Annotated in this window: 95 protein-coding genes; 42 read left to right on the top strand and 53 right to left on the bottom strand. The window is 56.6% G+C overall.

The features are described 5' to 3' along the window. From N6L24_RS15160 to N6L24_RS15115, 9 genes are all read right to left on the bottom strand, one after another. Positions 1-673: thiamine pyrophosphate-binding protein (locus tag N6L24_RS15160; RefSeq protein ID WP_271845550.1), on the bottom strand; the 673-nt coding region annotated here is incomplete at its 3' end. 21 nt (positions 674-694) lie between these two features. After that, positions 695-2,110, bottom strand: a complete 1,416-nt coding sequence (locus tag N6L24_RS15155) for an aldehyde dehydrogenase family protein (protein WP_271845549.1) — start codon at positions 2,108-2,110, stop codon at positions 695-697. 86 nt (positions 2,111-2,196) lie between these two features. Beyond that, entirely contained in the window at positions 2,197-3,261 is a 1,065-nt protein-coding gene (locus tag N6L24_RS15145) for an aldolase/citrate lyase family protein (RefSeq protein ID WP_334312328.1), read from the bottom strand. Between the two features lie 9 nt (positions 3,262-3,270). Next, complete coding sequence (gene hpaH / locus N6L24_RS15140; RefSeq protein WP_271845548.1) at positions 3,271-4,071, bottom strand: 2-oxo-hept-4-ene-1,7-dioate hydratase; 801 nt, start codon at positions 4,069-4,071, stop codon at positions 3,271-3,273. After that, entirely contained in the window at positions 4,068-4,922 is an 855-nt protein-coding gene (locus tag N6L24_RS15135; protein WP_271845547.1) for a fumarylacetoacetate hydrolase family protein, read from the bottom strand. The genes hpaH and N6L24_RS15135 overlap by 4 nt, the downstream gene beginning before the upstream one ends. A 4-nt stretch (positions 4,923-4,926) precedes the next feature. Then, the gene (locus N6L24_RS15130) at positions 4,927-6,396 is read right to left on the bottom strand and encodes an NAD-dependent succinate-semialdehyde dehydrogenase (protein WP_271845546.1); all 1,470 of its coding nucleotides are present in this window, start codon (positions 6,394-6,396) and stop codon (positions 4,927-4,929) included. Positions 6,397-6,501: 105 nt separating this feature from the next. Then, positions 6,502-7,356 carry a 3,4-dihydroxyphenylacetate 2,3-dioxygenase gene (gene hpaD / locus N6L24_RS15125; RefSeq protein WP_271845545.1) on the bottom strand — a complete coding sequence of 285 codons (855 nt, stop codon included), beginning with the start codon at positions 7,354-7,356 and terminating at the stop codon, positions 6,502-6,504. A 48-nt stretch (positions 7,357-7,404) separates the two neighbouring features. Further along, on the bottom strand, positions 7,405-8,916 hold the full coding sequence (gene hpaE / locus N6L24_RS15120) for a 5-carboxymethyl-2-hydroxymuconate semialdehyde dehydrogenase (protein ID WP_271845544.1): 1,512 nt from the start codon (positions 8,914-8,916) through the stop codon (positions 7,405-7,407). Continuing rightward, complete coding sequence (locus N6L24_RS15115) at positions 8,913-9,317, bottom strand: 5-carboxymethyl-2-hydroxymuconate isomerase (RefSeq protein WP_271845543.1); 405 nt, start codon at positions 9,315-9,317, stop codon at positions 8,913-8,915. Before N6L24_RS15115 ends, hpaE begins: the two co-directional genes overlap by 4 nt. A 204-nt stretch (positions 9,318-9,521) precedes the next feature. Here N6L24_RS15115 and N6L24_RS15110 point away from each other — a divergent pair, with 204 nt between their 5' ends. Then, positions 9,522-9,890, top strand: a complete 369-nt coding sequence (locus tag N6L24_RS15110) for a MarR family winged helix-turn-helix transcriptional regulator (protein ID WP_334312327.1) — start codon at positions 9,522-9,524, stop codon at positions 9,888-9,890. Positions 9,891-9,924: 34 nt separating this feature from the next. Here the strand turns inward: N6L24_RS15110 and N6L24_RS15105 are convergent, their stop codons facing one another. Genes N6L24_RS15105 through N6L24_RS15095 form a run of 3 tightly spaced genes read right to left on the bottom strand, consistent with a single transcriptional unit; the run spans position 9,925 to position 13,440 of the window. Further along, positions 9,925-10,791 (bottom strand): SMP-30/gluconolactonase/LRE family protein, encoded by an 867-nt coding sequence (locus N6L24_RS15105; RefSeq protein ID WP_271845541.1) that lies wholly within the window; start codon positions 10,789-10,791, stop codon positions 9,925-9,927. Between the two features lie 12 nt (positions 10,792-10,803). Then, positions 10,804-11,973, bottom strand: a complete 1,170-nt coding sequence (locus N6L24_RS15100) for a mandelate racemase/muconate lactonizing enzyme family protein (protein ID WP_271845540.1) — start codon at positions 11,971-11,973, stop codon at positions 10,804-10,806. A gap of 9 nt (positions 11,974-11,982) precedes the next feature. Then, positions 11,983-13,440, bottom strand: a complete 1,458-nt coding sequence (locus N6L24_RS15095; protein ID WP_271845539.1) for an aldehyde dehydrogenase family protein — start codon at positions 13,438-13,440, stop codon at positions 11,983-11,985. Between the two features lie 316 nt (positions 13,441-13,756). Between N6L24_RS15095 and N6L24_RS15090 the strand changes: the two genes are divergently transcribed. The 5 genes from N6L24_RS15090 to N6L24_RS15070 all read left to right on the top strand — a co-directional run bounded on the left by N6L24_RS15090 (position 13,757) and on the right by N6L24_RS15070 (position 19,169). After that, positions 13,757-14,965, top strand: coding sequence for a multidrug effflux MFS transporter (locus tag N6L24_RS15090; protein ID WP_271845538.1), 1,209 nt, complete (start codon positions 13,757-13,759; stop codon positions 14,963-14,965). Next, the gene (locus N6L24_RS15085; protein ID WP_271845537.1) at positions 14,965-15,528 is read left to right on the top strand and encodes a nucleotidyltransferase family protein; all 564 of its coding nucleotides are present in this window, start codon (positions 14,965-14,967) and stop codon (positions 15,526-15,528) included. The genes N6L24_RS15090 and N6L24_RS15085 overlap by 1 nt, the downstream gene beginning before the upstream one ends. A gap of 193 nt (positions 15,529-15,721) precedes the next feature. Beyond that, positions 15,722-16,906: a plasmid partitioning protein RepA gene (gene repA / locus N6L24_RS15080; protein ID WP_271845536.1), complete on the top strand. Its 1,185-nt coding sequence runs from the start codon at positions 15,722-15,724 to the stop codon at positions 16,904-16,906. Further along, positions 16,906-17,868, top strand: coding sequence for a plasmid partitioning protein RepB (repB, locus tag N6L24_RS15075; protein ID WP_271845535.1), 963 nt, complete (start codon positions 16,906-16,908; stop codon positions 17,866-17,868). Before repA ends, repB begins: the two co-directional genes overlap by 1 nt. Before the next feature lie 212 nt (positions 17,869-18,080). Further along, positions 18,081-19,169: a helix-turn-helix domain-containing protein gene (locus N6L24_RS15070; RefSeq protein WP_271845534.1), complete on the top strand. Its 1,089-nt coding sequence runs from the start codon at positions 18,081-18,083 to the stop codon at positions 19,167-19,169. A gap of 84 nt (positions 19,170-19,253) precedes the next feature. Here the strand turns inward: N6L24_RS15070 and N6L24_RS15065 are convergent, their stop codons facing one another. The 5 genes from N6L24_RS15065 to N6L24_RS15045 form a co-directional block, all read right to left on the bottom strand. After that, on the bottom strand, positions 19,254-19,964 hold the full coding sequence (locus N6L24_RS15065) for a GntR family transcriptional regulator (RefSeq protein WP_271845533.1): 711 nt from the start codon (positions 19,962-19,964) through the stop codon (positions 19,254-19,256). A 177-nt stretch (positions 19,965-20,141) separates the two neighbouring features. Beyond that, positions 20,142-20,909 carry an SDR family NAD(P)-dependent oxidoreductase gene (locus N6L24_RS15060; RefSeq protein ID WP_271845532.1) on the bottom strand — a complete coding sequence of 256 codons (768 nt, stop codon included), beginning with the start codon at positions 20,907-20,909 and terminating at the stop codon, positions 20,142-20,144. Then, positions 20,909-21,793 carry a carbohydrate ABC transporter permease gene (locus N6L24_RS15055; protein ID WP_271845531.1) on the bottom strand — a complete coding sequence of 295 codons (885 nt, stop codon included), beginning with the start codon at positions 21,791-21,793 and terminating at the stop codon, positions 20,909-20,911. Before N6L24_RS15055 ends, N6L24_RS15060 begins: the two co-directional genes overlap by 1 nt. After that, positions 21,790-22,659: a carbohydrate ABC transporter permease gene (locus N6L24_RS15050; protein WP_271845530.1), complete on the bottom strand. Its 870-nt coding sequence runs from the start codon at positions 22,657-22,659 to the stop codon at positions 21,790-21,792. The genes N6L24_RS15055 and N6L24_RS15050 overlap by 4 nt, the downstream gene beginning before the upstream one ends. A gap of 84 nt (positions 22,660-22,743) precedes the next feature. Then, positions 22,744-23,982: an ABC transporter substrate-binding protein gene (locus N6L24_RS15045; RefSeq protein WP_271845529.1), complete on the bottom strand. Its 1,239-nt coding sequence runs from the start codon at positions 23,980-23,982 to the stop codon at positions 22,744-22,746. Positions 23,983-24,253: 271 nt separating this feature from the next. Here N6L24_RS15045 and N6L24_RS15040 point away from each other — a divergent pair, with 271 nt between their 5' ends. From N6L24_RS15040 to N6L24_RS15025, 4 genes are all read left to right on the top strand, one after another. Next, entirely contained in the window at positions 24,254-25,780 is a 1,527-nt protein-coding gene (locus N6L24_RS15040) for a sulfatase family protein (RefSeq protein WP_271845528.1), read from the top strand. 206 nt (positions 25,781-25,986) lie between these two features. Beyond that, on the top strand, positions 25,987-26,769 hold the full coding sequence (locus N6L24_RS15035; protein WP_271845527.1) for a 2-oxo-hepta-3-ene-1,7-dioic acid hydratase: 783 nt from the start codon (positions 25,987-25,989) through the stop codon (positions 26,767-26,769). Beyond that, positions 26,766-27,539, top strand: coding sequence for an HpcH/HpaI aldolase family protein (locus tag N6L24_RS15030; RefSeq protein ID WP_271845526.1), 774 nt, complete (start codon positions 26,766-26,768; stop codon positions 27,537-27,539). The genes N6L24_RS15035 and N6L24_RS15030 overlap by 4 nt, the downstream gene beginning before the upstream one ends. Positions 27,540-27,573: 34 nt before the next feature. Further along, positions 27,574-28,182 carry a DJ-1/PfpI family protein gene (locus N6L24_RS15025; RefSeq protein ID WP_271845525.1) on the top strand — a complete coding sequence of 203 codons (609 nt, stop codon included), beginning with the start codon at positions 27,574-27,576 and terminating at the stop codon, positions 28,180-28,182. A 60-nt stretch (positions 28,183-28,242) separates the two neighbouring features. Here N6L24_RS15025 and N6L24_RS15020 read toward each other — a convergent pair whose 3' ends face one another. Beyond that, positions 28,243-30,186 carry a glycoside hydrolase family 127 protein gene (locus N6L24_RS15020; RefSeq protein ID WP_271845552.1) on the bottom strand — a complete coding sequence of 648 codons (1,944 nt, stop codon included), beginning with the start codon at positions 30,184-30,186 and terminating at the stop codon, positions 28,243-28,245. A 214-nt stretch (positions 30,187-30,400) separates the two neighbouring features. On the opposite strand from N6L24_RS15020, the gene N6L24_RS15015 reads away from it, so the two are divergent. The 6 genes from N6L24_RS15015 (at position 30,401) to N6L24_RS14990 (ending at position 37,040) form a co-directional block, all read left to right on the top strand. Continuing rightward, on the top strand, positions 30,401-31,663 hold the full coding sequence (locus N6L24_RS15015) for an ABC transporter substrate-binding protein (protein ID WP_271845524.1): 1,263 nt from the start codon (positions 30,401-30,403) through the stop codon (positions 31,661-31,663). Positions 31,664-31,779: 116 nt separating this feature from the next. Continuing rightward, on the top strand, positions 31,780-32,655 hold the full coding sequence (locus N6L24_RS15010; RefSeq protein WP_271845523.1) for a carbohydrate ABC transporter permease: 876 nt from the start codon (positions 31,780-31,782) through the stop codon (positions 32,653-32,655). A 6-nt stretch (positions 32,656-32,661) separates the two neighbouring features. Continuing rightward, positions 32,662-33,555: a carbohydrate ABC transporter permease gene (locus tag N6L24_RS15005; protein ID WP_271845522.1), complete on the top strand. Its 894-nt coding sequence runs from the start codon at positions 32,662-32,664 to the stop codon at positions 33,553-33,555. Positions 33,556-33,583: 28 nt separating this feature from the next. Further along, positions 33,584-34,660 (top strand): ABC transporter ATP-binding protein, encoded by a 1,077-nt coding sequence (locus tag N6L24_RS15000; RefSeq protein WP_271845521.1) that lies wholly within the window; start codon positions 33,584-33,586, stop codon positions 34,658-34,660. A 75-nt stretch (positions 34,661-34,735) separates the two neighbouring features. Next, positions 34,736-35,566 (top strand): DMT family transporter, encoded by an 831-nt coding sequence (locus N6L24_RS14995; RefSeq protein ID WP_271845520.1) that lies wholly within the window; start codon positions 34,736-34,738, stop codon positions 35,564-35,566. 58 nt (positions 35,567-35,624) lie between these two features. Then, positions 35,625-37,040, top strand: coding sequence for a sulfatase-like hydrolase/transferase (locus N6L24_RS14990; RefSeq protein WP_271845519.1), 1,416 nt, complete (start codon positions 35,625-35,627; stop codon positions 37,038-37,040). Between the two features lie 59 nt (positions 37,041-37,099). Here N6L24_RS14990 and N6L24_RS14985 read toward each other — a convergent pair whose 3' ends face one another. From N6L24_RS14985 to N6L24_RS14955, 7 genes are all read right to left on the bottom strand, one after another. Next, complete coding sequence (locus tag N6L24_RS14985; protein ID WP_271845518.1) at positions 37,100-37,777, bottom strand: GntR family transcriptional regulator; 678 nt, start codon at positions 37,775-37,777, stop codon at positions 37,100-37,102. Between the two features lie 171 nt (positions 37,778-37,948). Further along, positions 37,949-38,686: a FadR/GntR family transcriptional regulator gene (locus N6L24_RS14980; protein WP_271845517.1), complete on the bottom strand. Its 738-nt coding sequence runs from the start codon at positions 38,684-38,686 to the stop codon at positions 37,949-37,951. A gap of 131 nt (positions 38,687-38,817) precedes the next feature. Then, positions 38,818-40,635 carry an ABC transporter ATP-binding protein gene (locus N6L24_RS14975; protein WP_271845516.1) on the bottom strand — a complete coding sequence of 606 codons (1,818 nt, stop codon included), beginning with the start codon at positions 40,633-40,635 and terminating at the stop codon, positions 38,818-38,820. Then, positions 40,610-41,749 (bottom strand): ABC transporter permease, encoded by a 1,140-nt coding sequence (locus N6L24_RS14970; protein WP_271845515.1) that lies wholly within the window; start codon positions 41,747-41,749, stop codon positions 40,610-40,612. The genes N6L24_RS14975 and N6L24_RS14970 overlap by 26 nt, the downstream gene beginning before the upstream one ends. After that, a complete protein-coding gene (locus N6L24_RS14965; RefSeq protein WP_271845514.1) occupies positions 41,746-42,729 on the bottom strand; it encodes an ABC transporter permease in 984 nt (327 codons plus the stop codon). The genes N6L24_RS14970 and N6L24_RS14965 overlap by 4 nt, the downstream gene beginning before the upstream one ends. 80 nt (positions 42,730-42,809) lie before the next feature. Beyond that, positions 42,810-44,729: an ABC transporter substrate-binding protein gene (locus tag N6L24_RS14960; RefSeq protein WP_271845513.1), complete on the bottom strand. Its 1,920-nt coding sequence runs from the start codon at positions 44,727-44,729 to the stop codon at positions 42,810-42,812. Between the two features lie 24 nt (positions 44,730-44,753). Beyond that, positions 44,754-45,911 carry a mandelate racemase/muconate lactonizing enzyme family protein gene (locus N6L24_RS14955; protein WP_271845512.1) on the bottom strand — a complete coding sequence of 386 codons (1,158 nt, stop codon included), beginning with the start codon at positions 45,909-45,911 and terminating at the stop codon, positions 44,754-44,756. 362 nt (positions 45,912-46,273) lie between these two features. On the opposite strand from N6L24_RS14955, the gene N6L24_RS14950 reads away from it, so the two are divergent. Together N6L24_RS14950 and N6L24_RS14945 are read left to right on the top strand one after the other, a co-directional pair. After that, positions 46,274-47,509: a mandelate racemase/muconate lactonizing enzyme family protein gene (locus tag N6L24_RS14950; protein WP_271845511.1), complete on the top strand. Its 1,236-nt coding sequence runs from the start codon at positions 46,274-46,276 to the stop codon at positions 47,507-47,509. Between the two features lie 54 nt (positions 47,510-47,563). Continuing rightward, a complete protein-coding gene (locus N6L24_RS14945) occupies positions 47,564-48,997 on the top strand; it encodes an NAD-dependent succinate-semialdehyde dehydrogenase (RefSeq protein ID WP_271845510.1) in 1,434 nt (477 codons plus the stop codon). 63 nt (positions 48,998-49,060) lie between these two features. Here N6L24_RS14945 and N6L24_RS14940 read toward each other — a convergent pair whose 3' ends face one another. After that, positions 49,061-49,762 carry a GntR family transcriptional regulator gene (locus tag N6L24_RS14940; protein ID WP_271845509.1) on the bottom strand — a complete coding sequence of 234 codons (702 nt, stop codon included), beginning with the start codon at positions 49,760-49,762 and terminating at the stop codon, positions 49,061-49,063. Between the two features lie 320 nt (positions 49,763-50,082). Here N6L24_RS14940 and N6L24_RS14935 point away from each other — a divergent pair, with 320 nt between their 5' ends. From N6L24_RS14935 to N6L24_RS14915, 5 genes are read left to right on the top strand one after another with little or no spacing between them, the layout of a single operon-like run. After that, positions 50,083-50,946 (top strand): FAD binding domain-containing protein, encoded by an 864-nt coding sequence (locus N6L24_RS14935; protein WP_271845508.1) that lies wholly within the window; start codon positions 50,083-50,085, stop codon positions 50,944-50,946. Continuing rightward, positions 50,943-51,422 (top strand): (2Fe-2S)-binding protein, encoded by a 480-nt coding sequence (locus N6L24_RS14930; protein ID WP_271845507.1) that lies wholly within the window; start codon positions 50,943-50,945, stop codon positions 51,420-51,422. Before N6L24_RS14935 ends, N6L24_RS14930 begins: the two co-directional genes overlap by 4 nt. Further along, positions 51,422-53,677 carry a xanthine dehydrogenase family protein molybdopterin-binding subunit gene (locus N6L24_RS14925; RefSeq protein WP_271845506.1) on the top strand — a complete coding sequence of 752 codons (2,256 nt, stop codon included), beginning with the start codon at positions 51,422-51,424 and terminating at the stop codon, positions 53,675-53,677. The genes N6L24_RS14930 and N6L24_RS14925 overlap by 1 nt, the downstream gene beginning before the upstream one ends. Next, positions 53,670-53,915, top strand: coding sequence for a MoaD/ThiS family protein (locus tag N6L24_RS14920; RefSeq protein ID WP_271845505.1), 246 nt, complete (start codon positions 53,670-53,672; stop codon positions 53,913-53,915). Before N6L24_RS14925 ends, N6L24_RS14920 begins: the two co-directional genes overlap by 8 nt. A gap of 59 nt (positions 53,916-53,974) precedes the next feature. Next, a complete protein-coding gene (locus tag N6L24_RS14915; protein WP_271845504.1) occupies positions 53,975-54,505 on the top strand; it encodes a peroxiredoxin-like family protein in 531 nt (176 codons plus the stop codon). Positions 54,506-54,512: 7 nt separating this feature from the next. Here the strand turns inward: N6L24_RS14915 and N6L24_RS14910 are convergent, their stop codons facing one another. The 6 genes from N6L24_RS14910 to N6L24_RS14885 form a co-directional block, all read right to left on the bottom strand. Continuing rightward, a complete protein-coding gene (locus tag N6L24_RS14910) occupies positions 54,513-55,424 on the bottom strand; it encodes an XdhC family protein (protein WP_271845503.1) in 912 nt (303 codons plus the stop codon). Positions 55,425-55,529: 105 nt separating this feature from the next. Beyond that, the gene (locus N6L24_RS14905) at positions 55,530-56,534 is read right to left on the bottom strand and encodes an aldo/keto reductase (protein WP_271845502.1); all 1,005 of its coding nucleotides are present in this window, start codon (positions 56,532-56,534) and stop codon (positions 55,530-55,532) included. Between the two features lie 17 nt (positions 56,535-56,551). Beyond that, positions 56,552-57,487, bottom strand: coding sequence for an amidohydrolase family protein (locus tag N6L24_RS14900; RefSeq protein ID WP_271845501.1), 936 nt, complete (start codon positions 57,485-57,487; stop codon positions 56,552-56,554). After that, a complete protein-coding gene (locus N6L24_RS14895; protein ID WP_271845500.1) occupies positions 57,484-58,914 on the bottom strand; it encodes a sulfatase-like hydrolase/transferase in 1,431 nt (476 codons plus the stop codon). The genes N6L24_RS14900 and N6L24_RS14895 overlap by 4 nt, the downstream gene beginning before the upstream one ends. 176 nt (positions 58,915-59,090) lie before the next feature. Continuing rightward, on the bottom strand, positions 59,091-60,212 hold the full coding sequence (locus N6L24_RS14890; RefSeq protein WP_271845499.1) for a M14 family metallopeptidase: 1,122 nt from the start codon (positions 60,210-60,212) through the stop codon (positions 59,091-59,093). Between the two features lie 112 nt (positions 60,213-60,324). Beyond that, the gene (locus N6L24_RS14885) at positions 60,325-61,245 is read right to left on the bottom strand and encodes a LysR family transcriptional regulator (protein ID WP_271845498.1); all 921 of its coding nucleotides are present in this window, start codon (positions 61,243-61,245) and stop codon (positions 60,325-60,327) included. Between the two features lie 186 nt (positions 61,246-61,431). On the opposite strand from N6L24_RS14885, the gene N6L24_RS14880 reads away from it, so the two are divergent. The 5 genes from N6L24_RS14880 (at position 61,432) to N6L24_RS14860 (ending at position 66,379) form a co-directional block, all read left to right on the top strand. Beyond that, on the top strand, positions 61,432-62,481 hold the full coding sequence (locus N6L24_RS14880; protein WP_271845497.1) for an ABC transporter substrate-binding protein: 1,050 nt from the start codon (positions 61,432-61,434) through the stop codon (positions 62,479-62,481). An 83-nt stretch (positions 62,482-62,564) separates the two neighbouring features. Further along, the gene (locus N6L24_RS14875; protein WP_271845496.1) at positions 62,565-63,614 is read left to right on the top strand and encodes an ABC transporter ATP-binding protein; all 1,050 of its coding nucleotides are present in this window, start codon (positions 62,565-62,567) and stop codon (positions 63,612-63,614) included. After that, positions 63,596-64,462, top strand: a complete 867-nt coding sequence (locus N6L24_RS14870; protein WP_271845495.1) for an ABC transporter permease — start codon at positions 63,596-63,598, stop codon at positions 64,460-64,462. Before N6L24_RS14875 ends, N6L24_RS14870 begins: the two co-directional genes overlap by 19 nt. Then, positions 64,459-65,250, top strand: coding sequence for an ABC transporter permease (locus N6L24_RS14865; protein ID WP_271845494.1), 792 nt, complete (start codon positions 64,459-64,461; stop codon positions 65,248-65,250). The genes N6L24_RS14870 and N6L24_RS14865 overlap by 4 nt, the downstream gene beginning before the upstream one ends. 28 nt (positions 65,251-65,278) lie before the next feature. After that, positions 65,279-66,379 (top strand): DUF917 domain-containing protein, encoded by a 1,101-nt coding sequence (locus N6L24_RS14860; RefSeq protein ID WP_271845493.1) that lies wholly within the window; start codon positions 65,279-65,281, stop codon positions 66,377-66,379. An 87-nt stretch (positions 66,380-66,466) separates the two neighbouring features. Here N6L24_RS14860 and N6L24_RS14855 read toward each other — a convergent pair whose 3' ends face one another. The 3 genes from N6L24_RS14855 to N6L24_RS14845 are packed head-to-tail and all read right to left on the bottom strand — an operon-like array spanning position 66,467 to position 69,259. Further along, positions 66,467-66,664 (bottom strand): DUF2783 domain-containing protein, encoded by a 198-nt coding sequence (locus tag N6L24_RS14855; protein WP_271845492.1) that lies wholly within the window; start codon positions 66,662-66,664, stop codon positions 66,467-66,469. After that, entirely contained in the window at positions 66,652-68,286 is a 1,635-nt protein-coding gene (locus tag N6L24_RS14850; protein WP_271845491.1) for an FAD-dependent oxidoreductase, read from the bottom strand. The genes N6L24_RS14855 and N6L24_RS14850 overlap by 13 nt, the downstream gene beginning before the upstream one ends. 22 nt (positions 68,287-68,308) lie before the next feature. Then, positions 68,309-69,259 (bottom strand): MBL fold metallo-hydrolase, encoded by a 951-nt coding sequence (locus N6L24_RS14845; RefSeq protein WP_271845490.1) that lies wholly within the window; start codon positions 69,257-69,259, stop codon positions 68,309-68,311. 220 nt (positions 69,260-69,479) lie between these two features. Between N6L24_RS14845 and N6L24_RS14840 the strand changes: the two genes are divergently transcribed. Further along, the gene (locus N6L24_RS14840) at positions 69,480-69,923 is read left to right on the top strand and encodes a MarR family winged helix-turn-helix transcriptional regulator (protein ID WP_271845489.1); all 444 of its coding nucleotides are present in this window, start codon (positions 69,480-69,482) and stop codon (positions 69,921-69,923) included. On the opposite strand, the gene N6L24_RS14835 is transcribed toward N6L24_RS14840, so the two are convergent. The 7 genes from N6L24_RS14835 to N6L24_RS14805 all read right to left on the bottom strand — a co-directional run bounded on the left by N6L24_RS14835 (position 69,911) and on the right by N6L24_RS14805 (position 76,327). Then, positions 69,911-70,609, bottom strand: coding sequence for an ABC transporter ATP-binding protein (locus N6L24_RS14835; protein WP_271845488.1), 699 nt, complete (start codon positions 70,607-70,609; stop codon positions 69,911-69,913). The genes N6L24_RS14840 and N6L24_RS14835 overlap by 13 nt on opposite strands. Before the next feature lie 9 nt (positions 70,610-70,618). Continuing rightward, positions 70,619-71,323: an ABC transporter ATP-binding protein gene (locus tag N6L24_RS14830; RefSeq protein ID WP_271845487.1), complete on the bottom strand. Its 705-nt coding sequence runs from the start codon at positions 71,321-71,323 to the stop codon at positions 70,619-70,621. Then, entirely contained in the window at positions 71,316-72,287 is a 972-nt protein-coding gene (locus N6L24_RS14825; protein ID WP_271845486.1) for a branched-chain amino acid ABC transporter permease, read from the bottom strand. Before N6L24_RS14825 ends, N6L24_RS14830 begins: the two co-directional genes overlap by 8 nt. 4 nt (positions 72,288-72,291) lie before the next feature. Continuing rightward, positions 72,292-73,167, bottom strand: a complete 876-nt coding sequence (locus tag N6L24_RS14820; RefSeq protein ID WP_271845485.1) for a branched-chain amino acid ABC transporter permease — start codon at positions 73,165-73,167, stop codon at positions 72,292-72,294. A gap of 57 nt (positions 73,168-73,224) precedes the next feature. Next, complete coding sequence (locus N6L24_RS14815) at positions 73,225-74,487, bottom strand: ABC transporter substrate-binding protein (protein ID WP_271845484.1); 1,263 nt, start codon at positions 74,485-74,487, stop codon at positions 73,225-73,227. Between the two features lie 82 nt (positions 74,488-74,569). Continuing rightward, complete coding sequence (locus N6L24_RS14810; RefSeq protein WP_271845483.1) at positions 74,570-75,235, bottom strand: pyridoxamine 5'-phosphate oxidase family protein; 666 nt, start codon at positions 75,233-75,235, stop codon at positions 74,570-74,572. A gap of 69 nt (positions 75,236-75,304) precedes the next feature. Then, positions 75,305-76,327, bottom strand: a complete 1,023-nt coding sequence (locus N6L24_RS14805) for a carbon-nitrogen hydrolase family protein (RefSeq protein ID WP_271845482.1) — start codon at positions 76,325-76,327, stop codon at positions 75,305-75,307. Positions 76,328-76,453: 126 nt separating this feature from the next. Here N6L24_RS14805 and N6L24_RS14800 point away from each other — a divergent pair, with 126 nt between their 5' ends. Beyond that, positions 76,454-77,416 (top strand): helix-turn-helix domain-containing protein, encoded by a 963-nt coding sequence (locus N6L24_RS14800; protein WP_271845481.1) that lies wholly within the window; start codon positions 76,454-76,456, stop codon positions 77,414-77,416. Here the strand turns inward: N6L24_RS14800 and N6L24_RS14795 are convergent. Then, positions 77,413-78,642, bottom strand: a complete 1,230-nt coding sequence (locus N6L24_RS14795) for an aryl-sulfate sulfotransferase (protein ID WP_271845480.1) — start codon at positions 78,640-78,642, stop codon at positions 77,413-77,415. The two genes, N6L24_RS14800 and N6L24_RS14795, sit on opposite strands and share 4 nt — an antisense overlap. 128 nt (positions 78,643-78,770) lie before the next feature. Between N6L24_RS14795 and N6L24_RS14790 the strand changes: the two genes are divergently transcribed. Then, the gene (locus N6L24_RS14790; RefSeq protein ID WP_271845479.1) at positions 78,771-79,622 is read left to right on the top strand and encodes an MBL fold metallo-hydrolase; all 852 of its coding nucleotides are present in this window, start codon (positions 78,771-78,773) and stop codon (positions 79,620-79,622) included. A 71-nt stretch (positions 79,623-79,693) separates the two neighbouring features. On the opposite strand, the gene N6L24_RS14785 is transcribed toward N6L24_RS14790, so the two are convergent. The 3 genes from N6L24_RS14785 to N6L24_RS14775 all read right to left on the bottom strand — a co-directional run bounded on the left by N6L24_RS14785 (position 79,694) and on the right by N6L24_RS14775 (position 82,571). After that, positions 79,694-80,995, bottom strand: a complete 1,302-nt coding sequence (locus N6L24_RS14785; RefSeq protein WP_271845478.1) for a TRAP transporter large permease — start codon at positions 80,993-80,995, stop codon at positions 79,694-79,696. Continuing rightward, the gene (locus N6L24_RS14780; RefSeq protein ID WP_271845551.1) at positions 80,985-81,419 is read right to left on the bottom strand and encodes a TRAP transporter small permease; all 435 of its coding nucleotides are present in this window, start codon (positions 81,417-81,419) and stop codon (positions 80,985-80,987) included. Before N6L24_RS14780 ends, N6L24_RS14785 begins: the two co-directional genes overlap by 11 nt. 132 nt (positions 81,420-81,551) lie before the next feature. Beyond that, a complete protein-coding gene (locus N6L24_RS14775) occupies positions 81,552-82,571 on the bottom strand; it encodes a TRAP transporter substrate-binding protein (RefSeq protein ID WP_271845477.1) in 1,020 nt (339 codons plus the stop codon). A gap of 142 nt (positions 82,572-82,713) precedes the next feature. On the opposite strand from N6L24_RS14775, the gene N6L24_RS14770 reads away from it, so the two are divergent. The 3 genes from N6L24_RS14770 to N6L24_RS14760 are packed head-to-tail and all read left to right on the top strand — an operon-like array spanning position 82,714 to position 85,900. After that, entirely contained in the window at positions 82,714-83,181 is a 468-nt protein-coding gene (locus N6L24_RS14770; RefSeq protein ID WP_271845476.1) for a MarR family winged helix-turn-helix transcriptional regulator, read from the top strand. Positions 83,182-83,210: 29 nt separating this feature from the next. Then, entirely contained in the window at positions 83,211-84,467 is a 1,257-nt protein-coding gene (locus tag N6L24_RS14765) for an aryl-sulfate sulfotransferase (protein ID WP_271845475.1), read from the top strand. A gap of 23 nt (positions 84,468-84,490) precedes the next feature. Then, positions 84,491-85,900, top strand: coding sequence for an aldehyde dehydrogenase family protein (locus N6L24_RS14760; RefSeq protein ID WP_271845474.1), 1,410 nt, complete (start codon positions 84,491-84,493; stop codon positions 85,898-85,900). Between the two features lie 33 nt (positions 85,901-85,933). On the opposite strand, the gene hpaR is transcribed toward N6L24_RS14760, so the two are convergent. Then, positions 85,934-86,371 (bottom strand): homoprotocatechuate degradation operon regulator HpaR, encoded by a 438-nt coding sequence (gene hpaR, locus N6L24_RS14755; protein ID WP_271845473.1) that lies wholly within the window; start codon positions 86,369-86,371, stop codon positions 85,934-85,936. 126 nt (positions 86,372-86,497) lie between these two features. Continuing rightward, complete coding sequence (locus N6L24_RS14750) at positions 86,498-86,965, bottom strand: MarR family winged helix-turn-helix transcriptional regulator (RefSeq protein WP_271845472.1); 468 nt, start codon at positions 86,963-86,965, stop codon at positions 86,498-86,500. Between the two features lie 234 nt (positions 86,966-87,199). On the opposite strand from N6L24_RS14750, the gene N6L24_RS14745 reads away from it, so the two are divergent. The 7 genes from N6L24_RS14745 to N6L24_RS14715 all read left to right on the top strand — a co-directional run bounded on the left by N6L24_RS14745 (position 87,200) and on the right by N6L24_RS14715 (position 95,540). After that, on the top strand, positions 87,200-88,153 hold the full coding sequence (locus tag N6L24_RS14745; RefSeq protein ID WP_271845471.1) for a tripartite tricarboxylate transporter substrate-binding protein: 954 nt from the start codon (positions 87,200-87,202) through the stop codon (positions 88,151-88,153). Between the two features lie 63 nt (positions 88,154-88,216). Then, positions 88,217-88,798 carry a hypothetical protein gene (locus tag N6L24_RS14740; protein ID WP_271845470.1) on the top strand — a complete coding sequence of 194 codons (582 nt, stop codon included), beginning with the start codon at positions 88,217-88,219 and terminating at the stop codon, positions 88,796-88,798. Beyond that, positions 88,798-90,393 (top strand): tripartite tricarboxylate transporter permease, encoded by a 1,596-nt coding sequence (locus N6L24_RS14735; protein WP_271845469.1) that lies wholly within the window; start codon positions 88,798-88,800, stop codon positions 90,391-90,393. The genes N6L24_RS14740 and N6L24_RS14735 overlap by 1 nt, the downstream gene beginning before the upstream one ends. A gap of 13 nt (positions 90,394-90,406) precedes the next feature. After that, positions 90,407-91,237: a universal stress protein gene (locus N6L24_RS14730; protein WP_271845468.1), complete on the top strand. Its 831-nt coding sequence runs from the start codon at positions 90,407-90,409 to the stop codon at positions 91,235-91,237. A gap of 14 nt (positions 91,238-91,251) precedes the next feature. Beyond that, positions 91,252-92,781 carry a sulfatase-like hydrolase/transferase gene (locus N6L24_RS14725; protein ID WP_271845467.1) on the top strand — a complete coding sequence of 510 codons (1,530 nt, stop codon included), beginning with the start codon at positions 91,252-91,254 and terminating at the stop codon, positions 92,779-92,781. A gap of 3 nt (positions 92,782-92,784) precedes the next feature. Continuing rightward, complete coding sequence (locus N6L24_RS14720; RefSeq protein ID WP_271845466.1) at positions 92,785-93,921, top strand: alpha-hydroxy acid oxidase; 1,137 nt, start codon at positions 92,785-92,787, stop codon at positions 93,919-93,921. A 23-nt stretch (positions 93,922-93,944) separates the two neighbouring features. After that, positions 93,945-95,540 carry a sulfatase-like hydrolase/transferase gene (locus N6L24_RS14715; RefSeq protein WP_271845465.1) on the top strand — a complete coding sequence of 532 codons (1,596 nt, stop codon included), beginning with the start codon at positions 93,945-93,947 and terminating at the stop codon, positions 95,538-95,540. Positions 95,541-95,633: 93 nt separating this feature from the next. On the opposite strand, the gene N6L24_RS14710 is transcribed toward N6L24_RS14715, so the two are convergent. Together N6L24_RS14710 and N6L24_RS14705 are read right to left on the bottom strand one after the other, a co-directional pair. Then, a complete protein-coding gene (locus N6L24_RS14710; protein ID WP_271845464.1) occupies positions 95,634-96,224 on the bottom strand; it encodes a YceI family protein in 591 nt (196 codons plus the stop codon). Between the two features lie 23 nt (positions 96,225-96,247). Then, complete coding sequence (locus tag N6L24_RS14705) at positions 96,248-97,081, bottom strand: hypothetical protein (protein ID WP_271845463.1); 834 nt, start codon at positions 97,079-97,081, stop codon at positions 96,248-96,250. 104 nt (positions 97,082-97,185) lie between these two features. Here N6L24_RS14705 and N6L24_RS14700 point away from each other — a divergent pair, with 104 nt between their 5' ends. Then, positions 97,186-98,115 carry a LysR family transcriptional regulator gene (locus tag N6L24_RS14700; protein ID WP_271845462.1) on the top strand — a complete coding sequence of 310 codons (930 nt, stop codon included), beginning with the start codon at positions 97,186-97,188 and terminating at the stop codon, positions 98,113-98,115. On the opposite strand, the gene N6L24_RS14695 is transcribed toward N6L24_RS14700, so the two are convergent. The 3 genes from N6L24_RS14695 to N6L24_RS14685 form a co-directional block, all read right to left on the bottom strand. Further along, a complete protein-coding gene (locus N6L24_RS14695; RefSeq protein WP_271845461.1) occupies positions 98,085-99,035 on the bottom strand; it encodes a formylglycine-generating enzyme family protein in 951 nt (316 codons plus the stop codon). The two genes, N6L24_RS14700 and N6L24_RS14695, sit on opposite strands and share 31 nt — an antisense overlap. A 17-nt stretch (positions 99,036-99,052) precedes the next feature. Then, positions 99,053-100,126, bottom strand: coding sequence for an AbrB family transcriptional regulator (locus tag N6L24_RS14690; RefSeq protein WP_271845460.1), 1,074 nt, complete (start codon positions 100,124-100,126; stop codon positions 99,053-99,055). Further along, positions 100,126-101,201, bottom strand: a 1,076-nt coding sequence (locus tag N6L24_RS14685; protein ID WP_271845459.1) for a thiamine pyrophosphate-dependent enzyme, incomplete at its 5' end; no start/stop codon positions are given. The genes N6L24_RS14690 and N6L24_RS14685, both read right to left, overlap by 1 nt.

Here is a 101,201-nt window from a genome sequence, read left to right as displayed (position 1 = left end):
GCTCGCGCACCTCTTCGGCCGCATCCCATGTGCCGCCGCCAACCATGATCATCGGATTCTTGGCTGCGGCAATCATCTCTGCTGCGGCGGCAATCGCGTCCGGGTCCGGTGTTGGTGCAGCGCGACGCTCGGTGGCGGTTGGTGCCTCGACCTCGGCGGCCATGCCAAATACGTCCCAAGGCGCTTCGATGCCAACCGGACGCGGGCGACCGGACAGCATTTCTTCAAACGCCTGCGCCATGGTTGCGCCTGCTTCGGTCGGGTGATCAATGCGATCCGCCCATTTGGTCAGACCCTTCAGAGTGCCTAGATGATCTGGCAGTTCGTGCAGCTGACCCCGGCCCTGCCCGATCAGATGCGACATGATATTGCCGGTCACACACATCACCGGCGTGTTTGCCCCATAGGCGGTACACAGCGCAGCGCCCGAGTTCAGCAGGCCGGGGCCCGGTACAACAGTATAAACGCCGGGCTTGCCGGAAGAGCGCGCATAGCCATAGGCCATATAAGCGGCGCCCTGCTCGTGACGTGTGTGGATGAAACGCATGCCTTCTTCGCGCGCGAGCGCATCGTTGAAGTCATACATATGCGCACCGGGGATACCGAATACGGTATCAACACCATTTGCAGTCAATGATTTGGCGATCACTTCGCCAGTGGTCAGCTTGGCCATCTCAGGTCCTCGTGTTCAAGGTTACTTGGCGATCGAAAGCACTTGCACGGTTGTATATTCGCGCAGGCCTTCTTCGGAGAATTCCACACCGATGCCAGATTGTTTGACGCCACCCATGGGCACCATTGGATTCAAAACTGCGTGGCGGTTCACCCAACGGGTCCCCGCGACCACGCGCTTGGCAACTTCGGCTGCTTCTTCTGGGTCATCGCCCCAGACCGAGGCCCCCAACCCAACTTCCAGCCCATTTGCGGCTTCGATCGCTTCATCCAGCGTCTTATAGGCGATGATTGGAACCACATTGCCGAACTGTTCGTCGTAGACAACGCTCATCTCATCGGTGCAGCCACTCAGGATCGTAATTGGGTAGATATAGCCGGGTGCATCAGATGCCTCGCCACCGGCCAGCACGGTTGCGCCTTTGGCTTTGGCCTCTTCAACCATGCCCACAACTTTGTTGTACTGCATTTCATTGGTCATCGGGCCAATCAGCACGCCTTCGTCCATGCCGTTGCCAACAGGGATATTGGCGGCGAATTCTGCAAGCGCTTTGCCAACTGTTTCGACATCGTCTTCGTGTACGTAAAGACGTTTCAGGCAGGAACAGGTTTGCCCCGCATTGATGAAAGTGCCCCAGAACAAGGGTTCCACCAGTTTGGAGATATCAGTGCCCGGAAGGATGATCCCCGCGTCGTTGCCGCCCAGTTCCAGCGTCAGCTTTTTCAGAGAGGCCCCAGCGCGCTCCATAATACGGCGCCCGGTCGGGATGGATCCGGTAAAAGTGATCTTGGCGATATCTGGATGAGTCGAAATCCGGTCGCCCACTTCGCCGTCACCTGTGACTGCATTCAGAACGCCCGCCGGAAGAATACCCGCCTCATTCACCAGTTCAACCAAACGCAGGGTCGACAGCGGTGTGTAGGGCGAAGGTTTGATCACCACAGGGCAGCCGATGCGAATGGCTGGCATGATGTGCCAGATCGCAATCATCAACGGCCAGTTCCATGGCGTGATCGACGCGACAACACCCACAGGCTCGCGGTGAATTTCGACACGCTCTTCGTCATTGTCGATGATCACTTCGGGCGCCAGCGACAGGCCAGCGGTCACGCGCGTCCAGCCAACCGCACCCTGAATCTCAAAGTTCGCGCCTGGGCCCGCTTGGGGTTTGCCCTGCTCTTTTGTGATCAGCGCAGACAGTTCCTCAGCGTTCGCTTCGATCAGATCCGCAATCTTGTTCAGCGCATCTGCGCGCTCTGCGTCCGGTGTGGCCGCCCAGGCAGGAAAGGCCGCTTTGGCCGCCGCCACCGCGGCATCCAGTTCTTTGACGGTGCCAAGAGAAACCTGCGCGGCAACCTCGCCATTGGCTGGGTTTATTACGTCAAAGGTTTCCGAAGTCGTTACCGGCGCGCCGCCGATCGAAAGCGAAAAAGTCATGCGAGTCCTCCTCCTCTGTATCGGGATACTGAGTACATGAATATTCCTGCATTCGCAACATTATTTATGCGAATGCACTTATTGATTTAGCCCTTTGGGGTCCAGTCAAACGACAGCGTTTCACGAAACGCAAACCGTTCAATATGGCGTTGGACAACACCCGCCCAATAGTCGAGATCGCCGCGCGGTCCGGTCTTGGCGGTCAGGGTCAGGGTCTCGGGCGTGGCCTGCATTTCGACAATATTGCCGCTGTCAAATGTGAGGGTCCCGTGGGTGGCATCAAACTCCGCCGCCGCCTTATGGGACCAATGCTTGCACAGCTGCTGCAGATAGCGGCTGCCGCTTTCTGTCTGCACCACTGCCACGGTTTCTTGGTTGGGCAGCAAGGTCAGTGCATTTTTCGCTGCCGCGCGCATCGCCCCGGCAAAGAGCGTCACATCAATCCCGGTCGCCACAAAGGTCGCGCCGATATCCAGGCAGGCTTTTTGCATGGCTGGATTGAGCGTCAGGATGCCCCCTGCTTTCCCGGAGGCCACGATCTTGCGCATCGCTTCCAGCACGGTCTCTTCAACTTCGGGCGCACCCGCGTTGCCGATATGGCCCATGTCTGCGGCCAGATCTGACGGGCCTATGAACACGGCATCCACACCGTCGACTTCCAGAATTTCGTCCAGCGCCTCAATGCCTTTGACATTTTCGACCTGCAAAATCAGGCAAATCTCGTCACGCGCTGTCTTGAGGTAATCCGGAATGCCCGCAAAGCTGGACGCGCGCGCCAAAGCAGAGCCGACACCGCGCACCCCATGCGGCGGGTATGTCACGGCTTTCACAAGCCGGCGCGCCTGTTCCGCGCTTTCCACCATAGGGATCAGCAGCGTTTGCGCGCCGCCATCCAGCAATTGTTTGATGATCCAGTCCTCGCCAACCGGCGGTCGCACAACCGCGTGGCTGTCAAAGCCGGAAATCACCTGAAGTTGGCCGATGATCGACCGCAGATCATTGGGCGCGTGTTCGGCATCGACAACCAGCCAGTCAAACCCTGCGCCAGCGCTGATTTCGGCAATATACGGGTCTGCCAGACCAAGCCAGCACCCCATCTGAGGTTTGCCAGCTTTGATGGCGGCCTTAAACGGATTGTGAGGTGCAGGCATTGGGTTTCCTCAATCGAAGTTGATATCAACGGTGCCAAACGGCCCGAAGTCAGTGTGAATCTTAGTACCGGGCGGGCATTCGACAGGACGGATAAAGCTTCCAGAAAGAATGATCTGCCCCGGTTCAATGCTCTGGCCATACTGCGCCATGCGGCGCGCCAACCAGACCACGCTTTCAACCGGGTCATTCAAGACACCGCCACCGAGGCCGGTTTCTTCGATGTCCCCATTGCAGAAGGCCATGGCCCCTACCCAGCGCAGATCAAAGGCATCCACCGCGTGGCGCTCTTGGCCCAATACGACGCCCGCATTGGCGGCATTGTCGCTGATGGTATCAAACACCGTGCGCGCCTTGCCGGTTTCCGGGTCCACACGCTGAATGCGTGTGTCCAGAATTTCAACCGATGGGCAGACGTAATCGGTGGCCGCCAGCACGTCGTCACGGGTGACATCCGCACCGCCCAAAGCCGACTTCATCACAAAGGCGATCTCGGCTTCGATACGAGGCTGAATAAAGCGACCCGCCGGCACCGTGCCGCCATGGTCAAAGGCCATATCATCAAACAGGATTCCGCTATCGGGAATGTCGATGTTCAGCGCATATTGCATGGCCTTTGAGGTCAGGCCGATCTTCCAACCGATGACCTTGCGGCCTTCGGCGAGCTTGGCGCGGTAAATCGCGTTCTGCACCTCATAGGCGTCATCCATCGCCATCTCAGGATGGCGCAGAGTCAGCAGGCCGATCTGCTCGCGCGTCTTCTCGGCCTCCAGCAGATCCGCGGCAGCTTTGGCGTGATCTTCAGGGGTCATACGACTTCGTCCTCAACGCCGTTGCGCAAAATGCCGATGCCTTCGACTTCGATCTCAACCACATCACCGGGTTTCAGGTACTTGGGCGGATCAAAGCGCGCGCCTGCACCCGTTGGCGTCCCGGTCACAATGATATCGCCGGGCTGCAGCGTCATGAAGGTCGAGATATATTCGATCTCACGGCGGATCGGGAACATCATGCGCGACAGAACATCGTCCTGGCGCACTTCGCCATTCACGCGGGTCACAATGCGGGCGTCATCCAATTGCGCGGCGTCGGTGAAGGGAACAAGCCAAGGCCCGATGGAGCCGGTGCGATCCCAGTTCTTGCCCTGGGTCACGTTGAATTTCGCATGGCGCACCCAGTCGCGGATGGTGCCTTCGTTGCAAAGCGTCAGCGCCGCAATGTGATCATAGGCATCTTCTTGCGAAATGCGGCGGCCTTCTTTGCCGATCACAATGGCGACCTCGCCCTCATAATCCAGCGTGTGGTTTTCTGGCGGACGGATCAGCGGACGGTCATGGCCGGTAAACCCAGTCGCAAAGCGCGGGAACAGCGACATGTATTTTGGCTGCGCGCTGCCATCTTTGTATTCGGCGTTGCGATCCGGGAAGTTCACGCCAACGCAGAGAATGCGGCGGACGTTCGGCATGACCATTTCATAGACGAAATCTGTGTGGGTCACGGCGCGGCCCGAGGCCGCTTCGACCAGCTGATCCAGCGCACCCGCGGCCATCACGTCATAAAGCGTTGGCCACTGCGGGAAAGACGGGGACAGGGCAATCGCGCCCTCATCGGTGATCGCACCGTAGTATGTTTCGTCGTTGGCGGTGAAAGTTGCAAAACGCATATTGTTAGTCTCCTGCCTCATCAATGCCGCCCATGCAGAGGTATTTCAGTTCCATGAAGTCATCCAGACCGTGGCGCGATCCCTCGCGGCCAAGACCGGACATTTTGACCCCGCCAAAGGGCGCTTCGGCGGTTGAGATCAGGCCGGTGTTGATGCCGACCATACCATATTCCAGCCCCTCGCCCACACGCCAGGTGCGTGCCAGGTCGCGGGTGTAAAAGTAAGACGCAAGGCCAAAGTCGGTGTCATTCGCTGCGGCGAGCACTTCGGCTTCGGTCTCAAATTTAAAGAGTGGCGCAACCGGACCAAAGGTTTCTTCGGTGGCCACGGCCATATCCGAGGTCACGCCGGTCAAAACGGTCGGTTGATAGAAGGTGCCGCCCAATTCATGTGCCGCGCCACCCTGGATCACTTTCGCACCTTTGGAGGTCGCGTCGGTGATATGCTCTTCAACCTTGGACACTGCGGCTTTGTCGATCAGCGGGCCAAAGATAATGCCCTCGTCAAAGCCATTGCCGGTCGGCATCGACGCCACTTTGGCGGCCAGCTTTTCGGCAAAGGCATCATAGATGCCCGCTTGCACATAGATACGGTTGGCACAGACGCAGGTCTGGCCGTTGTTGCGGAACTTGGCGATGATAGCGCCTTCCACAGCCGCATCGACATCAGCGTCATCAAAGACGATGAACGGCGCGTTTCCGCCCAGCTCAAGACCCAATTTCTTGATCGTTGGCGCGCATTGTTCATACAGCATCGCGCCAATTTCAGTGGAGCCGGTGAACGTCAGCTTCTGTACAATCTTGCTGGAGGTCATCTCGCCGCCAATCGCGCTGGCAGAGCCGGTCAGAACGGAAAACAGACCCGCAGGCAGCCCGGCGCGTTCACCCAGAACCGCCAATGCAATCGCGGAAAACGGTGTCTGGCTTGCGGGTTTCAAAACCATGGCGCATCCCGCCGCAACGGCAGGGCCTGCCTTGCGGGTGATCATGGCATTGGGGAAGTTCCAAGGCGTGATCGCCGCCACAACGCCGATCGGTTGTTTGATGGTGACAATGCGTTTGTCCGCGGCGTGACCGGGGGTGATGTCGCCATAGGCGCGGCGCGCTTCTTCGGCAAACCATTCAATAAAGGAGGCACCATAGGCGATCTCGCCCTTGGCCTCGGCCAGCGGTTTGCCCTGTTCAGCCGTCAGGATCGCACCAAGATCATCTTGGTTTTCCATCATCAGCTCGTACCAACGGCGCAGGATTTGGCTGCGTTCTTTTGCCGTGCGCTTTGCCCAGGCTTTCTGAGCCGCCGCCGCCGCGTCAATCGCAGCGCGTGTTTCGTCAGCACCCAGCTTTGGAACATAGCCCAGTACATCGCCGGTGGCAGGGTTCGTGACCGCGATTCCGGTCGCTTCGTCAGCTTCGACCCAGTCGGTGCCAACCAGAGCAGCCTGTTTGAGAAGAGAGGGATCTTTCAGGGAGAACATGTTGTGTCCTTGCGGAATTGTCGACCTGTCTCACGCAGACAGAAAACCGACGCGGGTTGTAAGAAAAGTGTCAGTGCCCGGGGATGTTACCCCGGGCATATCCCGTTATTGAACCGGGAAAACGACGTTGGTCTGACCCGTGCCCGAAGATGGGAAGTAGTCGGTGATAATTTCGCATTTCGCGTCGTATTTATCCCAACCCAGCGCGCCATAGAGCATTGCGGTGTCGTGCATGGAGCCTTCGCCACAGCAGAAATCCGCGTATTCTTCCAGCATCTTGAGGAAGGTGGCGTGATCGCCGTTCTTCCACATTTCAAGCACATGCAGGTCCATCTGGCGGTTGAATTCGCTTGAAATGGTGAATGTCCCATTGTTTGGCGCGTATTCTTTGTTCGACCAGATTTTATGGCTCAACGAACCCGATGCCAGCAGCAGCACTTTTTCATCGCTGGCTTCAACCGCTGCGCGGATGGCTTCGCCAATGACGCGGCTTTCGTCGTGGTCATGCACAGTCGCCCATGCCGCCACGGAAACCACTTTCATATCGTGCTCGCGGCTCATGAAGCGCATCGGAACCAACGTGCCATATTCCAGCTCAAGGCTATCCAGATGGTGGCACAGGGTATAAACGCCCTTGTCCGACGCGATTTTGGCAATGGCATCACCCATTTCTGGGTTGCCTTCGTATTCATAAGGCAGATCCGAAATGAATTGCGGGAATTCATTGGATGTGAACATGCCTTCGAACTTGTTGTTGGCGTTGATGTGGAAGCCTGCATTGATCACCCAATGCGTGTCGCAAATAATCACTGTGGTCGCGCCAAGCTCTTTGGCGCGCCGCGCGATTTCACGGTGGCCATCAATGGCCGCCTTGCGCTTGTCTTTGATCGGACCGTCTTGCTCCGACATAATCAACGTTGGGACGTGCGTCACCTTGGCCGCGAGAACAATCTCACCCATCGTGTTTCCTCCTCTGGATATATATGTGCGTTTCCGTATGGTCGTAATTTATTGTGCGCCCAGGCGCATGATTTTATGTTCGCCGGTGGCAAAACCGATGTGCTTTTGTTCCATGTAGAACTCAAACGACCAATCGCCGCCGTCGCGACCGATGCCGCTGGCTTTGACCCCACCAAACGGGGTGGGCAGGTGGCGAACGTTTTCGCTGTTCACCCAGATCATGCCAGCATCAATCTTGTCAGTCACACGCAGCGCACGGGTCAGATCATTGGTCCAGACATAGCCGGTCAAACCGTAGTCTGTGTCGTTTGCGATCTCAATTGCCTCTTCTTCGGTCGAGAAGGGGATCGAGGTCAGCACTGGGCCAAAGATCTCTTCCTGCGCGATGCGCATTTTATTGTTTGCGCCGGTGAACAGGGTTGGGCGCACAAAGTAGCCTTCGTCGCCAATTTTTTCGCCGCCAGCGGCCACTGTCGCGCCATCTTCTTTTGCGATGTCAAAGTAAGAGGTCACTTTATTGTAATGCTCTTCTGTCACCAGCGGGCCGATTTCGGTGGCTGGGTCCAGCGGGTGGCCGACCTTGATGTTGTTCACACGTTCGATCAGCTTGGCTTCGAACTCATCGCGGATGGTGTCCTGTACCAGCAGACGCGAGGACGAGGTGCAGCGTTCGCCGTTGATCGAATAGATCATGAACAGAACCGCATCCAGCGCGCGGTCAAGATCCGCATCTTCGAACACCATGACAGGGTTTTTGCCACCCAGCTCAAGGTGCATACGCTTCAGCGTGTCTGCGCCCTGCTTGGTGATCATCGCCCCTGTGCGGCTTTCGCCCACGAAGGCGATCGCTTTGATGGCAGGGTGCTCGGTCAGGCGTTTGCCTGCATCGTGTCCAAAACCGTTGACGGTGTTCAGAACGCCCGGTGGCAGGCCTGCTTCTTCCGCGATTTCCACCAGCAGACGCGCGCTCAGCGGGCTGTCTTCGGCAGGTTTGTGAACAACGGTACAACCGGCGGCCAGAGCTGGCGCAATCTTCCAAGTCGACAGCATGAAAGGCGTGTTCCATGGTGTGATGACACCCACTGGGCCAATCGGTTTACGTGTGGTGACGTTCATCAAAGTCGGCGACTTCAGGTGTTGACCATCCCGCGCTTCGACCACTTGATCTGCAAAATAACGGAAGTTCTCGGCGCCGCGCAGCGCCGCTTTGGACATAAAGCGCATGGTCTGGCCGGTGTCCCAGCATTCGCACAGCGCAATTTCTTCGGCGCGCGCTTCGATGGCGTTTGCCACGTTGATCAGAATTTTCTTGCGCTCAAGCGCTGGCATGTCGCGCCACGCCGGGAAGGCATCTGCCGCCGCTTTGGCCGCATCGTTCACGTCCTCTTCGGTGCTGCGCGCAACGTCGCAGATCACAGATTTGTCGACCGGCGACGTGGATTGAAACACGCCCCCTGCCCCTGGGCGATCTTCGCCAGCAATGCGGTTGGAGATGCCGCTTTCTTTGAAACGGGCAAGGTAGCCAGCAAGTTTGGCGATGTTCTCGTCAAGAACGCTCATGAGGAAGTCTCCGTCTTGTTGTGGCCCAAATGCTCTCGAATGGTGCCGGTTTTTGGGGAAAGGTCTGGATCGATGTCGCGCATCTCAACAGAGAGCGCGAGAGAATTGGTCTGCATAACAGGTGTCAGGAAGGTCCGGGCTGCTTCAAAAATGCGCTGGGTGGCATCCTTTTTCACATCATCAGGGCGCCCACCGCGCAGGCGGATCGAAATGTCGATGAATGCATGTTTGGCCTGCCCATCTGCAATCGCATAGTGATCGACTTTTACGGCGCGCACGCGAATGCCAGGCATCGGAAACGTGTCAATCTGCGCCGCTGCGGCACGAATGTGCTGGCAGAACGCGCTCATATCCACGCTTTCTTCGAGGTTTCCAGAGTAATCGATCTGAAAATGAGGCAAGGCTTCATTCCTTCACATGTTAAGTAACTACCATCTATGCGCACAAACTGACAGAGTCAATGCAAATATTGCAAACACAATATTAACATGTTATCTAATATGGAATTCGAGAGAGAATATTCCAGAGTGGGCCCCGTGGAAAATCGTTTGCCATCCCCAAACCGATCGCTGCCAATCGCGCTTATGCGCGCGCGCGAATCCGTTATGAGCCCGATCCGCGCCATGCTGCTGGAATCTGGTCTGACCGAACAGCAATGGCGGGTTTTGCGTGTGCTGGCCGAATACGGCCCGCAAGATGCCACCGAAGTGTCCGAACACGCGGGGCTGATGATGCCAAGCCTGACGCGCATTGTGAAACGTATGTGCGAAAACGGGCTGATCACCCGTGTCAAAGACGAAACGGACGGGCGCCGCCAAACCTTGTCGCTGACCGACGCGGGTCACGCCATGATCGAAGCAAACAAGGATGTCGCCCTGGGCATCGTAAATGGCTTCAAAGAGCGGCTTGGCCCTGAGAACTACGAAATACTGCTGGATCTGCTGCAGGCCATTTCACAACGCGGCGAACACTAAGGCGCGCCGCGTTGTCAAAATCTTGGTCACAGGGCTAGCCCTGCGGGATCTCCGGCCATTTGGCCGTGTTCGGCAGTTTCCCTGGCACATCCATCTGCACCGCAAACAAGCCGCCAGAGTAAGGCTGCTCGACCATCTCTTCTGGAGACAGGTCAAATGTGCCGGTTGTGACATAGAGGGTGGAAAGATCAGCCCCGCCAAATGCACAGTTGGTCACGATCCGGCAAGGGATCTCGATCTTGTCGATCACATTGCCATCTTGGTCGAGGCCCAGAACGCAGCCCTTGTTGCAGATGGCAACCCAAAGCGTGCCAGCAGAATCAACGCACATCCCGTCAGGGCGGCCAAAATCCTCATCGCAGGTGCGCAAGATCGACCATTCATCCTGGGTGTAAAGCCAGATCCGCCCCGGAACACTGTCGATAAAATAGAACCGCGATCCATCTGGCGACCAATCCAATCCGTTGGAAATTGTCGTTTCGCTCAGGGCGGTATCTCGCCCCCCTGCCCCATAGCGGTACAGGGCACCAAACGGGCCTTTCGCGCCTTCGGACATCGTGCCGAGCCACAAAGCGCCCTCTTGATCCACAGCCATATCGTTGGGCCGGCTGAAAGGTTTGTCCGGCTCAGGGCAATCGAACACGCTGACCGCGCCACTATCAGGATCGACCCAGCCAAGGCCGGATTTGGTGGCAATCAGCAGACGACCGCTCTCGTGCAGGGCCAGCGCGCTGATCAGCCCGGGCATGGCAATCTTGCGATTGACGCCCGTGCCGGGTGCGTGGCTGCACAAGGTGTGGGCCGCAATATCAACCCACCAGAGCAGGCCGCGCGTTTCATCCCAAAGCAGGCCTTCGCCGCAACGGGATTTCACCGGATCAACACAAATCGCAGTCTTCATGTCACGCGCCCCTTAGAGATCAAGCGCATAGGTCGCGAGGAAATCGCGGTCCGGCTCAACCCCGATGCCGGGCTTGGTCGGAATGTTGATATACCCATCCTGCGAGGCCACCTGCCCCTGAATATCCAGCGGTTCTGCCAAGAGATGGTCGCGGAAACGGTTTTCCGTGGTGTCAAATTCAAGCAGCGGCTCACGTGGGAACAACCCGCCGGGCATGGGCGGCATTGCTGCCAGCAGCTGCAAATTGGTCGCCACAGCCACCGCAGAGCCCCAGACATGGTTTACAACCGGGGTGAAATGCGCGTGGCAAAGCGCCAGAACCCGCAGATATTCGGTAATCCCGCCCAAAGCGCAAACTTCGGGTTGGGCGATGTCCAGACCGCGGGATTCCAAGAGGCTGCGCCAGCCCCAGCGGTTAAATTCAGCTTCGCCGCCGGAAATGTTGACCTTCAGCCGGGCTCGCAGCTCGCGGTAGCCATCCAGATCTTCGGGCGCGATCGGTTCTTCAAACCAATAGGCCCCCAAATCGCCAAGCGCCTCGCCAACGTAAAACGCATCAGAGGTGTTATAGGCATGGTTCGCGTCCGCCATGAAATCGAAATCATCGCCAACGCCCTTGCGCACGGCCTCGGCCAGTTTCACATCGTCTTTCGGACCAAGGCCAAGCTTCATCTTGGTCGCCGCAAAGCCCATGTCGCGGATGGCCGCCGCTTCGTCCACAAATCGCGCCACGTGATCCGCCGCGCTTTCGCGTTTCAGCATCATGCCATAGCCATAGGCCTTGACCTTACTGCGATGCGCGCCGCCGATCAGCTTGTGAATCGGTAGCCCGGCGGCCTTGCCCGCGATGTCCCACAGCGCAATATCCACGCCAGAGAGTGATTGCAGCGGCATGCCTTTCTGCCCGTGATCGCGCAGCAGGTTATAAACCTTGTGCCAAATCACATCGCGATCAAGCGCATCCATGCCCAGAACAAGCGGTTGGATCACTTTTTCAACGATGGTCTTGTTGGCAATGGCAACATTGCCCGGCCCAAAGCATTCGCCCCAGCCGGTGATGCCTTCGTCGGTTTCCACCTCAACAATATGGGCGGTGCGCTTGGCGTAATATTGCTGCGAATAGCCCAGTTCTTCGGGCATATCACATTGCAGAACGTGGCTGGTGATTTTGGTAATCTTCATGCCGTACTCCTACACCAAACCGCGCGAAACACGTTTCACGACCAGATAATCATTGAGCGCGAGGCGCGAGCAGTCATGGCCAATGCCGGATTGCCCAATGCCGCCATGCGGCAGGTAAATGTCGTATTTCACGCCGTTGATCTGCACCTCGCCATAGCGCAGCTGCTTGGCCACACGGTTGGCCAGGTCCAGATCTGCGGTGAAGATATAAGACGACAGACCGCCCTCTTCCCCGTCATTGGCTCGCTCGACAACCTCGTCGCGGTCGCTGAATGGGATCAAGCTGATCACCGGGCCAAAGATCTCGTCCTTGTAGATCTGCATATCCTGCGTCACGCCGTCCAGAACGGTGGGCGCAAGGTAGTGACCTTTCTCCAGCCCTGCCGGACGATCCCCACCTGCAAGCAGGCTGGCACCGTCTGCGACAGCCCCGTCGATCAGCCCCTTCACCCGCGACCAAGCGCGCCCGTCAATCATTGGGCCGGTCAAAATATCCTGGGTCTTGTCAAAGCCAACCTTGGCCGAATGCGCCCGTTCCACCACTTTGGCGCGGAAGGCGTCATAGACCTCTTCTTCCACGAACACGCGGTTCGGGCTGACGCAGATCTGACCGGCATTGTTGAATTTCACGGTCGATACAATGTCAGCCGCAAGATCAAGATCGGCGTCTTTGTAAATCAGCACCGGCGCGTTGCCGCCCAGTTCCATAGAATACGACTTGATCGAGGTCGCGCCGACTTTCATCAGGTGTTTGCCTGTGTTGGTCGAGCCGATCAGCGTGATCAAATTCGGGATCGTCGAGGACGCCAAAGCATCCGACGGCGCATAGCCATCGGTTGTCAGAATATTCACCACCCCGGCAGGCAACCCGATCTTGGCGCATAGTTCGCCAACCGCATAGGCCGAAACCGGCGTGGCCGCAGAGGGGCGAATGATGATCGGGCAACCGGCCGCCATCGCGGGCCCGATCTTATAGGCCAGGTTCAAGAGCGGGAAGTTCCACGCCAGATAGGCAACCGCAACGCCCACAGGTTCATAGACGATCTTGTGTTCATGGGTGCCTTCGCGATCCGCGAGCGTTTCATCGTGCACCCGCTGAATTTCCTCGGCGTAGAATTTCAGCGACCGCTCAAGCAGATCAAAATCCTCTTGCGTGCCGCCCCATGGCTTGCCCATTTCCTGGTGGATGCAGTCGCGCAGCATCTCTTCGTTTTCCAGCACAGCGTCGCGCAGTTTCAGCATCCAGGCCTGGCGTTCGGCAATGGGCGTGTTGCCCCATGAGGGCGCTGCCGCCTGCGCCGCTTCCAGCGCAGATTGCACATCATTCAGCCCTGCCGCCTGCACGGTTGCATAGACTTCCTCGGTCGCAGGGTTGATGACATCTACCTGGCCTTCGCCATCCACCAATTGCCCGCCGATATACATTTTCATGGTTTTCGTCACGAATTTTGCCATCCTTGTTGCCATCAGCATCGCCAATGCTATTCATATTATGTTTAGATAGACATTTGCGGCTCTGAGGTAAAGAGCCTCGCATTAGAAAACTTCGCCCCCGCGTCGGTCCAATGCGGACGCTCTGCCGCCGCAAACACAATATAAGGAACTCCGATCCCTTTTCATTTTGTCGACAATTTATAAATTTGTCGATACAAAAACCCTGCCTCCAACGTCAAATCCGAATCGGGATCGCCGCCATTGCGCGCGCTTGCGCATTCGTTTGGATCAAAAGGCCGATCTTGCCCGGCTGCGCGACCGGCCAATTTTCCTGCGCGCAAAGGTTCTTATGCAACATTCATTTACCCGAATTGCCGTCACGCTTGGACTCATATCTTTGGTCGGCCCGCTGACGATCGACATGTACCTCCCTGCCCTGCCCGCCATTGCAGATGAGCTGGGCGCTTCCATCGGCGAGGTGCACTGGACGATCACAGCGTTTTTGCTCGGTTTCGGACCCGCACAACTTATCTACGGCCCACTGTCAGACCATTTCGGGCGCAAGGCGCCGCTTTACCTTGGTCTGACGCTTTATATCACAGGAACGCTTGCGATATTCTTCGCCCCGAATATCGAACTGCTGACGTTCGCCCGTGTTCTGCAGGGGTTTGGCGGCGCTGTCGCGGTGATCTTGCCGCGAACCGTGGTGCGCGACCTCTATACCGGGGTTGAAGCGACAAGGCTGACCGGCCTTATGATGATGCTGATCAGCGTTTCACCCATGCTCGCGCCCTTGCTGGGTAGTCTCGTTTTGCTGGTCGGAGGCTGGCGTACAATATTCTTTGTCCTCTCTGTGTTCGGTTTTCTTTGCCTTTTCCTGACAGCCTATAAATTGCCCGAGACCCTCCCCAAGCAGAACCGCGTCAGCTTCACGCCGCGTACCTTCTTCGCCGGGACACGCCGGCTGTTCACGGACCCGCTCTTCATGGGGCTGACAGTTTTGGGGGCCTGCAGCATGACCACCTTCTATGTCTTCATTGCCAACGCCTCCTTTGTTTACATCGGTCAATTCGGCCTCACACAGATGCAATTCGGCGTGGCCTTTGCCCTCAACGGGGTCGGGTTTTTCTGCGCGAGCCGAATCGCGGCACCGCTGGCGCAAAGGTTTGGCATCCCGCGGGTGATCAAAGCGACCGCCTTGATCTTTGCAATCTTGCTGCTTGGGCTAACGCTGCTGCTGTCGTTTGGCCTGCAATCCCTTGTCGCGATCATGATCACATTCTTTGTTGCCTATGGGCTGCAGGGTGTGATTGTCCCCACATCAACCGTCCTTGCGCTTGAAAAAAACGGCGACATCGCCGGGCTTGCCTCCTCTTGGATGGGGGTGCTGCGGGTCTTGCTGACGGGCACCACCATCGCCCTGAGCGAACCCTTTGTGGATGGCACCGCCCTGCCCATGGTTGCGATCATCGCGGTTGTCGGGATTTTGGCGCTGGTCACGACGCAGATTGTGCTATCAGAAAGACGGCATCCGTTGCAGCCATGTGAGCGAGAGTGATGAAAACCATTGGGATACTGCTGGCCGCTGGGCGCTCCTCCCGGTTTGGCGGCCAAGACAAGCTGTTGGCCGATCTCAACGGCCGCCCGCTGGTGCAATACGCCGCTGCTGCGCTTTTGGGGGCCGAATGTGACCATGCGGTTGCGGTTGTGCGACCGGGCGGTGTGCCCCCTGCCCTCTTGGGCATGGCGCATCTGACACTCCCCGGCCATGACGCGCCGCAGAGCGCCAGCGTGAAACTGGGGCTGGCCTATGCCCAAGAACATCAATTTGATTGCGCGGTGATCGTTCTGGGCGACATGCCATTTATCACCCCGGAGATCATCCGATCTGTCGCCGATCTCTCAACACTGTCCCGCTGCGCCGCCGCGCAAAACCGCAACCGCACCCTGCCCCCGGTTGCGATCCCTGCCAGTCAATTTGAGGCCGCTCTCAAGATTTCGGGCGACCAGGGCGCGCGCGCCTTAACCCGCGACTTACCGCCAAATGCATTGCTGGAAATATCCGACAAAGAGAGCTGCGATATCGACACCCTCGCTGATTTGCGGGCAGCGACATCTTAAGTGAAACCGCGACTCTACGCTGATCAGAAGAGTTTACAGCTGTAAACTTGGCGTATTTACAAGTGTCTTATGTTGCGGCCCAGCTTACGGTAGACACTAAATAGGCAGAAATTCATTGACTTAGACGCTGAATCATCGCTTTTATCCCCAAGTGGCAGAAAAAAGACCATATAGAGCAGATTGGGGCAACTAAATGATTCCCGTGACACCTATCCAGAGCGACCGACCATCAGAGTTGGCGACGGATATTTCTTCACGTCTGAACGCGGCAATACGTGAACATCTATTGTCTGCATTCGCGCCAGACAACACAAAATCCCTGCGCAGCTTCCCGGCGCCAGAAGCCGCAGAGCTGCTGGGTGTCTCTGGGCAGTTCCTGCGCAAATTGCACAGCGAAGGCACCTTGCCCGAACCGCAGGATATCCGCAGCGGCCGCCGCCACTATTCTGCGCAAGAGATTCGCAATGCACGCGCCGTTCTTGAAAAATCCTCACGGACAAAGGGACGCTATCTCCCTGGCCGCCGCGCCGGTGAAAAACTGCAGATCTGGCAGCTGATGAATTTCAAAGGCGGCAGCAGCAAAAGTACAACCACGATCCACTTGGCGCATTATCTCGCGCTAAAGGGCTATCGGGTACTGGCCATTGATCTTGACCCGCAAGGGTCGCTGACCTCGATGTGCGGCGTCAGCCCTGAGATCGAGTTTGATGGGATGACCATCTATGATGCCATCCGCTATGACGATCCGGTGCCGCTGTCGGAGGTGATCCAGGAAACCTATTTTCCGGGCATCTGGCTTGCCCCCTCGCGGCTGATGCTGTCGGAGTTTGAGACAGAATCCGCCATTCAATCCAATTCGGATCAGCCGTTTTTCACCCGCATTCGCAATGCGCTGAATGATGTTGAGGACCAGTTTGACATCGTCTTGATGGACAGCCCGCCACAGCTGGGGTTTTTGACCATCTCTGGAATGGCGGCGGCGACCTCGCTGCTGGTGCCGTTGTCACCTTCGATGCTGGATGTGTCATCGACCGCGCAGTTCCTGGAACTCGCCGGGGCCTACATGGGCGTGATCGAAGACGCCGGGGCGATGCTGCACTACGATAATTTCAAGTTCCTGATCACCCGCGATGAGCCCACGGATATTCCGTCACAGCAGCTCAGCTCATTCATGCGGGCACTCTTCCTTGATCGGGTCATGGCAGCAACCGCGCTAAAAAGCACGGCTATCAGCGACGCAACCATGCTCAAGCAATCCATCTATGAAGTCGTGCGCTCTGAGATGACGCGCGCCACCTATGATCGCGCGCGCGATTCCATGGATACGGTCGGCAAGGAGGTCGAGACTATGATCCTATCTGCATGGGGGCGTAACTAATGGCACGCAAATCACTGCACGATCTGTCTGGCATCGCCAAAACGATTGCAAAATCTGGTGCACAGGCAACGCCGCGTCCGCAACCCAGCGCGCCAGCGTTGGGCGCGCTGCAAGGGTCGCTGTCAGCCATCCGCGAATTGGACCCGGCTTTGATCGACGACTGGGGGCCCAAGGATCGGCTTGATGGGTTTACAGCTGTAAACTCCGAGGATGAGGGCGACGGGTTTGACGCCTTGAAATCCAGCATAGAGGAGGGCGGCCAACAGGTCCCCATCCTTGTGCGTCGGTCTGATATTCAGGGACGCTTTGAGATCATCTATGGCCGCCGCCGCCTGCGCGCCTGTCAGGATTTAGGCATCAAGGTGCGGGCGAACGTTCAGGATCTGGATGATGCAACCGCATTGCTGGCCAAAGGCCTTGAGAATGCCGCGCGGCGCAACCTTTCGTTTTACGAAAAGGCGCGGTTTGCCGCCGTCATCAAGGTCGCAGGGCACGATAGCAAGACCGCGCGACAGGTTCTGAACTTGACCGCCTCGGGCCTGTCCCACCTTACGAAGGTCACGGACAATATCCCAGATGACGTTGGTGATGCGATTGGAGCGGCCCCCAAGGCTGGCCGCCCAAAGTGGACCGCATTGGCCGAAGCGTTTATCGCCCAAAAGATCACCGCTGTAGCCGCATTGGCGATTTTGAAAGGCGCACTCCAGGGCAGCACATCCGACGAACGTCTGGACATTCTTTTGAAAGAGATCAGCCGCCGCGGGGCCCGGCCAGGCCAAACGCGCGAAAGCACGCCTGTAGAGGGCGTGACCGTCAAATCTGCGCAAAGTTCCCTTGCGATTTCGATCAAACGCAGTGGAGTATCTGCGCCCTTTGCGGACTGGCTGGACGATAATATCGAAACCATAATCAAGAAATCTTACGCCGAGTTCACAAAAGCGAACCGAGCGGAAGACACCTGAGGACCGAGCAACAAAAGGAGAAACGGGCAAAAGAAAACCCCCAAAACAAAGTTTCGAGGGCTGCTGCGCTAAAAGCGCTTCTTAGTTTGACACCTAGACCCTAGCAGCCTCCGATTCGCCAAACAAGACAAAACGCTTCTGAGCGAACGGTTTTTCTTTGCCTCACTGAAAATATGGAACCAATTACAGGACGGGCTCCCGGCGGAGCCAACTTGCCAGCGCATGCGGCAGGGCAGGGGGCGTGTGCGCTTTCAAAATGGCAGCTGCTGAATGTCATCGAAGAGCTGCGCGAACCCCTTGGGCTGAAGGGCACAAGCATCGCTGTTTTGCGGGCGTTGTTGTCGTTTATTCCCAGCGATGAAATTTCAGAGCGGCGGCTTGAAGCGCATCTCTGCTTTGCCTCAAACGCTAGTTTGGCGCGGCGCGCCCATGTCAGCATTCAAACCATCGAGCGTCACATCGCCAAGCTCGTCTCGCTGGACCTGCTGCAACGCCTGCCCAGCGGCAATGGAAAACGCTGGGCGCGACGTGACAACACGGGCAGAATTACCTATGCAACCGGCCTGTCCGCGCTGCCACTGCTGCGGCGCTACGCTGAGCTGTGTGCCCAAGCGGAACAATATGCCGCCGAAAAACAGAAGCTCATCACCCTACGCGATCGCTGCGCAAGCGGTTTGGCTGAATTGGTATCTCTTGCGCGCGACAGCGCAACGGTGGCCGCGCTCACATCTCGGGCACGCAAACTTTTGCGGCGCAAACCACAGGCAGAGGCTTTGCAAGGCTTCCTGTCTGAAATCACAACAGAGTTGGCGGCCTATCAGGACGAAAATCCAACAGATTTGAGGGCCAGCGACACGCAATCTGAGGGGCACAAAGAGACTTCTTTGAATCGATCCGCTTTTAAACACACGAATATGGATGTGCAGGTGACAGACAAAGACATGGAGACGAAATTCCCTAAACTCTGTGCAGAATTGCGATTGGCACGCACGCCGCAAGCCTGTCAGCAGCGGATGGACCAATTGGCGGATCAACTTGGTCTAGGATATCTCTGGACAGAGGCAAAGAAGATGGGCCCAGCCCTCAGCTTTATTATTCTTGGCTATCTCCTGGAACGGTTGGACCAAATTCACGCACCGCGTTCCTACGCTTGGCGATTGATTACCTCTTTGAATCGGGGCGAGATGTCGTGGCAAAACCTGATGAGAGCGCCTGAGAGCGCTCGTAACAGCCATTCGGTCCGCGGGAGAGGGCAGGGGGCCAAAAAGGGCATACCGACGCTGCAGCGGACGCTCAATTGATGGGTGACATCGCCGCATACCTCAATCCGGTGCAATGTGCACCGAATATGGGCTGGGACAATGGGCTTTCGCAGGGGGGGCGCGTTAGTCGCTGGCGTTGCGATTTTCTTCGATCCGTAGCTGATCGACAAGGTGCCGGCTGGCATCCTCGATATGCGCATAAAGCACTTTGGCGGTTTTGCCCGGATCTTGGCTGCGGATCGCTTCGATGATCTGCCGGTGCTCATTCAGAATGGCCTCGCGGCGGCCAATCGCAATCGGAATCCGCGTGGAGATCGACGACAGGATTTCACGATGCTGCTTCCAAAGTTTGTAAGCCACACGATTGTAATGGCTTACATACATACGCTGGTGAAATTCCTCGTTGAGGATGGAATGCTTTTCTTTGTCCGTGAAGTTTAGGGTTTCGATTTCGGTCTGAATTGCTTCGAGCGCATCGATATCGTCTTGGGTGGCGGTTTCAACGAACCAGCGCACAAGATAGGGCTCAAGCTGCAATCCAACCTCGGACACATCACGCACGAAATCCATATCAATGGCGCGCACACGGGCACCTTGATTGGCCACGAACAAAACCAAGCCTTCGCCGCGCAGCTGCTGCAACGCTTCGCGCACCGGGTTTGTTGAACTGCCGTACCGCTTTGCAAGCTCACTGATCTTCAGTCGCTCATTCGCTTTGAGACGCCCGGCCAAAATTTCATGGCGCACTTTCTCGTAAATAGACTTAGACGTGTTCGCGCTATCAGAGCTGTCGCGACCGGCCGAAATATTCAGTGATGTATTAGCTGCATTCATATTCTGATCGTCTATTCAAAGGGCCAAACTGTCAATGATAAGTGCGTTTTTATACACCAAATAAAACACCAAATACACAAAAATATAAAAACTGTGTACCGATTGCGGCCACGATAAAAAGCCCGGCCAACATCTGCCCGGGCTCTAACTTGCCAATTGCTTCAGAAAAAAAGCGACTTATCGGCGAATGCGTGCATCACGCACGCCGAGCAGTGATGACATCCCGCGGTCGGCGATGATTTCAGTGCCAGTAATGGATGCCGACAGGTCAGACAACAGAAAAACAGCAAGATTGCCGACATCTTCGACGGTGTTCACTTGCTTGTCCGCGTGCCAGGAATTGAACATTTCTGCATTGTCCGCGTCCTGCATAGCGTCCAGAACAATTTCGGTCTTTGAAAGGCCCGGGCACAGCGCATTGACGCGAATGCCATGTTTGCCAAGCGACCAACCCATGGCGCGGGTCATGGCGTTAATCGCCCCTTTGGAGCCTGCATAGGCTTCGAACCCCGGGTTTGAGCACCGGCTGTGGTTGGAACTGATCTGTACAATTGCGCCAGCTGTCCCATCGGCCACCATAATTTTTGAGACCATTTGCGACGCGGCCAAAATCGAGCGGTGATTGATGGTCCAGATGGTTTCCATCTGATCGCGTGTCATCTCAAGGAAGGGCACATTGATTGTCACGCCCGCGTTGTTGACCAGACCATCAATGCGGCCGTGGGTTTCGCGGGTGATTTGAATGGCGCGCTCCAGGGCGTCCAGATCCGCGACATCCACCTGCAGAAAGTGGCCGCCTTCGGCTGTCACCTTGGCTTCGGCAGCGGGATTGACATCAAAACCGACACCGGTGGCCCCGGCGGCAATCACCTGGCGAAGAATACCAAGACCAATACCAGCCCCTGCACCTGTGACGATGACAACTTTGTCTTTCAGTTGCGACATTATTTAACAGCTCCTGCGGTCGCGCCGCCCACAATGCGACGCTGGAATACAATGAAGAGTGCCAGCAAGGGCAGGGACCCTAGAACCGCAGCTGGGAACAGCATGGTCGGATCAATCCCTGTCGCACCGACAAAGCGATAGACGGCGATCATCACAGTGAATTTGTCTTTATCCGTCAGCAGCAGCAGCGGATAGGTAAAGTCGTTCCACACCATCAGCATCACGAAGAGCGCCAGCGTGGCTGTGACGGGTGTCAGCAAGGGGCGGATGACATACCAGAAGATCTGCAGGTTTGAGCACCCATCCAGACGCGCCGCCTCTTCCATTTCTCGGGGCAGGGCTGCGATGAACCCGGTGTAAAAGAACACCGCCAAGGGCAACTTCAGCGCGGTAAAGGCCAAGACAATGCCCAGATAGGTGTCCAGCAGGCCCAAATCGCGGAAAATCACATAGATCGGCGTGATCGTCACAAAATTGGGGGTCGCCAGACCCAGTGCCATGATCATGACGATAATCCGGCTTGTGCGACTTTCGATACGTGCGAGCGGGTAAGCGGCCAGGGAGCCAATCAGAACCACAAGCACGATGACCGAAATGGTAATGCCAAGAGAATTGATCACCGAGCGGACATAGCCCATCGAGGACAAGGCCCTGATGTAGTTGTCCAGGTACAAGCTGCCCGGCAGGCCAAGCGGATCTTGTGAGATTTCGGTCGCCGTTTTGAACGACATCATGACCATATAAATCAGTGGCATCACCATGATGAACACCAGCAACAGTACCAATCCGTGGCTGATGATCATCCGGGCGCGTTTGCGCACCAGATTTGGGTCGATTTTCTTACGCGCCGATGGGGCAGTCGTCGTCTGATCTGTCATGCTCATGTTACTTTCTCCGCATCGCGCAGAACTTTGTTTTGGATGAAGGCGACGGTCAGAACCAGCACCAGCATCACGATCGAGAGCGCAGAGGCGAACCCGAATTTGTACTGACCAAAGAGGTTATCAATAATCTCGATCGACAGGACGCGCGTCGCGCCATCCGGCCCACCTCTGGTCAAGATAAACGGCAATTCAAAGGTACGCAGCGTCCCGATGGTGGTCAGCATCACCGCAACCGTAATGCTTGGTCGCAGGAGCGGAATTTCGATGTAGCGGAAGCGCTGCCAGGAACTGGCACCTTCCAGAATCGCGGCTTCTTCAAGCTCAGAGGGCAGGCCAGCAAAGCCCGCGAGATAGATCGCGGCCGTAAAGCCGGTGAACATCCAGATCTGCACAAATGCGACTGCAAACAGGGCCAAATTCGGATCGCCAAGCCAATTCAGCGCAAAGGATTCAAGGCCAAGGTCACGCAGCGCGACGTTGATACCGCCATTGATGGGCGAATAAAGGAACTGCCACACATAGCCAATGACGACAAAAGACATCATGGCAGGCGTATAGAGCGCGGCGCGGCTGAAGTTTCGGATCAAGGGCATCCGGTGTAGGATCGCGGCGAAGAACAGCGCCGAGATATTCTGCAGGACAACAACCAGAACCGTATAAATCAGTGTGATTTTGACGGCGTCGACATAGCGGCTGCGCGTGAAGATTCGTTCATAATTCCGCCAGCCGACGTCTTTTGCTTCGCCGATGCCTTTGAAGTTCGTCAGGCTCATGTCGAAGGTCAGATAGATCGGGTAAACGAAAAAAACGGCCAACACGATGAGGGCTGGAACCGTAAAAAGATAAAGGGAGTTTTTTGCACGCATTGCTATGTCTTCCGCAAATGGGGAATGCGAAGCAGCGCCAGCCGGGGAGGAAGGAGGGGGCCGGCGCTGCTTCTCAGTCTACGATCAAAGGTCGTCTTCGACCGTATCGTCCCAACGCTGCAGGGTTTCAGCGTTGTCTTCGTCGAGGTTCAGCAGGAAGCCTGTCAGGCTTTCTTCCCACTCACGCTGGAGTGTTTTGCTGAATTCGAGCGTAGAGAAAGGCCAGAGGATCAAGCTGTCCTGCTCGCGTGCCGCACCATATGAGGCGGCCAGTTCTGGCATTACGTCAGCTGCGTCAACAAATGGGCTGTAGGCCCCTTCCGCATCCAGGAAGACCGACAGGTTTTCTTCTTTGGTGAAGAATTCGATGAACTTTGCTGCCGCTTCAGGCTGGCTGGAGTCACGTGGGATTGCCCAACCTGGGCCAACAAGATCCAGCGCCATACCAACCTCGGAGTTGACCGAAGGCATCGGTGCGAAAACAAAATCCAGGCCTTCAACGCGGGAGAATTGACCGATATTCCATGCGCCCTGCGGCAGCATCGCCGAGCGGCCGGATTTGAATTCTTCCAGCGCGGTGGACCATGGGTCCAGACCCGCTTGCAGTTTCGGGTCAAAACAACCCTCATCCACCAGCGTACGCACAGAGTTCAGCGAGGCGTTGAACAGCTCATCATCGACAAACTTGCGCTCGCCAGTGCTGTATTCGCCACGGGCAGGGCCATCAACCGCCATGCCGTTTGCGCCAACCCACAGCATTGCTGGGAAGCCACCAGCAAAGATCATCGGGTTGATGTCGGTGCCTTCCAGCGCCTTACATACTGCGACGACTTCGTCGAGTGTCAGCGGCGGGTTTTCGATGCCATGCTCACGCAGGATGCCCATGTTGACAAAGTTGCCCATGCCAATGACTTCCAGCGGCATGATGTTGATTTCGTCACCGCGTGCCAGGATGGATTTTACGGAGTCTTTCAGATTGCCGTACCATTCGGAATCTTGACCAAGATCCTGCAGAAAGCCTGCATCGCCCCAAAGCTTGTTCAGGGATGGGTCAACCATTGTGACATCTGGTGGGGTGCCCGCTTGCAGGCGTGGCGGAATGAGTTTGTCGACATCTTTACGCGCGACATAGGTCAGCTCGACATCGATGTCTGGGTTCTCAGCTTCGAACTTGGCCAGCAACTCGGGGAAACCCGCAGGTTGTGCCTCGTTTCCTTTCCAAGCAACCACGTCCAATACGATGGTTTCAGCGCTTGCAATCGTTGCCGTGGTTAATGCCAGGGCCGCGACTGTCGTCAGTTTTAGTTGTTTCAAAATTTGCATTTTGTCCTCCTCTGTTTCATATTACGTTACATGAAAAATTTATTTCGTACATATAAAAAATAAAATAATGTACGATTTATTGATGTGATGAGTTCCGCAGCCATTTAGAGGTAAGATTTATCTCTTGGATTTTCAGCTACTTGCCTTGCAGTCGCGGCATGTAACGAAAAACGGGGACCGATTCGCATGCGCGATTCTGCGCGCAATAAAGTTCAAGAAACGCTTTCGCGGGATAGCTCCCGTATATGAGCGGGGCACTTCGGAGACAAAAATGAAGAATCAACCTAATGTCATTCTGATCTCAACTGATCAGCAACGCGGGGATTGTATCGGCCCTGAGGGCCGCGGCGTGCGTACGCCGAACATCGACCGAATCGCGCAAAATGGGGTGCGGTTCTCCAAGTGCATCACCCCGCACCCGATGTGTCAGGCCGCGCGGGCATCAATCTTGACGGGCAAGCTGCCGTACTCGCATGGCGTGCGCGACAATGGCCGCGATCTGGACTACAGTTTTGGGGCGCAAGGGCTGGCCGGGCTGTTCGGGGCCGCCGGCTATGACACGCATTTCATTGGCAAGGCGCATCTGTCCAGCCAGCAGACCTTTGAGCCGACAGGCCGCCCCGAATGCTACACAAGCGCCAAAGATTTTTCCCCAAACTGGCGCGGCAGCTATTTTCATTTCAACAATGTGCAGATGATGCTGCGGCCACACCACCACACCAAATGGTACGAGGCACCGGAAACGCTGCACTATGAAAACTGGCTTGATCAGGACGGGCAGGGCAAGGCGCGTTGGGATCTGGCCAAGGAGCCGCTGGCACCAGAGACGTTGAACCATCAGACATGGCGCTCGGCTTTGGATGAAGAATGGCATTCCTCCCCCTGGATCGGCGACCGCGCAGTGGAAATGGTCAACGAACGGCAGGACAAGCCCATTTTCGCCTGGGTCTCTTTCCCTGATCCGCATCCGCCCTTCCTCGCGCCGAAACCATGGTGCGATATGTATGACCCCGAAGAGGTGACGATTGCCAAGCACATTGAGCTTGATCTTGAAAACCGCCCCTGGTGGCACAAGGCATTCATCGACAGCCGCGAAAAAATCAAGCAGGGCGCAGAACATAGCGCAGGCGGCAAAGACTGGGGCATTCGCGGCGACATGAGCGAAGAGGCGCTGCGCGAACTCACCGCCATCTATTTTGGGATGATCACCGCAGTGGACGCGCAGGTGGGCCGCATTCTGGACGCGCTTGAGGCCAAGGGTGAATTGGACAACACCATTATTGTCTTCATCTCCGACCATGGTGAATGGCTGGGTGATCATGGCCTGCTGCTGAAAGGCCCGATGCTCTATGATGGCTTGCTGCGGGTGCCTTGCATTGTCAGCGGCCCCGGCGTCAGCGTCGGCAAGGTTGTTGATGATCCGGTGTGTACAGTTGATATCCGCTCGACACTTGCTGATCTCTGCGGCCTTGAGGCCGAAGACGACAACGGGACATCCTGGAAAGGCCTCTTTGATGGTTCTGAAACGCGCGATTTTGCGCTGTCAGAATATGAGGTGGATGCCAAGCGCAGCGCCGTTGACATGGATCTGATGACCGTGCGCAGCCAGCGCTATCGCATGTCTGTTGATACGCGCACCGACACCGGGGAACTTTATGACATGCAGGAAGATCCGGATGAAATGATCAACCTGTTTGATGATCCCGGCAGCGCAGCGATCCGCAAAGAGCATATGGATATGATCCGTGCGCGGAAACAGGATCAGATCCCCTGCGCGGAGCGGGTTGGCTGGCACTAAAGCTGACCTAACCTGAAAACTGACAAAACCGGCCTGCATCTGCGGGCCGGTTTTTTGATTCGTCGTCGCGGAAACGCGCCGCGGGCTGCCGCTTCAAAACGCGCGTTATTGCCCGCGTTTTCATCAGCCCGTCGGGATTTGTAATATATCGTTGACATCCTATTTTCTCGATTGTTAATAATAATATCGACAAAAAGGATAAATTCATGCTTTCCCAGATGCAGCGCGACGCCGCGGTAGAAACGTTACAAAAAGCTGAACGGACAAAGCAGCAAGCCGTTCAACTATCTCAGCAATTTCCGGACATCTGTATCGAAGATGCCTATTCGATTTCCCAGACAGTGGCGCAGCAGCGCGGCGACTCGGGGGATCGCTTGATTGGGCATAAGGTGGGCCTGACATCCCGTGCGATGCAGCAATCTTCCAAGATTGATGAACCGGACTATGGGCATGTGTTCGAAAGCATGCTGATCAGCAATGGGGCGACGGTGAAACATGCAGATTTCTGTGTGCCGCGCGTCGAGCCAGAGCTGACTTTCGTGCTGAAAAAACCACTGCGCGGCCCTGATCTGGGCTTGCAGGATATTCTGGACGCAACCGAATGTGTGATCCCGTCGATCGAAATCATTGACGCGCGCGTTCTGGAACCGCGGCTGATCTTTGACACCGTCGCCGACAATGGCGCGGCGGCAGGGTTGGTGCTGGGCGACACCCGCTTCAAACCGGAGGAACTGGATCTCAAATGGGTGGGGTCTTTGTTCTTCCGCAACGACGATCTGGAAGAAACGGGCATTGCGGCGGGTGTGATGAAACATCCGGCCAATGCCGTGGCCTGGCTGGCCAACAAACTTGCGACCTTCGGCGTCGGCATGGAGGCGGGGCATATGATCCTCTCTGGGTCATTCACGCGCCCGGTTTGGGCAGATCCGGGGGATCTTTTGCTGGCGGACTTCGGCCCTGCCGGGGTTGTTTCGGTCAACTTCGAATGAGCGCCTCAGTTCCAACGAACCGATTTAAGGCCGCCTTGGCTGCGCAGCAGACCCAGGTTGGCCTTTGGTCGTCGCTCTCCTCGCCGGTGGTGGCCGAGTTGATCGCAGGCGCAGGGTTTGACTGGCTGCTGTTTGACACCGAACATTCACCCATCACGATCCCGGCGGCGGCAGAGCTGTTGCGCAGCGCTGCCCATAGTGACAGTCAGGCGGCCGTGCGCGTTGCGTGGAATGACCCGGTTCTGATCAAGCAGGTGTTGGATATTGGGGCTCAGACCGTGTTTGTGCCCTTTGTACAATCCGCCGAGGAGGCGCGCGCGGCTGTGCGCGCCTGTCGCTATCCGCCGGATGGCATTCGCGGCGTCGCCGGGGCGACGCGCGCGTCTGGCTACGGGCGGCGCACGACGTATTTGCAGGAAGCCAATGATCAGATTGCGGTCGTTTTGCAGGTGGAAACCAAAGAGGCGCTGGATCAATTGGAAGAGATCGCCGGGGTGGAGGGCGTTGACGGGGTGTTCATTGGGCCCTCCGATCTCAGCGCCTCCTTTGGGCACCTGGGCAACCCGGGCGCGACAGAGATGCAAGCTGTTTTGAAAAGCGCCGCCGCACGTCTGAACGCCATTGGCAAGGCGAGCGGTATCCTCGCGGGGACAAGTGTGGATGCCAATCGCTATCTCAGCTGGGGCTATACATTTGTCGCGGCCGGGGTCGATACGGCCTTGCTGACCAAGGCGGTCGATACAGTACGGAGCGAAGTATCGCGCAACTAATTTGGTTCCCATCGTTTTCAGAGGGGCGGATTGTATGCTGAAAATTGGGGCAGTGGTCTTCCCGGGATTTGAATTGCTGGACCTTTTTGGGCCATTGCAGATCTTTGGGATGTTGCCTCAAAATTTTGAGACCCATCTTGTTGCTGAAAGGCACGGCGCGATCCCAAGCAAACAGGCACCATCTGCATTTGTTGATACTTCATTTGAAGATGCGACGGCATTTGACGTTTTGTTGATCCCGGGTGGGATTGGTACGAGGCGAGAGGTTGATAATCCCGTCATGATGGATTGGCTTCAAAGCGTTTCTGCTGACGCCGCATACATCCTGAGTGTTTGTACCGGCAGCGCGCTTCTGGCAAAGGCCGGTATTTTGGATGGTCGCCGGGCAACCACCAACAAAGGCGCATTCCAGTGGGTGGAAGAGCAGGGGCCCAATGTGCGCTGGGTGAGCCGGGCCCGATGGGTGGAAGATGGTCGTTTTTTCACATCGTCGGGTGTATCAGCGGGCATCGATATGGCCCTAGGATTCACAGCTTCCGTATGCGGTCAAGAAGTTGCTGAGAAAGTTGCAAATTGGTGCGAATACAAATGGTGCGATGACAGGGATGACGATCCCTTTGCCGACCTGTACGGCCTTAATTGAACCGCAATTAGACGTTCTTAAATAGAAAGCCCGCGCCAGATAGGCGCGGGCTTTTTTTGTTTAGCCGTATTGCAGCGGCAGCCAGACCGACATGGTGTTGTCCGGCCGGTTGTTCCAGGCAAAGTAGGGGATGAGCGTGGCCTTGACCGTTGCTGCGGGCAGTTTGGCCAGCGGCGCGTATAGCTCGTGGCTGGTCCAGGACGAGCGCAGCTGCAGATCCGTTGAGAGAACCCTCAACCCTTCAAACAGGCCAACGCCCGGCTGTACCTCAAACTGCGTGTCGGACCGCAATACCACATCGTCAATCGAGGTGCCGTCCGGCAGGTCCGCGCCCTCCAGGCAATAGACCAAGGGGCCACAAATGACGGCAGCCTGGCTGCGGGCCTCTTCGACTTCGGGGCGCGCGGTCAGAACCTGCGGAGAGGTGTCAAACGACAGTTCAATCACATCGCCCGCCGACCATGTGCGTGTGACGGCCACATAGTTCGGGCTGCCGACAGGCACGCCGATGGCATCGCCATTCACGGTCAAAGACGCGGTGGGCGTCCAGCCGGGGATGCGCAGGTGAATGGTCAGCTCACCCTCCGGGGCCGCCTCCACCTCAAAACGTATGTCACCACCCCATGGGTAATTGGAACTTTGAGTCATCGACAGCTTTGCGCCGTTGATGTCCGTGTTGATCGTGTTGGCACCATAAAGATGGACCCAGACGGCGTTTTCGCCGGTGGAGTAGGTCCAGCGATGCAGGCCCGCGATGGTGCGTGTGATCTGCGGTGGACAGCAATAGCAGCGCCAGGTTTTCCAGCGCACCGGCGAGTCGTTGGAGATCAGCATATGGTCTTTGCCGTTGAACCGCAGTGGATTGGTATAGGTGAACTGCTCACCATCCAGCGACAGGGCCGACAGCGCAGAGTTAAATAGCACCCGCTCCATCACATCGGCATAACGCGCATCCCCGGTCAGCTGCAGCAACCGCCAGCTCCACATAGCGTTAGAGATATTGGCGCAGGTTTCATTGTAGGCTGAGTCATTGGGCAGCTGAAAAGGGCGGCCATAGGCTTCGCTGATTTCTTCGTAATCGGGGTTGGATCGCTCAGCGATCCCCTTGTGCAATGCGCCAATGCCGCCGGTGATGTACATTTTTCGATAGGTGCTGTCCTCCCAGATGCGGGTGATGGCATCCAGCAGCTCTTGTTCGTTGGTCTCCATCACCAGATCGGCTGCGCCGGCCCAAAGGTAGGGGCCGGTGACGGCGTGGCCCACCGCTTCGGTTTCGGCGCGCACCGGCACGCGGTCTTGCGTCTGGTCCAGATCCGAGCGCGGATTTTTCGGGTTGGAGCCGCGGTTGTCGATGTAAATCTTGGCGAGCTCCAGATACCGCTGTTCTCCGGTTTCGCGATAAAGTTCGACCAGCCCCATGATCTGCGAAGGGTTAAAGCAGAATGCCGAAAGTTCGGGGTCGCGGGTGCTGAAGGTGTCATAGAGATAGTCCGCAGCGCGCAACGCCACATTCAGCAGGCTGGTTTTCTTGGTGACTTGGTGATGCAACACGCCGACGGTCAGCAAATGCCCGAAATTGTAAAGCTCGTGGTCGTGGATATTTGTCCAGCGCGGACGACCTGTCAGTGTGATTTGCGTACAGATATACCCATCGTCTTCTTGCGCCGATGCAATTTCAGAAATCATGCCATCGATCTGCGCGTCCAGCGCGGCATCATATTCGAGATCCAGAAACAGGATCATGGTTTCGAGCGATTTGTAACAGTCGCCATCGCTCCAATCGACGCCAACGAACGCGCCCGTTCCGCTGCCCGCGTTCTTGAAGTTCGGGAAATAGGTGGCGTTGCTTTTGTCGTTCAGTGCCGCAAGCACACTGGGCAACGAATCATTTTTCACTGTTGTCAGTTTTTGCGCCCAGAAGCCGTCGGTCCACCGAACTGCGTCAGAATCCAGTCGTTTTAGCTTGGAAAAAGGGCTGACGTGAATCGATTCATTCACTCGCATATTCATATTATGATCCTCATTTCGGTGCGACTTACCCAGCGTTCACAGGGATTTTGTCTTAATTTTAAGGGGTTGAACCAAGATCGCAGTCTTGGATTCAAACCAGACAAGGTAACTCTTGACTGGATTTCAGCATAACACTACATTTTAAAAAATATCGGTAAAGTAAAATAACGCCGACAAATATATTAATATCAATCCTAGGGAGGATAGTATGTCAAAACTACTGAATACCACCGCGGCGGCTCTGCTTGCTTTGCCAGGTGTCTTCGCGGCTGACATCGCGAGTGCGGAAGGGGAGGTACACCTGTTCCACCGGTCGGCCGCTGAAGCAGCCCGCAAACCGCGCATGGACATGTGGAATGTCTGCGCCGAGAAGCTTGACATCACTATTGTCGAGAATTTTTCTCCGCCTGAACAATACGAAGTTCAGTTGCCTGTTCAGCTGTCCAGCTCCACTCCGCCGGACATCTATGCACTTTGGGCTGGCGGTCGCGCACAATTCCAAGCGGCAACCGGCAAAATCAAGAACATGAATGAGGCCTGGGAAGAGATCAAAGGCAACTACCCAGCAGGTATTCAGGCCACTTCGACCGAACCTGATGGCAATGTCTACGTCATTCCAACCACCTTCCAGCCCAACGTTTTCTGGTACAACAAAGCCCTCTTTGCAGAGCATGGCTTGTCTGAACCACAGACCTGGGACGAGCTGATGAATGTGGCTGAGACCCTCAAAGGGGCGGGCGTCACTCCATTCGTGCTGGGCGCAAAGTCCGGTTGGGAGCCACTGTTCTGGTTTGACTATATGATCCTGCGGGTTGCAGGCTCTGATTTCCGCAATGGGCTGATGTCCGGTACGGAAAGCTATCTGGATCCCAAAGTCATCGAAGCCATGGAAAAATGGGCTGACCTGATCGAAAAGGATTATTTTGACGATGGCTTCTCCAGCCTGGGCTGGCGCGAAATGGCGACCAAGCTGCTGAACGGCGAAGCGGCCATGGAAATTATGGGGCCATGGACTGCTGGTAACTTCATCCGGTCTGGCTGGACACCTGACGAAGACTTTGGTGTTTTCAACTTCCCGACAATCGATCCAGCAATCCCTGCGGCGGTTGAAGGTGCGGTTGAAGGTTGGGCGGCCTCGGGTGCCGGTGCCAATACCGAAAACGCTGTTGAGATGCTGAAATGTATCAGCTCTGCTGATGCGCAGCGCGAGTTTGCTATTCAGGCACAGCGCCCGACAGCAAACAATTCCATCCCGGTGGATCTCTATGAACCGGCGTCGATCCAGCCGACAATCAACAAGTTCTATGATATGCTGGACGCACCGTTCCACCAGAACCTGGAGTTGGCGACACACCCAGGCGTGACCGAAATCGCGAAACGCGAATTCCCGCGCTTCCTCGTGTTCCCAGATCAGTACATGCAGGTTCTGGAACGTCTGGAAGAACGTCGCCTTGAAGTTTTCGGCGGCTAATCCATAGCCCATCGGCTTTGAAATGCTCCGATGCGGGATATCGCATCGGAGCGCATGATCATCAGGGACAGGAGCGCAGGAGCTCCACCCGCATTACTTAATCGAGGAGTAGGACATTGAACGCCCGGTACACGCCTTGGCTGTTTTTGATGCCAGCCATCGTGATCTACGGATTTTTCGGAGCCATTCCGATCTTGCAGACGTTTTACATCAGTATGACGGATCAGGTCGGTGTTGCAGGTGCCGGAAACTTTGTTGGTCTCACAAACTATATTGAGCTCTTTCAGGATGAATATTTCCTGAATTCTCTAAAGAATACAGGTATCTGGGTCGCTTGTTTCCTTGTCATTCCAAATACCCTTGCCGTGATCATCGCGCTTTTGGTGAAACGCACCTTCTGGGGGGCGAGCATCATCAAAACCGTGTTTTTCCTGCCGCTGGCGCTGTCGTTTGCCATTGTCGGGGTCATCTGGGCCTGGATTTACGAGCCTGATGTCGGCCTGCTTGACCAGTTGTTGATCGGGCTTGGGCTCGATGTGCTGATTGTCGAATGGCTTGGTCCACATGCAGGCAATTTTTCGGTGATCGCTGCAGCGGCCTGGCGTCAGACGGCGTTTGCCACCGTGATCTATCTGGCAGGTCTTTCGGCCATTCCGCAGGAATTGATCGAAGCGGCCAAAGTGGATGGCGCAACCCGTCGTCAGGTCTTTTTCCGCATCACGCTGCCGCTGCTGAAGCCGGCCAATACCATCGCGGTGTCTTCCGCTCTGATTCAGGCGCTTTTGGCGACCGAAATCGTGCTGACCATGACACGCGGCGGCCCCTTTGGCATGACCGAAGTCGTCGGCTACCGCATGTATATGGAAACCTTCTGGAACTACAAATTCGGCTACGGCGCCGCCATCGGTGTTGTTGTGACGATCATGACCGCCACAATGGTTGTTCCTTATGTCAGACGCATGGCCAAGGCCATGGAACGAGAGTGGAGCTAAGGTCCGATGACACAGATTGATACCAATACACTGTCTGCGTCCGGGTCCGAACCCGACCGTGGGAGCATGTTTGAACGCTTTGAAGAGCCTGTGGTGCGCTCAGGTCAAATTGGCCTGCTGCTGCTCTTGGCTGCGATCTTCTTCATGCCGATCTTTGGGTCCTTGCTGACCTCGATCCGCACGATCGAAGATATCACCACCAATGGCTCCTGGGCCTTGCCGTCGAGCTATGAGTGGGAAAACCTGCAAATCGCTTTCATCAAGATGCTGCCTTTCCTGAAGGCCTCGACCATCATCACCCTGCCATCGGTTGCAGGAACGTTGCTGGTGGCGACCATGGCGGGCTACGCGCTGAGCAGGTTGCGCTTTCAAGGGCGTCTCTGGATGTTCCTGGTGATTGTTTCGCTGAGCTTCGTGCCCATTCACACGCAGCTGATCCCGGTGTTTCGCCTGATCAGTGAAATTGGGCTGCACGACACGTTCATTGCCCAGATCATTGTGCACATCATGCGTCACATTCCCTTTGCTGTGTTGATCATGACGAACTTCTTCAACACGGTGCCGGGCGAATTGCGCGAAGCGGCCCGCATTGACGGCGCGAATGAGTGGACGATTTTCCGGCGGGTCTATGCACCCATCGCGCGTCCTGCAATTTCGGCGCTGGTGGTGCTTGAATTCACCTGGATCTGGAATGACCTGCTGTGGGGCCTCGTGCTGACACAGGGGACCGGCAAAAAGCCAGTCACCGTAGGCATCCTGTCTTTCCAAGGTGAATATGAAATCGCCTATAACATGGTAGCGTCCGGCGCGGTGATCGCAGCGATCCCGACACTGGCTGTCTTCCTCATCTTCCAAAAACAATTCATCCGCGGGATGACCATGGGGTCTGTGAAGGGCTAAGCCTGGATCAGCTCAAAGGAGTACAAAAATGGCACATGTAGCGATCAAAGATATCTACAAAAACTATGGGGCGGTGCGCGCGCTGAAAGGCATCGATTTTGAAATCAACGATGGCGAATTTGTTGCGCTGGTCGGTCCGTCCGGCTGTGGTAAAACCACTTTGCTGCGGATGATCGCCGGTCTCGAAGACATCACCGGCGGCGAAATTCATATCGCCGGCCGCGTGGTGAACGACCTGCAACCCAAGGCGCGGGACATCGCCATGGTGTTTCAGAACTACGCGCTCTATCCGCATATGAAAGTGGCTGATAACATGTCGTTTTCGATGCAGCTCGCGGGGGCACCCAAGGACGAGATCAAGACAAAGGTTGAGGAAGCCGCGCGCATTCTGAACCTTGAAAACTACCTTGATCGTTACCCGCGTGAGCTGTCGGGCGGTCAGCGCCAGCGCGTCGCCATGGGCCGCGCGATTGTGCGCAACCCCAAGGTCTTCCTGTTTGACGAACCGCTGTCCAACCTGGATGCCAAGCTGCGTGTGTCCATGCGCGCCGAAATCAAGGCCCTGCATCAGCGCCTTGGCACCACGGCGGTTTACGTGACCCACGACCAGATCGAAGCCATGACAATGGCCGACAAGATTGTGGTGATGAGCGAGGGCCATGTAGAGCAGGTGGGCACGCCGCTTGAACTCTATGATGAGCCGCAGAATCTGTTTGTCGCAGCCTTTATCGGTTCGCCCTCGATGAATCTGATGGAGGCGACGGTGACAGAAAGCGGTCTTAAGATCGGGTCTTTCCCCGAGATCGCCACTCAGTCCTATGACTGGTTGCCCACCGGCAAAGAGATTGTGGTTGGCATGCGTCCCTATGATTTCGCAATCGGCGACACGGGGCTGAAGCTGGATGTTTCTGTGACCGAGCCGACAGGCGTTGAAACCCAGGTGGCGGGCCATATCGAAGGCAAGCCTGTGACCTGCCTCTTCAAAGAGCGTGTGTCGGGCCGCTATGGGGACACGATGCATGTGACACCAAACGGCCCGCTGCATGTTTTTGACAAAGAAACCGGTCAACGTCTGGGTACGGCCTTTACCGTCACCAAACACTAAGCGGAGTTCGAAACGAAACGAATGGACACCGCAGTTCAAACTTCCCCAAAAGCCAAATTGGCTTTTGGGATTTTTTTGGTCACGATTTCAGGGGCCTTTCTGGCGTCCCAGGACGCTTTGGTAAAACTATTGGTTGCCGAGAATTCGGTGTTTCAGATCGCCTGGCTGCGCCACACGCTCCATGCGGTTATCGTCACCTCGATCTTGCTGATCCTGCATGGTCCCAAGATATTCAAAACTAAGGCGCCCAAACTGCACATGGCGCGGGCCGCAGCTTTGATCACCTTGACGCTTTTGCTCTATAGCGCGTTTCAAGTCATGTCTTTGGCTGAGGCAACGGTGCTGATGTTTCTCGGGCCTGTTCTGGTCACGGTGCTCTCTGTGCTGGTGCTGAAAGAACGAATCGGGCCCCGGCGGGTGGTCTCGGTTGTCTTGGGTTTCGTGGGCGTCACGGCGGTGATTGGACCGATATTTGACGCGATGTCCTTTGCCGTTTTCCTGCCGCTCGCCGCGGCGCTCTGTATGGCGACATTTATCCTGCTCAGCCGGCGACTTTCAGGCCCTGAAGAAGCGAAAACAGCCTTTATTTCATTGCCAATTCTTGCAAGTTTGGCCCTTTTGCCTATACAACCCTTCGTATGGTCCGCCATGAGCCTGAATGAGTTCCTCATCACCGTATGTTTGGCATCTTTGGGGTCGGCGGGACAGGTTTTGTTGCAGACGGGGCTGAGCTACGCAAGCGCGTCAATTCTGGCTCCGTTCCTATATGGGCAAGCGATCTTCGCGAGTGTTTTGTCCGTCCTCTTTTTCGGTGACGTTCTGGGGGTCGGCTTTTACATCGGTGGGTTGCTGATTGTCGGAAGCGGGATCGCCATCTGGTGGTTCGAACGCGATCACGTCCAGTAACACTCACGTATTACCCTTGCTGGTGGCACACACGCGAAGAGAAAAGAGAAACGTTCTGATGAAAAAGCAAAACATAATATTATTCCTCACTGACCAGTGGCGGTGGGATACTTTGAACCAGCCGGGGAACCCTGCGAAACTGCCAAATTTGCAGGCGTTCAAGCAAGAAGCCACCAATTTCACCAATGCCTTCACCTCGGTGCCGCTGTGCACGCCCGCGCGGGGCAGCCTCTTTACCGGCAAACTTCCGCATCAGAACGGCACCATGGACAACGTCTCTGGGGGGTCTTTCTATCCAGAGGGCAAATTGCACCCAAGTCACCCCACCTATATGGAGCGGCTGATGGCTGCGGGCTATGACGTCAGCTTTATCGGCAAGTGGCACCTGGGCAAAGGCACGCTGATTGATCGCGGGATCACGGATGCCCCGCTGAGCGATGGCGGCGACAACGCCCTTGTTGCCTCGGTGGATGACCTTGAGTTTGCCGAAGATCGCCTGAACCCGTTTTACGGCACCGTTCTGGATGGCATCCCGGCGGATGAACAGCGCGCGATGATCGGCATCGAACGTCTGGAACGCTACGCGAAATCGGACAAGCCGTTCTGCCTGATCGTGTCCCTGCATGGCCCGCATTTCCCGCACAATGTGCCGCAGAAATGGGTCGATCTCTATGATGATCTGCCCGAAGACTACATGCCGGACAACTACATTCCGCAGTTCACTGAAACCGATAAGCCGCACGCGCAGTCTGCGCATTATTGGCCCTGTCAGGACACCCGTGGTCTGACCCAGCAAGATTGGCGCAAAACTGCGCAGCATTACTGGGGATTCTGTTCCTATATCGATGACATGTTCGGTCAGTTCTGGCGCAAGATGAAAGACCTGGGTCTGGATCAGACGTCGGTTCTGGGCTTTACTGCCGATCATGGCGAAATGCTCGGCTCGCATGGCTGGTTCGACAAGGGGCCATTCTTCTATGAAGAAGTCATGCGCATTCCGATGTTCATGCACACGCCGAACGGCAAGGCCGGGGAAGTGCGCGACAACTATGTGAGCTTCCGTGATGTCTTCCCAGCGTTGCTGGATCAGGCCGGAGTGGGCGATTTGCTGTCGGACGAAGAACAGGCCCGGTCTTTCTGGAAAAGCGACGCTGATCACATCACCTATGGCTATGACGCCTATCAGGGGCGGCAGTTCAAATTCCGCGGCATTCGCAATGACCGCTATAAATATGCCTGGAGCCCGCATGACATCGAAGAGCTCTATGATCTCGAAACCGACCCGGGTGAACGCATCAACTTGCATCAAAGCGCAGAGCATGCCGCGATCAAGGCGGATCTGAAAGACCAGCTGTTTGACCAGATGCGCGCCGAAGAAGATGCGCTGGCCTATCCGGGGTATCAACTGCCGGTGGGCAGTTACATCGATGGGCGTCCGCACGAAGAACAGCATATCCATCAAAAGCCAAAATAACCAAAAAGAGGAAGCCCTATGGGCTTCCTCTTCCGCTTTTGGCTTTGTTGATCTGGCGGTTAGCTGGACATGGCCTCGGATGCAGATTTGGTTGTCCGGTCGATGTGATCCGTGGTCAATGCACAAGCTTCTTTGACATCTCTGCGAATGACCGCATCGTAAATAGCGGCATGTTCGGCCGCCGTGTCGCGACTGCTGTTCTTTTTGGTGCGCGACAAATAGCGATAGCGTTCATGGTGATGATAGACCTGCGCGCGCAGTTCCAGCAGCCAGCGTGATTGCGTTGCCGAGACCAGCGCCTCGTGAAATTCATTGTTCCGCAATTCCAGTTCGCGCAGGTTTTCCGGCGATTTGCTGCGCCCCTCGGCAAGTGTCAGGCGGTGATAGGAGGCGACAACCCGCGCTTCCCAATCGTCTTTGCCAGACAGTAGGCTTTCGCGCAGTGCTTCGCATTCCAGCAGATTACGGACCCGGCCTACATCTTCGACATCGGCAGGGGAGGCTTCTTTGACACGGAAACCGCGTTGGGTTTGCTGAACAACCAAACGATCCCCGACCAGACGCGACAGCGCTTCGCGCAGGGGGGCGGCGCCAACGCTATATCGCGCGCGCAGGTCGGCCACTTTCAGTTTGCTTCCGGGTTGCAAGTGACCCTGAATAATATCGTCGCGAATGCTGCCATAGGCGAGTTCGGTATCGGTCTGCGTTGAATCGCTGTTCGGGGCCAAATCGTTCATTCTACTCACAATCGTTGATAGGAGTATATTCTATCAACGAAAGCAGGAAGTCGGCAATATCTACAAAGTGCAAAAGTGGTGATTTTCGAAATTTTATCGATGAAAATTTCAGTTTCGTACTTTAGCCCAAGTCGGCACCAAAACGTCATTCAAAGCTCCCAATGGCCTTGATTACGACATTTGCTCCAACAGGCGACGATTTGAATCGGCCAGATGCTCTTTCATACGCATATAGGCACCTTCGGTGTCTTGTTTGCGAATGACTTCGGCAATGTTCTGGTGGAAGGGCAAGGACCGCTTGTTATAGTCGCGATCTGGGTTTGTGAGGCGAATTGACAGCATCAAACCTGCGAAAATCGCATTCTCAAGAGAATCCAAATAGGGGTTATGCGCGGCTCTGAGAATGGCGATATGAAACTGCGCGTCGGCAATCACATACTCATTGCTTTCATCCAGATTTTTGGCCATCCGGTCGAGTGCGTTGAAGATGTTTTCCAGATCCGCCTCGGTCCGGCGTTCAGCGGCGTAGCGCGCGGCGTCCGGTTCAATGGACTGGCGCAGCTCCAGCAGGCGCATGATCCGATCATTATCAACCGGAATGCCCTGATGCCAAAGCAATATGTCGCGGTCCAGCATCTGCCAGTTGCGAATGTCCTGGACGCGGGTGCCGATACGTTGGCGCACCTCTAGCATGCCTTTGGCAACCAGCATTTTTACCGCTTCGCGAATGACGGTGCGGCTGACCCCAAATTCTTCGCAAAGCTTTACCTCATCAGGCAAAAGCTGACCGGGCTGCAGAACTCCCTCAAGAATACGCTCACCGATGGTGCGGGAGACTTGTCCCGACAGAGAGCGTGAGAGAGTCTGATTGACCGGAATAACGCCTTTGGCATCCATGATGAATTTCATTTTGTTGTTGCAGTTGCCTATTGTTACGGAAGTCCGGGGCATATCGCAATTGCGCGAAGCGCAAAAAATCGACAAAATCGGCTTTTGTCATATCTTTTTGGGCGACGGGGGAGGGCCGCCGCCCAAAAAGCTTAGCTTGCTTTGCGCATCCGGGGGTCAGGATTGGGCACAGCCGCAAGCAGTTTCTTGGTGTAGGGGTGCTTCGGGTTGGCAAACAACTCGTCGCGGGTGGTCAGTTCGACAATCTTACCCTGGTACATCACGGCCACACGGTCGCAGATATGCTTCACGACGCTGAGGTCATGGGTGATGAACAGATAGGTCAGATCAAATTCGTCCTGAAGGTCCTGCAACAGGTTCAGCATCTGCGCCTGAATGGACACATCCAAAGCCGAGACCGCTTCGTCCGCGATCACCAGTTCGGGGTTGGTCGCCAGCGCACGGGCAATGCCAAGACGCTGACGCTGCCCGCCCGAAAACGCACCGGGGTATCGCAACAGGAATTCTGTCTTCAGCCCGGCCTGAACAAGCAGGTCAGAGACGCGCGCCTGAAGGTCACGCCGCCCAAGGCTTTCGGCCTTTTGCAGACATTGCCCAACCAGATCGATCACCCGCAGACGTGGGTTCAACGAAGATTGCGGATCTTGGAACACCATCCGCATATCGCGCCAGACGTCGCGCAGCTCACTCTTGTTGGCCTGGGTCAGATCAACCGTTGGCTTTGCCTTGCGGTGAAACAGAACCTCACCAGAGGTCGGATCCAGAATGCGCATGATCGCGCGGCTGAGCGAGGTCTTGCCACTGCCACTTTCGCCAACGATGCCAAAGGTTTCGCCGCGATAGACGTCAAATGAGATCTCGTCGCAGGCCTTGACCACGTCCGTAGACTTTGAAAACACGCCGCCACCAATCGGGAAATGCACATTTAGGTTTTTGACTTCCAGAATGCGGTCTTCCTCATTGTGCGTTTTCGGCTCGGCGGGCGCGATTTCTGCGACCTTATGCCCTTCAAGCCGGGCGTCCGGGCTGAGGTTGGCAGGGTTGTTCATATAACCCGGCGGCAGCAGTTCGCGGATGTCGGGCAGGCGACGGCGCCGAATACCACCCAGCCGCGGAGCGGAGGCGAGAAGCGCTTTGGTATAGGGGTGTTTGGGGTTCTCAAACACCGAGTAGACATCGCCGCGCTCAACGATTTTGCCAGAGTACATCACAGCAACGTCTTCAGCGACTTCGGCCACCACACCCATGTCGTGGGTGATCAGCATCACGCCCATCTGGCGTTCCTGCTTCAGCTCGGCAATCAGATCAAGGATCTGCGCCTGGGTGGTTACATCCAAAGCTGTCGTCGGCTCATCGGCGATCAGCAGCCGCGGCTGACAGGACAGGGCCATCGCAATCATAGCGCGTTGACGCATGCCGCCAGACAGTTCGAAGGGGTAGGCCTCGAACCGTTCCGCCGGCCGCGGAATGCCCACACGATCCAAAAGATGGATCGCCTCTGCTTTGGCTTCGGCCTTTGTCACATTGCGGTGCAGACGAATGGTTTCAACGATCTGCTGACCGATCTTGGTGATCGGGCCAAGCGAGGACATGGGTTCCTGGAAGATCATTGAAATGTCTTGCCCGCGCACGTCACGCAGCAAGCGCGACCCATGGCGTTCCTTGGCAAGGTCGACCTCACGCCCATCTGCCGAACGATAGTGGATCGAGCCCTCTACGATGCGGCCCGGGTTATCAACAATGCGCAGGATGGACCGCGCCATGATGGATTTCCCGGAACCGGACTCGCCAAGGATACACAGCGTTCGGTTGGAATGAATGTCCAGATCAACATCGTCGACGGCTTTGACGATCCCGTCCTCGGTGAAGAACTGGGTCTTCAGACCCCGGATCTTCACCAAAGGCGCGGTGTCAGACTGCGGGTTATTGTGCATGGGGATCTGCTGCATCACGAAGACCATCTCCAAGGAAGTTGAGGGACAGCACGGCCAGAACGATGGCCACGCCAGGGCTCCAGAGAAGCCAAGGGGCTTCGATGATTGAGCGGATGTTTTGCGCTTCTTTCAGCAAGGTGCCCCATGAAACCTGTGGCGGCTGAAGGCCAATGCCGAGGAACGACAGGGAGGTTTCTGCGAGGATCATCAGCGGTACGGCCAGCGTCAGCGAGGCGATGATATGGCTTGAGAAGCTTGGCACCATGTGTTTCATGATGATTTCCCAGTCGCTCAGCCCGTCCAGGCGCGCGGCGGTGATGAAATCCTCGTTCCGCAAACTGAGGAACTTACCTCGAACTTCGCGGGCGAGGGAGGTCCAGCCGATCATCGACACGATCACGGTCACGACAAAGTAGGTGCGCAGCGGCGGCCAATCGAGCGGGATCGCAGCGGCCAGACCCATCCAGAGCGGAATGGTCGGCACCGAGCGGATGAATTCGATCAGACGTTGGATCAGGTTGTCGGCCAGGCCGCCGTAGTAACCGGAAATGCCACCGAGAATGACACCGATCACCAGCGATACGGCGACACCGACAAGGCCAATGGACATCGACACACGGGTGCCCACCACAACACGGCTGAGAATGTCACGTCCCAGACGGTCCGCGCCAAAGATGAACACGGTATCGCGCGGGTTCTTTGGCCCAAAGAAATGGGTGCTGGAGTCAACCAAGCCCAGCAGTTTGTACTCATGCCCTTTGACGAAGAAGCCCATCGGAATGATCTTGCTTTCGTCTTCCACAAAGGTGCGGCGGCGCAGCTCGGTGTTGAGCTCCATTTTCATGCCTTTTGCGTGGAGCATGAAATTGGTGGAGCCATCCTCATCTTTTACGAAAAGATGTAGGCCTTGCGGCGGCTGAAAGGTGTGGCGCACGCTGGTTTTGTGCGGATCTTGCACAGCTAGGAATTCACCCAGGGCGGCCACGAGATAAATCAAACCGACAATATACAGGCTGAACATCGCCAGTTTATGCTTGCGGAACTTTCTCCAGATTAGCGCCCAAGGGCCAAGGACCACAGGAGCTTCGGGCGCGTCAGCTGGCGCGAGATTTTGTGTTGTATCGGTCATTGGTAGCGAATCCTTGGGTCAATCCAGGCAAGCAGCAGGTCGGAAATCAACGTGCCGACGACGGTCAGCATGCTCACGATCAGGATCAGAGAGCCCGCAAGGTACATGTCTTGAACCAGCAGCGCGCGCAGCAGCAGCGGTCCAGTGGTGGGGAGGTTCATCACAACGGCAACGATGATTTCGCCAGAAACAAGCGTCGGCAAGATCCAACCGATGGTGGAGACGAAAGGGTTCAGCGCGACGCGCACGGGATAGCGCAGCAGCAGCTGGAATTCGCTCATGCCTTTGGCACGGGCTGTGACCACATAGGGGCGATAAAGTTCGTCCAAGAGGTTGGCGCGCATGATGCGGATCAGGGCCGCGGCGCCAGATGTGCCCACAACGACAATCGGCATCCAGATGTGTTTGAACAGATCGACGTATTTGTCCCAGGTCCAAGGCGCATCCAGATATTCCGGGCTGACGAGGCCGCCAACGCTTTGGCCGAAATATTTGAAAGAGATGTACATCATCACCAGGGCCAGCAGGAAGTTTGGCACAGCCAGGCCGATGAAACCAAAGAAGGTCGCAATGTAGTCACCCGCGGAGTACTTGCGAACTGCAGAATAGATGCCGATGGGCAGCGCTGTGATCCAGATGAACAGCAGCGTCATGATCGAGATACCAAAGGTCCAGCCCAGGCGGTTCCAGATCAGGTCCGTCACCGGACGGTTCTTTTCAAAGGACAGTCCAAAGTCGCCATGCAGCAGGATGGCTTTCATCCATTTAAAGTATTGCACATAGATTGGCTGTCCGAGCCCGTATTGCTCTCGCAGAGCATCCATTGTGCTCGAATCTTCTACGCCGGCCTCGCCAAGCTCGGTCATCAAGACGTCCAGATAATCCCCCGGGGGCAGCTGGATGATGACAAAGGTGACAATTGATACCAGAAACAAAGTCGGGATCATGTATAGGATCCGACGAAGGATAAAGCCCTTCATGGCAGTCTCTTCTTTCTGTGAATGAGGTTCATTCTGGGTGGACGAGGCCCCAAAGTTCGGGGCCTCGCTTTAGTCGAAGGTTAGGGCAGGCTCTTGCCACCTTCGTAGTAGAGTTGCGCGGTGTAAGGCGCAGGGTACCACAGCTGGCCCGCAATCGGCAGCGGATCAGGTACGTTGCGTACGTTGTTCCGTGCAATGCCGAATGGCGGCAGGTTTTGTACCAGACCAACAGTGAAGAGCTGAGGCATCGCGAGGTCAAGAACCTCTTGCATGCGGGCCTTCTGGTCTTCTGGGTTGCTTGCGGTCAGAACCTTTTCATAGGCGTCAAATACCGCTTTCACCTCTGCTGGTGGTTCTTCACCGGTGGTTGGGTCTACGCCCCACTTGGCCCATTCGATGGCCCAGTTCACGGTGTTGCCTGGCAGCGGTACGTAGCAGATTGGTGCTGTATAGGCATCTGCCTGACCACCGGCACAGTTCCACATGTAGGCGTCATGCTCGTTGGAGCGCACCAGTTCCATCAGACGGGACCGGTCGGTCGCGCGGACCTGGAAGTCCAGACCTACGTCACGGGCATATTCAGCCACCAGTTGCATCGCATCTGGGAATTGCAGACCAAAGACGTCAGCCACCATGAAGATCAGGGTGAAACGGTTGCCATCTGGACCCAGACGGAAGCCTTCGTCGTCCTTGTTCGGGATAACCTTGTCCAGGAACTCATTCGCCAGATCTGGGTTAAACTCGGTGAACTGCTTGGCGTACTCTTCCTTGTACAGACCAGAGGTCTCACGCGGGGAGGTTTGCACAGCCAGACCAGAGCCGAAGTACAGCAGATCGATGATTTCCTGACGGTTCACCGCGTGGCTCAGGCCTTTGCGGAAATCAACGTTGCTCAGCACTTCACGCTTCACCGGATCTTCGTGGTTCAGGTTCAACATCAAGATCATGGTGTTGGACGGAAGATCGTTGGTGTCAAAGAAACGGTATTTGCCGCGCTCTTTGTTGTCGTTCAGTACCGCACGGTATGCTGGGCGACCCAGGTGACGGTTCATATAGTCGATTTCACCGTTGAAGGCCTTAAGCAGAATGGTTTCCACGTCTTCCACCTGATCATAGGTGATGCGGTCCATATAAGGCAGCTGCTGGCCAGCTTCGTCGACTTTGAAGTAGTATGGGTTGCGCTCTGCAACAACGCGATCGGTGGACCCGTAGGCGTTGGTCAGGTGCCAAGCGTGCAGGGTTGGGCGATCTGGGTTCTGCCAGAAGAGCGGCGTGTGCATTGGGCCGGCCTTCAGGTTGAAAAGTTGGATCCAGTCAGCAGCGGCTGGCTCTGCGTCCACCAGTGCCTGAATGTCTGGGTTATACTTTTCGTGGAATTGGCTCAGGTAGTGTTTTGCATAAACAACTGGGTAATAGCCGAAGCCATATGCCATTTGCTGCAGGAACAGACCGTTTGGCTCGCCAAATTTAAACTCAACAGCGGTGTCGCTGAGTTTGGTCACTTTGACAGGGCCGGATGGGCCAACATAGTTGGGGTGCTTGGATGGGGTCAGCTTCTCGTTTGAGAAGACGTCTTCATACCAGAACATGATGTCGTCTGCTGTGAACGGCGCACCATCAGACCAACGCATACCTTCGCGTAGGTTAAAGACAAATGTGCTTGCGTCTTCAGAGACATCAACGCTTTCGGCGATGTTCGGACGCACTTCGGTCCAGTTCACATCCCAGCGTACGAGGTTTTCGCTGCCGATGGTGCGCACGATGTTGTGCTGATCACCGCCGCCCAGGATCGCACGGCGCAGAGTGCCGCCATATTCACCGGGCTGTTCCACGACTTCGAGAACCAGGGGGTTTTTGGGCAGGCGCTCCTCCAGCGGGGGCAGGGCACCGCTTGCTACCTGTTCCTTCAGCATGGGGGCTTCTTCGAAGCTCCAGGCTGCTGTTGCAAATCCGAGGGCAAGACTGGCCCCCGTCAATGCAATTTTGCTAAAAAATGTCATATTTCTCCTCCTATGCTGGTCTTCTTACCAGTTGGTCACACTCCCGTCGGGTTTGATCAGGTGTGGACATTCAACGTGCGCAGCATTTTCCGCTTCGCGCAGCGCATCTTCATCAACCTCGACACCCAGACCCGGCGCATCGCTGACGATGTAGTTTGGGCCTACGATTTCTGCCTGAGTTGGGAAAATCTTCTTGTCATGGAAGCCAAGCTCTTCAACACGGCTTTGGCGGGTTTCAACCCAGCTCAAATTCGGAACAGCGGCACTCATATGGGCAGTGGCTGCGGTGCAGATCGGGCCCAATGGGTTGTGCGGCATCAGGTCGATGTAATGGCGTTCGCTCCAACCGGCGATCTTCATCGCTTCGGTAAAACCGCCGACATTACAGATGTCGATGCGCATATATTGGGTCAGACCTTTGTCCAAATATGGACCGGCTTGCCACTTGGAGGCAAATTCTTCGCCGACCGCAAATGGCACGCTGGTCATGGACCGCAGCATTTCATAGGCCTCTGGGGTTTCATCGCGAATGGGCTCTTCCAAGAAATCCAGCACGCCGGCCGGCAGCATATTGCAGAAGCTCGCAGCCTCTGCAGGGGTCAGCCGGTGGTGGTAGTCAATGCCAAGCGCAATGTCCGGGCCAATCAGTTCGCGCACGGCGACCAGTTGTTTCACGGTTGCGGCGATGCTCTTGCGTGCCTCGAACGTCCGTCCGTCGCCATAATAAGAGGGCGCGACACGCACACATTCAAACCCATCGTCCAGCAGGACCTGCACTTGATTCAGCATATCCGCAGGGTCTGGCGCGGTTGCGGTCGCAAAGCTGGGCACCACGTCGCGGTGTTTGCCGCCGAGCAATTGATAAACTGGCACACCCAGCTGCTTGCCCAGAATGTCATAAAGCGCAATGTCGATTGCCGAAATCGCGGCGGTGATTACACGACCGCCTTCAAAATACTGGCTGCGATAGAGTTCTTGCCAGATACGACCAATGCGGCGGGAGTCTTGCCCAACAAGGATATCGGCAAAGATGTCGACCATGGCGCAGACAGATTTTTCGCGCGAGGACAGGCCAGATTCGCCCCAGCCAACTGTGCCGTCGTCGGTTTCTACACGAACCAAAGTTTGGTTGCGCATTCCAACGCGAATGGTGTGGGCGGTTATTTTGGCGATCGTCGTCATGGTTGCTCCGGCGTGGCGATTCTGAATCAAGGCGCGGATTGCGGTAGATTCATTGTGCTATTCAGTTCTTATAGCCCATGAAATGAAATAATCATACATTATTTTGGCATTTCGCACACAAATCCGGCATTTCAGCCCCTTGTCCAAATGTCAGAATCGCAATCCGCGAACGGTAAGGCGTTGAAAGGTAATATCATTTTGCATCGCAATAATCACCAGACTCTTTATGGCGACGGCGATTTTCTTGATCCTGAAAGTTTTTTTACCGCCGAAATGAATTTCTATCGACATTTTACTAAAGCTAATATATTAGTACTCATGATTACCCACTAAGTCATCGCTCTGCGATCAAGAGAGGTTCCGTGACGTCTATCCCTCAAAGCTCATCTGTGCCCGCCCAGGCGGCGAACCTCGGCGAAGATGGCGCTGAAAGCCAGATCCTGCGGGCCTGCGCGCCGCTCAAGATCACCGCGATCCGCGCGTTCATGCAGCGTGTCGATGATCGCCCCCGGGTTTTGGTCAGTGTCGAGACTGACGCCGGAATTTCGGGGTGGGGAGAGGCTTATAACCATGGGCCAGATCTGGCGCTGCCACCCATACTCGATTACTTTTTCTCGCTGTTAGAAGGCGAGGATCCGCGCCGTGTCACCTTCCTGCATAACAAAATGTTGCATATCGGTCGTTTTCCTCCTGGTTCGCTTGGCTTGGCCGCCATTGCAGCCATTGATCATGCACTTTGGGATATTGCAGGTAAGGCGGCCGGCCTGCCGGTTTATCAGCTGCTTGGCGGCAATGTGCGCGACCGCGTGCGCGTCTATGCGACGGCCATTTATCACCCCGATCCGGATGATGCCGTGCCCTTGCTGATGGGCTTGAACGAAAAATTCGGCATTGATGCCTTTAAGCTCAGCCCCTATCGCATTGGCCCTTACGAAACGCGCTGGGGTTTGGTCTGCAAAGCGCTGGCTGAATATTTCGCGGAATTGCGTCAGCGATTGCCAGCCCATTTTGAAATTGCCTTTGATGCGCATGCCGTCATCCAAGAACAGGCGCAGGCTGTGCAGATGGCCAAAGCGCTTGAGCCTTATGAACCGTTCTTCTTTGAAGAGCCGATGCGCCCGGAACACATGCCTGCATGGGGGCGGCTGAAGCAAAAGATCAATATTCCGCTGGCAACCGGCGAGGCCCTTTATAATCGCTTTGAGTTCCTGGCACTGCTGCAAGAGGGTGGCGCTGATATTGTTCAGCCCGATATCGCGGTTGTTGGCGGTCTTACAGAAATGCGCCGCATTGCCGAGGTGGCCGATGCGCATTTTGTGCCCGTTGCGCCGCATAACCCGATGGGGCCACTGGCGACGGCGCATAACCTGCATTTCTCAGCAGCGACGCCGAATTTCAAAATCCTTGAATACAAGATTTGCAATGACTGCCCTTGGATTAAGGACCAATACCTGCCGGTTGATGGCCATCTTGAGCTGCGGCCTGATCGCCCGGGCTGGGGCGTCGAAATTGATGAAGATGTCATCAAGGTCGACGACTACATTCATTGGAAGCGTGATGCCTACGTCAAACCCGACGGTGCCACGGCATATTCCTGACATTTCAGCGGCCGGCTCTGGTCGCGCAATCGCATAGATAAAAGGATCAATCGCATGATCGACAAGCCGCTTTTCCTGATTGGCGGGGAGTTTACCGACCAGTCAGAGCATCCCAGCTTTCCTGTGGTGAACCCTTGCACCGAAGAAAATTTGTGGGACTGTCCGCAGGCCGGACCCAGCCATGTGGCAGAGGCCGTCAAACATGCCAAGGCGGCGCAAAGCGCATGGGCTGACACCCATCCGTCGGCGCGGGCGACTTTGCTGCGCAAAACCGCAGACATCCTTGCATCTCGGGTTGAAGCCATCGGCAAAGCGCTCTCGCTTGAAGTGGGGCGCCCGTACAAGATGGCCGTCGGTGAGCCGACGCGCGGTGTTGAAATCCTGCATTGGATTGCGGGAGAGGCGGACCGCATCGGCGGAGAAACACTGACCTCTCGGGCCGGGGGGCGCATCAGCATCGTGCGCGAGCCTGTGGGAATCGTTGCGGGCATCACGCCATGGAATTTTCCGGTGGGTCAGGCCTTGCAAAAACTGGGGCCCGCACTGGCCGCCGGTTGCCCGATCATCCTGCGCCCGGCGGAAATCGCGCCATTGACAGCAACGCTGCTGGTGCAGTGTTTCGTGGATGCGGGGTTCCCCAAAGGGGTGATCCAAATGTTGCACGGCGCGCCGCAGCCGATTTCTGATGCGATCTTTGACAATCCAGACATCCGCAAGGTGGCCTTCACCGGGTCGACTGCTGTCGGCAAAATGCTCCTCGCGAAAGCCGCAGCGTCGGTCAAACGTACGTCGATGGAATTGGGCGGCCATTCGCCGGTTATTGTCTGCGCAGATGCCGATCTGGACAATGCTGCCGCGCAAACAGCCATGCTGAAATTTGCCAACAGCGGGCAGGTATGCATCGCGCCCACGCGCTTTTACGTGCACGAAGATGTCGCTGAGGCCTTTACGCAAAAGCTGGTCGCGCAGGCAGAGGCGCGCGTTCTTGGCGATAGCCAAAATCCCGACAGCACCATGGGTCCCTTGGCCCATGCTGGTCAGCGCGCCAAGTTGGAAGAGCTGATCGCCGATGCCATTGCAAAGGGCGCGACGGTCCGTACAGGCGGCGCGCGGCCCGCCGGTTTGGATGTGGGATATTTCCTGGAGCCAACCGTGCTCGCCGATGTGCCGGCAGATGCGCGTATCATGCACGAAGAGCCATTTGGTCCGGTTGCGTTGATCACGACTTTTAGCGATCTGGATGAGGCCATCGCGCGGGCCAATGACAGCGAATATGGTCTGGCGTCCTACGGGTTTACAACCGATCTGGCCACATCTGAAAAGCTGTCGCGCGGGTTGCAGGCCGGCGTCATTGCGATCAACAACATTGACGTCTCAGGCCATGAATCGCCCTTTGGCGGTATCAAGCAATCAGGCATTGGCCGGGAGGCCGGGCGTTATGGCATTCTGGAATACATGAATATCAAAGCGACGCATGTGACCTGGTAACCAGGGTCTCATGCGGCAAAGTTCGAAGGATCTACAGGCGCACATCCGCCCTGTGGGTCCTTTTTACTTAAAGTAATCTGGATGCTGTAGGCGCAGATCTTCCAGTCTTGAGATCGTCACCGAAAGGTGACTGCGGATCGCGTCCTGGGCACCGCCAATGTCCGCGGCTTCGATTGCGTTCAGAATTTTCGTATGGTCCGCAATCACCCCGGCATTGCGCTTGGGGTCGCGGTGATACAGCTTGCCGGCCCGCGCGATATTGCCACTTTGCGATTTGATCAGCTGATGCTGCGCGCCCTGTCCAATGCTGTCAAAGATGGTTTTGTGAAAGGTCTCGTCCAATTCATTGAACATGCTTTCGACCGCAGGTTCATTGCCAAGGGCTTCGGCCATTCGAATGATGGCGCGCAGGTTGCTGATGACCTCCGGGTCCGGGTCGGCAGCCACACGGCGCACTGCTTCGCTTTCAAGCGCGAGGCGCAAGAACTGGGCTTCGCGCAGTTGCTCAATATCAATCGCAGAGACGCAGGTTTTGGCGTGGGGGAAAATATCCAGCAGCCCGTCTTTTTCAAGGCGCTGCATGGCCTCGCGGATCGGTGTGGCGCTGACGTCGTATTCTGCGGCAAGTTCAGATCGGACCAGAACAGTGTTTGGCGGCAACTCCAGGTTCAGGATGCGCGCCCGCAGGGCCAAGAAGACGCGCGTTGAGGCCGACATATTGGACTGTTCGGGGCGATTGAGAAACTTGCTATAGAGTGTGTCCATCGTGGTTTGGCTGTTCCTTTGCGGTCTGTCTTCAGTCTTAGCGCCTCTTTGTCATTGGGTGTAGACATCACGCACATTTTCTCAGCGCCTGTGCGCGCCACGCCTCAGCGTAGCGGCAATGATCGACCACCAAATCTGAGCAATCAAGACTTGCCACTATGTGAGTGCTAGTATATTAGTTCACATACAGTACAATGAAGCCGTAGGCAAGCCAGATCACAGTATACCGTCGGCGGGGAATTCCCGGGCCAGGTGTATTTGTCGTTTTGAAATGCGCCTCCCATGCGTAAGCTTGCTCTTGGTGAAATCAGGGAAAATCGATGAAGTATCACAAACCAACAAGCTTCAAAGAAGCTGTCGCTTTGGCCGAGGGGGCCGAAGGTGTCACGCGGTTCCTTGCGGGGGGCACGGACGTTCTTGTGCAATTACGCCTGGATATTGTCACGCCCGATACGCTGGTGGATATGAAAGCCATTGCAGGGGTGAAAGACATCACACGCAATGAGGATGGCAGCTGGGATATCGGCGTGGCCGTCTCCGGTGCTGAAATGACCGAGCATCCGACATTGGGCAAAGAATGGCCTGGTCTCGTGGAGGCGATGGATCTCATCGGGTCTACACAGGTGCAGGGCCGGGCGACGCTGGTGGGGAATCTCTGCAATGGCTCGCCCGCAGCCGATAGCGTGCCCGCCTTGATGGCGACGGGGGCGGTTGTGACTGTTGAGGGCAAAAACGGCACCCGTCAATTGGCCGTGGCTGATGTGCCAACCGGGCCGGGCAAGACCAGTTTGGCAGCCCATGAGGTCATTACCAATATTCACATACCACCCCGTGGGCAAAACGCAGCGGATGCCTATGAACGGTTCATTCCGCGCACGGAAATGGACATCGCCGTGGTCGGCTGCGCCGTCAATTTGCGTCTGGATGGTGACAAGATCGTTGAGGCCACCGTTGTTATGGGGGCCGTTGCGCCAACAATCCGTATCGTGCCTGACGCTGCCAAAGCGATCATCGGCACCACGCTGGACGACGCGGCCAAAGACAAACTGGCCGAAGCGGTGCGCGCGGCCTGCCAGCCGATTGACGACAAACGTGGCACGATTGAATTTCGCGTACATGTGGCGGGCGTGCTCGCCAAACGTGTGGCGCAAACCGCCTATGACCGAGCGAGGACAGCACATTGAGCAACCAAGCAGTATCAACAACCGTAAACGGAGATCCCGTTCAATTTGTATGTGACCCGCGCGAAACGCTTTTGGATGTGTTGCGCGACCGCATTGGCCTCACCGGATCAAAAGAGGGTTGTGGCACCGGCGACTGCGGGGCCTGCTCTGTCACGGTGGATGGGCGGCTGGTCTGCTCCTGCCTCGTGCTTGGCGTTGAGGCCGAAGGCAAGAAAATCGAAACCGTGGAAGGCATTGCAGAGGGGCCAAATCTGCACGTGCTGCAAGAAAAGATCATTGAGCACGCGGCATTGCAATGCGGGATCTGCACACCCGGCATTCTGGTCGCGGCCAAAAATCTTTTGGAAAAGAACACCAACCCGACGGAAACCGAAATTCGGTATTGGCTGGCTGGCAACCTGTGCCGCTGCACCGGGTATGACAAAATTGTTCGCGCGGTTCAGGCCGCGGCTGAAGACCTACGAAAGGCAGGCTGATGGCGTTTGATACACAGACTGAAAAACAGTTCAAATATATCGGGACGCGGCCCAAGCGCCAGGATGGGGTCGATAAGGTCACGGGGCACGCGCTTTACGGGGCGGATACTTATAAGGCCGGGATGCTGCATGGGGCGATTGTACGTTCCCCGCATGCGCACGCGCGGATCATTAAGATTGACACCTCAAAGGCCGAAGCGCTCGACGGCGTCAAGGCGGTGGTGACACGCGCGGATTTCGCAACCGGGCTTACTGGTGAAAACTGGAACATTCTTGAAAACATCATGGCGGATAAGACCGCGCTTTATGATGGGCATGCCATTGCGGCGATTGCGGCAACATCTAACCTGATCGCGCGGGATGCGGTGAAGTTGGTTGAGGTGGAATATGAAATTCTGCCCCATGTCACCGATATCAAAGAGGCGATATCAGAGGGCGCACCGATCATTCGCGAAAGCTCTATCGAAGCCAATGTGCCGCCGGATCATCACAAGAACATCACCCGCCGTTTTGAATGCGGCAAAGGGGATGTGGACGTCGGCTTTGCCGAAGCCGACCTGATCGTAGAGCGTGATTTCACGACCGAGGCAGCGCACCAGGGTTATATTGAGCCGCATGCCTGCCTGGCGCATATGACAGCGGATGGCAAAGGTGAACTTTGGTGCACAACCCAAGGCCATTATAATGTGCAGCGCATCTGCGCCGCGCTTCTGGGCATGGAAACCAGTCAGCTGCGCGTGACCGCCTCTGAAATTGGCGGCGGCTTTGGGGCCAAAACCACGGTGTTCATCGACCCGGTGGCGCTGGCCTTGTCGCGCAAGGCGAACCGTCCGGTCAAAATGGTTATGACACGCTCAGAGGTGCTGCGCGCGACCGGGCCTGCGTCGTCGTCGTGGTCAACTGTCAAAGTCGGAATGAAGAAAGACGGCACCATTACCGCCGCGCAGGCGACCTACCGCTTGCAGGGCGGGGCCTTTCCAAGCGCGCCGTCTGAATCGCCGGCGCAGGTGACTTTTGCGCCTTATGATATCGAGCACGCCGAGATGGTCGGCCTGTCGGTTATGACCAACCGTCCCAAACAGGCCGCATTCCGTGCGCCGGGTGCCCCGATGGGGGTGTTTGCCTCTGAGCAAGTGCTCGATGAAATGGCGCAAGAGCTGGGGATCGACCCGATCGAGCTGCGGCTGAAAAACGCCGCCAAGGAAGGCACCCGCGGTGTGCATGGCCCGACCTTTAAGCGCATTGGCCTGATTGAAACACTAGAGGCCGCCAAGGCGCACCCGCATTACAGTATTCCGCTGAAAGAAAATCAGGGGCGCGGCGTGGCCTGTGGCTTCTGGTTCAACTTTGGCGGCTCGACCTCGGTGTCCATGGCGCTTTCAGAGGACGGCTCCGTGGCCCTGTCGATTGGCACGCCGGATATTGGCGGCTCGCGCGCGTCGATGGCGTTGATGGCGGCTGAGGTACTGGGGATTCCTTATGAGGATATTCGCGTCACCGTCGCTGACACCGCATCCTTGGGCTATAACGACAATACGCATGGCTCGCGCGTGACCTATGCCGTGGGCCTCGCCACGATTGAGGCCTGCCGCAGCGCGGTGAAAGAGATGTGCAAACGCGCGGCGCTCAAGTGGGGTATCGACGAAGAGGCCGTGAGCTGGGAAGATGGCTATGCCAAACCGTCCGGCCCGAACGCCGGGGATTTTGAGCCGCTGCCGCTGAAGGCGATTGCCTCTGAAATGACCAAAACCGGTGGGCCGATCAATGGCCATTTTGAGGCCTCGCCCAACACGGCGGGACCGGGGTTTGCCACCCATCTTGTCGATGTTGAAGTGGACCCTGAAACCGGCAAAACCACGGTTCTGCGCTATACCGTTGTGATGGATGCTGGCAAGGCGATCCACCCTGACTATGTCGAAGGGCAAATGCAGGGCGGCGCGGTGCAGGGCATCGGCTGGGCGCTGAACGAAGAATATGTCTATGGCAAAGACGGGCGGCTTCAGAACACTGTCTTCCTGGATTACCGGGTGCCGGTGGCCTCAGATCTGCCGATGATTGACTGTGTGATCATCGAGGTGCCCAATCCGGGCCATCCGTTTGGTGTGCGCGGGGTTGGGGAAACCTCGATCGTGCCGCCGCTTGGCGCAGTGGCCAACGCGGTGTCAAACGCGACAGGTGTGCGTCAAACCGATCTGCCAATGTCACCGCCTCGCGTTCTGAAAGGGATTTTGGAGAAGCAAAAGGCCAATGGTTAAAGTTGAGCTCTGGGCAGGATTGCGGGCCTTCACCGGCGGCGAACGCACGGTTGAAGTCGACGCAAAAAACATCAGAGAGTTGCTTCAGGCGCTCTCTGATGCCTATCCGGGGCTGAAACCCATCTTGGACGAAGGGGTATCGGTTGCGATTGATGGCGAGATATTTGCCGACAGTCTGATCGAACCTGTGGGCCCCGAGAATGAAATTGTTCTGATGCAGAAAATCCGGGGCGGCTGAGCGCAGGGCACCCTCTGACATTCGCATATGCAAACCAACATTGACCTGAGGAGGTTCCGATGACCCATAAGCTCGTCCCTGGTTCAACTTTGCCAGATATTTCCGTGCCGCAGTTTGGCGGCGGCGCGCTGACGCTTAATCGCCCGACAACGGGCTATGACTGGCGGTTGATCATTGTTTATCGTGGCAAACATTGTGGTGTGTGCACGCTGTATTTGCAGGACATGAAAGCCTTGGTCGACGATCTTGGCGCGCTGGGTGTAGAGGTCGTTGCCGTGTCTGCGGACACCGAGGAAAAAGCCGCCATCCAACTTGAGAAGGTGAAACCCAACTTTACCATTGGGCATGACCTGAGCGTTGCGCAAATGAAAGAGCTGGGTCTTTATATCTCTGACCCGCGTTCCTTGCAGGAAACCGATGCGCCGTTTTCTGAACCCGGCTTGTTTGTCATCGATCAAAACGGCGTCATTCAGATTGTCGATCTGGCCAATAATCCATTTATGCGCCCGGACCTGACCTGGCTCATGAAAGGGATCAAGTTTGTGCGCAATCCCGACAACAATTATCCGATCCGCGGAACCAAAACCTAAGGCGCGCTTATTCTGGGGTGTTGGCCAGCGCCAGAATTTCCGCAAGGACCGAAACGGACAGCGTGCGCGGATCGCGGGTTGACGGGATCAAACCAATGGGACCACGCAGGCGGTCCAGCGGCGCGGTGACACCCTGGGCAACCAGCGCCGCGTCCCGCGCCGCACGCGCCCGTTGGCTGCCTTGCGCGCCGATATAAAACGCCTTTGTTTCAAGCGCCTGCGCCAAAATGCCCGGCTCAACCTCATGATCATGAAAAAACAGCGTCACGGCGGTGCGGTGATCGACGGCAAAACCGTCAGGAAAGTTCAGCGATGGCGACAGCGCCGTTGCGACCCGGTTTTCTGCGGCTTGGGCCAGTGTTTCGGGATCATTGGACACCAGCAGGTGATCATAGTCTGATGCGGCCAGCAACGATGCAAAGGTCACCGCCTCGGGTCCCTTGCCAAAGACTAGAAACCGAAGCGGCGGTTCAAAACACACATTCAACCGTTCGGCCTGGCGATAGGTGCTGTGATTTGCACTTTGTGCAATGGCACCGTCGGTCACGTTGATGGACATGGCCGTTGTTGCGCGGCGGGCACGACACTGGATCAGATGGTCGATCACCGCTTGGTCAGGGCGTGGCAAAACGCAAATTTCCAACCCGCCGCCGCAGGGCAATTGAATGTCAAAGAATGGCGAGCCGTTTCCATAACGCAAAAGGGTGGGCTGCCCACGGTCCAAGGCGCGCAGGGCGTGCTGCACAACGTCAGCCTCAATGCAGCCAGAGGACAGCATGCCCGTTGTCTGCCCCTCGGCGTCAATCGCCATCATAGCACCAAGCGGGCGATAAGACGGCCCATCGACCAGCGAAATCACAGCAAGCGCTGCGCTTTCGGTTTGATGCAGCGCAGCGAGAATGTCAGTGGTTGAGATCATAGAAAGTGCGGCGGCCTGAGTGTGAAAAGAGGCGTCATGCGCCCCTCTTCACTTTGTCGATATTTTACCTGAATATCAAGTTTGTTCCAGATAATTCGCCACGGCCTAGGTCTGAATTCCGATCTGCGCGAGGTCGGACCACAGCGCGTCAGGCACCTCAGCCCGGATCGCTGTGGCGCAGTCGCGCACCTCGGCCACCGTGCGCATGCCCGGCACCACTGAGGCCACAGCTTTGTGGCGCAGCGGGAATTGCAGCGCCGCGGCGGTCATGGACACCCCGTGGCTGTTGCAAATATCGCGAATGCTTTCAAGCCGGCTCAGGATTTCGGGGCTGGGCTTTTGATACATATAAAGCGCCTTGGCAGGCTCTGGGGCCACCAAGAGGCCCGAGGCAAAGGGGCTGCCCAGCAGAATGGAGCGGCCTTGCGCCGCGCAGGTGGCCAGAAATTCTGCCCCAGCGGCCTGATCGAGCAGATGGTAGTGCCCGGCCATCATGTAACAGTCAAAATCGCCCTCGGCATTGAATCTTTTCAGCATGGTGAGGGAATTGTTGCCGACCCCCAGCGCCTTTACGGTGCCTTCGCTGCGCAATTGTTCCAGCGCGCGATACCCGTCGGACATGCATTGTGAAAACATTGCTTCAAGCGCCGGGCCATCGTGGTTGGCCGGGTCGATATTATGGATGTGCAGAATGTCGATCGACGGGATGCCAAGGCGCTGAATGCTGTCTTCGACAGACCGCATAATACCGTCATAGGTATAGTTGTTGATCAACGAAAAGGGCAGGGGATCTTCGAAAATACCGGCGGCATTGTCCGCGCTTAGGCTGTCGGGGCTGGCGGGTTGCAACAGCCGCCCGACTTTGGTTGAGGTCACAAAATCCCGTTCCGCACGGTTGCGCAGCGCGGCCCCCAGTCGGTGCTCTGCCAAGCCGTGCCCATAAAGCGGCGCGACGTCAAAATACCGAATGCCCTGCTGAAAGGCTTCGTCCAGTGCCGCCATCGCCTCTGCGTCGCTCAATTTGGTTGGATAATTGCCAAGCGGGACACAGCCAAACGCCAGTTGCGTAACGTTCAGGTCCGTTGATCCGACGGGATTTGTGGGCAGCATAGGGGGCTCCAGAAAGGTTAAAGGCGGTAGAAGCGGTGGGCCGTCTCATGGAAAACAGCCCTGAGATCCGCGTCCTTTTCAGACTGCAACGCCGCAATATGCGCGGCAAGCAGATCAGGGTAACGGGCAAAGAGGCGATCGACCGGAAAGTTTGACCCAAAGCAGAGTCGCTCAGGACCAAAGATATCAAAAACGCGGCGGACCATTTCGGTCATGCTTGCCACGCTCCAATGCCAATCGCCCATGGCAAGACCGGACAGTTTGCAGATGACATTCGGGGCCTTTGCTATGTCCCGCAGCCCCTCTTGCCAAAGCTCAATGCCCTCGCTGCTGCGGTCTAGTGGCAGGCCGGCGTGGGTCAGCGCAATCGGCAGATCGCCGACGTTTTCTGCCATATTGCGCGCGGCCTGTAGCATGTCAGGCCGCGCTTGCAGATCAAAGTTGAGGCCGCGCGCTGCCAGCGTCTTAAGGCCCGCGAGGAAGCGCGGGTCCGAAATGAGTTCAAGTCCAGCGGGGGGCTGTGGGCGCTGCGTCATCATGCGAACGCCGCGGAACTCACTGCTTTGCATATGCGCATCCAGCACGTCGGCAAGGTTCTCCGCCAGCAGATCGGCGTGGCCAACAATGGCGTCTGGTCCGCCTGCCAAGGCTGACAGCCAACGTGTTTCGCCCGCCGGATCCACAAAGCCGCGCCAATGCGCTTCGATATGGACACGTTTCGCCACCACGACCTCGCCGTGGTCCGCCGCAAAATCCGCAGGCAGATAGCTTTGGCGGATCGCGGCGTAATCGCCAAAATGGGCCTTGACCGGGCTTTCTTGCAGCCACGGGTAATGGTTGGCCGCCAAATCCCACTGATGAAAATGCGCATCCACAATCGGGCCGACGCGCGCCAACAATTCGGCCCGCTGTGCGGGGTGAATGCGCAGATGTTCAGGGTTCGGGCGCGTCAAGAAAACGTGGCCTCCACACCCGGGGGGGGCGAAAACCCAAAGTCGCCGCGGTCAATGATGGCCTGGGCCCCGCCCAGTTCCTCGACGCGCGCAGCCTGCGCCGTGATCGCTTGTTGATGGACATTCTCGGGGTGCAATTTGGCATAGAGTATGGTTTTCAACCGCTGCAACACTTCAGAATAAGCGGGGTCGTTGGCCACATCTGTCAGCTCGTTTGGATCATTTTTCAGGTCAAAGAGTTGCGGTTCGTAAAGCGCATAATGCACATATTTATAGTCGCCATGGCGCAGCATGAAGGCGCCACTGCGTGATCCGGTGGCATGATATTCTGAAAACACGGGCTCATTGCTGTCGCCAAACAGATCCTGGGAGCCAAACCCTTCGCCGCTGAGGCCTGTGGACTGCAGCACAAAGCGGGATACATCGATCAGGGATCGTGCTTCATCGCGCACCGCGCCCTCTGCGATATCAGCCCCGGCGACAATCAGCGGAATGCCGGCGCTTTCTTCGTACATATTTGATTTGCCCCACAGCCCCCGGGTGCCAAGATTGTCGCCATGGTCGCTGGTGTAAACGATCCGGGTGTTTTCAAGCTGTCCGGTTTCTTCAAGCGCGGCCACGATGGCCCCGACCTGGGCGTCAATAAAGCTGACCAGCCCGAGGTACCCCTGCATGGCGCGGCGTACATCTGCGTCGGTTTTGAAATGGTCATCATAGGCAATCGTGCGCCTATAATCCGAAAGGTACGGATGGTTTGGCCGATCCGCATCTGTGCGCTGACCGGGGAGGGGCAGGTCGACGTCATTGTACAGATCGTAGAACTCTTGCGGCGCAGTCAGCGGAAAGTGCGGACAGACAAATGAAACAAACAGCGCCCAAGGTTTGTCTTGCTCTGCCGGGGCATCCTCGCGAATAAACCGCTGTGCCCGTTTGGAAATTTCGCGGTCATAGGTGGTGTAGACGCTTTCGCCCGGCCCTGCCATTTTGGCCATTTTATCCGCCGCACCGCGTGGCTCGGTCCGGTCGCGCAGCAGTCCAAGCGCATCGCCGACGCCACCCACGATGTTCATCGGCACCTCGGAAACGCTGAAGCCGTTGTCATCACCGTCATGGCCCCGGAAATGTAATTTGCCAATCGAGCGTACATGATGCCCCGCATCACGCAGCTTATGGTGCCAGCTTTCTGGCGCGCCGGTATAGGCAAAGGCATTGCACCACGCGCCGATTTCGTGCGGCAGCTTGCCGGTTGCAAAGGCTGAGCGCGCGGGCACGCAGATTGGGCTGGGGGTATAGGCATTGGTGAACCGGGTGCCACGGGCAGCCAAGGCGTCCAGATGTGGAGTTTTGGCGATCTTGTGGCCAGCGCAACCCAGAAAATCCCGGCGGTGTTCGTCCGCCATGATGACGATGGTGTTCTGGGCTTTCATACTGCGGTCCTCGTTCAAGAATTCTACAACTATATCACAACGCGCCATGCGCGAGATGGCCCGCGCGGTCATCCAATCGCGCGGGCCATTATTCATAATATGTTTTTTAAAACTTGCAAGCGCGGCTGGGCGGATCAGCGCAAAGGCGCTGAGCCTAAATCAAGGGTGCGCCAGGCCTAAAGGTCAAAATGCTTTGCTATAGGTGCCAGCACCGCGCGACCCAGCGCTTTGCTGTGGTCAACGCCCCAGCCCGCAATTGGATCGGGGCGGGCGGCATTGTCTTTGAATGGCATTTCAATCGTCATCGCAAGACAGCCAAATCTGTGACCAATCTGGCTGCAGGCGATGGACAGGTCTGCGGCGCCGGGGGCGTCAGGCGGGTACCCGTTTTTTACAGAAAAGTCAGGGTTTTCTGCGCGGAAGTTCACGCGAAATTTTCGATCTTGCTCCGCCATTTCTTCCGTAAAGCCCGGAATGCCTTCGCAGCCAGCCGCAAAGACAAATCGGAATTCTTCATCACCATGTATGTCCAGAAAGGCATCGACGCCGCGCTGATCCATCAAGGCGCGCACGCCAGCGACCTCGGGGCAGGTTTCCGGGGAGGGGTCTGCCCAGGCGCGATTGAGATCAATGCCTGCGGCATTGGTGCGCAGGTGCCCCGCGACACTGCCATCCGGGTTCATGTTGGGGACAAGGTAAAACGCCAATGACTGGCGCAGTTTGGTGGCCAAGGCATCCTGCGGGTCAATCAGCCGGTCAATCAGCCCTTCCATGAACCATTCTGCCATCGGCTCACCGGGGTGTTGACGGGCAATGATCCAAATGGCCGGGGCATCGGCGGCGTGATTGCCAAGCGCCAGCACTTCGATCGTGCGGCCCTCGACGGTTGGAATGGCCGCGTGCAGCCGGCAAAATTCAGACGACAGCGCCCGGCCGACCAACGCTTGATGCTGCGCGGCGGAGTAGGGCGGAGACAGCGCCACGTAAAGGACATCTGACTCATTGTTGTGCTCAAACGTCAAAAGGCTATCGGCATAGCGCGTTGGTGCGCGAAACCAGTTTTCGCCATCAACCGACAGCACAACCGACCCATCAGGCCAGGCTTCGGGGTAGGCGGCGTCCCCGGCGTTCACAATGCGAAAACAACACTGTTGGCCCGCGCCGCCCAAGACGCGGAAATAGAACCATTGGGCATGGCCTGAGCGCGTATCGGGTTGAATTTTCAGATCAATCGCCCGTGGATTGTCGCATGAGACGACCTCAATATTCCCGCCGTCAAACCCCGCATCAATGTACATATTGCCCCTCAATATTACTGGCCACGCCCTGCGTGCCCAGATTTGCTAACGCTTCGGGGGGCCGGGAAACAGACCGTATGGCTGATGAATTCATCGCCCGATCTGATGCAAGTTAGGGCAGGGTCCGCAGGCTCTGCATTTCTTCCCAAAACTTCACGGCCACATCGTTTGGCGTCCCGGATTGCAGACGCACAGCATGAATTTCCGAAACGATTTCATAGCGGTCATGCGCGACGGGGCAGAGCGCGCCGCTGTCCACCCAATTCTTGGCGTAATGGAGCGGGATCAGCCCAACATGTGTGCCCGCCAATGTCAGGTACGTGGTTGATTCAATATTGCCTTGGGACACTTCGGCGTTTTCATCCAGCAAATGAATTTCCAGGCTTTCATCAATTGGATTGTTCAAGAAGCTATGGGCAGAGATTTTGCTTTGCTTCAGCAACTCATATTGGGCATCCGCGTCCGTGGTTTGCGCGCAGGGATGATGCGGCGCGCAGAACAGACCGCTTTTTTCATCATAAAGGTGCAAAGTCTCAAGGTCATCCGGGGCTTTGGCGGCCCATGTGGTGCCGACTACCACAATATCCAGCCGGCCCGCGCGCAATTCGGTCAGGCTGTCCAAATAGTCGTACACACCAATACGGATGCGCAATTGCGCGAACGCGCCATGAACCGCAGCGATGGCCTGGGTGACGGGGTTTGCCGCATCCGTCACCAAACAATCGACGACGCCAATGCGAATGAGCTGCGTAGACCTGCTGCCAATTTCGTTCAATCGCGCCGCATAGCTGTCAAGGTGATTGAGCAGTTGCTCGGTTTCATCGAGAACTGCTTTTCCCGCAATCGTCAAAGAAAACCCCTGACGTCCGCGATTGCAAAGACGCACGTTCAGGCGCTGTTCCAAATTGGCGATATGCGCACTGATCGCAGGCTGGCTGATTCCAAGCTGTGCCTGCGCTTTCACAAAGCCGCCGGTTTCAGCAACTGCTTTGAATACGCGCAGAAGGCGCAAGTCGATGTCTGATAAACGCATATCCGCTCCGTCAGAACTGTTTGAAATTGAAGCTGAATTCACAAGTATGTTGCATAGCTTATACGTGCATCAGCCAATTGATATGGTTTCTGAACATGTACGTATCATAGAGTCGATGAAACGCAAAAAGTCACCAAAGACAAGCCCAAATCGCGGCTCGTCATGTCTGTACAGGGGGTTCTGATTATGAATTCAGCACGCAAAAATATCTTCGCCGTTGGCTTCGCGCTGGCATCGGTCTCTGCAGTGTCTGCAGAAGAAATCACCGTCAGCGCTTGGGGGGGCTTCTTTGAAGAAACCCTGAAAACTGTGATCTATCCGGGGTTCACCGAAGAAACTGGCATTGAGGTGCGTTCGATTGCGCAGCCCGCCGACCAGGCTTGGCTGACCCAGCTGACAAATGCCGCGCGGGCCAAACAAGCGCCCGCCGATCTTTCGTTGGTTGCGGACGAAGTCTTCATCCGTGGTCAATCCATCGGGCTTTGGGCGAACCTTGATGCCGCCGATATCCCCAACACCGCAACCCTGCTGGATGGCTTTACCAAAGTCAGCGACGAAGGCAATCTGAACGCCGTTGGCGCGCTCTCCTGGTTCACCACCTTCGTGACCAATACCGACGCGGTTTCCGATGCTCCAGCCTCTTGGGCTGATCTTTGGGAGCGTGACTGGGATGGCAAGCTTGGTTTGACCTCCAACTCCAACAGCGGCCTGATCGAAGCAACGGCACTGACTTTCTTTGATGGCTATGAAACCATGCAAACCCGCGAAGGTCTGGAAAAGATCATCGCGAAAATTGCTGAACTGAAACCGCAGGTGCAGCTGTGGTATCGTGACGAAGGCCAATTCCAGCAGAGCCTTGAGGCGGGTGAACTGGCAGGTGGTCTTTACTATCACGATGTGACCATGCTCTCGGCCGCCGATGGCCGCCCTGTCACCTCCACCTTCCCGAAAGAGGGCGGTATTCTGGGGGACGCCTATTGGATCGTGCCACGCGATTCCAAAAACATCGACGCGGCAGAGCAGTTCATCAACTACATGATCCGCCCTGACATTCAGGCCAAACTGGTTCGCAACCTGGGTGTTGCCCCGGTTGCCAAACGCGACGCGATGGACCTAAGCGATGAAGAATTCGCCGCCGTCAGCTCCACCGGGACACCGATCCGCAACCAGACCGAAGTTCACCTGCGTGAAGGCGACTGGCTGTCGGACAAATATCTTGAGATGATCTCTCGCTAAGCCTCGCGGCCCAAAATTTTAACTGCATCAGATCGGCACAGGGTGCCACCCGGTTGCCGGTCTGAATAGAGGAAGTTCTTCTTATGGCCACGTTGTCTCTTTCAAACATCCAAAAATCGTTTGGCACATTTCAAGCCTTGCGTGACGTGAACCTCGACATTCGTTCTGGCGAATTTATCTGCCTTCTGGGCGGTTCCGGCTGTGGCAAGACCACATTGCTCCGCATTATCGCCGGGCTGGAAGAGATGACATCGGGCAACCTGCTGCTTGAGAATTCGGACCTTTCCTCGATTGAATGCCATAAGCGTAACGTCGGTATGGTCTTTCAAAGCCTCGCGTTGTTTCCGCATCTCAACGTCGGGGACAACATTGCCTATGGGCTTGAGGTGCGCGGCGTTGCAAAGTCAAAACGCAGGCAGAAAGCAACCGATCTTTTGGAGGTTGTGGGCCTGTCAGGGCTTTATGAACGCAAGGTTTCGGCCCTGTCTGGCGGTCAACGTCAGCGGGTGGCCATTGCCCGTGCCTTGGCAATTGAACCAAAGCTCTTCCTGATGGACGAACCTTTCAGCGCGCTCGATGCGGGCCTGCGCGAACATTTGCAGATCGAGGTCAAAAAGCTTCAGCGCAAACTGGGCGTGACCACGATTTTTGTGACCCACGATCAACACGAAGCCATGTCGATTGCGGATCGCATCGTGATTTTGAACGAAGGGCGCATTGAACAGGCCGGGACACCGACCGAAGTTTATGCGCGGCCGCAAACACGGTTTGTGGCCGACTTCATGGGCACCAACAATATTTTCAGCCCGATCTTTACGCCGGGCGCAGACGCCATGCTTGAAGACGCCAATCTGGGGCGGCCAAGCGGCGAGTTGGGGCAGTGGAGCGGCAAGCACACCGTTGCGGTGCGGCCGGAGTATTTGCAATTGAAACCGGCAAGTGCGGACAGCACAGGTCTGGTTGGCACGGTCGATTTTGTCCGCCTGCTGGGCGCGTCAATTGAAACAGAGCTGAGCGTAGGCGATCGCAGCTTTGTTCACACAATGGTTTCCGACCGGGCACCGCAGTTCGCGGTTGGGGACAGCGTTGAAATCAGCTTTGATTTTGACCATGCATGGGTGATCCCGTCATGAAAGGCAAAGCTGTCCCACATTTGATCGGCGTCTTCCCCTTGGGGATGATGAGCCTGTTTTTCCTCGCCCCGCTGGCCTTTATGGTGATGGTCAGCTTCTATGAACGCGACCCGCTGGGGTTCTTCAACGAAGCCTTTGTGTGGGACAACTACGCAAAATTCTTCTCCAGTTTTTACTATACCATTTCGTTGCGCTCGCTCTGGTCGGCGTCACTGGGTGCGGTCCTGGTTGTTCTGCTGGCTTTTCCGGCAATGTATATCATCGTCGATATGGCGCGCCGCTGGCAGCTGTTCTGGGTGATCCTGCTTTTGTCGCTGATGTGCCTGAGTGAGGTCATCATCGGGTTCGCCTGGCTCATCCTGTTCTCTGAAAACTCGGGTATCCCGAAATTCATGGGCTGGATCGGCGTTTGGGAAAACCCGCGTTCATTGTCGCCCAGTTTCGGCGCGATGATGGTGGGGTATGTCACGCTCGGATTTTCACTGGTGGCCCTGATGTTCCTGCCGCAGCTGGCGCGCCGGGATCGCAGCATCGAAGAGGCGGCGCTGACACTGGGCACGCCCCCGATGCAGGTCTTTTCCAAAGTGATCCTGCCCAATTTCAAAGCGGGGATCGTTTCGGCGCTTGTGACGATGTTCGTATATTTCCTTGGTGTTTTCGTCATGCCAACCATGTTGGGCCGCCCGCAGGATTGGAACATGACTGTGATCATCACCGACAAAGCGGTCGGTGACGCCAATATGCCGCTGGGGGCGGCGCTGTCGGTGATCATGCTGATCTTTACCCTGTTTATCATCGGGGCTCTGACCTACGCCTCGCGCAACAAAGACAAGGGGGCGCTGACATGATCCCGATATTCAAACGTCTCTTCGTCACCGCGATTGCTGTCGGTCTGATCCTGCCCTTTGTGATTGTGGCCGGGGTGTCCATCAACTCAGCAAGCAATATTTCCTTCCCGCCGAGCGAGCTGTCGCTGAAGTGGTACACCCAGCTTTTGACAGAGCCCGACTGGCTGCTGCCAATCCGCAACTCGCTGTCGATTGCAGCCGTTGCAGGCTTTATCGCCGTCAGTATCGCTCTGGCCGCGAACTACGTGCTGTGGCGTCTGAAATCCGGCTTTGGCAAGTTGGTGTTTGGTTTGGGTCTGGGGCCCTTCATGCTGCCGCCGATCATCATTGCCATGGGGGCGAGTGTCTTTTGGGCTGAAATGGGGTTCTACGGACGTGTTGAGGCCACGGTCATTTCGCATGGCGTGTTCTTCGTGACGCTGCCGCTGGTGATCTTGGCGCGCGGCTTTGCGGCGCTGTCAGATGACGTGATCGAGGCCTCGCGGACCATGGGCGCAACGCCCTGGCAGACCTTTGTCAAAGTGATTTTCCCGCTGGTACTGCCCTATGCCATTACGGGTTACGCGCTGGTCGCTATCATCTCGGTCAACGAATATCTGATCTCATACATGGTGTCAGGCTTTGTCGTCGAAACGCTGCCGATCCGCATTTTTAACAACGTGCGCTATGGCTACACGCCGGTCGTTGCCTCCGCAGCAATGGGCTTTGCCCTGCTGACCATCGGAACGCTTCTGGTTCTGTCGATGTTCACGGACCTTCTCAAATTGCTGGGCGCCTCGCGCGACTGAGCCAGCGTTACTTTTTCGGATAAGAACTATGAAAAAACTGACTCGTCAGAATTTGGAAGATATTCTCTACGGGGCCACCATTTTGGGCACCGGCGGAGGCGGGGAGCTGTCAACTGGGTTTGCGCTGATTGATGATGCGCTGGCCAAAGGCAAAAGCTTTACCATGGTGAGTCTGGATGAAGCGCCGCAAGATGCTTTGGTCTGTACGCCTTACATGCTGGGCGCAATCTCGCCCTTGCCGCCGGAAGAAGAAAAGAAATACGCGCGCCTGCCGCGTATCGAAGAGCCGTCCATTCTTGCGGCCTATCGCCGGTTCGAATCCTATCTGGGCCGCAAATTCTACGGGACGATATCATGTGAATTGGGTGGGTCGAACACTGCAACCGCATTTTATGCAGCGGCGATGTCTGATGCCTATATCATCGACGCAGACCCAGCAGGCCGCGCGGTGCCAGAAATTACGCACTCTACCTATTATATCAACAGCTTACCTGCCGCTCCTATTGTGGCGGCCAATGCCTTTGGCGAGACGATCATCTGCGAAAATGTCATGGATGATGAGCGGGCCGAACATATTGTACGGGCACTGTCGGTGGTGAGCCGCAATGATATTGCCGCGATTGACCACGCGCTGGAAGTCAAAGACATCAAACATGCGGTCATTCCGGGTGCAATTTCGATGGCGATGCGGATGGGCGAAGCCTGGCGTTTGGCCAAAGAGGCCGGCGCGGATATCCCCGATGTCATTGCCAAGGAAGGCAAAGGCGCAGTTGTGTTCCGCGGTGTGGTTGGCGAAAACGCCTGGAAAACCGAAGAGGGCTTTACCATTGGCGATATCACAATCGCTGGGTCTGATGCCAATGACGGTGACACCTATAAGATCTGGTTGAAGAACGAGAACATGATTGGCTGGGTCAACGGCGAGGTGCACGCCACCATTCCTGACCTGATTTGCCTGATCGATACCGAAACCGGCGCGCCGATTACCAATCCGAATTATTATACGGGACAAAAGGTAGCGGTGGTTGTCCTGCCGGCGCCCGAGCCTTTCACCACACCCAAGGGACTGGCTGCCTTCGGGCCAGCCTATGCGGGGCTGGATCAGCCATACCGTCCCGCCATTAGCTGAACAACGGCGCTGCTGATCGCTGGTCTGAAGACTTAAGAATAACCGCACGCCCAGTTCGGGAGCGCGGTCATCTTAACATAATGACAATTATGGGCGCTTAAGCTGCGCGGCCTCCAGGGCCTGCTCCAGCACCCCAAGCTCGCCAATATGGTTGGCAAGAATGAGGATGAGCCGCGCGTTGTAGGATTGGCTCTCCTCCTCGCTCAGGCTGTCTTGCACATCAATCAGCCGTTCATAAAATGCATCGGCGCGGCCGATATTCGGGGTTGTGATCAAGCGAGGCATAGTTCTTCCTTTCCGCACGCGCGCGCCAGCGCACTGGCAACATCGTTATCGTCATATGTCGTCCAACGGGCCGCCACGTGCTGATCGGGGCGGATCAGATAGACCGCTTGGGGCGCTGTCCCCAGATAGCGCGCCCGGAGCAGCTCTAGCGACGGATCATTGATATCAAGCGTTATGCCTTTGACAATGATACCGTCGATCTCTTGGCGTTTTGGGACATCCATCCCGAGGCCGAGCAACACGAATTCTGTGCCCAGCATGTCCAGTAGATACCCGCCAGCGACCGGCGCGTCTGGGCAGGCACTGCCCACGCGGCTGCGCGCCGGGCCTGTGACAGCGTCAGATCCGTTCAGTGACAGCCCATCATAGGTGCAGGGCACCGACAGACGCCCCGAATTGACAAAGGGGCGCGCAAATTCAAAGCGCTCTGACAGGTCAAGAACCGCGTTTCGAAAGCAATAGCTGTTCTTGGATTTGGGGGTGATGAAATCGGTGGATCGCGTTGAATTGCGAATGTTTTCCTCAGCGCCATACACCCGTTCTTCCGAATAGCTGTCCAGCAGGCTCTCTGGCGCCTTGCCCTGCACGACAAGCCCGAGTTTCCAGCCCAGGTTATCGACATCCTGCATGCCCGAGTTCGCACCGCGCGCGCCAAATGGCGATACCTGATGCGCGCTGTCGCCCGCAAAGATCACCCGCCCGTGGCGGAATTTTTCCATACGCTTGCATTGGAAGGTATAGATTGAGGACCACACCAGTTCATATTCGACATCATCGCCGAGCATCGCATCCAAACGTTTGCGGATATTGTCTTCCTTCAGCTCTTCTTTGCGGTCGGCATCCCAGCCGATCTGAAAATCAATGCGCCAAATGTCGTCTGGCTGCCGATGCATGAGCGCGGACGCCCCGGATTTAAAATGGGGCTCAAACCAGAACCACCGTTCGGTTGGGTAGTCGGCCAGCATGCGAATGTCGGCAATCAAGAAACTGTCTTTGAAAACGCGGCCCTCAAAATCCAGCCCCATCATCCCGCGCAGCGGAGAATTGGCCCCATCACAGCCGATCAGCCAATCGGCTTCCAGCTGGTATGATCCTTCAGGCGTCTGTACCGTCAGCGCGACGCGATCTGCGTTGGGCGTGACAGTTTCCACGCGATTGCGGCCGCGAATTTCGATCGGCGCGCCCTTGGCAATTTCGGTTTGAATCTGTTCAAACAGGAAGCGTTCGAAATAGGGTTGCTGCAGGTTGATGAACGCCGGGTTGCGGTGCCCGTCCTCGGGCAGAAGGTTGAATTCAAAAACCTGCCGGTCGTCGTGAAAGACTTTGCCAACACTCCAGACCACACCCTTGTCCAGCATCGCGCTGCCGCAGCCATAGCGATCGGCGATTTCAAGCGTGCGCTTTGAAAAGCAAATCGCGCGGCTGCCCTTGCCGATGCCTTCATGGTCATCCAGAACCAGAACCGGCACGCCTTGCCGCCCGAGGTCCAGCGCGGTGGCAAGACCAATTGGCCCTGCCCCCATAACAATCACCGGATGGCGCGCGGCCTTGGGTTTGTCCTGATCCGCTGAACGCGCATAGGGATAGAGTTTGAATGCAAGTGAATATCGGTCCTGCAGCATGGCGGATCCTCCCGTGTCCTGATTAGTTCTGCAGCGCGTTCCACATCTCTTTGTCGCGCGCGGCGGTCCAGACGCGGGGCGTGTCAATGCCGCGCGCTTCGTCATAGGCCCGCGCGACGTTGAACGGCAGGCAGTGTTCGTAAATCGCGTAATCTTTGAATTTTTCGTCACAAGAAGCCCGCACCGCATCCCAGGCTTCTTTGAGGCTGCCGCCCCGCGCGGCCACGCGCTCTACAGGTTTATAGGTGGAACTGATGAAATCCTCGGTCGCGGCCAGCGCCTTTGCCACCATCTCTTCGCCAACCAGCGCATCGCCACGGCCCGGAGCAATTGATTTCGGCTCAAACGCGGCGATATTGGCCAGTGTATCGGCCCAATCTGAGAAATGCCCATCGCCGCAGTAGCAGGCAGAATGATATTCAACGATATCGCCGGTGAACATCACCTCCTGATCGGGCACCCAGACCACGGCATCACCCGCCGTATGGGCGCGGCCCAAATGCATAATGTCGACGCGGCGCTTGCCAAGATAGACGGTCATACTGTCGCTGAATGTGGTGGTCGGCCAGGTCAGGCCTGGAATTTCCTCATGGCCCTGAAACAGCCGTGGGAAGCGGTCAAATTCTGAATCCCAATCCTCTTGGCCCCGCTCTGCAACCATCGCCCGTGCCGTGTCGGACATGATGATCTCCCGCGCGCCATAGGCGGACGCCCCCAAAACCCGCACCGCGTGGTAATGGGTCAGCACCACATGGCTGATCGGTTTATCTGTGACCGAACGCACGCATTCAATCACCTTGCGCGCCAGGCGTGGTGTGGCCTGCGCTTCGATAATCATCACGCTGTCATCGCCAATGATTACCCCTGTGTTGGGGTCGCCTTCGGCGGTGAAGGCATACAGACCTTCGCCGATTTGGGTGAAGCTGATTTCTTTGTCTTCCATGTCACCGACGGATGCAAAGGCCTTGGACATTTCGTTCTCCTGTTCGCGTTTCTGCCGCGCTTTGACTGAGTCGCGGGCTTTGGTCTAAAATTCGTTACATATGCAACTAAGTCAAGATATTTGTTACACATGAAACCAAAATTCGCTATGAAGGGACATCGCTATTCCGGCCCAAAAGGCCTATGTGACTGTGATGCGGATTTTTCCGCGACCAACGACTGGTGAACTTGGAAACGACGTGGGCGACGCCATGAAGGACGAAAAAATCTATAAGCTGGACGATTTCCTGCCATATCTACTGAACCAAGCAGCAGATGCGTTGAGTATGGAATTCCAGCAGCATTACCGCGACCAATACGGCATGCTGCGCACGGAATGGCGGGTGCTGTTTCATTTGGGCAGCTTTGGGGATCTGACGGCCAAAAGTATTTGCGAACGCTCCAACATTCACAAAACAAAGGTCTCGCGCGCGGTGAATGCCCTTGAAAGCAAGGGGTATGTCACGCGCCAGACCCTTAAGAATGATCGCCGCCATTCGATGCTGTCGCTATCGGACGCTGGAAAGCGCGTCTATGATGACCTCAAGTCCAAAGCCATCGACTATGACGCGGACCTGCGGCGCAGCTTGTCAGCGGATGAAAACCGCGTGCTGCGCGACGTTCTCAGCCGTTTCATGCACACTCATCCCAAATAAGCGCGCTCAAGGATGCTGCGGTCCGCCTTCAGTTCTGCGGGGGTGCCCGAATAGCTCAACCGCCCTTGCGTCAGAACATGGGCCCGGTCTGCGACGTCCAAGGCCAGATGGGTGAATTGTTCGATCAGCAAGATCCCCATGCCACCATCGCGCAGCTTGCGCACCACCGCGACCAGCCGCTCAATGATGACCGGCGCGAGGCCCAAAGACATTTCGTCCAGCAAGAGAAATTTGGGCCGCGAAACCAGCGCCTGCGCGATGGCCACCATCTGCTGTTGCCCGCCCGATAGGTTGCCGGCCGCCTGGCCGGATTTCTCCCGCAGCTCGGGAAAGACCAAAAAGGCGTTTTCAACCGAACCTTCTAAATCTTGATCGCTGAGGTTGGGCCCAGCGGCGCGCAGATTATCGAGCACAGACAGCCCGCTGAGGGTCTGGTGCCCTTCTGGAACGGCGGCAATACCCTGCGCCCGGATCGCTTGCGGGGATTGGCGCGCAACCTCTGTGCCGTCAATCTGCACCCGGCCGGTCAAAGGCATGATGCCGGCGATGCCGAGCACCAGTTCAGATTTCCCCGCCCCATTCGGGCCAAGCAGAGCAACAATTTCGCCTTGCTTCAGATCAAGCGAAACCCCGTCAACGACACGGCGGGTTTCCCCTTCGATGGTGATATCGGTCAGTTCTAGCATCACAGCTCCTTACCGACCCAAATAGGCCGTTTTAACAACTTCGTCTTCAAGCACGGCATTGGTGTTGCCAAAGGCAATCAGCTTGCCAAAATCCAGCACCGCTGTTGACGCACAGACATCGCGGATCAGGTCGACGTCGTGATCCACCAGTAGAATTTGCGCACCATATTCTGGGTGAATGCCGCGGATCACCCGTCGCAAATGCTGCATTTCGGCCTGCGACAGGCCGCCGCCCGGTTCATCCAAAAGAATGAGACGCGGCGCGCCGACAAGGCATTTTGCAATCTCGGTCATGCGACGTTGATAGGGATTGAGGCTGCGGCCCATCTTGCTGCTGATATTTTGAATGCCCACAAAATCCAGCGCGTGGTGCACCGCTTCTTTGCATTGCGCGCGGCTCAGCCCCTTGCTGTCAAGCATTGCCAAGAGGTGATCCGCAACGCTGAGATCGGGCACGATCTGCACCTTTTGAAAGCTGCGCGCCAATCCCCAGCGCGCGCGTTCATGCGGCGCAAGATCCGACAGGCTGGTGCCATGAACGGAAATCCGCCCCCCGGCCTGCCGCACAAACCCGGAAAAGGCGTTCACCAAAGTTGTCTTGCCCGCGCCATTCGGCCCGATCAGGCCAACAACATCGTCCGCAATTTCCAACGTCACGTTGTCCAGCGCGACGACGCCGCCAAATTTGACTGTGACATCTGCAATCTCAATCATCGGAGCCTCCCCGGTTGAATGCGCCCAAAATCTGACCGGCAATGCCCTGCGGGGCTGTCATGATGGCATGCATCAATGCGGCCCCGAATATGATCATGGCGACATCCGCGCTAAGCCCGAGATCGTTAAAAAGCGCGGGCAGCAGTTTATAGAGCAGCCCGGCCACGATTGCCCCGACCCAGCTAAAGACGCCACCGACAACGGCCAAGGCAAAGAGCAAAATCCCCTCCCCCGCCAGGAAGCTGCGCGCATCAAGTTGACCGAGGGCACCCGCCAGCAGGGCACCGGCGGTCCCGGCCAGAAGACCGGACAAGGCAAAGGCCCAAAGCTTGTAAAGCGTGACATTGACGCCGGTCGCCATGGCGTTGGCCTCAGATTGCCGGATCATGGCCCAGGCACGCCCCGGCGCAGTGATTTTGTGCAGGCCGATCACGCCAAATCCGATGGCCATGAAAATGAGCGTATAGCGATAATAGCCAACATCACTTTCTGCGAACCCCGGGCGGCGCACCTCGCTTGCGGACTTCTGGGCGACACCCCAGAACCCCTCGCCGCCATTGGGGAACTGGAAAGCATTAAAGAATATCTGGAACAGCGCCGCGACCATCAAGGTCACGAGGGCAAGATAAAGGCCGCGCATCCGCAGCGCGGGCAGTGCAAAAATCGCGCCGATTACTCCGGTCAGCGTGCCCGCAATTAGCACCAGCAAGGTGACAGGCAGGTCCGTGGCATAATTCAGGCGCAGCGCGATCCATCCGCCGACCCCGATCAAGGCGATCTGGGCCAGGTTGATCAGACCAAGCTGCGCATAGACAAGCGCCACACCGGCAGCGGCCAGGGCAAAAATTGCAGCCGAGGTCAGCACTTTGATCCAAAGCGCCCCCAGCATGAGCGGCAGCGCAATCAGCGCCAATATCAACAGGCCAAGGCCTGTCAGGGTTGCGTAAGAAAATATGCGTCCCATCGGTTCACTCCTTGGTCGCAAAGGTCAGTGTGGTGCTGCGCTGCATCCAAAGGATCATCAGTCCGGCGATGACAAAGGGGGTCATCGCGCGCAGCGGGGCCAGAGGTTTGTAAAGGGTAAGCATCGCTTCGACGACGCCAATTACCAATCCGCCCACGAGTGTCATCGGAAGCGAGGTCAGGCGCCCCACAATCGCTGCTGCCGTGGCCGGAATAACCATGAAGGTGATCACCGTCGGCTCCAGCCGGACAAGAGAGCCAAACAACAGACCAGTGCCACCTGCAAGCGCCCCGGAAATCCCCCAAGCCAGGGTTTCTACTTTGACGATCGGGATGCCGATCAAGGCCGCATGATCGCGATTGTCTGCGAGCGAACGCATGTTCAATCCCATGCGCGAACGATCAAGATACAGGATCATGATCACCACGGCCGCCATCGCCACAGCCAGCGCGATAATCCGGGTCACAGTGACGCGCACGCCCAAAAGCGTGACCGCGATTTTGTCGGTTGGCAGGCTCAGCTTGCGCAGGCTGTCGTCCCAAAGCAAGCCCATCAGACCAAGCAGGATCAGCATATAGCCCAGCGTTGCCACCGCTTTGACAGCGGGTTCGCGCCAGGCCAGCGCTGGGGCCAGTAGGCGCCCATAAAGCACGCTCAGCGCGATGCCGGTCAGCAAAGCCGCAAGCCACGAGACTGGCTGCCAAGCCCCCCACTCTGCCACTTGCCAAGCGACCATTGCCGCAGCGGCGGCCATCGCCCCATAGGCGAAATTGAGAAACCCGGTAGAGCGGCGCAGGATCACCAGACCAATGCCAGCGAGGGCATAAAGCGACCCAACCGCGAGGCCCGAGACCAGAAAAAGACCATAGACTTTCAACATGAAAATTCCTTTCAGGGCGGGCGGCCTTGCGCCACGCCGCCCTTCTGGGGAGAGAGGTTAGTTCAAGCCAAGGGCGGCTTCTTGCGCCAGAATTGGCTCCAGGTAGTTGGTGTCGATGTCATAACAATCGCGCACCAGCTCAAACCCGCCGTCCTTGAAAACCACCATGCGGCCCGAATGGTTCGGCATGTGGCGGTCCGCAATGCCGACATAATATGGGTCACACAGCAGGTCGGATTTGACGCCCACGATGTCCTGAATGGTTTTCGTGACGGTGGGGCGATCAATACTGTCTGCATCCAGTTCCAGCAGCGCATCCACAAAGAACTTTGCCGAGATGTAGCCTGACTGGCTGAAGGTATCGCGACGATCGCCGTCTTTGCCGAAGGCATCCATCACCTTGACCCAGTTCTGGTTGTCCGGCCCTGCGCTGTCGAATTGGTTCAGCTCGATGTTTACATAAAGATGCTCAGACCAGTAATCGCCCAGCACCTCGCCCACGCCCGGCTCATAGAGCGGGGTTGGCGATACCCATTTGAACATCTCGCGACCGCCCTGCTCTTCTGCGACCTTCAGCAGACCAATCGCAGGCCCCGCTGGCAGCATCAACAGAATGGTGTCGACACCTTCGGCCAGCGCCTGCAAATAGACAGAGTTGAGGTCCACCGCAGTTGGGTCCATCAGGATGGATGTGCCCTGCAGCCCCTTGCTGGCCATATATTCATTCATCCAATCACAGGCCCAGCCACCGTTGTTCGGGATGTTAAAGCCAATGCAGGCGGCGTTTGTGCTGCCCAGTTCTTCGATGGCAAATTTCAGCGCGCCGATGCCCGATGGCAGCGGCCCCTGGTTGGTCGATACGATGTGGCTGCTTTCATAACATTCAGAAATCGCGCAGCCCGAGGCCATGACCATCACGTCCTCGGCGGCATAAAGCGAAGCGTTCACCGCCATTTCGACAACAGATCCGTTGCCGACCAAGGCCACGACCTCTTCATCCTTGACCAGCTTCGTTGCGACCTGCCCGGCCAGTTCCGGGTTCCATTGATCATTTTCAACGATGTATTCGATGGGGCGGCCATGGATGCCGCCATTGGCATTCACACAATCAAAATAGGCCGCGGCAGCATCGGTTCCGCCCGAAAAGTCGCCCGGAGGCGCGTTTCCATTGATGCCGCCCACTTTGATCGGTGCGCCGGTTGCCGCTTGGCCGGTGTTCAGGCCGCAATGGGGTTTGGCATCCTCAGCGGCTGCGGAATTTGACATGAGCGAGAGGCAAAGCGCCGCCGCCCCTGTCGCCAGGGTGAATTGAAGTTTCATAGTGGTCTCCTGTTGAGAAAGAACCCCGGTTTCTCCGGGTTTTTCAGATCAGAGCCGCAGAGCGCGCGGCCCGTTGTGGGTGTCAGGACGTGCCTTTTGCAACCTTGTCCAAATACTGTTCTTCGCTGATTGTGCCGCCCTCGTGCTCTGCGCGCCCTTGATCGTCGGGGTGCAGGAAGGGTTGCAGCGGATCGATACGTTTCCAGGCCGGGAACGGGGCCTTGCCCTCTGCGTCCGGAACATAAGGCGATTTTTCGACCCGTGTATGTTTATGGATGTAGCGGGCGCAGTTCTGAAAGACGACATCAACATGGACATCGACAACCATATTGGCCCCGGGGAACTGAGCAACCAATTCAGGATCGCGGTTGATTTTCGCCGTGCCCTGCACCCGGATACGCCAGGGCGTGACCATATCCATGAACAGCATGCCGACCTTGGCCGTCTCATCAATATTGCCGAGCGAGAGCCACATGCCATTGCCATCATAGTTCGGAAAGATCAGACGGTTGTTTGATAGCACTTTGACAAAGCCGACATCGCCGCCTTTGTAAGACACCGTCGGCTCGCCCTTGGCATTCACGCTGGACAGAAAGAAATAGTCCCGGCTGTTGATATAGTCGGTGTGAATTTCTTCCAGCTCGTCCCGCACGATGGCGTGCACCACGACGTCGGCCAGCTTGTCCTGCTTGCCTTCCTGCTGCAATGCGCGTTGGGCATCGGTATAGAAATCATCTGGTGTTGGCACGTTTACCTCCATTGACGCATGGTGTGATTTGGCATGGCCCCCAAACCACGTGGCTGGGGGCCATTGACGTCACTCAGCCGCCTGCTCGAGTTCTACGATCTCGGCATTTGGGGATGCGCTGAGCTCAACGTCATTCGTGTCGTCAAAATACATCACGGCGCGCTGCTTCTTTTTGTTCAAAAGCAACCGGGTGCTGTCGGCCTTTGCATAATGCCCAGCCGGATCTGCCGCGGCCTTGGCATAGCCGATCATATGCAGATCAATGTCGGCATAGACGATGCCTTCCTCGTCATGGGCAAGTTCAGACCCGATGCTGGTTCCATCCGGGGCATAGATCTTGGTGTAGCCCCCGCCGGTCGGGCACAATTTTTCCTTTTCAGGGTCGCCTTGGCAGACAATGTCTTGGTTTTCTTTGGTTACGAGCGAACAAGGCGCAACGACAAAGCAGCTGCCTTCCACCGCATACATCATGCTCGCGCCGTTGTTGACCTGATGCCCCAGCGCATAGGCGGTGCCTTCATACAGCGCCAGATTGGGCCAGGCTGCGATGTGAATCTGCTCGTTCTGGGAATACATGGCGTATTTGGACAGCGGCTGCAGGTGTTCCCAGCAGGCCAGCTGACCCACGCGGCCAAGCGACGTGTCCACGACGTTCAAATCAGACCCGTCGCCTTCGCCGTAAACCGTGCGCTCCACATGGGTCGGTTTGAGTTTGCGGCGCCGGTTGATGACCTCGCCGTTTTCATCAAAATGCCACTGCCCAATATAAAGCGAGCCGCCGTCCCGTTCGGATACACCAATCGACAGCTGGATGTTGTTGTCACGGCAGGCCTGCGCCAAACGCTTTTCTTCTTCGGACCCCGCAACAATGGAATTGTCAAAATAGCGGCCCACGAATTGCATTTGCCAGGCCACCGGACCCAGCCAGATGTGATTGGGATAGCCGGGCAGCCAGGTTTCGCTGAAGGCCACAAGTTTTGCGCCATTGGCGGCCGCTTCTTCGATATAGGTGATCGCTTTGGTGACGCTTGCCTGCAGGTCCAGAAAGACAGGGGCGGCTTGCACTGCGGCAACTTTGAATTGTTGAGACATTTCTTTTCTCCCGGTTGGATGCCTTGATCCTGTGACATCTGAAACGCCTCTGCTTTTGTATTTGGGCTGAAAAACTTGCGTTTTTGTGCGTTTCGGGGAAAATAGTTGAAAATAGGACTAGATCGCATGAACCTGTTGAAACGCTATGACACAACGCAGATTTCGCAGGCAAATCGCTTTGCTTACTGGAGTGATGCGATTTGCAACAGCTATGTTCAGCTTGGTTGCGATGCGAAAAACACCAGTGGTTTCAAAGGCGAAATCAAAGTTCGTCGACATTCTATCCTGTCGATTTCGGAAGTGTCGGCGATGGCGCACACCGCTGAGCGCCGCAAGGAAGATATTCGCGGCGCCACCGATGAATTTTTTCTGCTGAGCCTGCAACGCAAGAGATCATCGCGAATCACGCAGTTCGGCAAAACGGCGGTTCTGCAACCTGGGGATATGGCGCTTTATTCCAGTTCTGACCCCTATCGCTTGGATCTGCCCGACAATTTCGAAAAAACTGTGGTGCAACTCCCGCGCGAGAAATTGCTGGCGCGTCTGCCGAATGCGGCCATGCTGATCGCCCATCGCATTGACGGGCAATCGGGCATCGGGGCGCTGGTGCGCAACAGCATTTTGGAATTTTCCAAACATGCGGGCGATGACAACGCGACCTTGCAAAGCATGGTGCAGGCCACGTTGATTGACTTGATCGCCACGGGCCTTGCCTCTGAGATTGGTCAAAAAGCAGAACTGTCCTCGCCCGAGCAACACGTTCTGATGCGCGCAAAGAATTTTGTGCGATCAAACCTGGGGCATGCCGAACTGGACCGCAATCTGGTTGCCAATGAAATCGGGATGTCCCTACGCCGCCTGAACGCCGTATTCACCAAAGAGGGGTATTCAATCGCAGAATTCATCCGCTCAGAGCGTCTGAAACGGGTGGCGATTGAGCTGCGCGATGGGCGCTATGCGCATCTGTCGATCAGCGAAATTGCGATACGCAACGGGTTTTCAAATCTGCAGCATTTCTCAACGCTGTTCCGCACAACGCTTGGTATGACCGCCAAAGAGTATCGCAACAGGCCCGACACGTCCCACTAAGCTGCGCGCAGCTTTTCCCAGAGCTTTCGAGGAATGTACTGCGGGCGGAAGCCGTTCCAGCCGCTGTTCGGACCTGACCCCGGATCGGACATCTTGCCCTCAAAAACAATCTCACCGCTTGGGGTGACTTCCCGCAGATAGATCATCCCTTCCCCATCGGGTGGGTCATTCACCGGCAGGCCTTCGGCATCCACGCGAATGCCGGTGCAGGCAATGAATTTATTGCCATTGCCCATTTCGCATACCCCGCTGACGTAGTGCGAATAGGGCAAAACATCGCGGCCGCCATAGCGCCAGACCTCGGTCGCCTCCATCGTGCTTTCGTCGATCTGATACGCCAAACAATAGCTTTGGCCTTGGGTGACATGTTCCATCGGGTTGGGCCAAACAGCGCCGCGCGCGCCATTATCAAACAGCATCAGCGCCCCGTCTTTGGTGAAACTCAGATCATGCTGATGATAGGCGGGGCGCCCGCCGTTGATCTTGAGCAGCCGTTCGGCCTGTGGGCCTTTCCAGCCGGTCTTATCGCCCAAAATCCAATGCAGATCACCGTCAAAGCCAAACTTGGCCACGCAATCCTGATGCCGCATCGACACCAGCACACCGGAATTGTCAGGCGCAACGATGGCACAATTTCCGTGGCTCCAATCCAGCGTGTTTTTCCAACCCTGGTGGATCCAATACGGAATTTCGGCGCTCCAGCCGAGGCGGTCACGATCCAGCCCCTCGGACACCGGGAACTCGATTTCAATGTTGCCGTCGCGATCAAAAATGACCACCGTATCCACCATGCGGTGGGTCCAGTCTCCGATTGGCTCGTGCAGTTTTTCATGCGCCAGCGACAGCGACATATACCGCCCTTTTGCGATCTCTTGCACCGTGTGATGCACCTTGAGCGTATCCAGACCGGCACCGTCGAGGCCATTGGGATGCTGGGGACGGCAATACCATTGATGCAGCAGCGTGCCATCAAAACCGATTTCGACAATGCGCCCATCGGTGCCCATCACCAAAAGCGTGTCTTGCAGCGAAAGCCGGCAATCCATCAGCGCAAAGTCAAACGGACGGCGCCAGACGATCTGCCCGGCGCTATCAATCGCAATGACCTGTTCGCAATCGCTGCGCTTGTGGATCGAGCGCGTGTTGTTCCCAACGGTCAGGATGATGATGCCATCATCGCGTTTGGCCGCATCAATGGAAAGAACGTCAAGTTCTGGCTGTTTCATGGCTCCCCTCCCCTTTGATGTCCAAACTGCGCAATTTACATGGCATGTGCAACAAAATTCTTGCCCGCCAGCGCAGCACATGATCAGGTAGCGGGAATCCCTTAGGCCTTGCAAAGGAGGAGAACCCAATGGATGAAGTCATTCTGCTGGGCGTAAAAGGCGGCCCTGCGATCCGTCAGGGCGGCGCCATGCCAACCGCCAGTCTACTTAGAATGGGGGGGCAAAATATCGTCGTGGATTGCGCTGTTGGCGCTACGCGCAGTGTGGTTGAGGCCGGCGTGTCCGTGACGGACATTGATGCCATCTTTATCACCCACCTGCATTCCGACCACCTGCTGGAACTTGGGCCCCTTATCTATACAGCCTGGACAACAAGCATGCCCAAGAAGGTCAAGATTTTTGGCCCCATCGGCATTGCGGATTATTGGAAAAACTTCCTGGCCTCGATGTCCTATGACCATGCGATCCGCATGGATGACGAAGGTCGTCCTGACTTGAACACTCAGGTGGAAGTTGTTGAATTTGATGCATCTTTGGATGTTTCATTAGGCGACGTAAAGGTGACGGCCTTGCGGGTCGATCATCCGCCAGTCACCGAATGTTATGCATTGCGGTTTGAGCATTCGGGCAAGTCGGTCGTGTTTTCGGCAGATACGTGTTACTTCCCGCCGCTCGCGGTGTTTTCCAAAGATGCGGATATCTTGGTGCACGAAGCGATGCTGCTTGCCGGGGTCGACAAAATTGTCAACCGCACCCCGGATGCCAAACGCCTGCGCGAACATTTGCTGGCCTCGCACACCGCGGCGGGCGATGTTGCAAAGATCGCCACGGCGGCCAATGTGAAACATCTGGTGCTCAATCACTTGATCCCGGTGGATGACCCGGAATTTGGCGAGGCCGACTGGCGGGAAGAAATGTCACATGGGTGGGATGGGCCCCTGACCATTGGCCACGACGGCCTGTCAATCCCGATCAAATAATCAAAAAAAAACGGCCCGGACATCCGGGCCGTTTTTCTAATAGGTTTTTCAGCGGCAGTTTTTTTTGAAGTCTAGCCTGCGATACTGGGCAGCCAGAGCGCGATACCCGGCACCAGCAGCAGCAAAATCATCAACACCGCCAGCGCAGCCACAAATGGCATCACACCTTTGTAGATCGTCGCGAGCGACACTTCTGGTGCCATACCTTTGATAACAAACACATTCATTCCCATGGGCGGTGAAATCAGCGCCATCTCCACCACAACCACAATCAAGATGCCGAACCACACCGGATCATATCCCATGGATGTCACCAGCGGGAAAAACACCGGCACCGTCAACAAGATCATGGCAATCGTATCCAGGATCGCGCCCAGAATGATATAGATCAGGATCACCAGCAAAATGGTGCCGGTCGGCCCCAAGGCAGTTTGGCTGATCCAGCTTTCGATCAGAAAGGGCACCTGCGCCAGCGCCATGTAGTTCTTGAACACCAAAGCGCCGATCAGGATGGTGAAAATCATTGTGGTGGTGCGGATCGTGTCCATCAACGCATCGACATAGATCTTCCATGTCATCCGCCCCATCGCCAGACCGAGAAGTACGGCGCCAAAGGCCCCGACCCCGGCGGCCTCAGACGCGGTGAAAACGCCCATATAGATCCCGCCCAGAACGACCAGAAACAGGATCAAAGAGCCAAACACCTTGCGCAGCGCGGCAATTTTTTCAGCAAAGGGAACGGACCGACCCGGAGGGCCATAGCCCGGACGCACCCGCACCAGAATGGCCACGGTCGCAAAGAACAGCAGCACCAGAATTATGCCCGGCACCAGACCCGCCAGAAACAGATCAACAATGCTGGTTTCCGTCATGATGCCATAGATCACCATGATCACGCTCGGCGGGATCAGAATACCAATGGTGCCGCCCGCCGCGATCACACCGGTGGCCAGCGTATCTGAATACTCATAACGGCGCATTTCCGGCAGGGCGACTTCGCTCATCGTGGCGGCGGTCGCCAGCGAGGATCCGGAAATCGCCCCAAAGGCCCCGCAGGCCCCAACCGTTGCCATGCCCAAACCCCCACGCTGTCCGCCCATCCAGGCGTTAAAGGCAGCATAAAGATCCCCGCTTAGGCCCAATCGCGTGGCCAAAAAGCCCATCAGGACAAACAGCGGGATCACCGATAGATCAAAGCTGAGCGCGGTGTCAGACACCGTTTGCCCCAGCAGATACAGCGAACTGTCAGCGGGAATAATTGTGGCCATGCCGACAAAGCCAGCCAGCGCCATGGCCAGACCGATATGCATGCCAAGCGCCAAAAGGCCAAACATGCCCAGCACAATAATAAGAGGCAGAAACTCAGCGCCCATGAGCGTCACCCACTTTCGTAACGTTTGTTCTAAGATGGCGCTGCAAATGAACGAGCAGGCCAAGCACCAGCATCAGACTGAAGGCGGCCATGATCCAGACAACAAGCCAAAGTGGCAGGGTCAGCACCTGTGTGACGCTGCCGTCAGCGGTGTTTTGCACCGCTTGCGCTGCCAGACGCCACGTGATGACCCCTGCAATCAGCGCGCTGAGCACATGCACAAAAACCGCCATCAGTCGTTGCCACTTTAGCGAGGCCATTTGCGTCACAAGATCGACCTTGATGTGGCCATCGCGCAGCGTTGTCACCCCCATGCCGGCAAATACCAAAAGTCCCATAAAACAAGAGATGATCTCAATCGACCCGATGATGGGTCGGTTGAAGACATATCGCCCGATCACGTCGAAAAACATCACGAGCATCATCAGCGTCAAAATCACCCCGCCGACCCAGGCCAAAGCGCTGGAAAGGCGGGAAACCCAACGTTCAGCCGGAGTTTCGTCCGGCTGAACTTGATTGGGAGGGGGAGGAGTTGGGTTTCCCATTCTTGTATCGATTTATTGAGCGTTCGCTGCGATCTGAGATTTCAGCTCTTCGATCAACGCAGACCCGTTAAGACCCTTGTCGTCCGCCATCTTTTCCCAGTCAGTCTGAACGAAGGAAGAGACGTCTTTGACTTTGGCGAGGTCAGCATCGCTCAGTGTGGTGATGGTATTGCCCTGGTCCACCGCGCCTTGGCGGCCCGATGCCTCGACAGCATCCCAACGCGCGCCGATCATCTTAGAGCCGGACAGGCCCATGCCCTCGATCGCGGCTTGTGCTTCTGGGGACAGCTTGTCCCAGCTGCGTTTGTTCATCGCGACCCAAAAGACGGTGCCGTAAAGACCCTGAGGGAATTCAAGGTGATGGCTCGACAATTCGGTCAGGCGGAACCCGGCCAGCGCTTCCCAAGGGAACTGGGTCGCATCGACAGTGCCGCGTTCCATCGCTTCGGTTGTACCCGCAGGCGGAATAAAGACCGGCGCGGCGCCCAGGCGCTTGAGGATTTCGATGCCAACACCGCCCGCACGCACTTTCATGCCGTCCAGATCCGCCAAGGATGTCATCGGCTTACGCGCGTGCAGCAGGAAGGGTGCTGTGGTGAACACCGCCAGAAGTTTGGTGTCTTTGAACTCCATATCGTCAAAGCCATTGTCCGTGTACCACTGCCACGCACCGGCAGAGGCCGCTTCGGCGCTTTCAAACAGGAACGGGATTTCAACACCTTGCAGCAGGGCAAATTGGTTCGGGGTAAAGGCCGCCGTGCTGTAGGCGATATCAACAGCGCCGTTTTTGACCAGATCATATTGGCCGGGCGGTGGGGCCAGCGGGGCCTTCATCAGTTCAATGGATACTTCGCCATTGGTCGCTTTTTCGACTTCGGCAATCCACTGACCAAAGGTTTCCTGGATGTGGTGTACCGGCGGCAGCCAGTTTGCCATGCGCAGTTTTGTTTCTGCCATTGCGCCCTGCGCAAGACCTACGATCAGCGCTGCGGTGGCCGCACGCATGCCAAGAGTTTTGTATTTCGTGAACATTTTGTTCCTCCCTAAATGTTCCGCGATTTTGAAACCTCGCGAAATTATACATAGCTTGTGCCATGTATTTTCGATTGGCAAGAAAAATGTTGCACATGCCATGTATTTTAGCATTAGATGGCCCCAAGCGGAGGAAAATCATTTGGAAGACCCCCTGATCACGGAAGGTGACATTGACGATTATCTGAACATTCGTGCGGTTCAGATGTCCAATCGTCTGCAGCTGATGGTGCAGCGCCGTGCGTTGCGCCCGGCGGGGCTTCCTTTGCAGGATTGGCGCATCATTGTGTCGCTGGCGCGGTATGGCTCAAGCCATTTGCGCCATATTACACAGCGCGCGTCGCTCGATCCGGCCCACGCCAGTCGCGCCGCAAGCAACCTTGAAAAACAAGGCCTGATCACGCGCCGTGTCGACCCCAACGATTCACGGCGGCGTTTGCTGTCACTGACCTCAGCGGGCGAAGAGATGTTCTGGAAAATCTGGAATGAATCCATGGCGATGAGCCAGGAAATCAACGCCCTCTTTTCCAAAGATGAACTCCAATCCCTCAAATCCTACCTCGATCGCGTCATCCACTTTGCGGATGGCAAGCTTGGTAGCGACACCTAAACAAATTATTTGCAAAATAGGCTCTCTCAATGACCAACCCCATGCAACCCGATCTCAAGATATTGGCCTGCGACACCGAGCGGCGCAGCCCCGGCGTCGTGCTGTTGACGGTTGGCCGTTCGACCCGTGCGATTCGCAAAACCAGTGAATTCGAAGCAGTGATTGCGATCACGCAGGACGGCAAAATTGCCTGGCAGCGCGAGTTTGATTTTTGCCTGATGGATGTCCGGCGCTCGCGTCAGGATACGATTCTGATCATGGGCACCGGCGGCATTGCCTGCGAGATCGACCATGAGGGCAATATGCTGCACAAATGGTATTGCCGTGGCCTGCACGACAGCGCACCGGATGGGGTGCTGGTGGATACGTTGAAATTCCACCACTCCATCTGTGAGCTTGAAGATGGGACACTTTGCTCGCTGAGCCTTGAGCAAAAGCCACTGGCCGAACCTGACGAGCTGGCGGATTACGTCATGCTCGACACGATTTTCATCTGGAATCGTGACGGGTCGGTTGTCAAAGAAATGAGCCTCGCAGATGTCTGCGACATTGAACGCTATAGCCATGACAGCCACCCGATTTATTACCAGAACCAGGGCTGGCCGCGCACCAAAGACTGGAGCCACGGCAACTGCGTGATTCAGGACCCAAAAGACAAAGGGTTCTTGATGTCCTTCCGCCATCAGGACAGCGTGACCAAGGTCACAGAGGATGGCCAATTGCAGTGGATCATGGGCATTGATCGCGGCTATCGTCCGCAATTCCAGGACAAATTGCTCAAGATGGAATGGGAGCGCCCGTTTTATCACCAGCATGACATTTCCTTTACCCAGAATGGCGATGTGATGATCTTTGACAATGGCACTCGTGGGGCTTTCCCCCCTGATCCGATTGTCGCGCCGGAAGAACAGGAAAGCTTTGCGCTGTGCTTTGATGTGGATGAAGAGGCCATGACCGCAAAAGAAACCTGGCGCTATGGCGGCCACGGTGTGCTGCCCTTCTCTCTTTATGTCAGCGGCGTTTGTGAGATGCCAAACGGCAATAAATTCATCGCCTGTTCCGGGCTGAAACACGACAAGGAAGGTAAAGTCGCCTTTATCCCCCCGCAGGGTGTTGGCGCCATTGAACTGATCGAAGTCACGCCCGAGGGCGAGCGGGTCTTCCATGCCCGAATCGAAGCCCCGGAGGATCCGATCGAAAAGGGCTGGAATGGTTTCCGGCCTGAATACGTCGCCCCCGATCTGGCGGATCGCCTCGCCGGTCCATGGCTGCGCGACGACAGCTAACTGCATTATTCAAGGAACGTCCCATGACCCGCTTTTGCCTTACGATCAATGGACAACAGGTTGAAACACCTGAGTATTTTGATGTGATCAACCCCGCAACCGAAGAGCTGGCCGGACGCGCGCCCGCTGGCGAAGCGGCGCATATGGAACAGGCCATCAACGCGGCCGCCGCAGCCTTTGAAACCTGGTCCAAAGTCGATGACTCCGTGCGCAAAGAGGCCTGCCTTGCCATCGCTGACGTGATGGAGGCCCATAAGGAAGAGCTGGCCAATCTGATCACGCTGGAGCAGGGCAAACCTTTGGGGGGCCGTGGGTCGCGATTTGAAATCCAGGGGGCCGTGGCCTGGACGCGCTATACCGCAGGGCTCGATCTGCCGGTCGAAGTGCTGCAAGACAACGATGCCGGCCGCGTCGAAGTACATCGCAAGCCGATCGGTGTGATCGGCTCCATCACCCCTTGGAATTGGCCGGTATCCATTGCCACATGGCATTTCATGCCGGCCATTCGCGCGGGCAATACCGTGGTTTTGAAACCCTCGCCCAACACGCCTTTGGCGACGCTGCGCCTGGCGGAGCTGATCTCTGACGTGCTGCCCGCCGGCGTCTTGAATGTGGTGTCGGGGCTTGACCATCTGGGACCGATCCTGACGGGACATCCAAAGGTCGACAAGATCACCTTTACTGGCTCCACCCCCACGGGCCGCAAAGTCATGCAATCGGCGAGCCAGACCCTTAAGCGGCTGACCTTGGAACTGGGCGGCAATGACGCGGGTATCGTCCTGCCAGATGTTGACCCGGCTGATGTTGGCCCCAAGCTGCTGGCCGCAGCCTACAACAACAATGGCCAGACCTGTGCCTGTCTGAAGCGTATCTATGTGCATGACGATATCTATGACGCGGTTTGTGACGCGATGGTTGCGGCCTCCAAAGAGATCAAAGTTGGCAACGGCCTGGATGCGGACAGCATGCTGGGGCCGGTTCAGAATGAGGCGCAGTATAATATCGTCATTGATCTGGTCGAAGACGCCAAGGCGCAGGGGGCCAAGGTATTGGTCGGCGGCACCCCACGGGACGGCGCGGGCTATTTCTATCCGATCACATTGGTCGCCGAAGCCAGAGACGGCATGCGGATTGTCGATGAAGAGCAGTTCGGCCCGTGCACCCCGATCATTCGGTACACGAATCTTGATGATGTGATTGAACGCGCCAATGCCTGCGATGTCGGCTTGGGCGGCTCTGTCTGGTCAAATGACCTGGACAAGGCACGCGCGGTTGCGGCCCAGCTGGAATGCGGATCGGTCTGGATCAACAAACACGGTGCCTTGCAGCCCAACGCCCCGTTTGGCGGCATCAAGCAATCTGGATTTGGGGTGCAATTCTCAGATGCGGGCCTGCGCGAAGTCACAACCGGCCAGACGATGTTCGTGCGTTAAGGCGATCTCGCTTGAAGGGACAGGATGTTGGACCTAGCGATCTTTGCTTTGCGCGACGGCTTCGAGCAGGTCCAACAACCGTTCATATTCTTCGGCCCCGACACGGGCCTTGATATCCGCGATGATGCTGACCGCTGTGGTCAGGTTGTTGTCAATCAGCGCCTGCCCTTCTGCGGTCAGCGACAGTGTTTGGCGCCGGCCATCGCGCGCGTCTTTTTCACGGGTGATCAAACCCACTTCGCTCATTCTTTTGACGATACGGGTCAAACTCGGCATCAACAGACACGCGCGTTCGGAAACTTCGGTGGCATCCTGCGGGCCATATTCTGCCAAAACCCGCAGAACGCGCCATTGCTGTTCCGTTACGCCGGTGTCTGCAAGCATTTCACGAATCGGGCCCATGATCGCCTCGCGCGCCCGAATGAGCGCAATTGGCAAAGAACGTTTCGTGGAGGGCAGTTTAGGAGCCATGAAATTCAAGCCTTACAGGTGCACATCTGTTTAAGGCAATTTGCCTAATGCGATCTGAAACGCGGCGCAAGAATTTGATCTGACAAAGCGGCCCCAAAGGCCCCCAAAGCGGGGCTGGGGCGCGGTTTAGTCCGAAAAATGCTCAACCAGCTTGGCAAAACTTTCATGCAGTCCGGAAATCGTCTCTTGGCCCAGCAGTTCTTCGACTTGCTGTCGGCGTGCCGCGAATCGGGGGGCCAGTTCTGCCATCAGCGCAATGCCTTTCGGGGCCAGCGCGACCAGCTTGCGGCGCTTGTTTTTGGCGTCGGTGTGAAACTCGACCAACTCTTTATTACCCAGGTCCGTGGCCACTCGACTAATTTGCGCATTGTCAGTTACCATATGTCGGCTAAGATCAGCGATGGAGATGCTTTCAAAGGTCTCCACGGTTTTCATCAACCGGTAGGCGGTTAGGTTCAGAGACGTATCTGCCAATAAAAGCAAGGCGTTCTGATCCATGAGCTTTGAGATCATAGAGAACTGAAAGGTCACATTGCTTTCGAGTTTGAGCACTCTTTCAAGCCTGCGTTCCAGCTCTCTTGACGTGATAGTCATGCATTCGCCCCTTAAGTCCTGCATTCGCAAGATAGTTGTTGAGTTAACTTGTTAAATATGATACTTCGCTCATGTATCTTGCATACACAGTAAGATGGATTGGTCTGAAAGGAAAGGTATCTGAATTTCAGTAGAAGGCTTCATAGCCCTTCGACAACAATCGACACAGTTTTTCGGGCAGCAATGCCCAAGATCTAAAATCTCACAATTTCAAGCTTCTTTGGAGGAGGAAATATGAAACTTGGACGTATTAAGAGCACACTGGTCGCAGTCGCTTTGGCATCTTCGATGGCAACAGCTGCTGTTGCAGAGTGGCAGCCATCTGGCCCAATCAAACTGATGATCGCATTCCGCGCAGGCGGCGGTGTTGATACATCTGCGCGTTTGCTTGCAGAAGAGCTGACAGCACGTCACGGCTGGGAAATCATCCCAGAGAACGTTGCTGGCCGCGGTGGTGCAGCAATGGCTGCAGCGCTGAAGGACGAGCCTGCAGACGGTCTGGCCATCGGCATGACTGCCATGGACAGCCTGGCCTATGGCGTGCTGGCGGCAAAGAACCCTGGCTTTACACCAGAAGATTTCACCTATCTGAGCGCCATCACCGGCACACAGACCGGTCTGATCGCCAAATCCAGCCGTGGCTGGAAAAACCTGGGTGACGTGATCGCTGCTGCGAAAGCAGGCGAGGAAATCTCTGCTGGCGCAATGAGCGCTAAGCTGGCCGACGCGCTTTACCTGATTGGGCAAGCCAACGGCGTTGAGTTCACCACTGTGATGGTTCAAGGCGGCAAAGGCGGTCTGAATGGCGTTGTTGCAGACGATCTGGACATCGCTTGGGCGGCTGGCCCACAAACCCAGGGCGTCAAAGCTGGCGACCTTGTGAACCTGGTTTCCGCAGAATCTGCGCCACTGAACATCTCACCTGATGCGCCCCTGCTGAACGAATACAATGTCGAATTCACCTTCGGCACAAAATTCGGTGTGGTCGCGCCAGCTGGTCTGGACCCAGAAGCCCGCAAGGTTCTGCAGGATGCGATCGTCGAGGTTGTCAACGACCCAGAAAGCAAGCTGAACCAGTTCATCACACGCGCGTTCTCTGGCCCTGAGCCAATCGCCGGTGAAGACTTTGATGCCTTCATGGCAGCCGCCCGCGAGGAATCCGAGCGTTTCCTGAAGGCTGTGGAATAATCTCTTTCCGCATATAACAACGCACCGAGTGTTCGCACTCGGTGCATCTGGGAGGAATTCGCGATGCTAGGACGCAGAGCTGAGCTGATGCTCGGCGCAGTATTTCTGTTGCTTGGGCTTTTTGTCATCGTCGTTTGGGTGCCGCAGGACAGCGAAACCTGGATGATCGAGACCTTTCGACGCCAAACCACAATGGGTGATGCATTTCTCCCGATGATTGCCGGGGCGCTGGTGGCCATTTGCGCTGCTATTCACCTGTTCATGACATTGCGTCGCAACGAAGAACAAGAGACCGATGGGCCGGTTTTTGATGGCGCAGCGCTTGCCTTCTTGGTGCAGCTTTCTGGCCTGACCGCGCTTTGTCTTGCCGTCATGTATTGGGCCGGACCAATTGCGGTGCAGCTTTTTGCCTCCGGCGAAACAGGCGACGCCGCCACATATCGCCAGATGCGTGGCACCTACCCTTACAAGCTGCTCGGCTTTGTATTGGGCGGATTTTCCCTTGTGTTTCTGACCACATCTTTGATCGAAGGCCGCTTTAAGGTTTCGCGCGTCATCTCGTCAATTTTGGCGGTCATCGTGCTGATCGTCATCTTCGATCTGCCATTTGACAACATTCTCTTGCCCCCGAACGGAGACTGGTAATGGGTGTCTTTGAATATGTTTGGGCCGGTGTCATGGCCGTTTTTGCAGGGCCTGAAGCCTTCGCAATCTTTGGTGTCGGCATTTCGATCACCCTGCTGATGGTGGCCTTTGGCTTCTTTCTCGGAATCGTGATTGGTGCAACCCCGGGCTTGGGCGGCCCCTTTGTCATGGCTGTGTCCTTGCCGGTGCTGATCTCTATCTTTGGCTTCACGCCTGATGCACTGCTGCCGATCATGGGGTTTCTTGTCGGCGTCATGAAGGGTGCGACGGTGGGCGGCAGTGTCCCTGCCATTCTCTTTAATACGCCGGGGACGCCGGATGCATTGATGACCACGCTCGATGGGTATCCGATGACCAAAAAAGGTCAGGCGGGCAAAGCCCTGCGCACGGCGCATTTCGCATCCGCCTCTGGGGACACGTTCTCTGACCTTGTGCTCTTTACCACCGCGCCGTTCCTGGCAATCTTGGTAGAGGGCTACCTCGGCTTTGCCGAAAAAGCCGCGCTGATTATCCTGTCATTGAGCTTTGTGGCCGCCGTCGTTGGTGCCTCCCCGATGAAAGGGTTGATTGCCGCTTTCCTTGGTCTGCTCATAGCTTCGGTAGGCACTGGCGAAGATCTCTATCCCCGCATGTCGATGGGCACTGATTTTCTTGCCAACGGCGTTCCGCTGATCACCGCTGTTTTGGGTGTGTTGATCATGGGCGAGGTTTTCTCATCCTTTGAACAGATGTGGCGAGACCGGCGCACCGAAGCCGCCACCGCTGAAATCCCGCAATCCGGCGACAACAGCTTGTCTTTCCGCGAGCGGCGCAAATTGATGCCTTTCATTGGTGTATCTGCCGTGGTGGGCACCGTTATCGGAGCCCTGCCGGGGATCGGCTCTACCCTGGCCGCAACGCTGGGCTATGCGACGGGTCAGAAAATGCACAAAGGGCCCGTGAATTTTGGCGAAGGTACCCCCGAGGGTGTTGCCGCAACCGAAGCTGCGAACAGCTCTGTTTCTGGGGCCAACCTCATTCCTGTGTTGTCTCTGGGCATTCCCGGCAACGTGGGCGCGGTGTTCCTCATTCTGGCGGCCGAAAGCATCGGCGGGTTTAACCCGGGGCCAAGTGTTTTCCGTTTCACCACAACAGAAGTGAACCCGGAGCTGGTGATTGCCTTTGGTCTCTTCACCACAATGATGTTTGCCAATATCCTGAACTGGACCTTTGGCGGCCAATTCATGCGCTGGGTTGGGATCATGGTGAAAATCCCCAAACCGGCCTTGATGCCCATCGTCTTTTTGCTGACCATCACGGCGGTCTACGTCCAGGAAACCAGCATGCTGTCGGTCTATTTCCTGCTTGGTTTTGGGCTGCTGGGCTATGTCATGCGCAAGATCCGCATGCCAATCTTGCCTTTCGTGATTTCCTTCATTCTGGCGGGCAATCTGGAAACCGCACTGCGTCAGGCCTTTGCCGTGTCCAAGGCAGACCCGTTGTTCCTGTTCCGCAGCCCGCTGTCGGTGGTGTTCCTTGCGCTGTCGATCATCGTGGTGATCTTCTTTTCCCGCGGCAAGAAATCCGATCCCAAAATGACCTCTGAAGTCTCCTGAGAGGAAGGTTCTTATGGCGATAAAAAATATCCTGGTGGCCTTCAACGGGTCGGAAAGCAGCGAAGCTGCATTGCGCACCGCGATCCTGATGCATCAGAAACATGGCTGCCATGTCACCGGATTGCTGGTGCATGCTGGGCAGCGTGAAAAACTCAGCACCCACAGCTGGGTGCCCGAGAGCGTGCGCAAGACCATTGCCAAAAAGGTTCGAGAGATCGAGCAAAGCTTTGAAGCCAAGTTTCGCGACCTTGTCGGCGATGCCGTCCCAGCGGATCAATTGCACTGGATTTCCCTGTTTGGGGACTCCGACGCCACCGTTGCGAAATATGCCCGCATGTACGATCTGACCATTGTGGGCCGTTATGACGCGGTGGATGGCCGCGCCGACCTTGAGCTGCATCCGGAAGAGATTGCACTGAAAAGCGGTCGGCCGGTATTTGTCATCCCGCGCGGTCATGCGCCCAAGCGCATTCGCGAACGGGCCGTGGTGGCCTGGGATGGGCAGCGGGCGGCAACGCGCGCTGTCACTGATGCGATGCAGATCCTTGAATCAAAGCAACAAGTTGATGTGCTGAGCATCGAAGATGGCTCCGTGCGCCCCTCTTTGCCCGGCATCGACGTCGCAACCGCGCTGACCCGGCATGGCATCAATGTGAAACGTGTGCGCCGCGATCCCGCAGGCGCGCGCGTCGCCGCCGACATCCTCGCCTATTGCGAAGAAGTCGAAGCCGGAATGCTGGTGATCGGCGCCTATGAGCATAGCGTGTTCCGCGAACGTCTGATGGGCGGCTCCACCCAATACATCCTGCAGCACGCCAAGCTGCCGGTCCTAATGTCCCACTAATTTCGGATAGTGTAATGTCAAAACCAAACTTTATTTTCATCACTTCGGATCAGCACCGCGGCGATTGCCTGGGTGTTGAGGGACGCAAGATCCGCACCCCGCATTTGGACCAGCTTTCCAAAGAGGGCACCCGGTTTACCTCTGCGATCTGCCCCTCCCCTGTGTGCCAACCCTCGCGTGCGTCGATCCTGACCGGGCAGCTCTGCCGCACCAACGGCGTGCATGACAACGGCATCGATCTTGAACCGGAAGTGGGTGAAAAAGGGTTTGCTGGCGCATTGGGCGCGGCGGGCTATGAAACCGCCTATTTTGGCAAGGCGCATTTTTCCAGCTACGATGCGCGCCACAAAACCGGCACGCCGGAAAGCGTGCTTTCCTCTGAAGATTACGGCGATGACTGGTATGGGCCTTACATGGGCTTTCAGCATGTCGAAACCATGATCCATGGCCACAACTACTTCACCCCGCAAAAGCCACCGCGTGGACAGCATTTTGAACGCTTCTACTATGGGTCCGGGCGCGGTGATGAGCTGAACGAACTTTACAAGCAAACAGGCAAAGACACCAAAGGTGCCGCGCAAACCTGGCATTCGCAGCTGCCGCTGGCGTTTCACAACACCCCTTGGACCGCCGATCGCGCCATCGAATGGCTCAAGTTCAAACGCGACACCGACAAGCCTTTCATGACCTGGATCAGCTTCCCTGATCCGCATCATCCATTTGACTGCCCAGAGCCTTGGTCGCTCCTGCATGACCCGGCCGAAGTGGACATCCCAGAGCACCGCACCCGCGATCTGGAAAACCGCCCCTGGTGGCACAAAGCCGCGCTGGAAAGCGAACCGCAGGGCGACCCGGAATCCGTGAAGATCCGCAAGGAATATTCCAAGATTGCGCAGCAAACCGACGAGCAGCTGCGCGAAATTATTGCAAATACTTATGGCCAGATCGCGCTGATCGACCACCATATCGGGCGCATTATGAATGCCTTGCGCGAGGCTGGACTGGATGAAAACACCTATATCATCTATTCGGCAGATCACGGCGATTGGCTTGGCGATCATGGCTTGGTGCTCAAAGGGCCAATGTTCTACGAAGGTCTGCTGCGCATTCCTCTGATCGTTAAAGGCCCCGGCGTTCCGGCGGGCAAAGTTGTGGATGAACCCGTGTCCAACATGGACCTCGGCCCCACGATGTACGATCTGGCCGAGGTGGCGCCGCTGCACACCCAACATGGCGAAAGCCTGCGCCCGCTTTTGGAAAGCGACGACGCGACCCGCGATTTTGCGATGGGCGAATGGGAATTGCTGCCAAACCGCGTGGGCGTTGCTCTTTCGCTGCGCTGCGTGCGCACCAAGACCGACAAGCTGACCATGGATATGCGCTCCGGTGCCGGCGAGATGTATGATCTGGTCAACGACCCGCAAGAAATGGTCAACGTCTTTGAGGACCCGGCCTATGCAGAGCGCCGCAAAGTGCTCGAAGGGTATCTGGCCGCACGGCCTGATGACATCGGCCCAATCCGAAAGCCAGTTGGACCCGCGTAAACCATGGATCTTGCAAATAAATACCCCTCTATCTGGCACCTTGCGGATCGGGCCAAGAAACGTATCCCGTTTTTCGCCTGGGAATATCTGGACAGCGGCACCGGCATGGAACGCTTGGTGGACCGCAATCGCGCCGCGCTCGACGCGGTGCACCTGACCCCGCGTGTGTTGGGGGGCCGGTTCACACCTGACCTGACAACCACTTTGTTTGGCCAAGAGTTCTCTGCCCCCTTCGGTGCCGCCCCGGTCGGCATGTCAGGGTTGATGTGGCCCGGCGCTGAGAAATCTCTGGCGCGTATGGCGGCGGAGAAATCCATCCCCTACGGGCTGAGCATGGTGGCCAACGAAGATCCCGAGACGGTGGCGGGCATTGCCCCGGACCAGACCTGGATGCAGATCTACGCGCCAAAAGAACCCGAGGTTCTTGACGACCTGATCCAGCGCAGCAAGGCCGCGGGCGTGAAAACGCTGATTGTCACCGTCGACGTGCCCGTTGGCAGCCGGCGTGAACGCCAGCTGGCCGCCGGATTGACCGTACCGCCCAAAATGAACGCGCAGACCCTATGGCGGGTTGCCGTGCGCCCGGAATGGGCCTTGGCGACGCTGGCCTATGGGCAACCGCGCTTTCGCACCCTTGAACGCTATTTCCCGCAAGATCAGATGCGCGAGGGCGCAAAGCTGATCGGCAATATCGTCGACGGTCGCCCGGACTGGGCCTATTTTGACCGTATCCGCGCGGCGTGGGATGGCAATCTGATCCTCAAGGGCATCATGGACCCGCAAGACGCCAAAGATGCCATTGCACATGGCGCGGATGCCGTCTGGGTGTCCAACCACGGCGGGCGCCAGTTTGACGGCTCTCCAGCGGCCATCGACGCCCTCCCCGCCATCGCAGATGCGGTCGCAGGCCGCGTGCCGGTCATGTTTGACAGCGGCATCCGCGGTGGACTGGACATCCTGCGGGCGCTCTCGCTTGGGGCAGATTTCTGCTTCTTGGGGCGGGCGTTCTTGTATGCGATTGCGGCCTTGGGCGACAAAGGGGCCACGCATGCCTACGATATTTTGCGCGGCGATCTGGAAAACAACATGGTCCAGATTGGGGCAAAATCACTAGCAGACCTGCGCAGCCCGCAGGCGTGACATAAGCGACGGAAAGACTTTCGATGGCAAAAAATGTCCTTTTCATCATGTGCGACCAACTGCGCTATGACTATCTGGGATGCGCGGGCCACCCGACCATTCGCACCCCAAATATTGATGCCCTTGCCGCGCGCGGGGTCAGGTTCAGCCGCTCATATGTGCAGTCGCCCATCTGTGGCCCCAGCCGTATGAGCACCTACACCGGGCGCTATGTGCGCAGCCACGGTGCCGATTACAACAATGTGCCCTTGCGCGTTGGCGAATGGACATTGGGGGATCACCTCAAGAGCTCTGGCGCGCGGGCGGTTCTGTGTGGGAAAACCCATGCCAAAGCTGATATCGAGGGCATGGAACGCCTTGGCATCGACCCATCCAGCCCCAAGGGCAAACACATCGCCGAAGCGGGGTTCGAAGTCTGGGATCGCCTGGATGGCCTGCATCCGAAGAATTTGAAAACGCCCAGCCATTACAACGACTATCTGCGCAGCAAAGGGTTTGATGGTGACACCCCTTGGCAAGACTGGGCCGCATCGGTTGTGGACCATGATGGGTCGGTCAAAAATGGCTGGCTCAACGAATATGCCGATCGCCCCGCGCGCATCCCTGAAGAGCACAGCGAAACGGCCTATTCCACCAATCGGGCCATGGAGTTTATCGAGCAGGCAGAGGGCGACCCGTGGTGTCTGCACCTGAGCTATATTAAGCCACATTGGCCCATCGTCGCCCCTGCCCCCTACCACAATATGTACGGCCCCGAAGATGTCGTGCCGGTAGTACGGGCAGAGCATGAAAAGACCGAGGCCCATCCCGTCTATCAAAGCAACCAGAATGCGCGGTTCTCGACGATCTACAATCGCGACGGCGCGCGCGAAAAGGTTGTCGCCGCCTATATGGGGCTGATCACGCAGATTGACGATCACATTGGCCGCCTGATGAATTGGCTGGATAACACCGGCCGCAGCAAAGACACGCTGATCATCTTTACGTCGGACCATGGCGACTATCTCGGCGACCACTGGATGGGCGAGAAACTGTATTTCCATGATCCCTCCGTCCGCGTGCCTTTGATCGTGGTGGATCCGTCACCCAAAGCCGACAAGGCGCGGGGCACGGTGGATGACCGCCTGACCGAATCCATCGATCTGGTGCCCACCATCGTGGATTACATGGGCGGCGAGATCCGCGATCATATCCTTGAGGGGCGCTCGCTGTTGCCGTTGATCCATGGCGAAGACGTCACATGGAAGGGCTGCGTCTTTAGCGAGGCGGACTATGGGCGTTCAGCGGCCCGGACCAAGCTGGATCGCCCGACGGATCACTGCCGCATGGTGATGGCCTTTGACGGGCGCTGGAAATATGTCCACTCCGAAGGCCTGCGCCCGATGCTGTTTGATCTGGAAAACGATCCGGAAGAGATGAACGATCTGGGGCAACACACCTATTACGAAGATATTCGCCAGAAAATGAAAGACCATGTGCTGGATTGGGCCTACGGCGGCAAAAACCGCATCACCCAGACCAATGCGTTTATCGAAGCCAAGAAGCCTGAATTCAAAAAAGGCGTGCTGATCGGTTTCTGGGACGAAGAAGAATTGGATGCCGCCTGGCGCGCATCCTAAGCCGCAGATAGGCCGCATGAAAAAGACCCGCGCTGTTGCCAGCGCGGGTCTTTCTTTTTGTGGTGAATTGGCCGGTGCTACCGGCCAATCCTTTTACTGCTTCAGCGCTTCGATATCGATCATCAGGTTGATGACTGGGCCCAGGCCGAACCCTTCCATCTTGGTGATGCCAAACTCTTTGGAATCGATGCTGCCGGTTGCAGAGAAGCCGGTTTTGATTTTCGCGTCGTTCCATGGCAGAGGCGATTCAGAATTCCACACCACGTCCAGAACAACTGGCTTGGTCACGCCAACCAGGGTCATGTCACCCGTGATCAGGCCGGTACGGTCGCCAGTTTTCTCGATCGATGTCGAAACGAATTCGATGGTCGGGAATTCTTCTGCGTTCAAGAAGTCTGGGCTGCGCAGGTGATCGTCACGGGCCTCCAGGTTGGTGTCGATGCTGGCCGCTTCGATGACAACATTCACAGAGCTTTTTGTGACGTCTTCTTTGTCAAATTCGATTTCGCCGCTGACCGCGTTAAACGTGCCGCGTGCGTTGGCCCAACCAACGTGGTTGGTGGAGAATTGAACCCAGGCGTGTGCTGGATCAATCATATAGGTATCTGCAGCAAGAACAGGCGCTGCGAAGCCGGTGACAGCTGCGAAAGATACAGCAGAGCAGAGTTTGGTCAGAGTTTTCATGGAAGTCTCCTTTAGGTGTGAGATCAGGCTGCGGTGAGCCAGGCGGTGGCAATAGCGGCGAGGGCTGGCACAACGGCGTAGCCACCGGTCGCGATGGGTGCTTTCCAATTCATCCGGCCGGCAAATCGGGCCGCCACGAATGGGATCGCGTAGAGCAAGCAAAGCAAAACAAATGCCAGGGAGCTAAGCTTTGAAGCAAAGACCGCGATGGAAAGCAAAATGATAGAAACGCTGGCCAGCAAAACCCAGTTCAATGCAGCGGCTTTGCCTGCATCGACTGCTTTGCCCAATACGGCGACGCGCAGATACGTGAGCGCCAGGTAACCGCCGGTCAAGGCAGCGCAGGCACCCAACATTTGCGCCAGGCCGATATAGCCGCCCAGCACCGAGACGATGGCGCCCGCAATGGCCAGCGCAAGCGTCATGATCGGCCAGAGGAACAGATCCTGGCGCAGCTCTGCACGCAGGGCCGTGTTGCCGGTCAGGCCCAGCACTGGCAACAGCGCCAGGAACAGCTCAGGCTGGAAGGGATCTGAGGCGATCTTGCGCTGCGCGATCCAGCCAAGCGCCACCAGACCGACGACCAGAGCAATGAGGGTCTTGGGGGCGTTTTTCATCGCGCCGAAGCCAAAACCAACGACGCCGATCAAAATCAGCAGATAGGCCAGCTTGTGTTTAGAGGAAATTGGCGGGAATGGTGGCACCCCTTCAAGCAGGTAGTAGACCACCAAGATGAGCACCGAGGCAAACAGCGCCAGAAGCGCCGCCTTTGCCGAAGTGAATTGCACGCCACACGCAAGAAATACCCCTAAAACAAGGGGTATCGCCACGGTGGTTAAGGCGAGTGTCAGTAGCACGGAATTGGTCCTTATTTCCGATTGTCCTCAGCAAATATAGTTGCGAACATTCGAGCGAAAATGGAGAATATGGATATAGAGAATCGCCGAAACGGAGATAATAAATGGATCACCTGGCGACCATGCGCGCCTTTGTTGCTGTCGCGGAAGAGGGGTCCTTTGTTGCGGCTGCAAAGCGGCTTGGAATCACACCACAATTGGTCAGCAAACATGTGCAGGCACTTGAATCTGAATTGGGTGTGCGTCTGCTAAACCGCACCACCCGCTCGGTCAGTCGCACGGAAATCGGTGATCGTTTTGCACGGCGCTGCGCGACACTTTTGGACGACTTCGAAGACATCGTGACCGAGGTCCGCGACGAGCATAGCCAGCCACGCGGCCATTTGCGCATCACGGTGCCCGTGACGTTTGCCGAGATTTACATGGCACCGATCTTGGTAAAATTCAGCGCGCTTTATCCTGACATCACCGTCAATATGCGCTTGTCTGACGATTTTTCCGACCTGCTGGAAGAAAGCGTGGATATCGCGCTGCGGATCGGTAAGCTCAACGACTCCTCGATGATCGTACGCAAGATCGTCGATACCAAATCGGTCCTCTGTGCGGCGCCAAGCTATCTGGAGAAAGCAGGCATCCCGAAACGTCCGCAAGATCTTGAAGCCCATGACTGCATTGTGGATACCAATCGCCGGGCCCCAGACCGTTGGACATTTTCCGATCAGGGCAAACTGCAAACGGTGACCATATCGGGGCGCTACACCGTGAATTCCGCCACGGCTTCGATCGAGCTTGGCAAGGCTGGGGCGGGCATCCTCATTTGCCCCGACCTCTTTGCGCAAAGAGATCTGGCCGCCGGCCATTTGGTGCAGGTCTTGCCCAATATGACAACAGAAGGCTCAGGCCTTTATGCGCTGTTTCACAGCGCCCGGCATTCGGCGGCAAAAACCCGTGTCTTTATCGACTTCGTGACCGCGTGGTTCAAATCACACCACACCATGCCCCATCACATGGGCCAGACGACGCGAAACCCCTGATGCGTTGTGGTGCTGTCGGGCGACGTGCCCGAACGCGCGGCGATGCGGTAGCGGTAGCAATAGGATTGATGACATAGGAAGGACCCACCCTTTGAGAGCTTGTATCCTTTCATCCCCTCAAGCCGCTGGCGCACATGTTTCTTGAGTGACTTGATCCGATAGGGCTCTGTCGTCCATTCCCAGACATTGCCGACCACGTTGTAAAGACCATAGCCGTTAGGCGCGTAATGTTTGGCAGGTGCGGTTGTGACAAACCCGTCCTTGGCCGTGTTTTCTTCGGGGAATCGGCCTTGCCAAATATTGCAGGGTTGAAAATCAAAATCGTTCGGCTCTTCGCTGCCCCATGGGAATTTGACATCGCCACTGCCGCCCCGCGCCGCATGCTCCCATTCCGCTTCGGTTGGCAGGCGTCCCCCGACCCATTTTGCATAGGCCTGCGCATCGTTCCAAGACACCTGCACAACCGGATGATCCGGATGCCACGCCTCTTCCTCAGTGCCCGGGCCGTTGATGTCGCGCCAGTTTGCACCATCCACGCGGCGCCACCATTCGACATCAACCACGGCTTGGGTGGGCCCCACGCTTTCGGGTACCTGTGCCCAGAAGACAAAAGACCAGCCGAACCTTTCTGCTTCCGTGACATATCCTGTCGCCGCGATAAAAGCGGCAAACTGGGCGTTGGTGACGGTTGTGGCCCCAATGCGAAAAGGTTTGATGCGGGTCTTTCGCAGCGGATCTTCGCCATCATCCAAAATTTCCGCCGTGCGCGTGCCAACCAACGACGGCCCGCCAGGGATCGCAACGGCATCGGGCGCAACACGCAGCGCCGCAAGATGCGAGATATCTTGAGCTGAATCGGAAACGTCTTGGTCAGGGCGCGCTGGGGTGCAGCAGCTTTTTGGCTTGGAAGAATCAGGCATGCGGGACCTTAGAAAACCTAGCCCCCTTTGCCAACACGCTCTGCGCGTGACGTTAATATGCCGGCCACTGTCACCGTGAACACAATCCGAAAGAGATGATGCGTTGTCACAAGAACGGGGGCCACCCCCAAGCTGAGCGAAACAAGGCTCATTTCGGTCACGCCACCGGGGGCAAAGCTGATCAGCAAGGCCTCAAACGGCATGGGCACAAGACGGTCAAGAACCAGTGCGAATCCAGAGGCGATGATCAAAGTTGCGCCCACCGAAAGACCGCCGAGCAAAAAGGCACCCCCAAGCCGCCGCGGCGTTGACCGCGCAAAATTGGACCCAAGGGCCGACCCGACGACCAGCTGCGCCAGATTGACCAGAATGCCCGGTCCGTTCAGGTCAATCACCCCGGAGCCTTGCAAGATTGCGGTCAGCAAAAGCGGTCCAATCAGATGGCTCGCCGGCAATTTCAGCCGCCCGCCAATAAATATCCCGACCGGCACGATGATCAAAAACAGCAGCCAATCCTGCCATTCCGCTGGAGCGCGCTGCAGCGTTTCACCGGCAGCGCTGCCCACGGTTTCGCCGGTAATCAGCTGGAACAGCATCGGGATCGACACGATCACCAGAATAAGCCGCACAAAATGTTGCAGGCTCAGCGCTTCGACATCGCCGCCCGCTTTCTCGCCTAGGGACACCGCCTCAACCAGACCGCCCGGCATCGCGGCATATTTCGCCGTCACGGAATCAAATCGGCCGATCCGCGCGAATATCGTGTAGTTGACCACCTGCGCAATGGCGACAAACACCATCATGGCCGTCAATGTAATGGCAAAATCCGGAACAGCCTTGAGAACGTCTGAATTGAACGTCGTGCCAATCATCGTGCCAATGACCGCAATAAACACATGACGCAGCTTTACCGGAAACCAGAGCCGCGTGCCGGTGCTGGCGAAATACCCCAGCGACAACATCGCAGAGGTCGCCATACTGCCCAAAAGAAACGGGATCGGCATGCCGATCCATTTCCCAAGCAAAGCGCCAATAAGCCCCGATCCTAAGATCGAGGCCAATTGGATGTATTTGGTCTTGGCTTCCGCCATTACTCAGGGGCAGCCGGATGAATGAAGGGCCAAGGCGATCCATCGCTGCCACGTTCGACCGGCACCTCAATCAGAACTGGTGCGTTGGCGGCCAGGGCCTCTTCCAGCGCTTCTTTCAGTTCCGAAGGATCCGTCGCCTTGATCCCTTTCACGCCAAAGCTCTCGGCCATCGCAACAAAGTCTGGGTTTTCCAGATCCGCGCCCATCAGGCGATTGCCATAGACCGTTTGCTGATCACGGCGCACGTTGCCGTAGGCAGAGTTGTTGAACACAATCGCAACCACATTGATGCCATGTTGCACCGCAGTTGCCAGTTCCTGCACGCCAAACATAAAGCCACCGTCACCGGATACCGAGATCACGGCCTTGTCCGGGTTCGCGACCTTCACACCAAGCGCGGTATTGAAACCAAAGCCAAGGTTATCCTGATAGGCACAGGTCACATATTGGCGCGGCTCGTAGACCGGGAAACACATGCGCGCGGTAAAGCCAACCTGGCTGACTTCTTCCACAAAGAAACCATCACGCGGCAGCACATCGCGGATCACCTTAAGGTAGCCCTGCTGTGGCTGAACGCTGGTCAATTCTTCGGCCGCTGCCGCAGAATATCCACGGTACTCTTCAGCGCGATCTGCACGCGGTGCGATCTTGCCTTTCAGAGCGTCAATCAATGCACGGGTGCCCTGCGCGGCGTCAGCAACCACACCGTGGTCTGGCTTCAGGCGCACAAATTCAGTCGGATCAATGTCGATGCGCAGGGTTTTGATCCCTTCCGGGAACCAGCGCCAGCGGAAGTGCTGCAGCTCCAGACGTGAGCCGATGCCGATCAAAAGGTCGCATTCCGGCCAGAATTTCCAAGCTGCCGGTGGCAGCAGTGCCAGATCGTCATCTTCCGGCATTACGCCTTTGCCCTGACGGTGCGCTGTGACGGGTGCCTGCAACAGGCGCGCCAGCTCGCGCACCTCTTCGGCCGCATCCCATGTGCCGCCGCCAACCATGATCATCGGATTCTTGGCTGCGGCAATCATCTCTGCTGCGGCGGCAATCGCGTCCGGGTCCGGTGTTGGTGCAGCGC

This window comes from Cognatishimia sp. SS12 (assembly GCF_028369055.1).
GTDB lineage: Bacteria > Pseudomonadota > Alphaproteobacteria > Rhodobacterales > Rhodobacteraceae > Cognatishimia.
The sequence above is the reverse complement of the archived record's forward strand: the minus strand, read 5'-3'. Positions and strand labels throughout refer to the sequence as shown.

What these genes read in the sequence shown, in the direction of transcription:
- N6L24_RS14710 (WP_271845464.1), bottom strand. Translation starts at nt 96,224, where the DNA reads ATGAAAACTCTGACCAAACTCTGCTCTGCTGTATCTTTCGCAGCTGTC.
- hpaD (WP_271845545.1), bottom strand. Translation starts at nt 7,356, where the DNA reads ATGGGTGAGATTGTTCTCGCGGCCAAGGTGACGCACGTCCCAACGTTG.
- hpaH (WP_271845548.1), bottom strand. Translation starts at nt 4,071, where the DNA reads ATGACCCCTGAAGATCACGCCAAAGCTGCCGCGGATCTGCTGGAGGCC.
- N6L24_RS14915 (WP_271845504.1), top strand. Translation starts at nt 53,975, where the DNA reads ATGACCCATAAGCTCGTCCCTGGTTCAACTTTGCCAGATATTTCCGTG.
- N6L24_RS14905 (WP_271845502.1), bottom strand. Translation starts at nt 56,534, where the DNA reads ATGCTGCCCACAAATCCCGTCGGATCAACGGACCTGAACGTTACGCAA.
- N6L24_RS14895 (WP_271845500.1), bottom strand. Translation starts at nt 58,914, where the DNA reads ATGAAAGCCCAGAACACCATCGTCATCATGGCGGACGAACACCGCCGG.
- N6L24_RS15040 (WP_271845528.1), top strand. Translation starts at nt 24,254, where the DNA reads ATGAAGAATCAACCTAATGTCATTCTGATCTCAACTGATCAGCAACGC.
- N6L24_RS14990 (WP_271845519.1), top strand. Translation starts at nt 35,625, where the DNA reads ATGAAAAAGCAAAACATAATATTATTCCTCACTGACCAGTGGCGGTGG.
- N6L24_RS14740 (WP_271845470.1), top strand. Translation starts at nt 88,217, where the DNA reads ATGCTAGGACGCAGAGCTGAGCTGATGCTCGGCGCAGTATTTCTGTTG.
- repB (WP_271845535.1), top strand. Translation starts at nt 16,906, where the DNA reads ATGGCACGCAAATCACTGCACGATCTGTCTGGCATCGCCAAAACGATT.
- N6L24_RS14785 (WP_271845478.1), bottom strand. Translation starts at nt 80,995, where the DNA reads ATGGGCGCTGAGTTTCTGCCTCTTATTATTGTGCTGGGCATGTTTGGC.
- N6L24_RS14850 (WP_271845491.1), bottom strand. Translation starts at nt 68,286, where the DNA reads ATGCTGCAGGACCGATATTCACTTGCATTCAAACTCTATCCCTATGCG.
- N6L24_RS14775 (WP_271845477.1), bottom strand. Translation starts at nt 82,571, where the DNA reads ATGTTCACGAAATACAAAACTCTTGGCATGCGTGCGGCCACCGCAGCG.
- N6L24_RS14730 (WP_271845468.1), top strand. Translation starts at nt 90,407, where the DNA reads ATGGCGATAAAAAATATCCTGGTGGCCTTCAACGGGTCGGAAAGCAGC.
- N6L24_RS15030 (WP_271845526.1), top strand. Translation starts at nt 26,766, where the DNA reads ATGAGCGCCTCAGTTCCAACGAACCGATTTAAGGCCGCCTTGGCTGCG.
- N6L24_RS15085 (WP_271845537.1), top strand. Translation starts at nt 14,965, where the DNA reads ATGAAAACCATTGGGATACTGCTGGCCGCTGGGCGCTCCTCCCGGTTT.
- N6L24_RS15090 (WP_271845538.1), top strand. Translation starts at nt 13,757, where the DNA reads ATGCAACATTCATTTACCCGAATTGCCGTCACGCTTGGACTCATATCT.
- N6L24_RS15005 (WP_271845522.1), top strand. Translation starts at nt 32,662, where the DNA reads ATGACACAGATTGATACCAATACACTGTCTGCGTCCGGGTCCGAACCC.
- N6L24_RS14805 (WP_271845482.1), bottom strand. Translation starts at nt 76,327, where the DNA reads ATGTCTCAACAATTCAAAGTTGCCGCAGTGCAAGCCGCCCCTGTCTTT.
- N6L24_RS14925 (WP_271845506.1), top strand. Translation starts at nt 51,422, where the DNA reads ATGGCGTTTGATACACAGACTGAAAAACAGTTCAAATATATCGGGACG.
- N6L24_RS14765 (WP_271845475.1), top strand. Translation starts at nt 83,211, where the DNA reads ATGACCAACCCCATGCAACCCGATCTCAAGATATTGGCCTGCGACACC.
- N6L24_RS15130 (WP_271845546.1), bottom strand. Translation starts at nt 6,396, where the DNA reads ATGTTCTCCCTGAAAGATCCCTCTCTTCTCAAACAGGCTGCTCTGGTT.
- N6L24_RS14890 (WP_271845499.1), bottom strand. Translation starts at nt 60,212, where the DNA reads ATGTACATTGATGCGGGGTTTGACGGCGGGAATATTGAGGTCGTCTCA.
- N6L24_RS14720 (WP_271845466.1), top strand. Translation starts at nt 92,785, where the DNA reads ATGGATCTTGCAAATAAATACCCCTCTATCTGGCACCTTGCGGATCGG.
- N6L24_RS14690 (WP_271845460.1), bottom strand. Translation starts at nt 100,126, where the DNA reads ATGGCGGAAGCCAAGACCAAATACATCCAATTGGCCTCGATCTTAGGA.
- N6L24_RS15050 (WP_271845530.1), bottom strand. Translation starts at nt 22,659, where the DNA reads ATGCGTGCAAAAAACTCCCTTTATCTTTTTACGGTTCCAGCCCTCATC.
- N6L24_RS15025 (WP_271845525.1), top strand. Translation starts at nt 27,574, where the DNA reads ATGCTGAAAATTGGGGCAGTGGTCTTCCCGGGATTTGAATTGCTGGAC.
- N6L24_RS14965 (WP_271845514.1), bottom strand. Translation starts at nt 42,729, where the DNA reads ATGAAGGGCTTTATCCTTCGTCGGATCCTATACATGATCCCGACTTTG.
- N6L24_RS14795 (WP_271845480.1), bottom strand. Translation starts at nt 78,642, where the DNA reads ATGAAACAGCCAGAACTTGACGTTCTTTCCATTGATGCGGCCAAACGC.
- N6L24_RS15035 (WP_271845527.1), top strand. Translation starts at nt 25,987, where the DNA reads ATGCTTTCCCAGATGCAGCGCGACGCCGCGGTAGAAACGTTACAAAAA.
- N6L24_RS15155 (WP_271845549.1), bottom strand. Translation starts at nt 2,110, where the DNA reads ATGACTTTTTCGCTTTCGATCGGCGGCGCGCCGGTAACGACTTCGGAA.
- N6L24_RS14760 (WP_271845474.1), top strand. Translation starts at nt 84,491, where the DNA reads ATGACCCGCTTTTGCCTTACGATCAATGGACAACAGGTTGAAACACCT.
- repA (WP_271845536.1), top strand. Translation starts at nt 15,722, where the DNA reads ATGATTCCCGTGACACCTATCCAGAGCGACCGACCATCAGAGTTGGCG.
- N6L24_RS14985 (WP_271845518.1), bottom strand. Translation starts at nt 37,777, where the DNA reads ATGAACGATTTGGCCCCGAACAGCGATTCAACGCAGACCGATACCGAA.
- N6L24_RS14780 (WP_271845551.1), bottom strand. Translation starts at nt 81,419, where the DNA reads ATGATGCTCGTGATGTTTTTCGACGTGATCGGGCGATATGTCTTCAAC.
- N6L24_RS15135 (WP_271845547.1), bottom strand. Translation starts at nt 4,922, where the DNA reads ATGCGTTTTGCAACTTTCACCGCCAACGACGAAACATACTACGGTGCG.
- N6L24_RS14855 (WP_271845492.1), bottom strand. Translation starts at nt 66,664, where the DNA reads ATGCCTCGCTTGATCACAACCCCGAATATCGGCCGCGCCGATGCATTT.
- N6L24_RS15105 (WP_271845541.1), bottom strand. Translation starts at nt 10,791, where the DNA reads ATGAAGACTGCGATTTGTGTTGATCCGGTGAAATCCCGTTGCGGCGAA.
- N6L24_RS14970 (WP_271845515.1), bottom strand. Translation starts at nt 41,749, where the DNA reads ATGACCGATACAACACAAAATCTCGCGCCAGCTGACGCGCCCGAAGCT.
- N6L24_RS14865 (WP_271845494.1), top strand. Translation starts at nt 64,459, where the DNA reads ATGATCCCGATATTCAAACGTCTCTTCGTCACCGCGATTGCTGTCGGT.
- N6L24_RS14880 (WP_271845497.1), top strand. Translation starts at nt 61,432, where the DNA reads ATGAATTCAGCACGCAAAAATATCTTCGCCGTTGGCTTCGCGCTGGCA.
- N6L24_RS15015 (WP_271845524.1), top strand. Translation starts at nt 30,401, where the DNA reads ATGTCAAAACTACTGAATACCACCGCGGCGGCTCTGCTTGCTTTGCCA.
- N6L24_RS14870 (WP_271845495.1), top strand. Translation starts at nt 63,596, where the DNA reads ATGGGTGATCCCGTCATGAAAGGCAAAGCTGTCCCACATTTGATCGGC.
- N6L24_RS15065 (WP_271845533.1), bottom strand. Translation starts at nt 19,964, where the DNA reads ATGAATGCAGCTAATACATCACTGAATATTTCGGCCGGTCGCGACAGC.
- N6L24_RS14750 (WP_271845472.1), bottom strand. Translation starts at nt 86,965, where the DNA reads ATGACTATCACGTCAAGAGAGCTGGAACGCAGGCTTGAAAGAGTGCTC.
- N6L24_RS14910 (WP_271845503.1), bottom strand. Translation starts at nt 55,424, where the DNA reads ATGATCTCAACCACTGACATTCTCGCTGCGCTGCATCAAACCGAAAGC.
- N6L24_RS15020 (WP_271845552.1), bottom strand. Translation starts at nt 30,186, where the DNA reads ATGCGAGTGAATGAATCGATTCACGTCAGCCCTTTTTCCAAGCTAAAA.
- N6L24_RS14700 (WP_271845462.1), top strand. Translation starts at nt 97,186, where the DNA reads ATGGATCACCTGGCGACCATGCGCGCCTTTGTTGCTGTCGCGGAAGAG.
- N6L24_RS14940 (WP_271845509.1), bottom strand. Translation starts at nt 49,762, where the DNA reads ATGGACACACTCTATAGCAAGTTTCTCAATCGCCCCGAACAGTCCAAT.
- N6L24_RS14835 (WP_271845488.1), bottom strand. Translation starts at nt 70,609, where the DNA reads ATGCTAGAACTGACCGATATCACCATCGAAGGGGAAACCCGCCGTGTC.
- N6L24_RS15110 (WP_334312327.1), top strand. Translation starts at nt 9,522, where the DNA reads ATGAGCCCGATCCGCGCCATGCTGCTGGAATCTGGTCTGACCGAACAG.
- N6L24_RS14820 (WP_271845485.1), bottom strand. Translation starts at nt 73,167, where the DNA reads ATGTTGAAAGTCTATGGTCTTTTTCTGGTCTCGGGCCTCGCGGTTGGG.
- N6L24_RS14745 (WP_271845471.1), top strand. Translation starts at nt 87,200, where the DNA reads ATGAAACTTGGACGTATTAAGAGCACACTGGTCGCAGTCGCTTTGGCA.
- hpaR (WP_271845473.1), bottom strand. Translation starts at nt 86,371, where the DNA reads ATGGCTCCTAAACTGCCCTCCACGAAACGTTCTTTGCCAATTGCGCTC.
- hpaE (WP_271845544.1), bottom strand. Translation starts at nt 8,916, where the DNA reads ATGAGCGTTCTTGACGAGAACATCGCCAAACTTGCTGGCTACCTTGCC.
- N6L24_RS14790 (WP_271845479.1), top strand. Translation starts at nt 78,771, where the DNA reads ATGGATGAAGTCATTCTGCTGGGCGTAAAAGGCGGCCCTGCGATCCGT.
- N6L24_RS15060 (WP_271845532.1), bottom strand. Translation starts at nt 20,909, where the DNA reads ATGTCGCAACTGAAAGACAAAGTTGTCATCGTCACAGGTGCAGGGGCT.
- N6L24_RS14825 (WP_271845486.1), bottom strand. Translation starts at nt 72,287, where the DNA reads ATGGGACGCATATTTTCTTACGCAACCCTGACAGGCCTTGGCCTGTTG.
- N6L24_RS14945 (WP_271845510.1), top strand. Translation starts at nt 47,564, where the DNA reads ATGATCGACAAGCCGCTTTTCCTGATTGGCGGGGAGTTTACCGACCAG.
- N6L24_RS14955 (WP_271845512.1), bottom strand. Translation starts at nt 45,911, where the DNA reads ATGACGACGATCGCCAAAATAACCGCCCACACCATTCGCGTTGGAATG.
- N6L24_RS14860 (WP_271845493.1), top strand. Translation starts at nt 65,279, where the DNA reads ATGAAAAAACTGACTCGTCAGAATTTGGAAGATATTCTCTACGGGGCC.
- N6L24_RS15100 (WP_271845540.1), bottom strand. Translation starts at nt 11,973, where the DNA reads ATGAAGATTACCAAAATCACCAGCCACGTTCTGCAATGTGATATGCCC.
- N6L24_RS14800 (WP_271845481.1), top strand. Translation starts at nt 76,454, where the DNA reads ATGAACCTGTTGAAACGCTATGACACAACGCAGATTTCGCAGGCAAAT.
- N6L24_RS14715 (WP_271845465.1), top strand. Translation starts at nt 93,945, where the DNA reads ATGGCAAAAAATGTCCTTTTCATCATGTGCGACCAACTGCGCTATGAC.
- N6L24_RS14960 (WP_271845513.1), bottom strand. Translation starts at nt 44,729, where the DNA reads ATGACATTTTTTAGCAAAATTGCATTGACGGGGGCCAGTCTTGCCCTC.
- N6L24_RS15045 (WP_271845529.1), bottom strand. Translation starts at nt 23,982, where the DNA reads ATGCAAATTTTGAAACAACTAAAACTGACGACAGTCGCGGCCCTGGCA.
- N6L24_RS15145 (WP_334312328.1), bottom strand. Translation starts at nt 3,261, where the DNA reads ATGCCTGCACCTCACAATCCGTTTAAGGCCGCCATCAAAGCTGGCAAA.
- N6L24_RS14920 (WP_271845505.1), top strand. Translation starts at nt 53,670, where the DNA reads ATGGTTAAAGTTGAGCTCTGGGCAGGATTGCGGGCCTTCACCGGCGGC.
- N6L24_RS14695 (WP_271845461.1), bottom strand. Translation starts at nt 99,035, where the DNA reads ATGCCTGATTCTTCCAAGCCAAAAAGCTGCTGCACCCCAGCGCGCCCT.
- N6L24_RS14840 (WP_271845489.1), top strand. Translation starts at nt 69,480, where the DNA reads ATGAAGGACGAAAAAATCTATAAGCTGGACGATTTCCTGCCATATCTA.
- N6L24_RS14725 (WP_271845467.1), top strand. Translation starts at nt 91,252, where the DNA reads ATGTCAAAACCAAACTTTATTTTCATCACTTCGGATCAGCACCGCGGC.
- N6L24_RS15055 (WP_271845531.1), bottom strand. Translation starts at nt 21,793, where the DNA reads ATGAGCATGACAGATCAGACGACGACTGCCCCATCGGCGCGTAAGAAA.
- N6L24_RS14975 (WP_271845516.1), bottom strand. Translation starts at nt 40,635, where the DNA reads ATGCAGCAGATCCCCATGCACAATAACCCGCAGTCTGACACCGCGCCT.
- N6L24_RS14875 (WP_271845496.1), top strand. Translation starts at nt 62,565, where the DNA reads ATGGCCACGTTGTCTCTTTCAAACATCCAAAAATCGTTTGGCACATTT.
- N6L24_RS14980 (WP_271845517.1), bottom strand. Translation starts at nt 38,686, where the DNA reads ATGAAATTCATCATGGATGCCAAAGGCGTTATTCCGGTCAATCAGACT.
- N6L24_RS14885 (WP_271845498.1), bottom strand. Translation starts at nt 61,245, where the DNA reads ATGCGTTTATCAGACATCGACTTGCGCCTTCTGCGCGTATTCAAAGCA.
- N6L24_RS14845 (WP_271845490.1), bottom strand. Translation starts at nt 69,259, where the DNA reads ATGTCCAAGGCCTTTGCATCCGTCGGTGACATGGAAGACAAAGAAATC.
- N6L24_RS14830 (WP_271845487.1), bottom strand. Translation starts at nt 71,323, where the DNA reads ATGATTGAGATTGCAGATGTCACAGTCAAATTTGGCGGCGTCGTCGCG.
- N6L24_RS15000 (WP_271845521.1), top strand. Translation starts at nt 33,584, where the DNA reads ATGGCACATGTAGCGATCAAAGATATCTACAAAAACTATGGGGCGGTG.
- N6L24_RS14935 (WP_271845508.1), top strand. Translation starts at nt 50,083, where the DNA reads ATGAAGTATCACAAACCAACAAGCTTCAAAGAAGCTGTCGCTTTGGCC.
- N6L24_RS15095 (WP_271845539.1), bottom strand. Translation starts at nt 13,440, where the DNA reads ATGGCAACAAGGATGGCAAAATTCGTGACGAAAACCATGAAAATGTAT.
- N6L24_RS14815 (WP_271845484.1), bottom strand. Translation starts at nt 74,487, where the DNA reads ATGAAACTTCAATTCACCCTGGCGACAGGGGCGGCGGCGCTTTGCCTC.
- N6L24_RS14735 (WP_271845469.1), top strand. Translation starts at nt 88,798, where the DNA reads ATGGGTGTCTTTGAATATGTTTGGGCCGGTGTCATGGCCGTTTTTGCA.